Origin of the sequence: Bacillus sp. AF23 (genome assembly GCF_020861455.1) — a bacterium.
GTDB lineage: Bacteria > Bacillota > Bacilli > Bacillales > Bacillaceae > Bacillus > Bacillus halotolerans.
The window spans coordinates 173,015-288,357 of the sequence record NZ_JAJHVY010000037.1; the positions used below are offsets into that span (position 1 = coordinate 173,015).

The window sequence follows — 115,343 nt, forward strand, 5'->3', positions numbered from 1 at the left end:
GTTCCAACTGCGTCTCCAAAAATTCCCCATACAAACCAAATCCCGCATTATTGACGAGATAGTCGACAGTAATCCCTTTCTTCTTAAGATCCGAGGCAATTTCTTCTGCCACGCCAGGTAACGAGACATCCTTGGCATAGACCGTCACTTGCACACCGTATCCTTCCCGATATTCCTTCGCGAGCTCCTCGAGCTTTCCCTCACTTCGCGCTACCAGCACCATATTGTATCTATCCTTGACGAAACGATTCGCCAACTCTTTGCCAATCCCACCCGACGCTCCAGTAATAAGTACAGTTTTGCTCATCTTGTAACCCACCTCTACTATTATTTTTAAATCAGTTATTCGCTTAAGCATAGTTCACTCTTGACTACGCGGCGGTTAATTTAGTATAGAATTTACCCCAATTATGCTTGGAAGGTGCTTGCAGTCCAGGTCTCCGCATAACCACTCTTCACGAAAGTTCATAACTCCAAGTACTCCAAGTTTTTCACCATGGAAATTAGTTTGTTCAACTTGGATGTTAATTGTTTGTACCTCTTTTTTTGATATTTTTCCATTTTTAAAAGTTTATAAAAACCATTTTTATACATTTGTTAAGTTCGAACTTTTTTCTTTTTTATTTTCCCGTTGTAGAGCCACTAGTATGAATGTAATGACGATAATTCCCATTAAAATTCTAAAAAGCATAATTATCTCATGAGAAATGGATGGACCTCCAGTAACCAGTTTCATGATCCCGTCAACTGCATAGGTTGCTGGTAGAAAGTTACTTACGGTTTGGTAAAAATTTGACAATAACTCCCTTGGTATAGTTGACCCAGATGATAACAGTTGAATAGATAACATAGCAATATTTACCCACCCACCTGCATCACCCACAATAAAAAATGGAACCTGGGCAAGGAATAGAAATGTTAGTACATATATCATTTGAAAAAACCACATTGTTATAAACCCTTGAGGAGAATGTACGCCCATTACATAAACCATAATAGATCCAATGGTAGAAATCAGGATGGTAGCCGTAATAATTAAAAGAACTCTTGCCCCAAACCTTTGCCAACGATTGTATAAAGTCTTGAAAGCTTTAGCAGCTTTGTTCATTTCCATAATAAATAGCATTGAACCTGTAAAGGATGCCATTACTAACATCATAGGAACCATCAATCTTGAAAAATTTGAAACTTTATTAATATTGTTAACAACAGGATGTACACGTTCTGATAGTCCTTGAGACAATTCAATAGCTTGATTAGAAGGTACATTCATTTGCTCAAAAGTAAATTGTAAGCCCGACTTCACCGACTCCTTATTAATCGTACTAGTTACTTTTTGCTCAACTGTTTGCATTACACTTTTTAACATGCTTGGATTTGATTCATTTAAAGAGTAGATGATTTTCGCCTTTTTTTTATTATTTTGAAGCGTAGAACTAAAATCTTTTGGTATATAGATCACCATTTGAACTTTACGATCATCTAGCTTATCCATTGCACTTTTTAAGACTGAAGACTGAGTAATTTTAAATTTTAAGTTTTCTTCTAAATTATTTGCTACTTGTGCTCCTATTTTAGAGTCTTCATTTACAATAATAATTTTAAATTGATCGATGCGGTCAGTAACATGATCATATCCTGTAATCCAGATAATGCTAAATAATACTTGAAATATAATTGCAGTTATTAAACCAATAATGACACTCCTTGTTTTTAATAAGGATAAATATAAATTTTTCATTTCATTAATTCCCCTTAAATTTACTTATGCTTTTTTTAAATCCATATTAACGTTGTATATATTGACATTGTTAATATGGATTTCATACATTATATGACCCTAATAAAACTACCTCCTTTTGCACGGAGGGCAGTTTTTTAAGAGATTTTTCTATGAACTGTATCGGTAAAGAAATAATGTATCGAACCTAACAAAATGATTAGGTTTTTTTCCACGCTATTCCGATCCCTGTTATTAGTAGCATCGCAAAGTACGCCGTTGTGAAACTTTCTACCAAGGCTGACAGAACTTGTACGGAAAGCTTATCGGAACGGTCAAGACTTAAAGTTTCTTTTCTCTTGCTCATCGATGATCAGATGATATCAACTTTGACAGCACCCTTTTCAGATTTCGTAGTATCGTTATATAAGTATTGTAGGTAGTCAAAGAGACCGAACGGTCTTTTTTAGGGTAAAAAAAGCCATCGTCGACTTCTTTTTTAGACTGTTAGGAACAGGTCTGATCAAGAAACGATCTAAGATGATGCACAGCTCTTTTCATGTACTCTTGGTTCTTGTAAAGTTTGCTAAGTGCTAGCGCCCCCTCCAACGTGGAGATAAACACAGTCGCCACAAACTCGGGGTCCACTTCTTGTTTAACCTCACCCTTCTTTATGCCTTCCTGAACAAGATTACGAACCATTCCGAGCAAGCTATCCATCGCTTCACGGACTTTTTCTTGAAGCAATGGGTCTGCGTCATCCGACTCAATGGCAGCATTCATAATCGGGCAACCTCCAGGGAACAATTTCTTTTCAGCAATCCCCTCGAATACGGAAACAATGGAAAGAAGACGTTCCATGCATCCTTGTTTGCCTGCCATTGCTTCAGAGAAAAGATGCCTCATCGTGTCAATGGAAAAGGAAAAAGCGCTCAACATTATTTCCTCTTTATTTTCGAAATGGTTATAAATCCCTCCTTTTCGAAGACCAGTCTCGTGCATAATGTCGGATATAGAAGATGCTCTATATCCTTGGCTATTAAAAAGTTTCGATGCTTTTTCTAAGATTAGGGCTTTAGTCTGTTCTCCCTTGCGATTAACCATAAATCTATTTGCCTCCGTTTAAAAAAGGTTTACAAAAATAATAAGACCGTTCGGTCTTTCTTTATTGTACAATTAGGTAGTATCTTTGTAAAGTACAAGAAATAATAGGCATATAAAAAGGCAGCAAGTTTGTCTAAACGCAGTGACATTAAAGAAACAGGTACTAATTAATACATGAAAGAAGACATGCCAGGCCTCTAATGATTCTACAAAATCACTTGTATGCAAGAGATTTTGGATATGCTATATTTTTTCTAATCAAAAAATCACAGCTAAAGATGGTGATATATTCATTAAAAACTACGATATCTGTATTCATTTTCTTCTAGGCAAAGCTGTACAAAAAGTGAAGCAAGTTAATAAACCCAAACTTTCTTTGTAGAGTTTAATACCTGTTCAATATGCACTACTTCATATCCTAAGGAATATACTTAAGCCAACTGGCAGAAGAGTGGAACAAGACTTGAACAATAAAAATAATAAAACGACATTCAAGGAAAGAATGTCGTTTACTAATTACTTAACATTATTTAAATTCTCTTTTTCAATTATGTCTTTCACTACATCCTCAATGGTTACATTTTCAAGAGCCTTTTCCAAAGCCGTTTGGGCTATTGTAAACAATGGTTCAATTGTGCTTTGAATATTTCTTCCGACGAGACAATCAGTATTGGGATTTTCATGTAAACTAAACAATTCTTTCTCCTGTACAACATTGACCGCCTTGTAGACATCAAGTAATGTAATATCGGATAAATCCTTTGTTAACTCAGCCCCTGCAATACCTGGTCGGACTTTTATCAACCCTGCATTTTTAAGCATTCCCATAATTTTTCTTATCACTGCTGAATTTGTGTTTACACTCCCTGCTAAAAATTCGGATGAGCTTACCCCACCTTTATTTATTACAATAAGAGCTAATATATGAATTCCGACAGCAAATCGGCTGCTGATGGACATGTTCAGTCACCACCCCTATTAACTATTCCATTATATAAGTTATTTCTTTGTCGTGTAATTAAATTGATTACACGTTTATTATATCAAAATATGATCAAAATAATATATATTATTTAACTTGTTGACAAAATGGTTACATGTAACTAAAATGAACACATGTAACATATTTCGTTACAGGTAGAACTAAATTGGAGGGAATATTAATGAAAATATTAGTTACAGGAGCAACAGGAAAATTAGGTTCAAAGGTTGTAGAATCATTATTGAAATCTATACCTGCAAGTGATCTGGCAGTGAGTGTTCGAAATCCAGAGAAAGCAGAAGGACTTCGTGCTCGTGGAATAGAAGTTCGTCAAGGAGATTTTGATAATCCAGAAACATTAGACAATGCTTTTACGGGGATTGACCGTTTATTAATTATTTCTGCCGATGGTGACAATGAAACGAGAATTCTTCAACATACTAATGCTGTTCAAGCAGCTGAGCGTGCAGGAGTAAAATTTATTGCTTATACAAGTCTAGCGAATGCAACAGAAAGCAAAAATCTAATGGCTCCTCCTCATGTTGAGACAGAAGCAGCTATCATTAGAACGGGTATTCCATATTCTTTCTTGCGTAACAATTGGTATCTGGAAAACGAAATCGGAAGCATTCAAGGTGCTATGGCAGGAGCTCCATGGGTAACTTCTGCTGGAAAAGGTAAAGTAGGCTGGGCACTGCAACAAGATTATGCAGATGCGGCGGCAGCAGTTCTTGTTGGAAACGGTCACGAAAATACAGTGTATGAACTTTCTGGTCCCCTTTTAACTCAAGAAGAATTGGTATCTGCTCTTGGGGCTGTATTGGGTAAAGAAATACCTGTACAACAAGTTAGTGACGAAAAATATGCAGAGATTATGAAAGGCTTAGGGTTACCTGATTTTGTGATTCCGATTGTAGTAGGGATTCAAGAAAGCATTCGGAACGGTTCACTAGAAGTTGAAAAGAATGATTTTGAGAAAGTTCTTGGTCGTCCAGTTACGCCGATAAACGAAGCACTGACCCAACTTGTTAATGCAATTACACAAAAAAGTTAAAAATGAACTTTAGGAAAAGTCAGATTCTCTTTCGAGATTATACAAGCCGAAAAGAAGTGGAATTATTACTATTGGAGCTATTGGACGATGTGTGTTTTCGTTTACGCATGCATCAAGTGGTGGCTCAAACGATCCATTTATCGATTGGCTACAGCAAACAGACAGGTGGAGGATTCTCAAGACAAAAGAAAATGGGAAGAGCTTCAAACTTAAGCCAAGATATTTTTACTTATTGCTTAACCATCTTATAGACATACGATAATGGAATGCCGATTCGCTCCATGGAATCTCCTTATCAAACACAAGCATTCAAGAAGAGGAGCAAATGAGCTTATTTTAGGATATCGATCAGCGTGAAAGAGTCTATGCTCTTGCCAAAACGATTGATGAAATTCATCTTTTTTCACCAATATGATATTCTCATGAGCAACAATTGTATTTTCGTATTCTTCTGCTGATGTTTTCATAAAAGAAATTTTTTTATGATTAAACAAAGTATTTGTTTTTTAAATTCGCAGAGTATATACAATCATTACTATCCTTATTAGAAACTGAGTAAGCATACATTGCATATTGGTTACCTTCTATATTTTTCAATATATCGAATATTATATGCTCTATTGTTTTATATTCTTTTTCAACCCTATCATAGTGATTAAGAGTTGATATGCATAAAAATAGTACATTTACTTTTCCCCTTAAATTGCAATTGAGTAAGCCTTTTTCTATCCCTTATCTAGAAACATATTATCTTGTAAAAGGGATCTAAATCCGCACCACAAGTCAAATGATTCGCTACGAAATTTGAAATAACTGTATTATTGAATTAACATGTTAGCGTCATTGGAATATGATTAAAATGTTTTTTCTGGAATGTTTATGTTATTTTAAAAATCAAAAAAGGCCGCTTAGGCCTTTTTACATTTTTCTATCTTTATTGAATTTGTTCAATATCCTTACCCTCAGCAACCACATCCGCCTTCCCTCGCCTCCTGACAAGCGTCAAAGCCATGCCCGCAAAGATCATTACGATGCCTAGTGTTTGATAGAGGTCTGGGCGGAAACCCGTAAACACGGTATCGAGCACGATCGCGACAGCGGGGTCGAGGAAGACAATGACCGAAATAAATTTCGTTGATAAAAATCGCAAACTGTCAAAAAACAGCAAATACACAATACCTGTATGAATAATACCAGTGGAGACGACCATGATCCAGTTTCCCTGAGACAGGTTTGCAAAAGCGCCGAAGTGAATAAACGGAATCAGGATGATAACCCCTAAACCGGTTTGCAGGAAGGTGGTCGTGTAAGGACTGAGGTTGTGAATGCCTTTTCCCAATAAAGTGGTGAACGCATAAAACAGTGCGGCGAGAACTGCCCATATGATCCCTGATCCCATCAGCTGTGTCAATGAAGTGCTGCCGTTAATCCCGGAAATCAGCGCCGTTCCAAGAAAGCAGATGATAATGGAGCTGACGGAGATCACATTTAATTTTTCTCTATAGATAATACTCCCCAGGAGAAGAACAAGCACAGGTGCAAGGTGGTATACAGAGATGGCAATTGTAACTGACGTTTCTTCAAAAGACTTAAATAAGAAGACCCAGTTGAATACCAGAAAGAAACCGCAAGCTAAAGTTTGCAGGACTTCCCGCTTGCTCCATTTTTCAGTTTTATGCTGACCGGACGCCAGCCAGCAAAAGCTTAAAAATAGCGTCGCGCAAAGGCAGCGGACAAAGACCAATTCAAATGACTGCAGATTGGTATGCTCTGAGAAAAAGCCGATGGAACCGAAAATCACCATGGAAATGACCATTTTCAGCACGGCTGCTGATTTTTGTTTTTGTAATATGAGATTTTGCTGCATCAAATGCCCCCCAGTATAGCTATCTGCAGATATAAGAGAAAATCCTCTTTTTTACATATTGATACTATTATAAAGGAAGCTGTTCCATAAATCACCCAGAGTTATTGTACGAATCTATACATAAAAAAAAGCGCCTTGCGGGCGCTTTTTTCTTCTTATCTATCGAACAATTAATACAGGACAAGTTGATAATTGAGACACTTTATGGCTGACGCTTCCAAGCATCATTTCTTTCAGGCCGCTGATGCCCCGGCTTCCGACCACGATCAGGCTGACGCCTTTCTCTTTTGCATGATTTAGTATTTCATGTGCCGGCTCGCCATTCGCGTAAATGATTTCAGCTTGAACACCGCTTTCGGCTGCTTTTTCTTTTGCGTTCTCTAGGATCTTCAGGCCTTCTTTTTTAACTTCGTTCCTGATCTCATCAAGAAAATGTTCAGGTACATAGACAATCCCAGTCAGAGAAGAAGTCGCTACGACGGCTTCTCTCCCCACATGAAGGATGCTTAGTTCTGCCTGCTGTTCTTTTGCCAGATGCACTGCGGCATCAAGGGCTTTTGCACTCATTTCTGACCCGTCAATCGCAACTAACATTTTGTTAAACATACGCTTCCCGCCTTTCGGACTGTGGGTGGTTCATCTTTCTCTTTTATTGTCCGCCTGCTGTCTGTTATTGTCAATTGCGGTGTATGTTTTTTCATAAAGTTGTCAGAGACTTTCTCCGTTTGTGGCAATGACCTGCTGATACCAGCCGAAGCTTTTTTTCTTGATGCGGTTCAATGTTCCGTTCCCCTCATTGTCTCGATCAACATAAATGTAGCCATAGCGTTTTTTCATTTCGGCAGTGGACGCGCTGACAAGGTCAATCGGTCCCCATGATGTGTATCCGATCAGCTCAACACCGTCAGCAATCGCTTCGCGTGCTTCCATTAAGTGGTCCCGCAGATAGTCAATTCTGTAATCATCGTGAATGGAGCCGTCCTCCTCAACTTTGTCTGCCGCGCCAAGGCCGTTTTCCACGATAAACAGCGGCTTCTGATAGCGCTCGTATAACGTGTTAAGCGTGATGCGCAAGCCTTTCGGGTCAATCTGCCAGCCCCATTCTGATGATTTGAGATAAGGGTTTTTCACGCCGCCCAGCAGATTGCCCCCTGATTTCGCAAGATCTTCAGGATCGGTGCTCGCCGCCATGGACATGTAGTAGCTGAATCCGATGTAATCGACCGTATGTTTTTTCAACAATTCCTCATCGCCTTCAGCCATTTCAATTGTCATATTGTTTTCTGCCAGAAAACGCTTCATATACCCAGGGTAAGCGCCTCTTGCCTGAACATCTGAGAAGAAGAGTGTTTTTCGCTCCTGCTCCATTGCGGCGAAAACATCCTCCGGCTTAGATGTCATCGGATAAGTTGTCGTCGCGGCGATCATACAGCCAATTTTTGAGTCGGGAATGATCTCATGCCCCGCTTTGACGGCAAGGGCGCTGGCGACAAACTGGTGATGTGCGGCCTGGTACATCGCGTTCAATTGATGTTCTCCTTCTTCAAAAACAAGACCGCCGCCTGTAAACGGCGCATGGAGGACCACATTAATTTCGTTGAATGTCATCCAGTACTTCACTTTGTGCTGATAGCGTTTGAAAACAGTTCTGGCATAGCGTTCATAAAACTCTATGACTTTGCGGTTCTTCCAGCCGCCATAATGTTTCACAAGACCGAGCGGCATTTCATAATGAGAGATGGTCACGACTGGCTCAATATGATGCTTTAACAGCTCATCAAACAGGTCGTCATAAAATTTGAGGCCTTCTTCATTTGGCTCCTCTTCATCGCCATTCGGAAAAATTCTTGTCCACGCAATCGAAGTGCGGAACGCTTTGAAACCCATTTCTGCAAATAAGGCAATATCCTCTTTATAACGATGATAAAAATCAATTCCGGTATGATACAGATTTAAAGAAGTCATCGATTCATCAAATGGAGACATGATGCCGTTCGGTGATACATCAGCTGTCGAAAGTCCCTTGCCGCCCTCGTTATAAGCACCCTCAACTTGGTTGGCAGCAACGGCGCCGCCCCATAAAAATCCTTCTGGAAATCGTTTTGCATTTGCACTCATTACAGTTCACCTCATCAGTTTATTTTTTAAGATAAAGCAAGCAGCGCTTCTTTTGTTTGAACCCTGCCGATTTCTTTTACCGGCGAAAATGAATATCGGTCTGTGTTAGTGATGATAACCGGAGTGATCACGTCATATCCAGCTGCTATAATCTGTTCCAGATCAAAGGAAACGAGCGGATCTCCAGGCGCGACCTTGTCGCCTTCTTTGACATGAGCCGTGAACCATTGGCCCTCCAGTTTGACAGTGTCCAATCCAATGTGTATGAGGATTTCAGCTCCCTGATCACTCGTAATGCCAATAGCGTGCTTTGTTTTAAAAATGGTGGTAACGCTTCCATACACAGGTGAAACCACTTCTCCTTCTTCCGGCTCAATAGCAAATCCTTTTCCCATAATCCCGGCAGAAAATACCCCGTCATTGACTTCGCTTAGTGCTTTCACTTCCCCTTTAATCGGACTGTGAATGATTTCTCCGCTGCCCTGATGACCATTTGTCACAGAAGGCTGATCACTTTCAGACGGTACATCCTCGAATCCAATAAGATAAGCTGCCGCTGTTCCCGCAACAAACGAAATCACAAGACCAATTATCGCGTAAATAAACGTTGGGCCGATAAAGACCGGGATACTCGGCAGCCCTGCGTTGCCTCCGACAATGTAGGAAGCGACACCCGTCACGCCGTAAAATGCGCCGCCAGCCGCACCGCCAAGCAAAGCGGCCGCAAACGGTTTTTTCAATCGCATATTCACGCCGTACATCGCGGGTTCTGTAATCCCCATCAGCGCCGTCACACTTGTGGTAAGCGCAAGCGATTTAAATTTCTTGTTTCTGGAGCGAAGAAAAACCGCAAAAGATGCGCCGGCCTGTCCCATATTCGCCAAAAACATGGCGGGCAGCAAATAATCGTGGCCGTTTTGCGCGATGTTGTTAATCATAATCGGCACCAATGCATAATGCATGCCCGTCATAATGATCAAAGAGAACGTTCCCGCAAGCAAAATCATCGCCACAAGCCCGGCATGATCAAATAAATAGTTTACGCCGACAGACAAGTATTCTCCTAAAATAGCACCCAGCGGACCAACTGTAATCAGTGTCAGCGGCACGACAATCAACAATGTCAGAGTCGGAACGACAATCAATTTGAGAGAAGAATGCGTGATTCGGTCAATCCACTTTTCCACATACGATGCGATCCAAATCGCAAGCAAAATCGGGATGACCGTTGATGAATAAGTGGCAGCGGTTACAGGAAGCCCGATAAAGGAAATGCTTTTCCCTGAACTGAGCAGCGCCGTCAAATCCGGATGCAGAATCGCCGCTGCAATCGCCGCCGCTACATACGGATTGCTTCCAAACTTTCTCGCCGCACTCATCGCAAGCAGGAGCGGAAGAAAGTAGAACGCACCGTCACCAACAGCTGACAGAATGACATGAACCTGGCTCTTCTCCGCCATCCAGCCAAACGTAACTGCCAGCGCAACAAGCCCTTTGATCATCCCCGCTCCCGCAATCGCAGGCAAAATCGGGGTAAACACACCAGAAATCACATCAAAGACCGCACTCAGCACATTCTTTTTCTGAGAGGATGAACCAGCGCTCTTTTCATCACTGAGATTGCTGTGCCGCACAATCGCCTGATACACCTTCGGCACATCGTTTCCGATAATGATTTGAAACTGCTCGCCGCTGATATTGGTGCCCATCACTCCAGGCAGCTGCTCCAGCTGACTGCGATCCGCCTTCGCGTTGTCATGAAGATTAAAACGCAGCCTCGTCATGCAGTGGATCACGCGCTGAACGTTTTCTTCACCGCCTACGAGTTGTAATATGTCCTTCGATAATTTATCATAATCCATGTGTATACCTCCTTTTTATGGGGGGACTGCTGGATGAAAGGTGGCCGCCTTTCACCAGCTTTTTTTGTATCAAATGCCGCATCACCTCCTAAAAGAGAATAAAAAAAACCTAAATGACACAGATTGCGAGAGTCTCCTCCTGCACCTGCACCATTTAGGTTTTGCCTGCTTTCGCAGTAACAATCCTGACGGGTCGCTGTATTTGTTTGTAGGTATACTTTAGCACTAGATTTTTGGGGGTGTCAACGCTTTTATTTTTGGTGTTGACTAAAGGGAATGGACTATTTTGTTTATAGCGGTAAGCCATTTTGTATATTTTGTTTTTCTTTTACTAAAAAGTCTTGAAACAAATTGCATAATCTATTTATATTTTTTTCATAGGAATATAAAAGCGGGTTACATTCGTTATTAGAAGGCTGATAATAAATAAAACCCTCCATATCTTCAGGATAATTCATATCTGCATAAACTTCTGCAAGCTTGCCCAAAAGCTCGGTTGCATGATCACTATACTTTGATTTTACTTCAAGAAGAATAACATATCTCCATTTTCTTTTTTCAATAGCATAAAAACTATTCTCTTCAACTCGTATTATATTCAAAATGGCTTCTTCAATCTCATCCTTGTCTCCCCAAGCCAGTTCTAGAATTTCTTCTTGTTGTACAACGGGATGGTTCATCAAATATTCAACAGCATAATTCATTACTTCAATCTTGTTTATCCACCCCTGCTTCAATCCAACGTAAAGAGTTTTCCAATCGTAATTTACATGATGTACTTTGAAAGTATTTAATGTGATTTTCAATTTCTAATATCCTTGCATTTCATATCTGTCATTAATGAAAATAATTCCAAGCTGCTTTTTAAATATAACCTTTACCTTTGGTTCGTTATGAATATATATAAATAGTTCAGAATTACACCTCTTTAATTGAGTAACATTTATAAACTTAGATTCAAAAACAAGCAACTCATTGAAGGCGAGACTTAGATTGCACTCCAAAGCATATACATCCATTGTCAGAATCAGTTTAAAGCCTTTCATATCTTGGATAGAATACATGAATACTTCTGCAAGGGGATCACTCGACACGCTTATTGGCTCACTTTCAAACAGTTCTAATAAATCATATTCATTGTAAGTAATGAACATTTTAAACTGCCCCTTAACTTTTTATTTGTTGTTGCTAGAAAAAGATGATAATTGTCAAAAACCTTGAAAGGTTCGCCCTTCAAGGTTTTTCTTTATTATTTTAATGCCTGTTCTAACATGTTGATTTCATTATCTCCTACATCGTTTATAATGACACCACAAAAACTGTCATCACTATCCAAACAAAATAACACGTGATTATTTTCTATAAGAGATTCTACCTCATGAGCTGAAAATTCAATATAAACTGTCTTATCTGATATATATACGTTTAATATTCCCTTTTCATCAATATACATTTCATTCTGTTGTCGGTCTACGCTAAAAACAGGAACCCCTTTTATTGGTTCAATGTTTTCTATATTCCATTCTTGAAATTTATAAACACTTTCACAAAGCGTTAATGTAAGAGACCGAATTTGACCCGTTTTTTGTGCAAATCCTATTTCGATTAATGATTTTTTAAAATCACCGGTTCTCCAGTATACCATTTTATCTTCTGATATATCCCAATTTCCAAATTCTATATTAATTGGAGTATAAAAATCAAAATTTATTGCTTCTGGCTTTTTTTCTTTATATACCGATACTCTCAACATAATTCAAACTACCTTTATTTAGATTCCAATCATTTCATTAAAATTAGGGAGAGACTTGAAAAGTCAATTACTGTTCTAATTCTTTTGAAATAAGGTTATTTCAAAAAATTAACGAAATCCCTAAAGCTATCTGCAATTTCAAAAATTGCTTCTGCCCTATCTTCATACGCTAAATCATAGCTGAAATATACAATAGACGGCTCATGTCCCCTGCCTTTATTGTAATAAAAACATATATAATCCTCATCCTCTGTAATAGCAAAAGGTATTAAATCTTCTAATAGCATATTTTTATCTCTACCATAAACATTTACTAAATAATTTTCATCCTTTTCGTTTTCCAAGGAACAATAATTTTTAATTTCAACTATCTCTTTATCATCAGGTAGATACAATCGGCTAAACCTATTAAAATTATTATTTTGATAGCTATTAACATACTCGATAGGAAGTTTTATATTTAGTATTTCTTCAATTTTTTTATACATATTCATATCCCCCTAATTACTTATTAAGTTTAAAATAAGGAAATTGCGAGTGCCTTCTAGGATTATTAAGATTTAAAAACACTCTGTGTTGTCCTGTTGGAGTATCAGGGGTACTAATATTAAAATTATAATTCTTTTTGTATGCTATGGTATTCCTAATATCATCGTAAACAACACTATCTGGGTTAAGCATGGTGTCTTTTCTTAATTCGGACACATTTATGTCTTTACCGTACTGTGTTTTTTTAGGAGTGGAAGCTTTATTTGGATTATACATATGCTTTTGTGAATGACTTGAAATAAAGTCATTAGCATTTGATCCCCCATTATCCTTTGTAAAATGAGTCGCCCCCTTTGAAGCAACCTTATTAACTTCACCCTTGCTTTCCTTCTCAGCAACATGTTTAGCCACATCTTTGACAACACGCTATAAAAAGTAAAAATTACAAACCTCCCCTTACCTTTTTATTGTTTCTGAAAAAAGGATGGTAATTAACAAAAACCTTGAAAGGTTCCCCCTTCAAGGTTTTAAACTTACTTTATTCATACACAAAATCCTCATATATTCTTAGCTTCACTAAATACTTATCAAAGTCACAGCTAATATCACTCTCGAAAGTAGTCTTTATTCGAACATGATGACCTTATTTAGCAGTACCCTCATGCAATCGATACCAGTTTTATACAAAATAGCTAGATTTTTGTAAGTTATTTGAAACTCGGTAGCGAGTTCACAAAGCTGTGTTACTTAATCAAGTAATAGAGTTCTGTTTTTAGTTAATTATAAGAAATTATATACATAAACTAAGTTTCACTTCCGCCAATAAATCTGTCAGCACAGTTTTCTCTGGATTTTTCTTCACTTCCTCTTTTACATTTTTATCTAAATAATCATAAAATGTTTTAAAATCTAAAAAAGCCATTTGTTCAATTTCAACAGCTGGGTAACCTAATTCTATCAAAACATGTTTTTCATCTAAGGGTCTAGGTAATTGTGCCATATCATATTCATCTAAATCAGACTGAAAAAAAGCAAATACTACCTCTTGTCCATAACCTTCTCTTTCGGCAAAGCTTTTTAATGCTTTTTCTAGGTACTTTCCATTTATGAAATTAAAATATGTTAACATTAATTTATCAATATCTTCTTTACTTTCATTTACTTGATATTCTTTACTCATTTTCGTCCTCCAATAACATCATATTTTAGTTTAATCAATAATAGGGAAAAAGTTTGTTATTTCACCAGCCTCATTTAGATATCCTCTAAATTTTAAACCGTTTGCAGCAGTTCCTTCAACAAGTCTTCCATTTACTTTTCCGTTCTGCATTGCTTCCTGTCCCCATTGATAAATTTTGTCATTGCTAATTTTAGATGGGTCATAAACTGTTTTTGGTTGCTTGATATTTTTATATGATACTGGTTCGGCAATTTTACCAGCCATATCTTTTCTAGGTATTTTATACTCTACTTCATAAATTCCTTCAATTGATTGATGTCGTTTTTTAGACACAATTAAATCATCTGGATTGAAACCTTGACTTTTCAATGCCTTGTTAAATTCATCCAGATTGTGACCACCAACAATACCTTTTTTAGTATTAACATTTTCGACATTTATTAGATGATTTTTTGCATTTCCAGCAAAATTAAATTTATTAACTCCACCAACTTTTTTACCCGTATCCTTAGAAGTAACCTTCTTAACGTCTTCCTTAATTTCATTCTTTGCAACTGTTTTGACAACACGCTTCCCGCCTCGGACCGCCAATTTTTTTATAGCGCCCTGAGGACTTACCCACTCAATAAATTCATACTGGGTTCCGGCAAGAAATGAATCCAGTGACTTAGCTCCGCCTACTTTATCGTCTGGAATGTAAGACACTTCTTCTAGCCGTTTTTTCCCTCCAGCATAGAATTCTCTCACAATTTGTCCGTTTTCATATACAATATATTTGCCGCCGACGTAGTCAATGCTTGCAGTATCACTTTCTAGCTCGTCAATCACTTGAATCGTATCTATCTTTTTTAATCCTTTATGATTATATAGTTTATCATTTATCACCCGTATGTCTCCATAGACTTTCGGGTGGGTTGCTGCTTCTTTCTGTAATACAGTTAAATTACTGTCATCACCATAAATCTCGCGCTCGATCTTCTGTTGTTTGCCATCCATCATCACAGAATCAACGTTTGATTGCTTATGTTTCTCCAGTTTCTTCAGCATCATCTCCATCGGTGATTCATCCAGCTGTTTCATTTGCGGATTGATGGCGCCGAAGGTTTGGTTGATGTTTTCTTCTTCCTGAGATTTCAAGATAGAGCCGGTTTTGTATCCTGTGATTTCAATTTTCGGACCGGTGTACATGGTTTCGAGCTGGTCTATATATTTTTTCATCGTTTGAAAATCTGATTTTGCCGTTTCTAGTGCTTGAGTTTGCTGGCCGTCAAATTGAAAGAGCTTATTCAGGGTGTCTGAAATCAGTCGCTCAGCCTGTTCTGTTTCCATCCGGAAAAAGGAGTCATTGACTGTCGGCAGGCTGACGATGTGGTCGATAGCTGATGTCTGGCGATTGACTGCGTCAGTGAGCTGTTCTGTCACTTCTCGTGCATGCTTGACCCCGTGTCTCGCGTCGTGTGAGAGAAAAGCCTCTGCGATCATGCCGTGGGAGTCAGATTCTACAGAGGCAATCGCATGCTGTGTTTGTTTCAGCACTTTTTTGTATTCGTCGATAAACATGCCGAAGAAAAGGAGAAAGGGCTTGTGGCACTCCTCGTAAAAGGTCCGGATGGCATCTCCGCCTTTTCCTTTTAGCGCATCCTTCATGCCTGCCATATGCTCAACGCTTTTTTCCAGCTTCTCCAGCTGCTGTTTTTGCTTGTCCAGTTTCTCAATCGTATCCTGAATGCCCTCGTGAAGAGCGTGGACATCTAATGTTTTCAATCCCTTGTCCTCCCGCGCTTTATTTCATGGAAGATGATATGTTTTCGTCCGTTTCCTTCATGGCGTTTACCGCGCTTTCCGTTTGTGCGATATGCTTGGCCAGAACGGACGCATATGCTTCAGTGAGCTCTTTGATGTCCTCATTTAATTGCTCGATGGACTTTACAACATTCAAATGGTTTCTGCCTGAGAGATGGCCGGGCACGGAGGACTTGAGTTCAGCTGAATGCTTGAGCTGAGAAAGCCCTTGCTTCACTGTGCCATACACCATTTTAATTTCCTGGGCCATTTGTGTTCACCTCACTTTTTATGTTTTTCCTTCTCTATTTCATGCTCTATTCTTGTGATTTGGCGTCTGATGGAATACACATCGCCCTCTAAGGAGTGGATTTTTCCTTCGATGCTTTCGATGATTCCGCTGACCTGTTCGCTTTTGATTTGACGATATGCTTTGTTCATTCCTTCACGAATATCTTCAAACCGCTCCGCATGTGTTCCTCTCCATGCCTCTCGGTTAAGGTGAGGCCGATGAATGAGATGCTGGGCCTCAGAAAATTCGTGTTTGATTTGCCTGATTTCGTGCAGCACTCGTTTTAACTGATGGATCTGTTCCTGTTTTTCATGTAAGTCGGCTTTTACCGAATGTAACAACATTTCACTATGCATGCCGCAACACCTCGTGTTTCTATCAAACTGTGTCAATTCTTTACAATACAGACTATTTTCATATTACATGATGGATCATATTGGATAAATAGGTAAAAAGGTTTGTCTTAGAAAGAGTTACACCGATTCTAAATTGCTATAAATTCGATATCTGCAATTTTACAGCGGGGATAACAAGCACAAGGAGGACTTTACGTTTAGGTCTTTAACCTCATTCCCGTTCTTCCGTTGGACTATTGCTTATAGTCAATAAAGACGATAAAAAACGCCTTCCTACGAAGGCGCCTTCTCTATCTTATTTAGATCCCCATACAGCCTCACCGCTGCCATTCAATACACTAAACGTCATCACGTTCTTCTCTCTCACCGAATCCCACTGGTGTAAAAATACCCCATTATACGTCTTGCCGGCTAACGTGATGTCGGCTGTGTTTTTTCCTGTTTTCTGCCATGTACCGGTCATTTCCCCGGAAATGGTGTGGTCTTTGTTGAGCTGAATGTTGATGGTTTTTTTGATGTCGGCTGAGATGTCTTTTCCGTGCTGGATGAGTTTGTATGTTCCTGTGATGTCCTTTTGTTTTACTTTTTTCAAGGTTTCACCTGCGTATCGATATGGCGCTGCTACCGGCCAGCCGTCTTTGTTCATGAACATCTGGTGGACTCTGACTTCGTGTTCTTCACCTCTGCCCGGGAAGCGGGTGTGGAAGATTAAATAGGAACGGCCGGTTTTTTCGTCATAATAGGCTGAGTTGTGGCCCGGTGAGATGTATCCGGCTCCTTTTTCAGTTTCTGTTTCAAATGAATAGCTGCCCATGAGTTTGACGCCGTACGGCTCAATGGAGCGGTCATCGAAGAATGTGCCTTCTTTGCCTTTGACATCAATCATTGGACTGCCCTCTGCGTCATAATACGGGCCATCTGGTTTTTTGGAGCGGGCCACACGGATGTTGTAGCCGCCTGTTGCGTCTAGACCGCCATATGATAGGTATAAGTAGTAGTAGTTGGTGTCTGGATTGTAGAGGATATATGGGCCTTCGATTCTGCTGTGGTTGCCGCCGAGCAGTTTTTTGCCGTACCCCTGTCCAGGGAGCGGGAAGCCAGTTTTCGGATTCATTTCCAGAATGAAAATGCCGCCTGAATATGAACCGTACACCATCCACAGCTTGCCGTTTTTATCAAAAAAGGTGTGCGGGTCTACGACGTTCGGGTGTTTTGTTGCGTCATACGGTGTTCCGTCATTGCTTGTGCCTTTCATGCCTGATTTTAAAAAGAGGCCTTTGTTTTTATAGGGTCCTTCGATGTTGTCAGCGACGGCCACTCCCATGGCGGATCTTGGTGAGTCACCGCGGCAGGCGTTGTAATACATATAGTATTTGCCGTCCGCCAGCTGTGCGACATCAGCCGCCCACAGGGTATCGGATTGTGCCCATTCGAAGGTATCTTTTAATTCTTCATAGACATTGGGAATAAGAGGGTTATTGTTGCTGACGCTGGTGGTTAGCTGCTGCCATTGCATGAGGTCATTTGTTTTCGCTGAAGCGAGATGAGATCCGAAAACGTAAAAGATGCCGTTCGTCTCAATGATGGAAGGATCATGGACGCTGACTTCTTTAAAGACGGGTTTTTGTGCATAGACGGAGTTTGGGAGGGTGAAGGCCATGATAAGAGCTATAAGAAAACATACACGGAACAATCGGTTGAACATCTAAACAATTCGCCTCTCTTTTTTATAAAATTTTAAACGTTTACATTCTTCTATGAAGAAACCCCAGCCTATTAAAACAGCCGAATGTTTTCATATTCAAACTGATAGGTGATTTCTCACTGTTCTCTTACATTGTCTGGCTGTTTGCGCAGAACTGCTGCTTGCATATCCTCTCCTTCATAGTTCAACTCTTTTGCTGTTTCTCCTTCTTTCATCACTCTGTTTTTCATTCGCGTACATGTAATAACTGCTTTGTCCGTTTTTGTAAAGTCGTCGACTGTGATACAGCCATTTCGTTGTCGGCGTTTTTTAAGATGATGCCTGACTGCTCGTCAACACCGGAGTCATTCGGCTTGGCGGTGCTGAGGATGTCATTCGGCTGGCTCTTGAGAAAATGCTTTGCAAAAAATACGACTTAGTAAACGCATATTGAGAGTAAGACAGCGGCGCTTTCCTCCTGTCCGGATATCGTGTGCAATCGCTGAAAAAACCCGTCCTGCTTTCTGCGTCACGATATCACAATACCAATCTAACTTGTTAAAGACTGTAAAAAACCTTTTGACTTCTATTGCTGAAACAATTAATATAATACTCAGTTAATAGTTATCAGAATTTTTAGGAATTGAGTGATTCATATGACACTGCACAAAGAGCGCCGTATTGGCCGGCTGTCTGTTCTTCTGCTGCTTCATGAAGCTGAGGAAAGTACACAGGTCGAGGAACTGGAGCGAGATGGATGGAAAGTCTGTCTTGGCAAGGTAGGATCAATGGACGCGCATAAAGTAGTAGCCGCAATTGAAACCGCTTCCAAAAAGAGCGGGGTCATTCAATCTGAGGGTTACCGTGAGTCACATGCGCTTTATCATGCGACGATGGAGGCTTTGCATGGCGTGACCAGAGGTGAAATGCTGCTTGGATCACTGCTTCGGACGGTTGGCCTGAGGTTCGCCGTTTTGAGGGGAAATCCTTATGAAAGTGAAGCGGAAGGCGATTGGATTGCTGTCTCGCTTTACGGAACAATCGGGGCGCCGATTAAAGGACTTGAGCATGAAACATTCGGCGTTGGAATTAATCACATATGAAACAGCCCATAGATCTTAGACGATAGGGGGCTATGCGTGAAATCAGGTTTTCACAGCATAGCCCCCTTTTTGTATGGGCGCTTTACCAAAGTAAAGACAAAGGAGTTGGGCTTATGGTGACATTAGACGGTTCTTCATTGACAACAGCCGATGTCGCGCGAGTGCTGTTTGATTTTGAAGAGACAGCGGCTTCCGAAGAAAGTATGGAGCGTGTGAAAAAAAGCAGAGCGGCAGTGGAGCGCATTGTTCACGAAGAAAAGACAATATACGGCATTACCACCGGATTTGGCAAATTCAGTGATGTCCTGATTCAGAAGGAAGACTCGGCGGCGCTGCAGCTGAATTTAATTCTTTCTCATGCCTGCGGAGTCGGCGATCCTTTTCCTGAGTGTGTTTCCAGGGCCATGCTGCTTTTGCGCGCCAATGCGCTGTTAAAAGGGTTTTCCGGTGTGCGTGCTGAGCTGATTGAGCAATTGCTTGCTTTTTTAAATAAACGTGTCCATCCTGTCATTCCCCAGCAGGGATCACTTGGTGCAAGTGGGGATCTGGCGCCGCTCTCCCATCTGGCGCTTGCACTGATCGGGCAAGGAGAAGTCTTTTTTGAGGGAGAAAGGATGCCGGCAATGAAAGGCTTGAAAAAAGCCGGCATTCAGCCGGTAGCGCTGACATCCAAGGAAGGGCTTGCCCTGATTAACGGCACACAGGCTATGACCGCTATGGGTGTGGTCGCATACATTGAAGCGGAAAAACTAGCCTACCAAACAGAGCGCATTGCCAGCTTAACGATTGAAGGGCTCCGCGGGATTATCGATGCGTTTGACGAGGATATTCACTCCGCCCGCGGCTACCAGGAGCAGATCGATGTCGCAGAACGAATTCGCTTTTATCTATCTGACAGCGGCCTGACGACCTCTCAAGGAGAACTGCGGGTCCAGGATGCGTATTCATTGCGCTGTATTCCGCAAGTGCACGGTGCGACCTGGCAGACGTTAGGCTACGTGAAGGAAAAATTAGAGATTGAGATGAATGCAGCTACGGACAATCCTCTTATTTTCAATGACGGTGACAAAGTCATTTCTGGCGGAAACTTTCACGGGCAGCCGATCGCCTTTGCCATGGATTTTCTAAAAATCGCAGTATCAGAGCTTGCGAATATCGCAGAGCGCAGGATAGAACGCCTTGTGAACCCGCAGCTGAATGACCTGCCGCCGTTCCTAAGCCCTCATCCCGGTCTGCAATCCGGTGCAATGATCATGCAGTATGCCGCTGCCTCGCTTGTTTCTGAAAATAAAACACTGGCCCATCCTGCAAGTGTGGATTCTATTCCGTCATCCGCCAACCAAGAAGACCATGTCAGCATGGGAACCATCGCCGCTCGGCATGCTTATCAGGTGATCGCGAATACGAGAAGAGTGGTTGCGATTGAAGCGATTTGCGCATTGCAGGCTGTTGAATACAGAGGCATAGAACATGCAGCATCCTACACCAAACAGCTTTTTCAAGAAATGAGAAAAGTCGTGCCGTCTATTCAGCAGGACCGCGTTTTTTCCTATGACATCGAACGCTTGACTGCCTGGCTGAAGAAGGAATCTTTATTACCATATCAACAGAACGAAGAATTGAGGGGGATGAACATATGACTGATGTAAAAAAATCAATCCGTGCCAACCGGGGGACAGAGCTTGAATGTTTAGGGTGGGAACAAGAGGCGGTGCTTCGGATGCTTCGCAACAACCTTGATCCGGAAGTCGCCGAGAAGCCGGAGGACCTCATCGTATACGGCGGGATTGGCAAAGCCGCTCGGGATTGGGATGCATTTCGCGCCATTGAGCATTCTCTGAAAACACTAAAACATGATGAGACATTGCTCGTGCAATCCGGAAAGCCCATCGGCATGTTCCGTACGCACCCGCAGGCACCGCGCGTGCTTTTAGCAAACTCTGTTCTTGTTCCAAAGTGGGCGAACTGGGAGCAATTCCACGAGCTTGAGAAAAAAGGGTTAATGATGTACGGGCAAATGACAGCTGGCAGCTGGATTTACATTGGCTCACAAGGCATTTTGCAAGGAACGTATGAAACCTTCGCTGAGCTCGCGAGACAGCATTTCGGAGGAACGTTAAAAGGGACATTGACGCTGACAGCCGGTCTCGGCGGAATGGGAGGCGCCCAGCCGCTGTCTGTCACGATGAATGACGGAGTTGTGATTGCCGTCGAGGTTGATGAAAAACGAATCGACAAACGAATTGAAACGAAATACTGTGACCGTAAAACAGCGTCGATTGAGGAAGCCTTAGCGTGGGCTGAAGAGGCAAAGCTGGCAGGAAAACCTCTCTCCATCGCTCTTCTCGGAAACGCGGCAGAGGTTCATCATACCCTTCTGAACCGCGGCGTCACCATTGATATCGTCACCGATCAAACGTCTGCCCATGACCCATTAATCGGTTACGTTCCCGAGGGCTATTCACTTGATGAAGCCGATCGCTTGCGCCAAGACAATCCAGACCTTTATGTGCGCCTTGCGAAACAAAGCATGAAAAAACATGTGGAAGCCATGCTGGCCTTTCAACAAAAGGGCTCAGTTGTATTTGACTACGGCAACAATATCCGGCAAGTTGCTAAAGATGAAGGCCTGGAGAATGCCTTCGATTTTCCGGGATTTGTCCCTGCTTACATCCGCCCCTTATTCTGTGAAGGAAAAGGACCATTCCGCTGGGCGGCACTTTCCGGTGATCCGGCAGATATTTACCGTACGGATGCGTTATTAAAAGAACTGTTCCCGGCAAACAAGGCCCTTCACCGCTGGATCGATATGGCACAGGAAAAAGTCACGTTCCAAGGCTTGCCGTCCCGCATTTGCTGGCTTGGATATGGAGAACGAAAAAAGATGGGCCTTGCCATTAACGAATTGGTCCGAAACGGGGAGCTAAAAGCGCCTGTCGTCATTGGGAGAGATCATTTGGACTGCGGGTCTGTCGCCTCTCCAAACCGGGAAACTGAAGCGATGATAGACGGAAGTGACGCTGTCGGTGATTGGGCTGTGCTCAATGCGCTTGTCAACACGGCGGCGGGTGCGAGCTGGGTTTCCTTCCACCATGGCGGCGGCGTCGGAATGGGCTATTCCCTGCATGCCGGTATGGTCGCAGTTGCCGATGGAAGTGAGCTGGCTGACGAACGGCTCGCCAGGGTCTTAACGAGCGATCCGGGGATGGGCATTATCCGCCATGCGGATGCGGGTTATGAACGTGCCGTTGAAGTAGCGAAGAAGCAGGACATTATCGTGCCGATGCAAAAATAAGGAGTGATAACATGCCGAAACAAATTGATACAATGCTCATCAACATCGGTCAGCTTTTGACGATGGAAAGCAGCGGCCCGCGCGCGGGCAAAAGCATGCAGGATCTTCATGTGATCGAAGACGCTGTTGTCGGAATCCACGAACAGAAGATTGTGTTCACCGGAAAAAAAGGGACTGAAGCCGATTACGAGGCAGACGACATCATTGACTGTTCGGGACGGCTTGTAACCCCGGGCCTCGTCGATCCGCATACCCATCTTGTATTTGGCGGATCTCGGGAAAAGGAGATGAATCTTAAGCTTCAGGGCATCTCCTATTTAGATATTCTGGCGCAGGGCGGCGGTATTTTGTCCACTGTCAAAGATACCCGGGCCGCCTCGGAGGAAGAGCTGCTGCAAAAAGGCCGTTTTCACCTGCAAAGAATGCTGTCATACGGCACGACCACGGCTGAAGTGAAGAGCGGCTACGGCTTAGATATAGATACAGAGCTGAAACAATTGCGCGTCGCAAAAAAACTGCATGAAAGCCAGCCCATTGACCTTGTCTCCACATTCATGGGGGCTCATGCCATTCCTCCTGAAGATAAGGACAGCCCCGATGAATTTTTAGATCGCATGCTGAATCTCTTGCCAAAAATAAAAGAGGAGGAGCTCGCAGCCTTTGCAGATATTTTTACAGAAACAGGTGTTTTTACAGTCAGTCAATCCCGCCGTTATTTACAAAAAGCAGCTGAGACGGGCTTCGGATTAAAAATCCACGCAGATGAAATTGATTCTCTTGGAGGAGCTGAATTAGCGGCTGAGCTAAGAGCTGTCTCAGCCGATCATTTAGTGGGCGCCTCAGATGAAGGTATACAGCAAATGGCTGAATCAGGAACCATCGCCGTCCTCTTGCCGGGCACGACATTTTATCTCGGCAAACACACATATGCCAGAGCAAGAGACATGATTGATGCGGGTGTACGTGTCAGCCTGGCAACGGACTTTAACCCGGGCAGCTCCCCAACTGAAAATATTCAGCTGATCATGTCGATTGCCGCGCTTCATCTGAAAATGACCGCAGAAGAAATATGGCATGCCGTCACAGTCAACGCCGCATATGCCATAGGAAAAGGCGAAGAAGCAGGGCAGCTTAAAGCTGGCCGCTCAGCAGATCTTGTCATTTGGCAAGCCTCGAATTACATGTATATTCCGTATCACTACGGCGTCAATCATGTACATCAAGTCATGAAAAATGGGACATTTGTTGTCAACAGGGAGGGAGCCATTCTTGGATAAATACCCTTTTCTCAGAGAGGCCGGTTCATCGTTTAAAGACCGTGATGTAACGAAAATGAGCGATCTGATAGAAAAATGGAACGGCCAAAGCATTAAGGGGCCGGCGCTGATAGGTGTCCCCCTATCAAAATCCTCTATCAGTCATTCCGGCGCTTCCTTTGCCCCCGGAACAATCCGCCAGGCTCTAAAGCATTCATCTGCTTATTCTGCGGAGCTTGGGGAACATATCGTATCAGATTTTCTTTATGATCTGGGGGATGTCGATATTCATGTGACTGATATCGTGAAATCACATGATCAAATCTTCCAAACCATGCATGCTCTGCTTTCAGATCACCCAGATTGGGTACCGCTCATACTCGGGGGAGATAACTCCATCAGCTACTCCACCATAAAAGCGATTGCGCAAACGAAAGGAACGACAGCCGTTATTCAATTTGATGCCCATCATGATGTGCGGAACACGGAGGACGGAGGGCCGACAAACGGCACCCCCTTCCGCCGCCTTTTGGATGAAGAGATCATAGAAGGCCAGCATTTGATTCAACTGGGTATCAGAGAATTCAGCAACAGCTTGGCTTATGAAACATACGCGAAAAATCATCACGTGGACATCCACACGATGGGAATGATTCGTGAAAAAGGACTGATCCCGACCATTAAAGAGATCCTGCCTGCCGTTCAAACAAGAACAGACTTCATTTTTATATCTGTTGATATGGATGTCTTAGACCAGTCCCATGCACCCGGCTGTCCAGCGATTGGCCCGGGCGGCCTTTATACAGACGAATTACTCGAAGCCATCAAGTACATCGCACAAGAGCCCAATGTCGCAGGGATCGAAATCGTTGAAGTTGATCCCACCCTCGATTTTCGAGATATGACAAGCAGAGCCGCAGCTCACGTTCTGTTACACGCATTAAAAGGAATGAAACGCTCCCGATTCAAGTGATCTTCCGGCAGGTTGTATTTTGGTTACAAGAAACTCATCTGCCTGATAAACGGCAGCTAAAAGGAGGACGAAACGGTGGGTCTTCAGGAAAAAAGCGGCCATCAGCTAAAACGGACAATGAAAAGCAGGCACTTATTTATGATTTCATTGGGAGGCGTCATAGGAACAGGACTTTTCCTCAGTACGGGCTATACGCTCAGCCAAGCCGGTCCCGGCGGTACGATACTCGCTTATGTAATCGGCGGATTGATGATGTACCTCGTCATGCAATGTCTCGGTGAATTGTCGGTCGCCATGCCGGTGACCGGTTCCTTTCAAAAATACGCCACAACATTCATCGGGCCATCTACCGGTTTTATGGTCGGCATCATGTACTGGGTGAATTGGGTGGTGACGGTAGGTTCTGAGTTTACCGCATCCGGTATTCTCATGCAGCGCTGGTTTCCTGACAGCAGCGTATGGATGTGGAGTGCGATTTTTGCAGCTCTCCTTTTCGTATGCAACGCATTTTCAGTCAAATTATTTGCGGAAACTGAATTTTGGTTTTCGAGCGTGAAGATTGTCACCATCATTTTATTTATCATTTTAGGAGGCGCCGCCATGTTTGGCTTGATCTCTTTAAACGGGACGGCTGATGCCCCTATGTTTTCAAATTTCACAGGTCATGGAGGATTGTTTCCGAACGGCTTCCTCGCCGTATTTATCGCCATGATATCTGTGAGCTTTGCCTTTTCCGGAACAGAATTAATCGGAGTCACAGCAGGAGAATCCGCAAATCCTCAAAAGGATATTCCGCGTTCTATCCGCAATGTCGCATGGAGGACAGTCATTTTTTTCATCGGTGCCGTCTTCGTATTATCCGGATTGATTTCATGGAAAGAAGCAGGTGTAATTGAAAGCCCCTTTGTAGCAGTATTTGCAGAAATCGGAATCCCTTACGCCGCAGACATTATGAATTTTGTTATATTAACAGCCTTGCTGTCCGTTGCCAATTCAGGACTATATGCCTCAACTCGTATGCTGTGGTCGTTAGCAAATGAAAACATGATCAGCTCTCGCTTTAAAAAAGTCACATCTAAAGGCATTCCCCTAAATGCCTTAATCATCAGTATGGCTGTATCTTGTTTATCTCTCGTTTCCAGCATTGTGGCGCCTGGAACTGTTTATGTGGTGATGGTAGCGATTGCTGGATTTGCAGGGGTCGTGGTCTGGATGAGCATTGCCTTGTCCCAACTCTTGTTTCGAAAGAGATTTCTGAAAAAAGGGGGGAATGTAAAAGATCTGACATTTCGCACACCGCTTTATCCTCTTATGCCGATAGCCGCTCTTTTATTATGTTCTGCTTCTTGTATCGGTCTTGCTTTTGATCCCAATCAAAGAATCGCTCTCTTCTGCGGAATTCCTTGTATCATCCTATGCTATCTCATCTACTATTTCAGAAGAAATCTTACGAAAGCAAAAAAAATCGGACAAGAGGAATATCCGATTGATCACATCCTTTAATCAAAACAGCACACCCCACTCAGGATGGGATGTGCTTTATTTTTATTCTGTAATTAACGTATGAATCAGCTTCGGCGCCTTCGCCTCCGCTGCGATACGGATATTGTCATATACTTTCGCGATGACTTCATCGACATTTTCGCGGTTGGCGTAAAGCGTCACGAGTGGTTCGCCTTTTTCAACCTTGTCGCCGACCTTTTTGCGGAGCATGATGCCGACGGCTAAATCGATTTCATCTTCTTTTGTGGCGCGTCCGGCACCTAAAAGCATGGCAGCGACGCCGATTTCGTCTGCGACAATTTCGGAGACGACACCCGCTTCCTTGGCTGGCACATCAATGTGATAAGCCGCTTGCGGAAGCTTAGACGGATCATCAACAATCGAGCTGTCGCCGCCTTGGTTTTTCAAGAAATCTTTGAATTTCTCAAGCGCTTTGCCGTTTTTCATGACCTCTTCAAGCTTTGCTCTTGCTTCGTCTAATGTACCTGCTTTTTTCGCAAGCACGACCATCTGGCTGCCGAGTGTTAAGACAAGCTCGTGCAGGTCTTCAGGGCCTTCGCCTTTGAGTGTGTCAATCGCTTCTTTCACTTCAAGCGCATTTCCGATCGCAAAGCCGAGCGGCTGGGACATGTCGGAGATGACAGCCATCGTTTGGCGGCCGACCTTGTTGCCGATTCGTACCATTGCTTTCGCGAGTTCAGCCGCATCTTCCTCTGTTTTCATGAAGGCGCCCGCTCCCGTTTTCACGTCAAGCACGATCGCGTCTGCTCCGGCAGCGATTTTTTTGCTCATAATGGAGCTAGCGATAAGCGGGATGGAATTCACCGTACCCGTTACATCTCGCAGGGCGTACAGTTTTTTATCCGCCGGCGTTAAGTTGCCGCTTTGGCCAATGACGGCAACCTTGTCGCGGTTCACGAGCTTAATAAATTCTTCCTTTGACAGTTCCACGTGAAACCCGTCGATCGCCTCTAATTTATCAATTGTTCCGCCTGTATGGCCGAGGCCGCGGCCGGACATTTTGGCAACCGGCACATCAAGAGCCGCGACAAGCGGTGCAAGCACGAGTGTTGTCGTGTCGCCGACCCCGCCGGTTGAATGTTTATCCACTTTAATTCCTTCGATGGCAGAAAGATCAATCGTTTCACCGGAGTTCACCATAGCCATTGTTAAGTCCGCCCGTTCACGATCACTCATATCCTGGAAGAAAATCGCCATGGCAAGCGCGCTTGCCTGATAATCAGGAATGCTTCCGTCCGTATAGCCGTTCACGAAAAACTGGATTTCTTCTGTGGTGAGTTCTTTTCCGTTTTGTTTTTTGATGATAATATCTACCATTCTCATTATAGTCACCGATCCTTTTCGATTATGTTCAGTAAATCAGACCTACAACTGCAGCTGTTAAAAAGCTGACAAGCGTGGCACCGTATAATAATTTCAGACCGAAGCGAGCAACGACGTTTCCTTGCTTTTCATTCAGACCCTTAACAGCACCGGCAATGATACCGATGGAAGAGAAGTTCGCGAACGAAACGAGGAATACTGAGACAATCGCTGTTGTACGGCCGCTGAAATGAAAACCGTTTTGCGAAAGAGACGTCATGGCGACAAATTCGTTCGATACCATTTTTGTTGCCATAATGCTTCCGGCGTTAACAGCTTCATTCCATGGAATACCAACAAGAAAAGCGAATGGAGCAAACACATATCCAAGCAGGTCTTGGAAGGAAATACCGAGTACAGCGTTAAAAATACCATTGATCAAAGCAATAATTGCGACAAATCCGATCAGCATCGCTGCGACAACAACCGCTACTTTGAAACCATCTAAGATGTATTCTCCGAGCACTTCGAAGAAGGATTGTTTTTCTTCATTTTCTACACGAAGCATATCCTCATCTTTTGCGACCTCGTAAGGATTAATAATAGAGGCAATGATAAAACCGCCAAATAAGTTCAATACAAGAGCCGTTACGACGTATTCAGGCTTCAGCATCGTCATGTAAGCGCCGACGATTGACATGGATACGGTTGACATCGCAGAAGCGCAAAGCGTGTACAACCGCTGCTGTGACAGTAAACCGAGTTCTTTCTTTAAGGAGATAAATACTTCTGATTGCCCTAAAATCGCAGATGCGACAGCATTGTACGACTCCAGTCTTCCCATCCCGTTAATCTTGCTGAGGGCAAGGCCGATGTATTTAATAATAAACGGGAGGATCTTCCATTTTTGCAGAATCCCGATGAGTGCTGAAATAAATACAATCGGCAAGAGAACGTTCATAAAGAATGTCGATTGATCCGCATTCACCAAACCGCCAAACACAAAGTTGATTCCTTCTGCCGCATAGCCAAGCAGGTAGCTGAATCCTTGTGCAAATCCTCCTACGAGAAAATTCCCGATCCCCGTATTGAGGAGAATGTAACCGAGAATAAACTGCAAAATGAGCATGACAATAATTGGGCGGATCTTAATTCTTTTTTTGCCGCTGCTCGCGATCCACGCAAGGCCTAAAAACACGATTAAACCGATAATCCCAATCAAATACTTCATATGTGTTTCTCCTTTATTTGTATTCGCTTACATTATTATTTCCCCGGAAAGAAAAGCAGGACCGGAAAGCGATGTGCCTTCCGTCTGCTTCTTAATAATTGTCTCCGCCGGCTCCGTTTTCTCCTTTTACAATGGAAACGCCTGCGCTTGCGCCAATGCGGCTCGCACCTGCTTCGATCATCGTGTCTACATCTTCTTTCGTTCTGATACCCCCGGATGCTTTTACGCCGATATCAGGTCCTACTGTTTTGCGCATTAAAGCGATATCTTCCTTCGTTGCGCCGCCTGTTGAGAAGCCTGTTGAAGTTTTCACGAAATCCGCTCCCGCAGAAACCGCTAAACGGCATGCACGCTCTTTTTCTTCATCTGTCAGCAGGCATGTTTCAATAATAACTTTGACAAGCGCTTTTCCGGCTGCAGCTTCCACTACACCGCGGATATCCGCTTCCACTACGTCGTCTTCTTTGTCTTTCAAAGCAGCGATGTTAATGACCATGTCCACTTCAGTGGCGCCTTTTGAAATCGCATCCTTCGTTTCGAACGCTTTTGTTTCTGTTGTGTTGGCGCCGAGCGGGAAGCCGATGACTGTACATACGTCAACTCCTGTTCCCTCAAGCTCTTTTGCAGCCAGCTGCACCCATGTCGGGTTTACACATACAGAAGCGAATTTGTATGTTTTCGCTTCTTCTATTAATTTCAGAATATCCGCTTTTTGTGTATGCGGTTTCAAAGCTGTATGATCAATTTTATTGGCTAATGTCATCCTTCGCACACTTCCTTTTTTGTTAAGATATTTTTTAGCATACCCGACTTTTGAACATATGTAAATTGGTAATTGAAATTTTGTTCAGCGAACGGTCTGAAGGTGTCACAAATCATTAACAAGTGCCCTTGCGGTATGCTGGTCAATGATTAACACATTGGCATATTTTCCTGTTAACGCACCATGGATGGAGGACACTTTTCGGCTTCCGCCGGCCACTAATATAGAGCGTTCCTTCAGCCTCAGATCCTCAAGCTCGACGCCGATGGTCCGGTCATTGATGGCGGTGCTGCAAATCTTCCCTTCCTCGTCAAAGAAACGCGAACAGATATCTCCGACAGCCTGATGTTTCAGCAACGCTTTCTCTTCTTCGTTAAAATAGCCGAGCCGGAATAACAGCGCTTCGTCACGGACTGTTCCCACCGTGAAAAGAGCGATATTCGCCTGCTTGCCCATCTCAATGATCCGCTCGATATGACGGTCTTTCTCCACCATTTTCTTCACATCCGCATTATCAAACACGACGGGAAGCGGAAGATAGCGCGGCATCGTTTGAAAAGCCTCTGCAAACAGCTGAATCGTTTCAGCTGAATAGGTGTTTACCCGGGAATGGCTGATGCCGCCTTTCAGCTGGACGACCTCTACGCCTTTTACCTGCTTTGGCTGCATGTTTTGCGCGATCTGATACATGGTGGTTCCCCAGCTGACGCCGACGATGTCGCCGTCTTTTACCGTTTCATGCATATATTCTGCACCGTAACGGCTCAAGCCATGTGTGATTGCTGCATAGTCCGGTGTCGGAGAAAACACAACGTGCGCTTCGAGAAGCCCGTATTTCTCTTCCAGCATGGAACCGAGCGCATCTAAATCCTCAAAAGGGTCCATCACGCGAATTTGGACAAATCCTTTTTCTTTTGCGTATTGCAGCAATCGGGAAACGGTGGGGCGTGACAGATTAAGCAGTTCGGCAATCTGCTGCTGGCTGTAATCTGATTGATAATATAATTTTGCAGCTTCTATGCTGAGCTGCTGTTTTTCACGATTCATATCGCGCCTCCAGTTTAGATTCAATATTTTCTATTCTTTCTTACAGTATCCCAATTTATTTTAACATTGAAGTACCGTATTACGCTCCATTATCGGATGGTTTAATACACTTCAACAGTGATGTTTGAAGGCTCATTATAAAAGACATTTCTAAAAATAACTATGAATAAAAGCTATTAATCATTTAAACCAGTATAGAAATTTAATCTCCTGTTAAGAAACTATTATATTCCTAGGCACGACTATAAATATATATACCTGAAGCATACCTCTGTAAGACCATCGTCTTTTATCTTTCAAAATTATCTCGCGATCTATGCCAAAAGGTAAATACAAGAATAAATACTCAAAAAAATAGAAAAAAATAGTTGACTTGTAAAAATATTATAGTTAATATGAGTCTATTGGAATTTTTCTGAGTAAATAAGGGAAGTGTTCTTTAATGAAGAAATTAATCTTTTCACTATTTTTTACAGCATCCCTCTTAATGGTTTCTGCTTGTGGCAAAAATAATGAAGTCAAGATGGTAACAGATTCGGTATCCGAACCAATCATTGTAATAACAGATACCTCCAAAGATCCTAAGGACGAAAATAATGATTTTTGGTTAGACTCTGATTCGAAAAATATTTATTTCAAAAAAATTTTTTGGTCATCTGATTTTAAGAATGGCCCTTTTTACAACAAACAAGTAGAGACGAATAATGCTGACATCAAAAATTTACTTAAAGGAAAAAAGACCGATATTGTCCCTCTCCCAAAACATAATAAAATTGAAATGGTAAAGGAATTAAAGCATCCTACACCAAATTACATACTTGGGAAAATTAGAGACGAAAAGGGAAAAGAAGTCACATGGAAACAAACTTACAAAGATCCTGGACCTGATGCAGATTTTCAAATCAAATTACCATCTTTTAAAGGAAAATCAGCAGTTGTTTCTCTTCGGTTTATTTGGTTGAACGAAAATCATGACTGTTACGGTGTGGCAGACAAGATTTTTAATATAAAAAAAATATAGAGGTGAATTCATTGAAAAAAAAGATACTTGTATTTATGCTCATTTTGGGAGTCAGTTTTACTTCTTTAGGCACTGCCAAACTATTAGCAAAGCACCCACCTGATGGAAACTTTGTAGATACAAAATTTCATTTTGGATTCTTAAAAGGAAATCCTTATGATGAGACAACTGAACGTCAAAAGTACCGAACAACTTATGTATATCAAAATGTAAAAGATGTTAATATTGCATATACATCTTGGGTTAAAGCAAGCGGGCATGATGCTTCGCACGGTCATAATTATACAGTAAGAAATAAGGGCGTAGTATTAATGACAAACTATGCAGTTGAAGATTATAGAAGTTGGTGGGCAGAATCCGTAAGCACTTCTATTGCAGCTAAAAAAAATGGAAATGGGCACTCTAACGGAGTATGGAGTCCTGACTACGATAAATATTCGTAATAAAACGTGAAACATTCAAAAGGGAGTTATTAGAGCATGAAAAAAAAGTTTTTTATTTTCACTCTTATTATAGGACTTAGTTTTACTTTAGTAGGTATTAACAAAGCTTTTGCTGATTCAAAAGGTATGACAAAAAGTTATCATTTTGGGTTTTTAAAAGGAAATCCATACGATGAGACTGGTAAACTCGAAAAATATACTAAGAGTGCTGTCTATCAAAGAGTAAATGATATAAATATTTCATATAAATCTTGGGTTAAAGCAAACGGGCATGATGTTTCCCATGGTCATAATTATACAGTAAGAAAAAAGGGCACAATATTAATGACAAATTATGCCCTTGAAGATAACAAAGGATCTAGAACAGTAGTCGCTTCAATTGCTGCTAAAAAAGACGGAAACGGCCATTCTAATGGATTTTGGAGCGCAGATTATTGATAAATTCTTAGGTACTGATATTTCAGTACCTATTTACTTGTTTAGAGGAGGATTTTATGGGCGGACTAATTTTACACCGACTATTACATAGAAAGTCATTTTATATCGCAATTTTAATCGGCTTATTTTGTTCTGTTGCTTATTTTTATACAGATGAACTTTTTTTAGAAGAATCAATTGAAAAAGATGGCGGAATAGCATTTACACCTTATACCAAGTGGATGGGGATTGGTGGAATTTCAGACTACCCTACCTTGTTTCTTTTCCTTTTACCTGTAATAGTATCTCTTCCATTAGCAGATTTATTCGCAAGTGATCAACGTACTGGCTATACACCTTTTTTATTTATAAGGAAAAAAGCAAGTTTATACTTCAAGGCTTTATTTGGATTGAATTTTGCCGCAGCTTTTATTACTGGAACGCTGCCTCTAATTGTTAATCTTTATTTGTCTTTCATGAAGTTTCCTAATATTCCGCCTGATCGTGTTATCAATAATGAAATGCCATTAGTAACAGGTTATACATTTTTTCCTGATTTTTATTATAGTCACCCATTATTACACATTTTGTTCTATATATTATTGACTGGTTTGTTTTCCGGGGTATGGGCTAGTTTTGCACTGAGTATAAGTATGCTATTTCACAATATGTTTATTGTTGTTTTATCTCCATTCGTACTTCAGTTTATTCTTAATACTGTATTTACAACGTTAGGACAAGATCAAATGCAAGCCTCTAGTTTTTTACAACAACAAGCACCCAATGGAGCGAGTTGGTCTGCAATGTGCTTCCAGTTAATAGGAGTGATGCTTTTAAGCTTAATAATTTTTCTACTAGGAGTTCGCAAATATGTTCGTGATTAGGGAATGGAAAAACTTAATAACTGATTTATATGCTGATAAATGGAAAATATCGAGTTGGCTTTGCTTATTTATACTGACTATTCTTTTCCTAATTAAAAATGCACGACTTGAAGATCTAAAAGGGACGATTAGTATCGCAGACGCAATGGATCAATTTTTCTCAATATATACATTTACTTTTCCTCTCAGTCCACTTTTTCTTTTATTTGTGTCTATTGGTGTTTTACCATTTTTTTCGCTATTTCGTGTCATTAGATATAGATCACGTTCAGAACTTTTTTTAGCATTAATTGCTCGATTGTTTGGTATTTCCTTATGTTTTACACTACTATTATTATTTTTCGGATACATTATTAGTGGGATTTGGTGCGGAAATTTTGTACATTATTGGGACACAACAGCAGGAACGCCTTATATAAGATATGGAGATCAAATAGACCTCTCATCTTTTTCAGGGATATGGATGATTACTCGTTATTTTATTACGAGTACTCTCGTGTTCTTTTTCTTTTCTGCTGCAGTTAGTGCTATATATTTGTTTTTATCAAATTACATATATAGTTTTATCGCTGTAATGTCTTTAATTATTATGGATCGTATGATGAGCAACTTTTATGAATTTTCAATTTTACATGATCACTTATCTTTGAATTTAGACCAATGGTTAGTACCAGAATCTTTTGAGACCACAGTCTTTCTGTTTACAGGCGGAACAATACTTTTATTTTCTATAATATATGTACAAATGGTCAAAAAAGATTATTCTAATGGGAAAATTGACGAGAACAACGTTAAGAAGAACTAATAATGGAGGACGAAAAATGTCGAAAGTAATCATAGAAGCTAAAGATATTGTAAAAACATTCAAAAGAAATACGGTACTAGATAGTATTTCTTTTAAATTAGACAAAGGGAAAATTTACGGATTTCAAGGACGGAATGGATCTGGTAAAACTATGCTGTTGCGTGTATTATCGGGATTGATGCGCCCTACTAAAGGGCAAATCTTAATAAACGGAATTAATATGACAAATCAAGGAAATTTCCCTAACAATATTGGCGTTTTAATAGAGTATCCTGGTTTTGTGCCTGATTACACTGGCTTTAAGAATTTAAAGTTACTTTCAAAAATTCAATCAAAAATTTCCGATAATGACATCAAGAAAGCTATTGAAAGTGTCGGTTTAAATCCTGATGATAAAAAAAAATATAAAAAGTATTCCTTAGGTATGAAGCAACGCCTTGGAATTGCTCAAGCTATTATGGAAGATCAACAAATTATAATGCTGGATGAACCGACAAACGCTTTAGACCGTGAAACTGTAAAAGTAGTCGAAAATCTTTTATTTAAATTAAAGGCTGAAGGAAAGACCATATTAATTGCTAGTCATGATTCTGAAACACTTCATGCAGTATCAGATAAAATTTTTGATATTGATTGTGGACGTATTGTCGGCGAGTCTGAAAGGAATGTGAATTAATGAAGAAAAAACTATATTTGGCTTTAATATTAATTTGCTTGATATTGGTTACTTCATATAGTATTTATCAATACCGCGCTACTAATAAAAACTATGCTGGTTACAAATTATCAGTTATTAATTCTAATCTAGACACACCCATAAAAGCCCTAGGCTTTACACAAACATTTGGAAAAGCAAAAACTGAAGTAGTGGAAGATGATATGCTGAATAAAATTACAAATTTTATAATACCTTTCACTTTTAAAAATGACACTGATAAAGCTGTTACATTCCATCCAGAGTTTTATCGTTTAATGCGCGGAGAAGATATGACACAAAGTATCGACTTTATTGATAATCGTACAAAAAAAAGAGTGAATTCCATCCCTCCTCACACAACAATCAAAGGGGAGGCTAAATTCACCTATAATGATATGAATAAAACTGCATCATTACAACTAAATATTAACTCTCGACATGGTATGACTATCAATTTGTTCAAGATTCCAGTTTACAAATAAGATACTTTATGGAAGTGAAATCCAATGAAAGATTATTTCTTATTAATAAAAAGAGATCTGCAAACTGGCTTTCAACATGCTAAAAATAACTTTATTATTTTGCTAATTCTCACGTTGTTTTTTTTGTTGTACCCAGTGCTTTTGTTAAAATCCTATGATCAAAATAGTTATTATTCGTATTTAGATACGTTACTAATTGGTATAGGGGGTGTGCCAATTGAGCTTGTGATACAGCACTCTTTTAAGTTCCCTTTTTTATGGTTGTTTATTCAACTAAGCTTGATTTTAATTATGAATACGTGGGCAAGAACAGACATTATAAATTTCAGTTCATTTACTAGAATTAGAATACGTAAAGTGTATTTACTTATCATTAGTAAATATTCTTGTACTTTTATTATTACATTGATCTACTGCTCTCTAATATTTTTATTAACATTTTTTCTATGCTGTTTATTTGGGATCCATTCAACAAATTATACTGAATATACTTTGCATACACTAAATTTTTCAGATTTTAAAATGCCTTATCTACAGTTGACATGGTTCATCATTTTGTTGAATTTTTCAAGTGCACTATGTGCAGTTTTTCTTTTCACAACCCTTTCAATAATGATGAAACCTGTTTATGCTTTTTTAATCTTAACTGCATGGTACGTGCTGTCTATTTTCAGAGACTCCTTCGTTTTTATAGGAAATCTGAGTATGGTTTTAAGACAGCCCCTATTTCACCAAAATGTTTTTGCCTCTATTGTGATCACCTTGTTGATACAAATGATAATTATTCTTATATGTATAATTACTTCCATTATATTTCTTAACAAAAAAGACATCATAGGGGATTCTATTGATTAAAAGAACTAAGCTAAGAAAAATCATTTTAAAACTTTAAAGGGTTTAATCCTAATCATTTCTGAAATCAACTTTAATATTTAAATCCTTTCGGCTAATGTAACTACAATATTTCGGAATTAGGATTTTAACTTTGTTTTCAAAAAAGCACCCTCTTATGGGGTGCCTATTTTTCAGCGCAAGCCCCTGAATCACATGTGCCACGCCGTGTTTTTTTATGTTTCAAAATTGGCAATCTCTCTTACTTCCGGAATAGCGTTTGCCATGGCAACGCCGCAGCCCGCCCATTCAATCATTGTCAGGTCGTTTCCTTTGTCGCCTATGCACATGACTTCCTCCTGTTCAATTCTAAGCAGCTGTGACAGCTGGCGCACAGCATTTCCTTTGCTGGCTCCCGCTTTCATCCACCTGATTTCTGAGAAACTGAAAAACGCTCTGGCACAGATCTGCCCAGAGCTTATTTTTCCCACTTCATATATTGATAAATGCCTTTCATGATGGCGTATATTCCATATAACACAAGCCCGCACGCCAAAAAGATCAGAATCACTCTGCCATGCGGCTGCTGCGCGAGCTCGGCGAGCGCCCCGTCAAAGCCTCTTGTGTCATCCGGATCAGAGGTGAGAGCGGTTTTTATGAGAAAGAAGCCGATGGCTGAGAAAATAATGGCACGGGCGATGTTGCCTGCGCGTCCTGTGTTTTTTGCAATACATATCATTTCTTTGCTCATTTTTGACGTATCAAATTCTCTCATAAAAGAAGCCCGGATACCTTTCATGAATTGAACCATCGCAAATAGGATAAAGCCCGCTCCTGTGAGTCCCGTCAGCCACTGCCCAAACGGCTGCGCCAATACATAAGCAGACCACGTCTGTTCTGAAGTGCTGCCGCTCCCATGATCAAAGACAAACCGAAGGGCATTCCACGCAATTGATGCGTATACGGCGGCGCTGAACAAATTTCCCGTTCTTCGCGACAGGCCCCTTCTTCCTGTGCCGTGGCCCTCTGTATCCTTAATCGCACTCAGCACCATCCATATGACATACCCGATGAGTCCGACTCCGATGAAGAAAAGCAGAATCGATCCGTATGGCATGCGTGATAAGGTTTGGAGCGCTCCGCTTGAATCCTTTGCCCCGCTGCCAGCTCCGGCAGCCGTCATCAATGCCAGAATGCCGAGCAAGATAAAAACGCCGCCAAATGTAAAATAACCAAGCCTTCCGAACCGCTGTATCCAAGGCTTGGTTTCCTGTTTTATTTTAGAGATGCACTGGTCCTTCGCATCCATGTGCCCAACCCTCTTTCCGGAAACGTTACTGTATCATTTCCCGAATGAGAAGAATTGAAACAGACTACCCTTCAAGAGAATCGTGTCTTTGCTTTTTGGCTGTATAGGCGGGGGTCGTCCAAGCAGCTGCCGCGACAGCTGTGATGCCGCCGGCTAATTTCCCGATGATCATGGCCGCTGCCATTTCTTTCTTCATTCCCGCCACAAAGCCGAGGTGGCTGCCGAGCACAAAGGCTGCGCTGACCGCAAACGCGACATTGATAACCTTTCCTCTCGGCGTCATGTCTTTTAATAAGGCGAGCATGGGGATAAGATGTGCCAAAGAAGCAACCATTCCCGCTGTCGCTGCCTGGTCTAAGTGTAATAGCCTGCCTAATGTATGGAGCGGTTTCTCAAAAGCTTTTGTGATAAAAGCTGTCAGCGGAAAAGCGCCCGCCAATACAACCGCGATGGTGCCTACGGTTTGTATGCCTGTTTCAATCTTTTCGAGGCCAGGTATGAATACAAAGCCTGTCATTGTTTCAATCGAGACAGCAACAAGCCCAATGATCGCAACAATACTGACAGCCTTCCCGAAAACGTGAAATACGCGGATTGTCTTGTCGGTGCAGCGCCATAGTCCAAAAGCGATAACCGCAGAAAAAAGACTTGGAATCAGAATGTTTTTCAGGATCAATCCCATCTCAAATCCCGCAGCTAACCCGCCTGCGAAGCATCCGATCGGCACAGTGCACAGTCCGATTAAAATGCCTTTTGCAAAATACGGGTGATCCTGTTTTTCAATCATGCCAAGAGCGACGGGAATGGTAAACACGATCGTCGGCCCCATCATCGTCCCCAGAAATACCCATGAAAACAAGCCTGCGTCCGGATCTTTCGCCATTTCTTCTGCCAGCGCATAGCCTCCCATATCAATGGCCAAAATGGTGTTGGCAAAGGAGGAAGGGTCTGCGCCAATGGCGGCATAGACCGGAGACACAACGGGAATCAGTATGGCCGCAAGCACTGGCGCCAGCGACACAATCCCGACCATTGACAGCGCAAGCGGTCCCATGGCCTTAAAGCCTTCCGCAAACCGCTCGCCAAGCCCCCACCTGTTTCCCAAGCCCAAGCAATAATCGGCTGCTCCCACTAATAAAAAGACTGCCAGAATACATACAACCGCATCATTTACCGTCATGGCCTTTCTCCTTTTTCAAACGTATGATTTGGCATTATCATATCATCTGAAGGAGGGGATGAGAGGCGGATTCTAATCTAAACGCGATAAAAATTCTTTCATATCAGCGCGCTCAATGGCCTCTATGATATGCGATGCTTTTTGCACATCACTTGGCAGCGCTGATTTTAATTTTTCTTTTACGTCTTCTTTAGACAGACCGTTTCCGGGAGCTCCCTTTGGGCAGTCCACCCGCGCTTCACTTATGCGTCCATCTGATAAAAACGCCCGAACAATGGTGAACCGGCCTTTCGGAACCGCTTGAGAGGCTACCTGAATGCGATTGTCATACACTCGCTGAATATGACGCATTGCGCCCTGCATATGATTTGGTATGGGCTCGCTGTTGAAATGTTCAGCAATCAGCTTCTGTCCGTGCAGGGCAAGGGCAATGACATATTCAACGCTGAAGCGGCCTTCCTCTCCTGTTTTTGGTGATCTTGCCGTTAATGCAGCATCTCCGCCAGGCGGAAAAACGACTTCAATCCGTTCTGTATTGTCAGCAGAAATGGCTTCCTGAGAGATAAGCTCGCGAATGGCATCTGCCGCGTGGTGCGCCGCAGAGCAGAATGGATAGATTTTAAACCATAAACCTGGCTTCACGATTCGCCACGGTTCGCCCCAATGGCTTAACAGCGTGGTTTGGGCCTTGTCTACATCACCGTATAGGCTGAAGAAACCTTTTTCTCCATCCAGTGCCGTACGAGAGCCTCCAACATCAGATTGAGCCAGCTTAACAGCAAGCAAGCCTGATTGAGCTGCCAGCCCTGCGTGCAGCGGTTTCATTTCTGTGCCGAATTGCACCCTCATTCCGGCTGACTGCGTTGCGGCAAAACCGATTGCTTTTTCCAGTTCTTCTTGAGTGAGTTCCTCCGCGTACCCTACAGCACAGGCGGCGGCTATGGCTCCGAGCGTTCCCGTATTATGCCAGCCTTTTTCATAGTGCAGGCTGCCAATCGACTCCCCAAGCCTTGCCATTACTTCCACACCGACAATATAAGCGCCAAGAAGCCGCTCGCCACTTTCTCGAGCGGCAGCTGAAGCAATGAGTGCCGGCAAAATCACTGCACTCGGATGTCCCCTTACATCGGAATGGACATCATCGAAATCCAGAGCATGGGCGATAAATCCATTGAGCAGCGCAGATTGTAATGGCGCTGCCTTTTTCCCTTGTCCGATAATAGGGACAAGGGGCGTGCCGCCTTCCTCTTCGATCAGATGCAAAAGCTTTTGAATGCCGTTTTCTTCTCTTCCGGCAAATGATGCGGCTGTAAAATCGAGCAATCCCTTTTTGGCTTCACGCATCGCGTCAGGGGCGTTCTCAGGCTGTGATAATCTTACGGCCTCAGCAAGACCTGCTGTCAGTTCTGTTTGGATCATTTGATTGACCCCAGTACAATAACAGCCAGCTCAGCAAAGTAGCTGGATGCAACTTGCAGTGCGTCTTCATCCAATGTAAACGCGGGGTGATGCCACTCTTCTGTACCGTTTGTTCCCATCCAGACAAAAAATCCAGGAATCTTCTCTTGATAAAGAGCGAAGTCTTCGCCGCCCGGAGACTGCTCAGCGTGAACCGTTTGATAGCCAAGCCGCGCCGCAGCTTCTGATGCCGCGTTCAAAAACGTGCCGTCATTCTGAACGGACGGCAAATAAGGAAACCACCGGAATTCGGCCTGTGCCCCGTAGCCCGCGGCGATTCCTTCAGCCACTCGTTTCATATGCTCCGGAACGGCCTTTCTCGCTTCTTTTTGGAAGGTGCGAACGGTGCCCTCCATTTCAGCCTGGTCCGGAATCACGTTCCATGAACTGCCTGCCTGTAATCTTGTGATACTGACGACCGCGTTTTGCAGTGAGCTGATGTTGCGGCTGACCACAGATTGCAGACCGCTGACCATTTGGCCTGCCGCTGCTATGGGATCAATGCTGTTATTGGGAATGCCGGCGTGTCCGCCTTTTCCTTTCACAACAATCTCAAACCGGTCTACGCTTGCCATGAGCGGACCTTCCTTTATCCCAATGGTGCCGACAGGCAAATCAGGCTTATTGTGCATGCCAAAAATGGCGGAAACATCGTCCAGCACGCCTGCTTCTATGACTTTTCTTGCTCCTGCGGCGATTTCTTCCGCTGGCTGAAAGATAAAGCGGACCGTGCCTTTCAGCTCGTCTCTTCTTTTATTCAGCAAAATGGCCGTGCCGATAATGGAAGCTGTATGAAAGTCATGCCCGCACGCATGCATCGCGCCGTCAATCTTAGAGGCAAACGGCAAATTCGTCTGTTCTTGGATCGGGAGCGCATCAATGTCTGCTCGTATCGCGATCACAGGTCCGTCTGACTGCCCTTTGATTTCCGCAATTACACCTGTTTCTAATTGAGGAACGTTAAGAATCTCTATATGTTCTTCCTCGAGCCAGCGGCGAATTTTGGTTGTCGTTTCAAACTCTTCAAATGAAAGTTCAGGGTGTGCATGAAGGTCATGCCGCATATTGATTAAACGTGTATGAAACGTTTCTTCGGCCATTCTTCTTCTTCCCTTCTATATAAGCTCTGCAGGCTCTCCCACCTGCTTGATAAATCGTTTCGTCCGTTCGTTTTTCGGATGGTCAAACAGTTCTTCAGGCGTTCCCTGCTCGATAATATGGCCGTCCGCCATAAAAATCACTTGATCGGCAACCTCTCTTGCAAATGCCATTTCGTGTGTGACGATGATCATTGTTGTTTGTTTTTCCGCAATCGATTTGATGACCTGAAGCACACCCGCCACCAGCTCCGGGTCAAGCGCCGAAGTCGGTTCATCCAGCAAAATCGCATGCGGATTAACCGCAAGTGCCCGCGCGATGCCGATTCGCTGCTGCTGGCCGCCGGACATTGTGATCGGGTAGCTGTCAGCTTTATGCTCTAATCCGACCTGCCTCAGTATCTCCATCCCAATACGGTTCGCTTCATCTCGTGATTTTCTTTGAGCCGTGATTAAAGCCTCAGTAATGTTTTGCAGGGCGGTTTTATTTTTGAACAGATTGTAATTTTGGAAGACCATGGCCGTTTGCTGACGGAGCTGGTACGCTTCCTTACGTGTAAACTTTTCCGCGTTCAGTTTGGCTTCCCCAATTTCAATGATGCCTTGATTGGGGCGCTCCAATAGGTTCAAGCACCGAAGAAGCGTTGATTTTCCGGAACCGGACGGACCGATGATCGCCACCACTTCTCCGCGTTTTACTTCTAGGTCGATTCCGTCCAGCACGACCAGATCTTTAAACGCTTTGCGAATATTTTTTACTTTTATCAACTGATTTCACCTCTAAGTCCGGTATGGCTTGCTCATGGCGCGTTCAAACAAGTCCTGCAGGATGCTGTAAATGATTGTAAGAACCCAGTAGACAATCGCAACCGCCAAATAGGTTTCAAAATACTTCAGATTTCCTGATGCATACATCTTACCTTGCGCAAACATCTCCATGACACCCAAAGTAAATGCCAATGAGGTTTCTTTTAGGAGGCCGATAAATGTATTACCCGTTGCTGGTATCGCATTTCTGACTGCTTGCGGAAGGATAATTCGTCTGTAAGCCTGAAGTTTCGTCATACCGACAGACAGGCACGCCTCCAGCTGCCCTTCATCAACAGAGTTAAGGGCGGCGCGGAAGATTTCTGCCAAATAGGCGGCGTTTTTTAAACTTAAACCGATAATGGCAGCTGTGAGAGCTGTCATCTTGCTCATCTCCGGAAACAGCTGCGGCAGCCCGTAATAAATTAAGAACAGCTGCACAAGTGTCGGCACGCCCCGGAAAAATGAGATATACAGCTTTGACAGCTGATGAAGCACTGGAATTTTGTTTTTTGTAATGAGTGCGAGAATAAGTCCTCCGATAATCGCAAAAATCATAGCTGCTACAGCCATAAACAATGTAATCGGAAGGGCCTGAATTAAAGTCGGGAATGCTGAGATCATGAATTCCCAATCAATCGTATTCATTCTGGTGGTTCACCGCCGTTTCTTAATGCTTCTGTTCTGCTGTGATATCTTCGTTAAAATATTTTTCTGACAGCTTTTTAAGCGTTCCGTCTTTGCGCAGTTCATCGAGCGCTTTATTGACTTTTTTACGGGTCTTGTCGTGCGCGTCATCCTTGGCAAATGGGAATGCGACTTGTTCGTACACAATCGGATCTCCGGCAAGTTTCAACGGCAAGCCTGTTTTCTTAATTTGCGCGATTAGCACACTTCGGCTGTTTACGTAAGCGTCCACACGTCCGTATGCGACATCCTTCAGCGTGCCTTCCTGTGTTTCGTATGTTTTGATATTGATTTTTTTGTCAGGATCTTTGCTTTCAAGGTTTTTCGCGTGATTTGAACCTAAAACAGCAGCTACTGTCTTTCCTTTTAAATCGTCTGCTGATTTGATGTCATTGTTGTCTTTTTTGACGACAATCTGTGTTCCTGCATAAGAGTACGGTTCTGTGAAGTTGTACATTTCCTTGCGTTCATCTGTCACCGCTACCTGATTGGAAATGGTGTCAAGCTTGCCTGTTTGAAGCTCTCCCATCAGACCGCTGAATTCGAGCAGCTTCCAGTCCAGTTTCATGCCGATTTTCTTTGCAACAGCTTCCATTACTTCTACATCAAAACCTGTCAGCTTTCCGTCTTCTTTATAAGCGAACGGGTAGCTCTGTCCGGTCGCACCCACATGAAGTACGTTGTCATCCTCTTTACTGCCGCTGTTTCCATTGCCGCAAGCTGATAGCACGGCTAATAACGCAGCAACTAACAGCACAGTCCATTTTTTCCTTTTCATTTGATTTTCCCGCCTTTTTTCTTTTATAGGTCATTTCGCAGTTGTTTTTTCATATAGACTGTCATATGTCCTTTGCCCAGATCCTTCTCGCCTGCTCGGACATATCCTTTTCTTTCATACATCTCGATCAGCCACGGGTGCTTATCCGCTGTTCCTAGCGATACAAACGGAACCTTTAACGTATTGCGCAGGATGGTCTGCTCAAGCCATTGAAGCAGCTTTGTCCCGACTCCCTTTTGCCCGGTTTCAGGATCAACAGCGAACCACCAGATATGAGGAACGCCATATGGTCCGGGCTGCTGTCCCCAAGGCATTCGTAAGGAGATGGTCGCGATGATCCGCCCGTCTTCTTCCATGACGTAACAGGCGTTTTTTCGGATATTGTTTAAGACCAGATCCAGATCCGCGTGGGCCGCGGCAAAACGAATGCCGAGCTTTCGAATCGGTTCATAGGCGCGCCATGTCAGCTCGAGAAGCTGTTCGGCATCACGTTCAGCTGCGAGGCGATATTGCGTCTTCATCGAGCGTTCCTCCTTACTTCGCATAACGGTTTACCGGTTTTTCTAAACCAAAATGCTCTCTCAATGTTGTGCCTTCATATTCTTTTCTGAACACGCCGCGCTCCTGTAAAATCGGAACCACTTTGTCAACGAACAGTTCAATTCCTTCCGGAAGAAGCGGAGGCATAATATTAAATCCGTCACAAGCTTTATGATCGACCCACTCCTGCATCTTGTCGGCAAGCTGTTCCGGCGTTCCGACAAAAATGTGATGGCCTCTGGAGCCTGCAACGTATTTGTAAAGCTCACGTATTGTCATATTGTCTCGTTCAGCCATTTCTTGAACAAGCTTAAATCGGCTCTTCACCGCGTTTGATGCATCCGCGTCAAGCTTTGGCAGCGGCCCGTCAAGCGGATATGCAGACAAATCAATTCCGCCTAAATAATTCTGAAGGATTTGCAGACCGACAGATGGAATGATTAAATCTTGAAGCTCTTGATATTTAGCCTGGGCCTCTTCTTCAGTGTCTGCGATGACCGGAAAAATGCCCGGCATGATCGCGATTTTCTCAGGATCGCGGCCAAACTCGGCTGCCTGCTTTTTAATTGATTGATAAAATTCCTGTGCCGATTCCAAATGGTTTTGCGCCGTGAAAATCACTTCAGCCGTTTTGGCAGCCAGCGCTTTCCCATCCCCTGATGAGCCCGCCTGAATAATGACCGGCTGGCCCTGCGGCGTTCTTGAAACGTTCAGAGGCCCGCGGACTGAGAAATAATCTCCTTTGTGGTTGAGCTCGTGCATTTTTTCTTTATCGAAGAATTCACCTGTTTCTTTATTGCGGATAAAGGCGTCCTCTTCCCATGAATCCCAAAGCCCCTTTACGGCCTCGACAAATTCTTCTGCCCGCTGATAGCGCAAGTGATGTTCGAGATGCTTTTCCCCGCTGAAATTCAGCGCTGTTGACTCAATGGATGAGGTCACGACATTCCATCCGGCACGGCCGTTGGACAGGTGATCCAGTGAGGCGAATTGTCTGGCAATGTGAAACGGCTCGCTATAAGTAGTAGAAGCTGTCGCTGTCAGGCCAATTCTTGACGTCACCTGCGCCAAAGCTGAGAGCAAAGTAAATGGCTCAAACCTTGTAAGCACATTCGGATGCGATTTGCTGTCAATTGACAGGCTGTCTGCTAAAAACAGCATATCCAGCTTGCCCCGCTCCGCTGTTCTCGCCAGCTGTTTAAAATAATCCAAGTTCATGCTCGCATCCGCAGGCGCGTCCGGATGCCGCCAAGACGCAACATGATGTCCGGTCCCCGCAAGAAAAACTCCTAATTTGATTTGCTTCTTTTTGCTTGTCATGACGTTACTCCTTTTATAATGTTTTAGGCTGAAAAGTCCGAAAAATAAACTCCTATATTCCTAGTCGTTTAATATGAATAAATCAAAATGTACATTTGTATTGCGAGTTTGTCAATGAGTTGAGATTAATTTTTTCTATTTAAGCTGAAAAGACCCTTGCGTGACCATAATGGAACGGCATTGGTTCATTCAACTAGTGCAATAACCTCTATATCGGCAAGAAAACTGAGTCTGATGAAGCAAAGACTCAGTTTTTATATAAGATTTCGCCATTTCCTTTCCCTTTTCTTTCGCTTTTAGCAAACTGCCTACCCATTCAAACGCCGTAACGATCGTATAAAAAAACAGCTGACTCCGGATTTAAACCGGAATCAGCTGATTGATGTGAATTAATTAAGCTCATGAATACTTTCTTCTGCTTTAGCGGAAAACACTTTAGGCTCCAAACAGTCAAGGTCTTCATGAAACAAATTTACTTTTTGGATTTGCCGATTGTCATAGTGGTGGAAATAGTAGTTTCCCGTGTCGTTGCACATCACGGAAGTATATTGCGTATAATGAATTTCGTCTTTTTCCGTTATTACTGCGCCCTTGGGTATCGTCATATTTGCCAAAATTTGAAAAGCGGCTGTTACACCTTTCGTTTCATCGGCTGCCGGCTCTAGGTGTTCTTTCAAATAAACAGCTCTGACAAACCGGGAGGGCGGTGTATAATCCCCCGGCAGGCCTACAGTCCCTAGGCCTTGGCCAAAAGCGGAAAGGGCTAATCCGCCCATTTCTTTGCTCTCTAATTGCTTCGGTCTGATTCCTGTATATTGCTGCAGATTGGTTACATGCCATGTAAAGTCGGGGCTGTTCGTCATGACACCAGGTTGATTGTCATAGACGTTGAGGCCATCTGCTCTCGGTTCTATCGTCAGGCTGCGTCCCGTCCGGTCTGACAATATCCAGTGGAGCGGTAAAACCGTATCCAATAGATCTAATTTTTTCTCTACAATCGTTAAAGATCGAATCTTTTCTTTCACGTCATCCAAAGACTTACAGACTGACAGCGCCCATGTCACAAACTCATGCGGGGCAATATGTACGGTGTTTTCCCGTATCGTTTTTTCGTACTCCGCATAGCCCGGAAAATAAAGTGCAGCACACGATAAACCGTTTTCATTAACGCCGTCTGCAAATAAAATATTTCCGAGTTTTCTCCCCATACCGATAAATGCGTACTGTGTCTGATGGGCCTTTCCGTCAGCTTCACTACTCCAACTGTAACGGCGCGGATAGAGAATAACCTCTGTCCCCAGCTGAAATGCAAAATCCATTGTTCTCGCTAATACATGTTTACGGTCAGCGGTTTCCAATGTAAGACTTGTGCACATCTGATCAGTCCCCTTTTCAATTCAGATTAATACCATACATATTGTGAACGAATTGGTTTTATCAGCATAACGAAAGTCAAATCGATTCGTCAAAGAATTGACATTACATCAAATAAAACGAAAAAATCCAGCCTTTAAAAGGCTGGATTTTTTATTTAGCCAAAACAAGCTCGTGAATCGCATGCGCAACGCCATGTTCATTATTGGAGCGCGTTTGAAAGTTTGCGGCCTCAAGCACTTCCGGAATGGCGTTTGCCATGGCAACGCCGCAGCCGGCCCATTCGATCATTGTCAGATCGTTGCCGTTGTCGCCTATGCTCATGACTTCCGCCTGCTCGATTCCGAGCAGATTCGCCAGCTGACGCACAGCGTTTCCTTTGCTTGCTTCCGGATGCAGAATTTCGTAAAAGAAAGGAGCGCTTCTGACCATCGTATACTTTTCTCTCACGTCTTTCGGTATCGATGTAATGACTTGGCTTAAGTGTTCTGGTTGATCAATAAACATCACTTTCGGAATGAGAATGTCTTTAGGCATCTCCTCAATCTTGCGGTAATGAAGCGGCACCTGTGTCACGTACGACTCATATACGGTAAATTCGCTGATATCACGGTTAGGCGTATACAGGTTGGCTGAGTCGAAGAAGTGCATCGGTGTCTTCAGCTCTAAGCTCAGATCATATAATGATGCCAAATCATCATATCCTAGAGACAATTCCGTCACCACTTCTTTTGTATGCGTATTTTGAACAAGCGCCCCATTATAGGCAATGACGTAGTCGCCTTCCTCAATTAAATTGAGTTCATCTAAGTATCTCCGAACACCTCCGATAGGCCGGCCGGTGCAAAGGACAATTTTTACCCCTTCCGCTTTTGCGGCATGCAGTGCGTCGCGGACCTCCGCCGTCACTTCATGATGATCATTTAAAAGTGTTCCGTCCATATCAATTGCTATTAATTTGTACATCCTGCATCTCCTTCGTGTCGTTTTCAGGCTATAGTCCCATCATATCGTTTTTTCTTTTTGATATTCAACTGAAAGCGATGATTTTCTCCTGTTTCTGTTTAGTCGTCTGCCTTGTCTCCGGATCCGCGTGCGCGGCTTTCGCTTTCGTTCTTCACCCTTTTCGCCGCTTTCTGCTTGTTTCTGTTTCATCAGCAGGAAGCCGGCAGCTAAAAATGGAATACCCGTGATATTTAAGATTGCAAGCTTCACACCCGCCGCCGCCAAAAAATATGCCCATGAAGATGAAGGATTCCGTCTGATCATCACATAAGCAGCCATTTCCAGAACAATCATGACCCCATGAAGCACTAAACAATAGATAAGCAATGCAATCACAAAAAATAGAACATAATTCACCATGGCGCCCGAGTACATCATAGAACGCAGCATTTGCATAAACGATAACGACTGCATCGTTCCGTTTATGACATTCGGATTGTAGATCGTATAGTCACTAAATAAATGTTTGATTTTGAGAAAAGCCCATAATACCAACAACCACTGAATGATATGTAAAATAAGGCCTGTTAACACCAGTCTTTCCGCTTTTTTATTTCTCATGTTTCTCCTCCTTGCGGGCCTTTGACTCGATTCTTGTCATCGTTTTTTCCTGACCATTTTGCTCCCATATCAACGTCCCGTCTTTCCCTCTTTTCAGTTTGCTTTTGAGCGGATAATAGGAGCCAAGGTACTGGATCTCAATGGAACCGTCAGCGCTTTGAGATATTACCTTGTATTCCATAAAGGGCAGCTGCACCTCTCCTCTCCCTTCAATCACCTCCGTCTCCAGCACCTTGTCTTTGGTAAATGTGACCGTTGCTGATTTCACGCCATCCATGGGACCGGGGATAATGCCCTCATCCCAAGTTCCGTAATAAAACGGCGTCTCGTCTTTTGGCTGCTGACAGCCCGAAATGATGAGACATACAGCAGACAGGAACACAATAACAGGTCCTTTTCTGCTCAGCGTCATCACCGTCCTTTCTTACTTTTTTAGGCGAATGCCGTGTCACTGTGCCAATGACTACATAGATTATAAGGAATTCACCCACATTTCTTTTTAAGGAGATTGATTACATGAACCCTTATCAATATTACAGCCCGCAGCTCCCTCAGCAGGAACCCTACTATAGCCAATATGAATACAATCCATATCCGGAGCAGGATGTATACCAGCCATACCAGACGGACAGACAGCCGGCATTGGAAAGAAGAATCGCTGCTCTTGAACGGCAAAACGAACAGCAGACAAGAGAATTAACCCGTCTGTCGAATGAGGATCGCCGTCAAAACCGGGAAATTGCAAGGTTGGCCGATCAGGTCAATCAGCTAAGCCAGACTGTTGAACGCCATACACGCCGCTTAAACCGGCTCAATCAGCGCCTCCGCGCCGTAGAAAACAGATTAAATATCCCATTTACTGCGGGCGAAGGCGGTTTCTGAAGCAAGAAAAGAAAAAAGCGGAATACGATTCTCCAGATGTCGGAGTTTCGTTTTCCGCTATTCTTATGTGCAGAGCGGAACATTTACATAAAAAGGGTTTTTACAAGTATACAATCTTTGCCGATTTCATTCAAAGATAGAGGGGGTAAGGAAAATAATTGTAGTTCCCCTTTTGCAGAATTTCTTTTGGTTAGGGTCGCATGATAATACCGACAAATGTCAATTGAACATACGGAGGGGTCATTTATGCACAATACGCAACACAGCCTGCAGCAGCTGAACCAGTGCCGCCAGACAGCTCAGCAGCTTATTCAGCAAACACAGCAAAGCAGCAACCAATATCGTCAAATGCTTCATCAGGAGCAGCAAAACATTCAAATGCTGCAACAGATTCTAAACCACGAACAACAAGCTGCACATACCATTCAGCAAGCGCTGCACGGACACGACATGGCCATTCAAAAGTGCCAGCAGGTTGTCAACATGTGCAACCAAATGCAACAAGAAATCACTGGACAATCAAGCGTGATGAATACGAATGTGTCTACACTTCCATTCGGCCAAAACACACCATTCCAGCAGCATACCTATCAGCAGTAGCATTTAAAAAGCTCAACACAATGTTTAGTGTTGAGCTTTTTTCTTACCGTTCTTTGCGAATATGTATATCTTGAATAGACTGTTTCGGCGCATGAAATCTGCTCTCGGCTTCAATTCTTGCCTCAGCAAAGGTCCGTGCCTCCACATTGTCTTTGTAGACATCCAGCTGAATCAGATACAGCGGTCGCACTTTAAAACCGTGAATAATCGTCACAGCCCACAACGGGAGCACAATAAGTAATCCGGGCGGATCAGGCAGCACGAAAGCAAACGCAAATACGAAAAAATAAATGATTCCGTATATGATCCACTTTTTATTTCTAACCTTGATGCCAATAAATAAAAAGGCAAAAAAACTGGTAATGGCAAAAGGCATGAAAATAAACAGCATCCACCAGCTATGAAGCCATTCCCATGCGGCACCTCTTTTTGTGATTTCCATATTTTCCTCCTCCTATTTACCTATAATAATCGATTAAGAATACCGCGTCACTTGTATAACAAAAACTTTCTCCTTTTAAAATAGTGATAGACGGGGCACAGGTTTCTTGCTATATTATTAATTGATAATGATAATCATTACTAATGGATCAAAATACATATTGGAGGGTTCTTGATGAAAAAGAACACATTGCTCGTGGGCATGCTGGTGCTGCTCCTCATGTTTGTCAGTGCTTGCAGCGGCACGGCTTCGAAAGGAAGCTCAGGTGATTCAGCTTCCGAAAAGACAGAAATGAGAACATACAAATCAACAAAAGGGAACGTCAACATTCCTGCACATCCGAAACGCATCGTCACTGATTTTTATGCTGGGGAATTGCTGTCTGTCGGGGCAAATGTGGTCGGCTCGGGCTCATGGTCATTTGATAATCCATTTTTAAAATCAAAGCTGAAAGATGTAAAGGATGTCGGTGATCCGATCAGCGTTGAGAAAGTCATGGAGCTTCAGCCTGACTTAATTGTTGTCATGAATGAAGAGAATGTCGATAAATTAAAGAAAATCGCTCCAACCGTTGTCGTTCCTTATAACACCGCGAAAAACGTCGAAGATACCGTTGCAATGTTCGGAGATATTGCGGGTGCCAAGGATAAAGCAAAAGCATTTATGGCTGACTTTAACAAAAAAGCGGAAGCAGCCAAAAAGAAAATAGCCGGCGTCATCGACAAAGATGCGACCTTCGGCATTTATGAAAACACGGACAAGGGCGAATTCTGGGTCTTCAATGACAATGGCGGACGCGGCGGCCAAGCTGTATACAATGCGCTTGGGTTAAAAGCGCCTGAAAAAATTGAACAAGATGTCATCAAAAAAGGAGAGATGAAACAGCTCTCTCAAGAGGTCATTCCTGAGTATGCCGCAGATTATATGTTCATTACGGACTACAATCCGAAAGGCGAAAGCAAAACACTCGACAAGCTGGAGAATTCCTCTATTTGGAAAAACCTTGACGCTGTTAAACATAATCGCGTGTTTATCAATGACTTTGACACGTTCTACCCGTACGACCCGATTTCTGTCAGCAAACAGGTGGATATCATCACCGACATGCTGATCAAACGGGCCGAAGAAAATAAAAAATAAAGAAAATGGCACAGTTATGACACTGTGCCGTTTTTTATGATTCACTTTAATGCTGACTGTACGGAGTGCGGCATATCTTCAAACCTGACTTCTTCCCAAGTCTCGACATACTTTCCTTTTGCCTTCACCTTCAAATACGCGTTCTTCTGAAGGTCTTTACCGGCGAAAAAGGTCACTTCTTCTTTTTTTCCGGATGCAAGATATCCGTCTAATGTATACTCAGTACCGCCTGGGCTAAGATGTTTGCCATCTCGATCAATCTGCACATAGACATCTTGCTGGTGAATAAACGGATTAAATCTGTCTGTAACATCGTTATGAAAAAAGAGAAGCCCGCATATTATGGCAGCAGCCGCCAAGACGGCCAGGATTGCCATTGCTTTTTTCATCTTTGCACTCCCCTTACTTGTTCATTTTTTTCAAATAGCTTGACCGCACCGCGAGGAAGAACAGAAGCTGAAAAAGGAAAAACCCTCCAATGGTGAGACTGAGCGGTCCCGCTACAACGGAATAGCCATCCACGGCCAATGTTCTCAAGGCAAACAGCGTATGCATGACAGCAATGACAAATGGAAAGAAAAAGAGAATCGCCAATTGTATCGTCACGCTTTGTGACATCTCACGCTCACTCAAACCGATTTTGGCCAGCGAACGGTAACGCTCCCGATCTTCTTCTAAATCGGTGAACAGCCTGAAATATAAGAAACTTGCTGCCGCGATAAAGAAGACGATCGCGATAAACAGGCCGATGAATAAACTTAAGCTCGGCAGCTGCACCGTATCATAGTAAGTCCCGGCTTTTGCCATAAAATCAGAATGCACGTCGATATAATTGCCGTAAATCTCATTTTTCAAGGATTGGCTGAACCCAAGACTGTCTTTCCAATGATCATACCTGTAGCCGTATAATGTCGCTTTATCACCGAGTGATTTGAGCTGATCAAAGGTTTTATCGTTCACCGCGATGATGGCATTTAATGAAATCAGCGGTTTTTTGACTTCTTTTACCGACAGTTTTTGGTCAGACGGCTTGCCTTTTTGGTTCAGCAGCTTCAGCTGATCCGGCGCTTCGTTTTTGAAATTGCGGTCATACGTGCCCGGGAAAAAGACAGCCTCACCATTTTTCAGGCCGTTCAGCTTGACATGGAAGTATTTTGATACATCCGATTCGCTGATCATGTAAACAGGGGGAACCGTTTCTCCTTCCTGATAGCGAACATAAGAAACATCTATTTCGTCTTTCTTATACGTAAAGCCGTGTGTTTTCAGTTCATGGTCAATTTTTTTCAAATGCGTCTGTTCTTTTGGATTGCCGCTGTAAGATATATACTCCATCTCATAAGCGGACTCTTCCGCCCCGACGGTCGATTTGTACATCACGAGCACGCCCGTAGCCGTAAACGCAACCGCGGAAATCATGCTGACAATAAAGAACAGGCGGGCGTTGTCTTTTAAACGATAGACAAGGTCAGAAACCCAAATGATATTTTTCCCGCGCAGATAAAAGGTTTTCCACTTCTTCAGCGCGCGCAGAATCCAGATGCTGCTTTGGCTGAAAAAGAAATACGTTCCGATAACGGTGAGCAGTAAAATGATAAACGGTTCGGTCCCGTGGACATTGCCTTTAAGGACCATGCCGTACCCGCCGCACAGACAGGCGATGCCGAATAAGGACAGTAGCACGGACGGCTTTGGCTCCGGCTTAATCTTGTCAGTGCCCTTTATTAATTTGATAACCGTATTTGATCTGACAAAAAGGATCGTAAACTGCGATAAAAGGAAAAATAAGAGCAGAAATCCGCCAGCCGTAATACCGAGCGCTTTCCAAGGCATATACAAAGGCAGCGCGTCCATTTCTAAAATATAAGCGCCGACCGTAAAGAACGTCTTTGAAAAAATGAATCCTCCGATAATGCCGGCTGCAATTGACATGACGCCGATGATCACATTTTCCGCAGTAATGAGCTTTCTTAGCTGCCCCGGCGTGATGCCCTGCATGAGCAGGATGCCGAATTCTTTATTTCTCGATTTCAAAAATGCATTAACCGAATACAGAACAAATAAGAAAGAAAAAACAAAGATCATCCATTCCGCGGCGGTTAATCCTTTTTTGGCGATATTATTCAGGTAGCCTTCCTTTAATGCCGGATGAAACAGGAACATCGCAAAGGTAAAGAAAATCAAAACGGAAAAGGCGCTGCTTAAAAAGAATGCAAGATAGGCCCTTTTGTTTCTGGTGACGTTTTTATAAGCGAACTGAAGAAAGGTCATTTGCGTTTCCCCCCAGCATAGACAGCACATCAAGAATTTGTTCATAAAATACTTGGCGGTTTTCCCCGCGGTAAATCTCATTAAACAGTTCGCCGTCTTTTATAAAGATGACGCGGCGGCAGTAGCTTGCCGCAACAGGATCGTGGGTCACCATCAAAGCCGTGACATGATCATCCTGATTCAGGCTCTGCATCGTTTCCATGACGTCTTTTGACGCTTTGGAATCAAGGTTTCCCGTCGGTTCATCGGCCAGGATGAGTGACGGCTTATGAATGACCGCTCTTGCGATGGCGGCCCGCTGGCGCTGGCCTCCGGACACTTCAAACGTCCGTTTGTTGAGCAGGTCTTCGATTCCAAGCTTTTCCGCGATGCCTTGCAGTTTTTCTTCCATTACAGACGGCGCTTCTTTTTCAAGCGTTAATGGCAGCATAATATTTTCACCGATCGTCAGCGTGTCCAGAAGGTTGAAATCCTGAAACACAAATCCGAGCTGCTTTCGGCGGAAATGAGCGAGCTTTGTCCGCTTCAGGCGATGCGGGTTTTCTCCGTGAATCAGGATATCGCCTGAATCCGGACGGTCGATCGTTGAAATGATATTCAAAAGGGTTGTTTTTCCGGAGCCGGACGGTCCCATCACCGCCGTGAACTCGCCTTCTTCTATAGAAAATGAAATTTGCTTTAAGGCTTGATAGGACACTTGTCCTTTATAGGTTTTATTTATATGTTTGACTTCAAGCATATTCGCCATGAAAATCCTCCTTATGGTTTTATTCTTGTTGGTCTGGGCTGCTTTCATGTAGTATCGGGGCGTTCGACATAAAAATTCCCCTTGACATAAATCCATGTTATCAAGGGGAAACAAAACGAGCTATGTTGTTTTCTTAACGCAGCCTTACACTTTTGTAAGAAATGAAAATCGAACCGATGTCCCTTCACCGGGAGACGAGCTGATGTCCACCGTATGATTGAGCTTGTCCGTAATTTCTTTGACGAGATGGAGGCCGATTCCCGTAGATTCTTGGAAACGCCGTCCGTTTTCACCGGTATAATAAGGGTCAAACACCCGCTTGATGTCTTGGGAGGGAATGCCGACACCGTAATCTTTGACTTCAAGCACCGTCCTGTCTTCATCGCGGGAGACATTCAGCTCAAGTCTGTCACTCTTGCCCGCTGAATACTTGACCGCATTTGTGACCACTTGGCCGATCGCAAATTTGAGCCATTTTGCATCGGTGTAAATCTTATGATCATCGCAAATGTTCATTTTCGGATAAACGCGGTATTGAATAAAAAATCGTTTATAGCTTTGAATGACTGATTGGAGAAGCTCGGACAGGGAAACCGCTTCAATTTTAAAATCCCGTTCAAACAGGTCGAGCCTTGAAGAATAAAGAAGCGTCTCCAGCCCGAATTCAATCTGCCGGACTTCTTTTTTGATTTGTTCAAAAACGGGCTCATCCTCTTCCTGAATGATTAAATTAATGACCGACAGCGGCGTCTTTACTTGGTGCACCCATTGATTCATATACGTCACGCGCGCGTCAAGCTTGGCTTCGGTCTCATGGAGCTTCTGGTGCTGCAGCCGGATCAGCTCCATCTGCTTTTCATACAGCTCTGAACAAAACACTGAAGAACCGAGATACGGGATGTCCGTCCCTTCCTGTCCCGAGCTGAGCCAATGATACACGCCGCGGTCTTTGTACCAGCGATAGGCAAGATAACCCGCCAAAATAAGAAGCTGCACGCCCAATATGTAAAACAAGTGAGAAAAAGAATGAAGACCCGCAAACCAGTAATAAAAGAAGACAAACAGCCCTTGAAGGAGAAAAAGCAGAATCAGCACTGTATGAGACCGGAGAAACAGCTTCATGACTGCGCCCTCAGCTGGTAGCCTTCGCCCCGCACCGATTCAATCGAAACAGGCGCATTCAGCTCCCGCAGTTTTTTTCTGAGCCGCGTGATATACACGTTAAGTGTATTATCATCGACGAAAATGTCGGTGTCCCACGTTTTTTCCATGAGCCTGTCTCTTCCCGTCACCTTTTCTCCCCGCTCCAGCAGCACTTCCAAAAGCTTACTTTCTTTTTTAGAAAGCTCGCTTTTTTCGTCATGAAAGCGCAGTTCAAACCGTTCCACAAAGAGCTGCACGCCGGCATATTCAACCACTTTCTCCCCCTGTTTTGCGGCGTACTCTCCGTATGCCCTGCGGATCTGGCTTTTGATTTTCGCCAGCACAATATCGTAGGAAAACGGTTTTTCGATATAATCGTCTCCGCCGTTTTCAATCGCCATCACCTGATCCATTTCCCCGTTTCTGGCTGAAATGAAAATGATCGGGCTTGTGGAGTGCTGGCGGATCTGGCGGCACCAATAATAGCCGTCATAGGACGGCAGGTTGATATCAAGCAGCACCACATCAGGCTTTTCTCGCAAAAAGACATCAAGAACAGCCGTGAAATCCGCGGCGACCACGGTTTGGTATCCGTATTTTTCAAGATAATTCTGCAATAGTCCGCGAATGTCTTCACTGTCTTCTACAATCATGATTTTATTCAAACTGAACCACTCCCGTTTCTTACACTGCTGCCATCATCATAATCGTTTCGGGGGTACGGACGCAACACCGCACAAAAAAACCGCCATCTCGGCGGTTTCAGGTCTCTTCAGCCGACCTGCTGCTTAGCTGCTTTACCGGCTGATCCGAACTCTCTCATTTTGCTTCGCACTGTCTCTTCCACGGCTCCAATGCCGGGTGTCATATAGCCGCGCGGTTCGTACAGATCGCTGTTTTCCTGAAACATGCGGCGTGTTTCGTTTGTCCAGGCTACCATACATTCCGTATTGATATTGATCTTCGCGTGGCCGAGCGTGATGGCTTTTTTGATCTGATTCTGCGGAATCCCGGATGCCCCGTGAAGAACGAGGGGAATATCAGTCATGCGGGAGATAGCCTCCATTTCCTTAAATCCGAGATTCGGCTCACCCTGATATTTGCCGTGTACAGAGCCGAGGGCAGCGGCTAGCGCGTCGATATTGGTTTCTTTGACGATCCGCTCACATTCCGTGATATCGGCATAGCGGACCCCGCCGACCAGCCCGTCTTCCATTCCTCCGACCGTGCCGACTTCGGCTTCTACTGACACGCCGTGCTTTGCGGCATAATCGGTGACTTCTTTCGTCATCGCAATATTCTCGTCAATCGGCTGATGTGACCCGTCAATCATCACTGAACTAAATCCCGCGTCAATCGCTTGTTTGCAGCGCTCCACACTGCTTCCGTGATCAAGGTGAAGCACCACGGGAACGGTGATTGATAATTCTTCAATCAGAGCATTGACCATCGCGGCTACGGTTTTAAATCCGCCTAAGTAGTCGATTAACCGATCCGATGCCGCCGCGATCACAGGTGACTGTTCTTCCTCTGCCGCCTGCAAAATCGCCTTCGTCCACTGCAGGCCGTTGATATTAAACTGCCCGATCGCGTATTGCTCCCGCTTTGCATCTTCAAGAAGCTCTTTCATCGATACAAAAGCCATGTTCACCCCTCCTTTACATTACATGCTGAAATATTTTGATACCGCATCAATTGTAGTTTCTTTCGCTGTTTGAATCGTTTCTTCCGCACTGAGCTTATAGTATTCAGGCCGGAACAGCTCAACGGATACCACATCAGAGAAGCCGATTTCCTTGAGGGCTGATAAGTGGGCATCCAAGTCAATCGCCCCTTGGCCGGGCCATACGCGATCTTCATCCGTTAAAAAGCCGATTGGGAAATCTTCCGTATCGTCAATATGATAAATAAAGATTTTCTTCCCGTCCGCCTGCTTTAAGCTTTCAATATTTGATCCCATCGCATGGAAGTGGAAGCTGTCAAAGACAAGCCCGACATTGTCGCGGCTGACAGTATTGATGATGTCATACGCCTGTTCAAATGTATTGACCGTACATTGCGGATGTCCGACAAATTCAAGGGCGATTTTTACGCCGTACAGTTCGGCGATATCAGAAAGCTCAGTCAGAACCTCTACACAGCTCTTTTTAATCTCTTCTTTTAAGATTTTCTGCTCTGTCACAAGCGGAACGGCCACCACATATTTCACACCGAGGGTTTTGCAGGTTTCCATCATGCCCTTAAATTCAGCAATGATCTGCTGATAGCCCTTTTCATCACGGTTATTGAAGAAAACGAGTGCGTTTAAGGCAAGCGGTTTAATGTGATGGGTTTGAAAGTATTCCGCAAGATCGGCCAATGAATGGTCTTTTAAGTACTCCGGCAGCTTATCCATTGTGCGGATTTCAATATAATCATAGCCATGCTTTTCGCATAGCTCTAAATCCTGTTTAAGATTTGAGTTTTCCAATGTAGTTGCTTCATTAAAACAAAGTTTCATGTCAGACTCCCCCATCTGCGTGTTAGATATGAAGGGAGTTCGGCAGGAAGGCTGTTCGCCATATCCCGCCGAACTCCATGCTCAGCTTATGCCAGACCTAATTCTTCTTTCATTTTTTTAAGCATAAATCGGCTTGATTCATCCGCTCTTTCGTCGACCCAAGCAAACACGGCATTCGTCGCAATTCCGTCGAACTTCATCTCTCTCAGTTTTCTGAAAATCGTATCAAAATCAACCTCGCCTTGACCAATGTCCAAATGCTGGTGAACCGTTACTTTCGCGTCAGGCGGATTGACGATGTAACGCAGGCCGTGAGCCGCTTTATGATTAAAGGTATCTGCAAATAAAACGTGTGTGAGACGGTCGCCGGCTTCGTCAAACATGGTCGCGATATCGCCTTTTCCGTCATCATAGAAGAACGTATGCGCAGTCGAGTAGACAAGGTTGATCCAATCCTTGTCGAGCGCGCGGATCATATCCATCGCACCTTTGTGCGTTTCGATAAAATCGTACGGATGAGCTTGAAGATTGAGTTTAATGCCTTCTTTTTCAAAGACTGGCAGAAGCTCATCCATGGATTTGATGAATTTTTCTTCGCTTGTTAAAGGATCATATTTTGAACCGCTGAATTCACTGTTCATCAAATCCACTTCAAGTTCTACCGCAATTTCGATCGCCCTTTTCCAGTTGCGCACCGCAGCCTGGCGGCGGTCTTCTTCAGGACCCGCCCAGTGATAAAGCGGAAGGAGTGATGAAAGCTTAACACCTGTATCTCTTAAAAGCCGCTTTAATTGTTTGATCTTTGCTGAATCGACTTTCGGATATTTATAGAATGGACAAAAATCCTCGCGCGGGGAAAGTTCGATATATTCATAGCCAAGCTCCGCCGTTTTATAGACCATTTCCTCCAACGTTAAATCATCTCGATACATCGATGGATCCAATGCTAATTTCATTTTTTTCACTCCTCCATATTCCTAGTTTTCAACTGTTGTAAAAGATTGATAGAATTCCGGTTTTTCCTTCAATTCAACCTTTTCTTTTTGTCCAGATTCCTGGGCTTTTACACACGCGTCAGTCGTAACGGCAGCAATATAGCCGTCCCATGCCGTCGGCCCGCTGACTTCGCCTTTTTTCTGGATCGAATCAATGAAGTCTTGGATTTCCACATCGTACGCGTCCACAAAGCGTCTCTGCCAATCCATCAGGATATTTGTGCTGAATTTGCCTTCTTTTCTCATGCTGATGCTTGATGGTTCAGGAAGCTTGATGATGCCGTCTTCTCCAACGATCTCACATTGAATGTCATAGCCGTATTTACAGTTCACATAGATTTCAGCATTGATGACGATACCGCCTTTTGTTTCAATGACTACGATTTGCGGATCTTTTAAGTGCGGCAGGGCATTTTTTGATTTTTTCGGATAGATGACTTGAACGGACTCGTAGTCATCATTGACGAGCCAGTGCAGCACATCAATTTCATGAACAAGTGTATCGACAACGGCCATATCCGTTGTATAGTTATCAGCTACATTTGGGTTGCGGTGCGCGCAGTGAATCATGAGAGGCTCGCCGATGACATTGTTGTCGAGCGCCTCTTTCAGCTGTACGTAACCGCTGTCATAACGGCGCATAAAGCCGACTTGAACGAGGCGTTTCCCCGTTTTCATTTCCTCTTCGACGATGCGCATGCATCCTTCAGCAGTTGTCGCAAGCGGTTTTTCACAGAATACATATTTCTGGGCTTTAATCGCTTTCAACACACTCGATTCGTGCGCAGGCCCCCAGCTTGTCACTAGGACAGCGTCTACATTTTCATCTGCCAGAAGGCTGTCATCATCAGGATATACTGCAGCGTTTAATTGGTAGTGCTCGACGACGTTTTGTGCGGCTTCTTGATTCACATCCGTTACAGCTACAATTTCTGCGCCGGACAGTTTGTTTGTGATGCGGTTAATATGTTCTTTTCCGATTGCTCCAGTTCCAATAACACCAATACGTAAACTCATTGACAGCCACTCCTTCTGTTGGTTACATCATTTTGCTTTCTGTTTCTTGCTTTACTTGGCTCCGAGGCGATCCGTAGAGTTCCTCTTGAATTTGTTCAAGCGACTTGCCAGATGTATTCGGCGCGAAAAGAAGCCCGATCATCATGCTGGCCGTCACACACCCGAGGAGAATTGCAGCCATCGTTCCAATGCCGAAATGGCTGATAATCATTGGGACAAACAGACTCCAAATCCCTATTGAGATACGAACAAGGAAAAACATCAGTCCTTGTGCGGAAGCACGGTATTGAGTAGGAAAAATTTCGCTGGCCCATAATTGATAGTTCGCCTGCTGGCCGGCCCCGTTATTGATCCCCATCACCACGATAAACAGAAGCAGAACCGGCAGTCCTTCAACCGGGAGCAGAAACAGCGTCCAGCCGATGACGGCCATAAAAGCAGCGATTCCAAAAACCGTTTTTCTATATTGATCTGCAAAGGGCATAAAGATCAGAGCGACCCCAAGACCGGTAAAGATAAACAGACCCATTTGCAACAGATTTGCCATGTTGGCAGATACCCCGCCGACCTGCTGATAAATGTAAGGCATAAAGAAGCCCATAACGCCGGCGGCTAAGTTCCAAACCAAGTACACACCCATTAAAAACAGGATGCTTTTTACATACTTAGGCTTGAGCAAATCAAAATACGAGGTTTTATTCAGTACGGCCGGCTTCTCTGCCGCCTGTGTGTCTGCGGGCTGATTTTTCTCCTGCCACGCATCTGACTCCGGAAGCCTGATTCTCAGGATGTACGTAATCAGCGCAATCACAAGCAGATGGGCAAATACGATTTTATTCCCCAAGAGGCCTAAATCACCGACCAGTACGGAGAGAAGCAGCACAACGACTGCACCCGCGGCCCAAGCGACTTGTGCCACACCACAATGGCGGGCCCGATTTTTCTTTGGCGCATTTTCTGCAATAATGGTCCATGATGCGGTAATGTCAGCTCCCACTGATAAACCGATAATCATGTAACCGCTTAACAACATGGGGAAATTAACCCCAAACAGAACCAAACAAATCCCTAATGCATAAACCAGCATGCTATTGGTATAAACAGCCTTCCGCCCGACTTTATCAGCCAGATACCCTCCAAGCAGGGCGCCGACAGCGGCAGAAATGGCATTTGCGCTTAGCGCGCCGAGCAGCCCGATTTGCGTATCAGATAGCTTTAGATAACTGACCCATAACGATAAACCGGCAGATCCAGCCACAATCGAACCGGCATCAATATAGTTGGCCAACGCTGCCGCGATTGTCCGTTTATTGAAGGCTGAATCTGCATTGGTATGGCCCATATATTCAGTCCCCATTACGCCAAATCCAGCAACTGCTCATCAATATAGTTTCTCGCGATCAATGCATACTCAAGCGGGTTTGCGACATCGGGGTCCTGTTCAGCTTCAATGACAATCCATCCGGAATAATTGTGCTTTAACAGCAGCTGATATACGTCTCTAAAATCAATGCAGCCGTCACCGGGAACCGTAAACATGCCTTGTAAAAACGCTTGCTGAAACGATTTCCCTTCAAGTTTGCATTTTTCCATGACATTCAGCCGGGCATCTTTAAAGTGGACATGTTTAATGCGATCGATATGCTTTTTCAGCATGCCCATGTAGTCACCGTCAGAAATATACGCATGGCCCGTATCGTAGAGGAGGTGCACATGTGCAGGATCTGTTCCCTCCATCAGGCGGTCCACTTCAGCCGCTGTTTGGACGCCGGTGCCGAGATGGTGATGATATACCAGCTTTAAGCCATGCTGATTGGCAATTTTCCCAAGATGATTTAATCCTTCACAAAGCCGTTCCCATTCCTCATCAGTAAAATGCGGCTTCTCTGTGAACACGTTTTTCTCCAGACTTTGCACGCTGTACGTTTGTTCAGAGACAACTGCGACATCCGCGTTTACTTGCTGCAAATACTCACAATGCAGGGTAAATGCCTTTGCCGCTTCACCAAGTCCGTCACGCAAAATAAAACTGCTGAACCATTTTCCCGCAATGCGTAAATTCCGAAGCTTAAGCTCTTTATTAAGAATGGAAGGCTCAGGGAAAAAGCCCCCGACTTCCGTACCTTGAAAACGCGCGACAACAATATCACTTAACAAATGCTGAAGTGTATTTCCCGCTCCGATTTCAGGCATATCATCATTCCGCCACCCAATGGGAGCGATCCCCCACAGGATTTCATGTTTGTCCATCATGATGCCTCCCCTCTAATACTGCTTAGCAGATTCGAGCATTTTCTCTTTTGCTTCATATGCTTTTTGAACGCTTTCTTGTTCAGATACTTCAGCCACTCCGACATGCCACCAGCTGTCATAGCCGTCAGTCATTGTTTTTGGCAGCACTTTCATTTCAATCAACGTTGATACGTCTTGTTTCTTCGCATCCTCTAATGCCGCTTTTAACTCTTCTACTGTGTTAGCACGGTACGTTTTCGCGCCGTAACCCTCAGCGACTTTCGCGTAATTGACATTCAAGATTTGGTTGTCATCTGTGCGGAACTCACAGTAGTAGCTGCCGCTTCCGTGGTCCATTTGCAGGTTGTTGATACACCCGAATCCTGAGTTGTCAAAAAGCAGCACATTGATCTTCTTGTTATACTGAATCGCTGTGATCAGCTCGGAATGAAGCATCAGGAAGCTGCCGTCTCCGACAATGGAATACACTTCTCTGTCTGGGTGAGCCAATTTAAGCCCCAGTGTGCCGGACACTTCATAGCCCATACAGGAATATCCGTACTCCAGATGATACGTATTCGGAACATTGGAGTGCCACAAACGCTGCAAATCTCCCGGAAGAGAGCCTGCCGAACAGATAATCACGCTGTCTTCAGGAATGGTATCGTTAATCGTCAGCAATGCCGTTGTTTGCGGAAGCTCGGTATTCAACGCGTCAGCGTACTCGTTTAGAATCTCTTGAGAGAAATGATGTTTGATTTCCGGATCAAAATCTTTCCGTTTAAATGTCACATTGCTGAGGCGGTCACGTTCAGCGAGCCATTCGTCCTTCAGCTCTTGAATCGTTGAGCCAAATTCACTCTTATAGCCTTCAAGCAGGCCGTGCAGTTTGCCAAGCGTCACTTTCGCATCCGCCACCACTTGGAACGCATCGAGTTTATACGCCTGCATTCGGCTGACATTGATGTTCAGAAACTTCGCTTTATCAAAATCAAAAGCGGTCTTAGAGGATGTTGCAAAATCCGTATATCTTGTGCCGATACCGATAATCAAATCCGCTTGGCGGGCCGCCTTATTTGCCGCGAGTGTTCCTGTGATGCCCATTCCGCCCAAGTTGTTCGGAAAATCAGCTTCCACAGTCGATTTGCCTGCCTGTGTTTCAACCAGCGGAATGTCACAGGCCTCAGAAATGGCGATTAATTCATCGCGCGCACCGGAATATTTCGCGCCTCCGCCTACGAGGATCACAGGGTTTTTGCTGGCTTTAATCAGCTCCGCCGCACCTAGAAGCTCACGCTCGCTCGGCTGCATGCGATCAATATAGTGAACCCGTTTGACGAAGAAACTTTCATCGAAATCGTACGCTTCGCCTTCCACATCCTGAGAAATGCAAATGGTCGCCGGACCCGCTTTTGCCGGATCAGTCATGACTTCAAAAGCGCGAAGCAAGCTGCTCATCAGCTGCTCAGGGCGTGTAATGCGATCCCAGTATCTCGATACAGGCTTCAATGCATCGTTTGTTGTAACCGCCGCACTGTACTCTTGCTCCATTTGCTGCAGTACAGGGTCGGGCTGCCTTGTCGCAAATGTATCTGCCGGAATGAAGAGAACAGGAATATTATTTGCTAATGCAGTGCCGGCTGCCGCCACTAAGTTGGCCGCTCCCGGTCCGACAGATGTTGAGACCGCGTAAATTTTTCTTCTCAGCATTTGCTTGCTGTACGCCATTGCGGCATGCGCCATTCCCTGTTCATTTTTCCCTTGATAGACTTTTAAATGGCCTGCATCCTGCTCAAGCGCCTGGCCAATCCCTAAAACATTTCCATGACCGAAAATCGTGAAAATCCCTTCTACAAAAGGCTCTTCCTTTCCATCTACATGGATGTACTGCTGGTTTAAGAATGTAATCAGCGCTTGTGCTGTTGTTAAGCGAATTTTCTTACCCACAAACGATCCCACCTTTACTCGATCTTTTTCAATTATGACTGTGCTTCAATAAGCTGTGCGATTTCATCCGCCGTCGGCATGGCTTCCGATGAGCTGTGCTTGCTGACAACAATGGAGGCTGAGGCGCTTCCGTATTTCAATGCCGTTTCAATGTCTTTGCCGCTGACAAGTCCATAGATAAAGGCCGAAGCATACGAGTCACCGGCTCCGAAGGTTTTCAGCACTTTTGTCTTGTACGCTTGGGCGCGGAAGACTTCGCCGGATTTGCTGTATGCGTAAGAGCCTTCTACGCCATGCTTGATGACGACAAGGTCGGCTGAATGGTCAAATAAATAATTGACAGACTCTTCATTGCTGCCGCCTGTGCGGTTTTCCATGACATCGAATTCATCCCGTGTTCCGATGACGATATCGGACTGCTCAGCAACCAAAGAATAGTAAACAGCTGTTTCATCGGCTGACTGCCATGTATATGGGCGATAATCCAGTTCGAACACGACTTTTACCTGATGCTTTTTCGCATATTGAACGGCTTTTAACACCGCTTCCCGTGATGGGCTTTTGGCGAGCGCTGTCCCGGACACGAGCAGCATTTTCGCATTTGCGATGTAGTCCTCGCTTACCTCTGAAGGCTCAAGATAAAGATCGGCCACGTCATCGCGGTACATTAAGATGCTGCATTCTTCCGGGCTCAGAATTTCAGTAAATGCGAGACCGGCTTTATGCCCTTCCTTATCAACGATCATTTGTGTTGTGTCTACCCCGGTGTTTCTCATATAGGCCTCTATGAATCTGCCATGCTGGTCATCTGGAATTTTGCCGATAAAGCCCGCTTTTAATCCCAGCTTTGAGCTGCCGATCGCGATATTCGCAGGTGAGCCGCCGACGTATTTCGAAAATGTCATCGTTTCTTCCATTGGGCGATTGTATTCAACCGCGTTCAAATCAATACACGCCCGGCCGATGGCAACAATATCAAAGTCCTTCTCTTCATTGAATGTATACTTCATCGTAAACAGCCACTCCTCACTTGTTAGCGTTCTAAAATCCACTCATGAGCCGGATCATTATGAAACTTCCATTTTCGTGTCGGTCCTGCCATGGCATTTAAATAGTAGGACGTATATCCGTCCGGCACACCTACCGGGTGATATCCCGCAGGAACGATGACAACGTTTTCATTTTCTACAGTCATTGTCTCGTCAATGGAGCGGTCATCTGTGTATACGCGCTGAAATACAAAGCCTTGCCCCGGATCTAATTCATGGTAGTAGGTTTCTTCCAAGAAGGATTCCTCCGGCAGGTTGTCTTGATCGTGTTTATGAGGCGGGTAGCTGGACCAGTTTCCGCTGTCTGTATAGACTTCAACTACTAATAGACTGTTAGCTGAAGGGTCTGAATCCGGAAGAATGTTGTGAACGGTCCGTTTGTTGGAAAACTTTCCGCGATGTTCAATCCCGTTGTCTTCCGCCTTGATCAGCTTTGTCGGAAGCTGTTTCTCTGATGGCGAATAGCAAAGCGCCACTCTCGCATCACTCTCTGCCGTAATCTCAAAGGCACGGTCATTGGAGATATAGACGCTGTCTGTCGGTTTTCTCTCAAATACGCTTTCACGCGTACCGATATGTTCAAACGCAGATTCATGATCCGTCACTGTGATTTTTCCCGTCACTGCCACAATGCAGATTTCTTGTTTTTTCAATTCTTCTGTATAGCTTGAACCGGATGCGAGTTCTAACACTTTAAACTCTACATAGGTAAGATCCGAGTTTGATTTCGTTACTTCATGCACAAGCTTGACGCCTTTTGATACTTCATTCGACTGCGGCTTACGCAACAAATGACTCATGGTTAAGCCCTCCTCTTTCTATGGTAAGAATGAGTCCGAACAGCGCAAAGACACGCCGTTCGGCTGTTCGTCGTTTAGTTGAAATCAGGTGCCGGGTATCTTGCTGTCACCACTTTTTTACGCGTGTAGAAGTCAACGCTGTCTTTACCGTTCGCGTGCAGCGTTCCGAAGAATGAAGACTTCCAGCCGGAGAATGGGAAAAACGCCATCGGTGCCGGCACACCCAGGTTGATGCCGAGCATTCCCGCGTCAATATTTTCACGGAAGTAGCGGATGGCATTCGAATTGGATGTGAACAGGCAGGCGCCGTTCGCAAATTCAGACTTGTTGGCAATCTCAATGGCTTCTTTCAGGTTTTTCACACGAATGACGGATAGGACAGGAGCAAAGATTTCGTCTTTCCAGATCGTCATCTCTGTTGTGACATTATCGAAGATTGTCGGGCCGACAAAGTAGCCGTCGTCAGACACATTTTCACGTCCGTCACAAACGAGTCTCGCGCCTTCTTCCAGCCCTTTTTCAATGTAGCTGAGCGTGCGTTTCTTGTTGTCCTCACGAATAACCGGTCCCAAGAACACGCCGTCATCAAGGCCGTTTCCGATTTTAATCTCAGCGGCTTTTTCTTGAAGCTTCTCCATGAATTCATCAGCGATACCTTCTTCAACTGTCACAACCGCACAAGCCATGCAGCGTTCTCCGGCTGAACCGAAGGCTGCTCCGATGATGTTTGTGATCGTGTCTTCGAGATTCGCATCATTCAGAACAATCGTGTGGTTTTTCGCGCCTGTCAGAGATTGAACACGTTTTAAGTTTTCGCTTCCTTTTTTGTAGACGTATTCACCGACCGGCTTTGAGCCTACGAATGAAATCGCTTTAATTTCAGGATGCTCGAGGATGCCATTCACAACGTCATGCGCACCGTATACGACGTTGAAAACACCTTTTGGAAGGCCCGCTTTTTCAAAAAGCTCAACCAATTTCTCCGTTAACAGCGGCGTACGCTCAGACGGTTTTAATATAAATGTGTTGCCGAGTGCAATTGCCATTGGGAACATCCAGCAAGGAACCATCATCGGGAAGTTAAATGGTGCGATTCCGCCGACAACTCCAATTGGATACCGGTAGTTCGCCGCTTCCACATCCGTCGCAATAGAAGCAAGTGAGTCACCCATCATCAGAGAAGGCGCGCCGGCCGCGAACTCAACGTTTTCAATCCCGCGTCCCACTTCCCCCAGAGCTTCTTTTGTGTTTTTGCCGTTTTCGATGGTAATCAGATGAGCAAGTTCTTCTTTATGCTGAGACAGCAGCTGCTGGAAGTTAAATAGAATTCTTGCACGGCGCGGAACCGCCACTTTCGACCATGTTTTAAATGCCTCACCCGCTGTTTGAGCCGCGTAATCAATATCTTCTTTTGTAGAAATCGGCACTTGGCACAGCACTTCTTTCGTAGCCGGATTGATAACGTCTTCATATTGATCCGTTTTGCTTTCAACCCATTCACCGTTGATATAGTTTTTTAATTTTCTGATTTCTGCCATTCTTATTGCCTCCTTCATTAGTAAACACATACACTTGTATGGATGGTTCAGGATAGATTCTAAGATAACAATTAAACGCTTTCAAAAAAATAAAAAAATCAATGGTTAGATACACTTTTTATGTAAGCAACCATATCATCACTGAAATCGCACACAACAGGTTACTTTTTGGTCATTTCTTGGTTATATTCTAATCGTATAATACCCATAAGTCAATCATAAACACTACATTTTTTCATTATTTTTATTATATTAATCTTTTAATCAATGAAGAGAGGTAAGAGAAGTCCGGCGAATCTTGCAAAAGATACATACCAATGTTATCATTTTTTAAGCAACTATTGATTAACTTTTGGTTTTTATTATATATTTACATTACTTTAAGATTCAAGAAGGAGTTTTTTGTATGAAACTGATGCGGATACAGGAAATGGAGGAGTACATTTTATCACATGGCACTGTTTCCTTAGATGAGCTGTGCCAGGTTTTCAATGTTTCGAAAAACACAGTCAGACGCGATATCAACAAGCTGACGGAAAAGGGTGCGATCGAAAAAGTATACGGCGGCGTAACATCAATTGAGAAAACCGCACTTGTTCCTTTTGAGAATCGCACCATCCAGCACCAAGATGAGAAAACAAAAATTGCCCATTATGCTTCCCGGTTTATTGAAGATCATGACTTAATCTTCATTGACTCAGGAACAACCACAAAATCGATTCTCGATACGCTTGATCCGAACAAAAATGTCACCATTTTAACCAACAGCTTGGACATTATCAATGCGGCATCTGCTATGAAGAATATCAACTTAATCATTATCGGAAACAACTATAAAAGAAAAACACGCTCCTTTGTCGGCATGGATGATCCGGGCACTTTGGAGAAGTACAATATCAATAAAGCCTTTATGTCCGCAACCGGAACAACACTGACACACGGACTGACCAATTCGGATCTGCTCGAGTATGACATTAAAAAGAGGATTTCTGAAAAAGCGAAAGAAGTGTATTTATTGGCCGACCATTCAAAATTCGGAAAATCAACGCTGCTGACCTATGCGCCCTTTGACAGACTGCACTGTATTGTGACCTCTCAGCCGTTAGATGACGAGTACACGCAGTACTGCCATGAGCACCAAATCGGCATTCATCTGGCCTAACGTTTACAATAATGTTGAGAGTCTTTCATCAATTTTATTCCAGGAGGTAGATCATGAAAAAAGCAACACTCGGAAAATCAGACTTGCAGGTATTCCCTATCGGATTAGGAACAAATGCTGTCGGAGGACATAACCTCTACCCGAATCTGAATGAAGAAACCGGAAAAGAATTGGTTCGCGAGGCCATTCGTAATGGCGTGACCATGTTAGACACCGCTTATATTTATGGCATCGGCCGTTCGGAAGAGCTAATTGGTGAAGTGCTGCGCGAGTTCAATCGTGAAGATGTCGTCATTGCCACAAAAGCCGCGCACAGAAAAGAAGGAAATGACTTTGTTTTTGATAATTCGCCTGAGTTTCTGAAAAAATCAGTTGATGAAAGCCTGAAACGTTTGAATACCGATTATATCGATCTGTTCTACATTCACTTTCCGGATGAACATACGCCGAAGGATGAAGCGGTTAACGCACTGAATGAAATGAAGCAAGCCGGAAAAATCCGTTCCATCGGTGTCTCCAATTTCTCTCTGGAACAGCTGAAGGAAGCCAACAGAGACGGTTTGGTCGATGTGCTTCAGGGTGAATACAACCTGTTAAACCGTGAAGCGGAAACAACCTTCTTCCCGTATACGAAGGAACACAATATTTCATTCATCCCTTACTTCCCGCTTGTATCAGGATTACTGGCCGGAAAATATACGGAAGATACAACATTCCCTGAAGGAGACCTGCGAAACGAACAGGAACACTTCAAGGGCGAGCGTTTCAAAGAAAATATCAGAAAGGTCAACAAACTGGCGCCGATTGCTGAAAAGCACAACGTGGACATCCCTCACATCGTATTGGCTTGGTATTTGGCAAGACCGGAAATTGACATTTTAATCCCTGGAGCAAAACGTGCCGATCAGCTGATTGATAACATCAAAACAGCCGATGTAACGCTTTCTCAGGAGGATATTTCGTTTATTGATAAGCTGTTCGCATAATAAGAAAACAGCCTTCTCCATGGGGAAGGCTGTTTTTTTTGCCCATAAATTGGTTTGATTTTGATACAAAACTTACAAAAAGAGCCATGAATCCGATAAAATAAAGGTAGTTTATCTCAGAAAGAAAGTGATTGAAAAAGCTAAACATGATATGAAAGATTGATATGACGCTAGAATGAGCTAGCAATAGAATAAGCTCATCAGCTTCTATCACTTTTACTGACGATTCAAACCAGAAATAACGGGCCGTTGCGGTCTATGGAGGAAACAGAATGAAACTGAAATATGTTAAAGCCTTAGTTGCAGTAACCGTTGCTTTAGGTGTACTGCTGCCATCAGCCATTTCTCACGCAAAAAGTTTTAGCGGCCGCTCATCATCCAGCCACAGCAGCCGAAGTTCAAGCTCGTCATACAGCGGAAGCTATAAATCCAGCCAGAAATCAAGCTACAGTTCAGGATCAAGCTCTTCAAGCAACAAGTCCAAAACGTCTGATTCATCATCATCATCATCGATTTCACTGAAAAAGAAATCTTCCGAAAAGACAAGCTCATCAAGCTCTAAAAAATCGTCAGGCACGTTTTCCGGCGCCACATCAAAAGTAAGCGGAAAGACATACAGCGGAAAAACATCTAAAGCTTATGTTGGCGGACGTTATGTTTCAGTGAATCATTATTACAATGCAGGATTCTCGCCATCAGGATGGTTTGGCTATTATAGCGGATTCACAACAAGCATGTTCATGATCAGCATGATGCACCCTTGGGGTTACACCTATCATCCAGTCGGGGGCCCGGGCTATGTTTCTTATGGCGCTTCGCCCATTGCCTGGATCGTGGATATCATCGCTTTGATCATTATTTTACTCATTGTCATCGCACTGATTCGTGCATTTAAAACACCGAAGACGTACAGAAGGAGCTTTTAGGTAATGAAATTGGTATTAAATGAGCAAGAAATTGTAGACGGGATTTGTGTGTATATTTCTAATGAAGAAGAGATTTACCCTGAGGACGTTGAAGTAAAAGAGCTGTCTTACAACAAGCGTACAGGATTCTTCGCTGAAGCCAAATATGGCCTGCATCACAAGCAGCTTGAGTCAGATGACATTTCAGAAGGCATTATTCAGTTCTTAGAGGAATACCACAACTTCAATCCAGACGTTACCGTCGTTGAATTGCAATTTGATAAGAAAAAAGGTTTCTCCGCCTTGGTTTTTGTCAACGAGGGAGAATAAAAATCAAGACCTTACTCCGCGCGAGTAAGGTTTTTTGATGTTTTTCCCCTCCGGCACTTTTCCGGTAAACAGGAAGAGCACACTGCCTAGAGATAACATGCAAAGCCTCCTTTTACTCATATCCTTGCGTGAAAAAGGTTTTGGCGCTTACAATGATTTTGAAAGGAATGATTACAATGGCAAATGCTCAATTCCCTCTTATCACACAAAACCTTTCTCTCGATCTCGTGAATACTGAAATCATAAGCTATGATAAACGGCACGATCTCATCCAGTCAGAAAAAGACCTGATGACATGGTTTGAAATAATGGGAGAAACTGCTCCTTTTCTCAGTTCTTTGACGCTACAGGAAGTCCGGGGACAATTGCAGCGGATTCATCAATTCCGGGCTGAACTGAGAAAACACTTTGAGCGTATCGCCAAAGGCAGTGAACCTTCTACAGCTTTTATCTCTTTCCTGCAAGATCAAATCGCCGCCGCTCCTTTTTCTTATCAAATCTTAGATGACAAACTTGCCCGCATTCCGAATGGAAAACCAGATGATTCTATTTTATCGCTTATCGCTTACGATGCCTTATGGCTGATTCATACAAAAGAAATTCAACAGCTGAAACGGTGTGCGAACGAAAAGTGCATTTTGCTTTTTCTTGATAAAACAGGAAGGCGAAAATGGTGCTCCATGAAGATATGCGGCAACAGACAAAAAGTCTCACGCCATCAGAAAAAAATCAATAATGAGTAAAAAACCGTTCCCCAGAGAACGGTTTTTTTACCGAGGTTAAAACTAACCATTAAAAATAAAATTGACAGGTTAGTTTATAGCTATTATCCTATACATACTGGGAGGGATAAATTTGGAAAACAACTTCTTTTTGAAAATGAAAGGGACAGGAAAGACGCCTTTACGGGTAAACGGAAAGGACGCCGTCACAGGCTTTTTAGGAGGATTCATCACCATTCTGGCGCTTGCAGTATTGACCTCTTATACATCAAGCCTATGGTTAATGGCCCCTTTTGGAGCGAGCTGCGTGCTGGTATTCAGCGCTTGGAATGCACCTTTATCACAGCCGAGAAATGTGATTGGCGGGCATTTTATCTCTGCACTTACAGGGCTGGCTGTCCTTCATATATTCGGGGCTCATCCCTGGACTTTTGCATTGGGGACAGGGCTTGCCATCTTTTTCATGATGCTGACCAAAACCACTCACCCTCCTGCCGGCGCAGATCCCATTGTGGTCATTCAAGGGGCGTATACTTGGAGTTATTTACTGTTTCCCGTTTTCATTGGATCTGCCATCATCGTGATCATCGCTCTCGTGATCAATAACTTGCGTAAAAACCGCCAATATCCCTCGTTTTGGCTTTGAATTTCCTTTTGTGAAATCAATCTTTTTCAAACAAATGTTTCAAATTGATTAGGAGTAGGGTACTAATCTATTAACTTTGTTACACGTAGTACATACTCACTGGCTCAAAGACTGAGGAGGAACATTTGTGAAGACAAACACAAGGAAATATATGATCTACTTTTTCGGCGCTTTAGGGGGGCTGCTTTACGGTTATGATACGGGTGTCATCTCGGGAGCGCTGCTGTTTATCAACAATGATATCCCTTTAACAACACTGACAGAAGGATTGGTTGTCAGCATGCTGCTCCTCGGCGCGATTTTCGGTTCCGCTTTAAGCGGCACGTGCTCCGATCGCTGGGGCAGGAGAAAAGTCGTATTTGTTTTATCCATCATTTTTATCATCGGGGCGCTTGCTTGTGCATTTTCTCAAACCATTACCATGCTGATCGCGTCTCGGGTCATTCTCGGCTTGGCCGTAGGCGGTTCAACGGCGCTGGTGCCTGTATATCTTTCAGAAATGGCACCGACAAAAATCCGCGGAACACTCGGCACGATGAACAATTTAATGATTGTCACCGGTATTTTACTTGCATATATCGTAAACTATCTATTCACACCGTTTGAAGCGTGGCGCTGGATGGTGGGGCTGGCTGCGGTGCCTGCCGTGCTGTTATTAATCGGGATCGCATTTATGCCTGAATCACCAAGATGGCTCGTGAAGCGCGGACGTGAAGATGAAGCGAAACGAATCATGAAAATCACTCATGATCAAGAAGATATTGAACGTGAACTGGCAGATATGAAACAAGGGGAAGCAGAGAAAAAAGAAACAACACTCGGCTTGCTAAAAGCCAAATGGATTCGCCCTATGCTTCTCATTGGCGTCGGCCTCGCCGTTTTCCAGCAGGCCGTCGGCATTAACACGGTTATCTACTACGCGCCAACCATTTTCACGAAGGCCGGTCTCGGCACATCGGCATCGGTGCTCGGCACAATGGGAATCGGCGTACTCAACGTCATCATGTGTATTACAGCTATGATTTTAATCGACCGCATCGGCCGCAAAAAGCTGCTGATCTGGGGAAGCATCGGCATTACGCTGAGCTTGGCCGCACTATCGGCTGTACTCCTGACGCTGGGGCTCTCAACATCAACAGCTTGGCTGACTGTTGTTTTTCTCGGAGTTTATATCGTATTTTACCAGGCAACATGGGGTCCGGTTGTATGGGTTCTGATGCCTGAGCTCTTCCCATCCAAAGCGCGCGGGGCCGCGACGGGCTTTACCACTTTGGTGTTATCGGCAACCAACCTGATCGTGTCGCTGGTCTTCCCGCTGATGCTCAGCGCCATGGGCATCGCATGGGTTTTTACAATTTTTTCAGTTATTTGTCTTCTCTCATTTTTCTTCGCCCTTTACATGGTACCTGAAACCAAAGGGAAAAGCTTAGAAGAAATTGAAGCAAGCCTGAAAAAACGTTTTAAAAGAAAGAACAACGGACAAAGCCGTATGCTCAATGAACGGACGTCATAAATAGAAAAAGGAATCGTCTCATCGGGACGATTCCTTTTTTATGATTACACCATCACCTTGCACATATTGTTCGTAAATTCCACAGGGTCCTGAATCGGCAGACCTTCGATCAGAAGCGCCTGGTTGTACAGGAGATTTGTGTACAGGCTTAGTTTCTCTTTATCTTGTTCAAAAGCGTTCTGCAGCGTGTTGAATACCTCATGATTCGGGTTGATTTCCAGCACTTTGTCCGCTTTTACATTTTGGCTGTCCGGCATCGCGTTTAAGATTTTTTCCATCTCGATTGTCACTTCACCGTCAGCTGCGAGGCAGACCGGATGAGATTTGAGGCGTTTCGATACTCTGACGTTTTTCACTTTGTCAGACAGGATATTTTTCATTTCCTCAAACAGATCCTTGTACTTGCTTTCCTCTTCTTCAGACTGATTTTGATCCTCTTCTGAATCGATGCCAAGATCGCCGCTTGATACAGATTTGAACTCTTTTTCCTGATATGAAGCAAGCATTTTGATCGCAAATTCATCGATGTCCTCTGTAAAGTAAAGAATTTCATAGCCTTTGTCCGCTACCATTTCCGTTTGCGGCAGTTTTTCAATGCGATCGTAAGAATCACCGGTCGCGTAATAAATGTATTTCTGCTCTTCAGGCATTCTGGATACGTACTCGTCCAGGCTGACCAGTTTTTTCTCTTTGGAAGAGTAGAATAATAAGAGATCCTTCAATTGATCTTTATTCGCGCCAAAATCATTGTACACGCCGAACTTCAGCTGTCTGCCGAACGATTTGTAGAAGGTCTCATATTTTTCTCTGTCTTTTTTCAGCAGGCTCTGCAGCTCGCTTTTGATCTTTTTGCTGATGTTTTTCGCAATCAGCTTCAGCTGGCGGTCATGCTGCAGCATTTCTCTAGAAATGTTCAGCGATAGGTCCTCAGAATCGACCATACCCTTCACAAAACTGAAGTGGTCCGGAAGCAGATCCGCGCATTTGTTCATGATGAGCACGCCGTTGGAATAGAGCTCCAAGCCTTTCTCATATTCCTTAGAATAATAGTCAAACGGCATGTTTTCAGGAATAAATAAAATGGCGTTGTAGCGCACGGCACCGTCCACGCTGATATGGACGTGAGTGAGCGGTTTATCAAATCCGTAATGCTTTTCAGAATAGAACGTTTCATAGTCCTCATCTGTCAGCTCGCTCTTGTTTTTTCTCCAGATCGGCACCATGCTGTTAACCGTCTGTTCCTCCTGCACCTCTTCAAATTCATTCTCGCTGCCTTCCTTCGGCTTATTAACCGTTGTATCCATTTTGATCGGGTAGCGAATGAAGTCAGAGTACTTTTTGATGATCGCTTTTAAACGGTATTCTTCTAAAAACTCATCATAGCTCTCATCTTCCGTGTTCTCTTTGATCTTCAGGATAATGTCTGTGCCGACAGAATCCTTTTCACACGGCTCAATTGTATAACCGTCTGCGCCAGCAGATTCCCATTTATACGCTTCTTCGCTGCCGAGCGCCTTACTGATAACGGTCACCACATCGGCTACCATAAACGCCGCATAAAATCCGACACCGAATTGCCCGATGATGTCATGGCCGTCTTTCTGTTCGTTTTCTTTTTTAAACGCAAGAGAGCCGCTTTTCGCGATCGTACCGAGGTGCTGTTCAAGCTCGTCCTTTGTCATTCCAATCCCTGTATCCGTGATGGTCAGTGTTCTCGCGCCTTTGTCAGCCGCGACTTTTATGTAGTAATTGTCTTTATCGAAGGTCAGCGCATCGTCTGTCAGCGCTTTGTAATAGATTTTGTCAATCGCGTCACTCGCATTGGAAATTAACTCACGAAGAAAGATTTCTTTTTGAGTGTAAATGGAGTTAATCATCATATCCAGCAGTCGTTTGGACTCTGCTTTAAACTCTTTTTTGGCCATTCCGCTCTCTCCTTTTTCATGCTTTGTGATGTTATGTAAACTCTTTTCAGCATCTATTTATCATAAATGATGACTCATGTCAATACGGTCTTCATCAAAGATTAATAGATGCATATATATGTAAATTTAACATTAGTTGGGGGTATTTTCACTATTTTTTCTAGACAGTCTGATAAGAAAAAGAGAGGATTAGCCTCTCTTTTGTCCTGCATCATTCCAACGGCTAAACTCCCGCTTCATCCAAATATGCACCGGATAGAAAAACAAACAGAACGGTATCAGAAACAATAGATTATGCCATGAAGCATTCAGAAATGCGCTAGCTGTAACCGGAAACGTAATCTCTTGCAATAAAAAAGAGATGACAGTCAGCACAGCAAACGCAGCCGGAATCATAATGAGACAATAAAATTTGAGTTCCTTCTTATGCTGTATCTTCAAAACACTTAAAACCTCCCAACAATTTCTAGTTCATTTTAACATATGCAGGCATTTCTTTTCTCACATGTTTATCAGTACACACAGCGGGAAGACAACTAGAAAAAGGAGGACTCGTGTCATGAGAAGACTTGAAAATAAAACCGCAGTGATCACAGGCGCCGCAACAGGCATTGGACAAGCAACGGCAGAGGTTTTTGCCAATGAAGGCGCGCGTGTGATGATCGGAGACATCAATACAGATCAAATGGAAGATACAGTTGAAGCAATCAGGCAAAACGGAGGACAGGCGGATGCCTTTCACCTCGATGTGTCAGATGAAAACAGCGTGAAAGCTTTTGCTGATCAAATCAAGGAGGCGTGCGGAACGATAGATATTCTGTTTAATAACGCCGGCGTCGATCAGGAAGGCGGAAAGGTGCACGAATACCCCGTTGAGCTATTTGACCGCATTATGGCCGTCGACCTGCGCGGCACATTCCTTTGCAGCAAATATCTGATTCCGCTTATGCTCGAAAAGGGAGGCTCCATTATCAACACCTCCTCCATGTCAGGCCGGGCCGCGGACCTCGACCGCTCCGGCTATAACGCCGCAAAAGGCGGCATCACAAACCTGACAAGAGCGATGGCAATTGATTACGCAAGAAACGGCATCCGCGTCAATTCCATTTCTCCGGGCACGATCGAAACGCCGCTGATTGATAAACTGGCCGGCACCAAGGAACAGGAAATGGGCGAGAAATTCCGCGAAGCCAACAAATGGATCACACCGCTCGGCCGCCTCGGCAAGCCGAAGGAAATGGCAACGGTGGCGCTGTTCCTCGCATCTGACGACAGCTCATACGTTACAGGAGAAGACATCACCGCAGACGGCGGCATCATGGCATATACATGGCCTGGGAAGATGCTGATTGATGAGAAATGGAAGGAAGAAACGAAATAAGAGAGGGGATTCAGCCACTCTCTTTTCTGTTTTTCAAAGCAATATAATCTTATACTTCTTCACATCCAAAAACTGCAAAAACTCCCTGGCCAGCACCCTCGGATCGTGCGCCTTTCCCTCATCCAGCCGATACAACATCAAACCGATAATCATAGCGGAGACATAATAAGCATAAAGTTTCTTCCCCGCGCGGATATCAAGCTGCTGGTACAGGTAAAAAGATTCCAGCGCTTTGAACATGCTGGGTATCACATGAGGAATTCCCCATTCAGGATTGAGAAACCGGACAATGGGCGAGCGTTCCGATAATGCAGAAAGCAGGCTGGCAAGCGCCGTCTCAGCTTTCGCTAAAGAAAGCTCATCCGGACTGGCACTCACCGTCAGCCGATCAATCATATCTGCACACGATTGATGAATCATCGCTTGTAACAGTTCATCTTTATTGGCATAGTGATCATAAAAGGTCGCCCTGCGGATGTTGCTTTTTCTGGTGATATCCGAAATGGTCACCGCCGCATAGTCTTTTTTCTCCGCCAATACGTCCAGCAAAGCCTCTTGCAGCGCCTGTCTCGTGCGGACAACACGCCGGTCAACCTGCTTTCTCTCCTCCGGCTCCGCTTCAACAGCCTGCCCAAACAGCCAATAAAACCGTTTCTGAGAAACGAGTTCCCATACCTTGTGACTGATGGCTTGCGGAGATGCAGACGCATCCTCATTCAGCCAGTACAAAATAATGGCATACGTATACAAAGCCCTGTAATGTCCGTAAATCTCCTGCTCCATCGGCGTCAAATTCACATGAACCGGAGACAGCATGACATCCTGCTGAAACACATCTTTAAAAAACCGGTGGAAATTGTGATACGGTACGTTGTCTCTGACCATCATTGCTGAAAAAAAAGATTGATGCTGATGAACAAAAGACAATGTTGGATGCACTGTTTGCCGCTTTTGGCTGAGATGAAGTGTATCCATGTGCTTGAAGGCTTCGTAGAGCGCTTCGCTCAATCCTTCCTGCATGTCACTCATTAAATCCTCAATGATTGAAAACTTATCCTCGTAATAAAGATAGAGCGTCGCGCGGCTCACTTGTGCGTGTTCAGCAATTTCTTTCATTGTAATCTGTCGAATATCCCTTTTTTCTAATAAATCCAGAAGCGCCTGTTTGATTTGAGCCTCAGCAGATTCCGGCAAAAAAGTCACCTCCAAACTTAGACAGATGTTCGATATATGTACGGTAACGTATAGATGATTCTCCGTTGTCTCTCTTATAGAAAAGATACCACTTTATAATAGTTCCGAGATAAGCAGAAAGCAAATGAGGGGGATTTACAATGGAACAGCAAATAAAAGATGACATTCAGCGCGTCTTCCAGCTTCAGAAAAAACAGCAAAAAGCATTGCGGGCTTCAACAGCGGAACAGCGTAAAGAAAAGCTTCAACGCTTTTTGGATTCCGTCATTGCACATGAAGAGGAAATCATCGAAGCGATCCGCAAAGACGTGCGGAAGCCATATCACGAGGTCAAAAAAGCGGAAATCGAAGGAACAAAAAAAGCAATCCGAGATAATATGAACAACCTGGAAACATGGATGGCGCCTAAAGAAGTCGGTTCATCGTTAAGCCCCGAGGCAAATGGGATTCTCATGTACGAGCCAAAAGGCGTAACACTCATCCTTGGCCCGTGGAACTATCCGTTTATGCTGACAATGGCGCCGCTTGCCGCTTCTCTCGCAGCCGGAAACAGCGCCATTGTGAAGCTGTCAGACTTTACGATGAACACAAGCAACATTGCCGCAAAAGTCATCCGAGATGCTTTTGATGAAAAAGAAGTCGCGATTTTTGAAGGAGAGGTTGAGGTGGCAACCGAACTTCTGGATCAGCCATTCGACCATATTTTCTTCACCGGAAGCACAAATGTCGGAAAAATCGTCATGACAGCGGCTGCCAAACACTTGGCATCTGTCACGCTTGAGCTTGGCGGCAAGAGCCCGACAATCATTGACAGTGATTACGACTTAATGGACGCAGCAAAAAAAATTGCTGTCGGCAAATTCGTAAACGCCGGCCAAACCTGCATCGCACCGGATTATATCTTCATTAAGAAAGATGTACAGGACAAGTTCGCGGGCATTTTACAAACAATCGTCAACGCAGGATTTATGGAGGATGATCGCAATCCGGACCGCAGCAAATTTACGCAGATTGTCAACGACCGCAACTTCAACCGCGTCAAAGACCTTTTCGACGACGCTATCGAGAAAGGCGCGGAAGTCGTGTTCGGCGGCGTATTTGATGCAAGCGACCGTACGATCTCGCCAACCGTTTTGAAAAACGTTACGCCAGATATGAAGATCATGCAGGAAGAAATCTTTGCACCGATCCTGCCAATGATGAACTATGAAGACATCAACGAGGTCATCGATTATGTAAATGACCGCGATAAACCGCTCGCGCTTTATGTATTCAGCCACAACCAAGACCTGATCGACAACGTCCTTCAGCATACAACATCAGGCAACGCAGCCATTAACGATGTTGTCGTTCACTTCAGTGACGTCAACCTGCCATTCGGCGGCGTGAACACAAGCGGAATCGGCTCCTACCATGGGGTATACGGATTCAAAGAGTTTTCTCATGAGAAGGGTGTATTGATCCAAGCCTCTAAATAATTGGAGTGAAGAGAATCTGCATCACCTTGCAGGTTCTTTTTTATCATTCTATTCACCTAAAGATAAAAAGGTAAAATAAAGAAATGAATAGTGATAAAATACCATTTTCACTACGAGACCAAATTCCTCTAGTATATCTCATTGAAACCGCACAGCCTCTAACGTATAATATCCCAGGAAACTTCAAAGGAGAGAATATTATACATGGAAAAGCCAGCTGGATTTTGGATTCGGGCAGTTGCCTCTATTATTGATGATTTAATTATCTATTTTTTTGCTTTTATTATGATCCAAATTAACACCTTCATTGTCCTGCCTCTCATTGATGCAGGAAGCTCCTATATGACACAAGAGCAATATAAATTTTATATCCTGATATTCGGGACGATCCCTGTTATCGCCATCATATATATCTTCGGCATTCTTTATTATAGCTTGCTGACTTCTTCAAAAATGCAAGCAACACTAGGCAAAAAACTTATGGGCATCATCGTTGTCAATCAGTATGGCGAGCGAATTTCATTTTGGCACAGCTTTGGCCGTTTTTTTGCTTACATACCATCAGGAATTTTGTATATCGGTTACATTATGGCGGCTTTCCCCTCTAAACTGGCATTACACGATTATATTTGCGGGACTAAGGTTATCTATAAAAATAAACATCTTGATTGATACCAAAAACAGGCTGCCGAGATCACCTCGCCAGCCTGTTCTGCTATTTTCCAAAAGCCATCAGCTTCGTATAACTTCCAATATAAAGTGTTCCGTCCTCAGCAAGCTGGGGAGATGACACGACGTTGCTGTCGGTTTGATAGCTCCATAATTCATTGCCGTTTGCGTCCGCCGCATAAACCTTCATATCATCTGACCCGAAATAGACCGTTCCCTTCGCGTCAATCAGCGGCGCCGTTCTGACAGGGCCGTCTGTGTAGAATGACCAGTTCATATCCCCGTTTTTGCTGATGGAAAACAGCTCGCCGCTTCCTGAACCGATATAGATGTTGCCGTTATGGTCGATCGCAGGCGATGAACTTGAGAACCCGTTGAGAGGGAATGTCCATTTTAAGCTGCCTGTTGACGTATACGCATACAGCTGTCCGTCTTGGTTGCCGGCATACACGGTGCCATCCCTATCAATCACCGGATATCCTTTAAACGCATTTGACGTCGTTCTGGACCATTTCACCTGTCCGGTTCCGGAATTGATCGCATAAAACACGTTATTGTATGTGCCGACATACACGGTGCCGTTTGAGGCAAGCACCGGCACAGAGCTGACGACACCATTTGTTTTCAACTTCCAGCGCTCTGTCCAAGTTGATTTTGACGTCGGTTTGATCGCGTGAACATAATTATCAAGTGTTGAGAAGTACAACGTGCCGTCTGAACCGATCACCGTTTCAGAGCTTGGCCCGCCGCTTAACGGAACCGTTGTTAAAATCTCACCCGTTTCCTTGTCGATAAAATAAATCTTTTTATCATAAGATGCCAGATAGATAACACCGTTGGTTCCGAGTACAGGAGATTGTGTGAACGTTTTTCCCAGATTGCCCGTCACCCATTTGACTGAGCCGTCCGGATTAAAGGCTTTCATTTCCCCGTCTCTGGAATGAAGATATACTGTGCCGTCTCCGTCAATCACAGCCCCCGCTCCATTCTGCGGAGTCGTTCTGATGTCGTTTTGCCATTTCAGCGTCCCGTCTGTATTGCCAGCGAATCGACTCTCGCGTGACCAGTTAAACATGGCAGGCGCCATAGCTTGTACATCATACCTTCCTGTTAAAAAGCCGGATGCTCCATTATTTTGAGAAAACACCGTTTCCGCCGCGTAAGCAGCTGCCGGCTGAAGCACTTTGGCAGCGGGCACATCAGAAACAGCGCCGGCCGAAACAGCAGCCGCCACCGCAGCTCCCGCAATCAAAGCTTTCATACGAAATGACATGATCATCATTGAGACCCCCATTATATGTATTTTCTAATATATGATCATCATAACATATTCATCCATTTTATCATTCTGCTTCACAAAACCATCACAAACTAGAAAACTATGTCAGGCTGTTTGCGACGTTTTTTCAGCAACTGAACGAAACGCAGCCACAAACCAAATAACGTTGACAGCAGCCGCAGCGAGACTAATCCCAATCACAAAGATCACATCAGAAAACGGATGGTCACTGAAGAAACTATACATCAAGATAAACCCGGCTGAAGACAAGTGAATCAGCATCCCAAAGCCGCAAAGCACCGCCATGACATACCTCATCGCATCTACTCCGAGCATATAAATGATTAAAGGAATAAAATATAATACAAAAATCATACCGATAGCTGACCACATGCCGACTGAATTAAATTGATTGGCCGCCCCTCCCGTTCCGGCCAGCGGCGAAAGTGAAGCCGCAACAATCATCACGCAAAAAAGGAACGCAGAAATCGCAGTCACGATCATCACGCTATTTTTTCTGGACATGATCAATTGGCACCTCCTAAAATAGAAATATTAACCTTTATTATAATAAGGTAAAATCTAATAAAAATCGATGGTATTTCTAAAAACACCCATAAAAAAAGATATACTCCATTCATTTGAAATAGAGTATATCTGGAAAAAACGTTAAGAACTGAACATCTGATCCATTTGTTTCAGTTCATCTTTTGATAAATGAAGATTTGCTGTTTTGATATTCGTCTTGAGCTGGCCAGGCCGAGTGGCTCCAGGGATGATCAAATCAATCCCAGGCTGATGCAGCAGCCATGACAAAGCGACCTGTGCCGGCTCCGCTTGTTTTTGTTCAGCAAACCGCTTTAATTTCTCCACCTTCTTAAGGTTTTTCAGATACGCATCACACTGAAAAAGCGGGTGATTTGCTCTTGATGCGTCAGTAAAGACATCATCCGCTTTGTACCGTCCGGCAAGCAGTCCCGCGGCCAGCGGATAAAACGGGATAACAGAAATTTCTTTTTCCATGCAGTATGGAAGGATGTGCTCCTCCGCATGTCGAGCAAGTAAAGAATACTCGGTTTGAAACACGTCAAGATGGCCGCCAGCATTAAACTCTTGCAGCTGGCGGAAGTCCAGGTTTGATGCGCCAATGGCTCTTATTTTGCCTTCCTTTCTTAAATCCGCCAGTGCGTTTGCAGCTTCACCTAACGGAGTCCTGCTGTCTGGAAAATGCAGAAACAGGATGTCGATATAATCCGTTTTCAATCGGACAAGTGCGTCTTCCGCAGCCTTGCGCAGTGCTGACGGGCGAATGTCGGTCTTAACAGTCCCGTTCACATACTCTGGAGACGGAGAAAGTTTCGTTGAAATGACGACTTTCTCACGATTGCCGCGCTGGTTCACCGCCTCGCCAATCAGCTCCTCAGACCTGCCCAAGCCATATAAATAAGCTGTATCAACAAAATCAATGCCTTCATCAAATGCGGCGTGAATAAGATTTTTCCCCATCGCTTCTGTCACATTGGGATACATCATTGTATTGCCGACAACACTTGCACCTAATCCAATGCTGAAAGCACTCAGTCCTGTTTTTCCAATCGTTACTCTGTTCATGTATAAAACACTCCCCTAGATATGCATTCCCCTGCTTTCAGGGTTGTGTTTTATGCTAAAACCTGGTGTTAACACCAGGTCAATACCTATTTTTTGATATGATGCGGAGGGCCAAACCCTTCCCCGCTCTCCAGCTTCGCTTCGATCAGCTCCCACACCTGCTGCAGCTCACTTTGCTTCTGTTTCAATTTCTCCTGGTAATTTATCAGCAGCTCGCGCTGAGTATCATCCAAGCGATCTGTCTGTTCCTGCAGGCTGAGGAACGGCTTCATTTCCTCTAAAGACATGCCCGTTTTCTTCAAACATCTGATGAACAGCAGACGTTTCTTGTCATCCTCACTAAACACCCGATGGCCGTTCGCCTTTCGTTTAACCGGCGGAAGCAAGCCGATTTTCTCATAATAACGAACCGCATCCTCAGTCATTTGGCACTGCTCCATGACTTCTTTTAATGTATAAGGCATGTTTTTTCACCGTCCGTGGTAGTTTTATATAGTAGAAAACAAAGGATAAAAGACTCATTTTTCAGTAATATCAGGATTTTATCACCATATCATATTGCAAAAGCTTTTTTTACAAAGTATACTGTTCCAGATTAATTCAAAGGAGAGAGAAATATACATGGGAAAAACCGGCAGGATTTTGGATTCGTGTTTTAGCTTATTTGATTGATGGCATTATTGTATCTGTTCCTAGCTATATTATTCTATTTATTATCAATTCCGTATTTATCGCTGGATCCATCGCAACAGACCCATACATGACACAAGACGAATATATGGTGAAATACTTGACGCTTGCATTTTTGCCAACCATGCTGATTATGATCGTCATCAGTGTGTTATATTACGGGCTGCTTACAGCTTCTAAAATGCAAGGCACGCTCGGCAAGAAAATTCTCGGGCTGAAAGTAGTCAATGAACAAGGCGGACGCGTGTCTGTCGGGCAGGCAATCGGCCGTTACTTTGCGTACATATTATCTGGAATTATCTTTTATATCGGTTTTATCATGGTGGCATTCGGAGAGAAAAAGGGCCTTCATGACATCATTTGCCGTACACGGGTTGTATATAAATAATTGAAAACATGAAAAAGTCTAGACGTCAATTATGAGTCTAGACTTTTATTTATCTATGATTTCTTCAAGATCGGCTGCCGCTTCATATACGTAAGGCTCCTCCAAAGCCACTCAAACGGCCCCATTCGGAATGCCCGCAGCCAAAGATGGCTGATGGTCATTTGAAGGGCACATACCGCGATCGTGATCAGCACGCCCGCAGCCGGATATACTTTGCCGTATAACCCCAACCCGTAATGATAGAAAATCCACGTACAAATGATTGATTGCATGAGATAGTTGGTAAATGCCATTCTCCCGACTGCGGAAAAGTATTGCAGCGGCTTAGCCAGTTTTGTCTTATGATAAAGATACACAATCGTTGTGACGTAGAAAAACATAAGAAAAGGCGCACCAACCAGCAAAAATACTTCCATTTCGGTCACACTGTACAATATATGAGCGCTGATGCCAATGACCAGCCCAGACAGCCATACTCTTTTTAACGCTTTGCGGTGCTTTTCCGGCTGATGCAGAAATCTTGATTTTGCCGCCGCGGCTCCCAGCAAAAACATACTGAAATATGGGATGGAGGCAAAAAAGAAATTCAGCGGATTATAGGTCAGCATGCCATTCATTGACATATAAACGAGCCGATCGTGGATTCGCTGTTCCGCAATGTCTTTCAGGCTGCCGTTTCCGTAAGCATGCAGCGCCTGCTTCGCTTGCTGAATGGCTGCTTGTGCCCATTCTTGTCCGTTTGCTTGATGAAAGCTTGCCAAAATGAACGGCAGAGAAAACAGGAGGTACAAAGAGACTGCCCATATCAACAGTGTTTTCGGCTTTGCTTTTCTGAACAAAAGTAAAACCAAACCAAGCAGGGCGTATTCCGTTAAGATATCCCCGTCCCATATCAAAAAAGCATGAATGGTTCCAAAGATGAAGAGCGCCAATAATCTTCTGATATAAAGCGGGACAAAACGTTTTCCTTTGCTTAACGCTCTCTCCATCATCACCACCATGCCAAACCCAAATAAAAATGAAAACAGTAAAATACATTTGGTTTGAATCAAAAATTTCAATATTTCTGCTGCAGCAAAGTCTGCACCAGACCACTTTTCCGTGAAAAAATTATCCTTTCCAAGCATAGACAAATACATATCCGGATAACTGAAGTGCGCCAAATTCACAAATAGGATGCCGAAAATGGCAATTCCTCTTAACACGTCAAGCACACCAATCCGCTCATTTGTCAGAGTCGGCTGTAATGAAGCCATATGGATCACGCTCCTTTTTTCTATACCTCAAGCGTATGAAAAAAAGAAGCGAAGAAACATCGATTTAGGTGGCAGCGCAAAGGAAAAACCTTACAATCTCGTCACCTTCACAATAAAAAACCAGGCTTCACAGGAAGCCCGGCGGAGATATTATGGTTTCATGACCTTTAAATCTAATGTCTCGATATTCTGCAAGACACGGTCGAATCGCAAAGCTTGAGGCTCACTCGGGAAAATATGCCCTTCATACGGATCTCCTAACGTGCGGAAAAACGGCTCGAATAAGCCCGGAACCAATACACCCACCATTTTTGTATAGTGAGAATCCAAGCGATATGAGTGTATAGTGTTGGCAGGAACATGCAGGAAATCTCCAGGATTAAGCTGAATTTCTTCACCATCGGCCCACATCGTCATTTGCCCTTCAAGGCAATAGAAAGTTTCTGTATGATGCTCATGATAATGATCAACGATGCGATCGCCTTTAGGGCCTTCAGATGATACAACGATAAATTGCCCGTCCGTATTCTTTTGCGCAGCCACAATGCGATGAAGCTGATCGCCCGTCAACAGGCGGTCTCCTTCTCCAGACTCAAGCACATATGGAACAACGCCAGCCGGAAGTTCTGTATTCTCCACTAGTTTTGGAGCACCGGCACGGTTTTCATCCTCCGCAAATATAATGTCCGCCGCCTCAGCCGCTTTTGCAAAACGCTCTTTTGATACCTCTTCGCTTGCGTGCGGCGGATGTTCAGCGTGATCATACGGCGTTCCAAGCACGGAATACATATGTGCGACATTCCCTTTCATTGTGTAAGACACCAGCCGTGTTCTGTGGCTCTGCATCCGATAGCTGTGCGGTGTTCCGGCCGGAATGTTCGCATAATCACCAGCTGCTAAAAGATGATGTTCTCCATCAAGCGTCAGTTCAAGCTTACCGTCCAGAACAAGAAGCCCTTCATGCGTATTTTTGTGAATATGAAGCGGAAAGGCATCTCCTTTTCCCCCAGAAAGCAGCACGATCTCGAACAAATCTCCCGTGCTCTTTCCGTTTGCCATCACTGTCGCGACCTGTCTGCCGAACAAATAGCGCTCTCCCTCTCCGCTGCGAAGCAAGTAAGGCACTTTTTCTTTGGGCAGTGAATGTTTACTTAACGTTTTCATGTTACGTCCTCCAATTTAGACCAGTCTATATATCAGGTTTCCTACTAGACCGTTCTACATAATTGTAGGGGAAAGGATAACAAATTGCTACCCTTTTTTCCTCACCAATACTGGAATTTGTTCGGCAATGAGAAGAAGGGGCGTTTTGTCTTTATTCGTTAAAGAAAGCATAATACCGCCTTCAATCATCGAATTGATCAGCATTCCCAGCTGACTTGCTTCTTCTTCTGCAAATCCGTTTTCCATTAATTTTCTGGCGAAAACCGCTTCCCAGCTTTTAAACACCTTCATGCAAACCGTGCGCAGCGGCTCGCTGATTAACGCCGTTTCACTCGCCAGCAAGCCGACTGGAATCCCTTGAATGCTTTCCGTATTGTCAAACTGGCTGGCGGTTTTTTCAATAAAACGCTGAATCGCTTCAACAGGATCAGAGGACTCATCCATGCTTTTCTGTATCACATGTTCAACGATCTTACCCGTATATGTAACCGCTTCAATTGCTAATTCTTCTTTGCCATTCGGAAAAAAGTGATAAAGCGATCCCTTAGGAGCACCGCTTTCTTTCACAATCTGGTTTAAGCCTGTCGCGTGATATCCTTGCAGCTGGAACAGACGTGACGCTGTGTGAAGGATTTTTTCACGTGAATCTCCTCTGCTAGTCATTGAAACATTCCCTCCTAGGTATGGTAGAGCGACTTATATAATATAAAAAAGAACCATGGGATTGTCAAAAGGGGTAAGAACCTTCTGGATGGGGTAAATGTAGACAAACATGTCTAGGAGGGGATTCCCGATGACAACTGATGATACGGTCACCAATACTGAACAGCTTGAACAGCAAAGCCCGAAAAAGAAGCTCAAACTGAAAAAAGTAAAGGATCAAGTCATCGTCATTACCGGTGCTACAAGCGGAATCGGACTCGTCACCGCGAGAATGGCAGCCGAAAAAGGGGCAAAAGTCGTCGCAGCAGCCCGAAATGAAGACGCCCTTCAGGAGCTCGTTGATGAAGTAAAGAAAAAAGGGCACGAAGCCATCTATGTAAAAGCGGATGTGGGAAAAGAAGAAGACGTCAACCGCATCGCAGAAACCGCGATCAGCACATTCGGCCGCTTTGACACATGGGTTAACAACGCCGCTGTTTCGGTTTTCGGACACGCTATGGATGTTACCACCGAAGACATGAAGCGCGTGTTTGACACCAATTTCTGGGGTCCGGTCTATGGAACAAGGGCAGCCGTCAAACACTTTACAAGCAGAGGCGGTCCGGGTGCTCTCATCAATGTAGGAAGCCTGTTCGGCGACAGAGGAACCGTCATTCAATCCACCTACGCGTCTGCGAAATTCGCGCTTCACGGATGGACAGAAAGCATCCGAATGGAGCTTGAAAAAGAACAGGTACCGGTCTCGGTCACACTCATCCATCCAGGCAGAATCGACACCCCTTACAACGAACACGCCAGAAGCTACCTGGACAAACAGCCGGCTCATTACCGCTCTATGATCTACCCGCCGGAAGCTGCAGCCGAAGCCATTCTGTTTGCCGCTGAACATCCGAAACGCGACATGTACATCGGCTCGCAGGCAAAAGCCATCGCCATGCTGGGTGCACTCTTTCCCCGGCTGACCGACAGACTCATGGAAAAAATCATGTACTACAGCCAGCATGCGGAAAGGCCGTCCAAACCGCGTGAAGAAAGCGCGCTTTACCATCCGGGCTACGGCATGCATGACAGGGGGACAAATAAAGGGTGGCTTCGGTCAAGAAGCTATTATGCAAAGGCCACAAAGCGCCCAGCGGTAACTGCGGCAGTGGCTGTCGGGCTTGCTTGCGTCTGGGCTGCCGTTAAACGCACCAAATGAGACCTTCCATCATTTAATTGCACACCATAAAACCCATGCAGATGTAACATAGCGCATGGGTTTTTTGATGTTAATCGACAAAGGCCTTGTTCATACGCTGGAGAAGTTCGCCAAACATCTCTTTTTGATGTATTGACCACTCTTTCAGCATCTGTTCATCTAAGCGCATCTGCTGATCTGCCTTTAATGCTTGTTTGCCGAGTTTTGTAATGGTAAACAGACCGGACTCTTCTATCGGAAGGATCGGTAAAACGATAGAGGAGCTCCTTGGCTTCTAAAGCTGCAGCTTGTCTCAAAAGCATTTGAATATGGAGAACTAGCCGTATCCATGAGTTCTGTCTCCATGACACTCTATGCGGTTCTCGGCTCATTTTTCGGACCGCTTGTCATCTGGCTGTTTCATATGTAATAAAGAAGACTGCCCCGGAGGAGGGCAGTCTTTTTTGGGATACGAATCGGCGAAAGTAAACAGGCATTTTGGCCTGTTTATTTTAGTTCTCCAATATCTCTTAAATATTGTTCACGCTCTTTTTTATCGGGGTAAGCGGTTTTGATGTATTCTTCTTTTTCTTTCTTGGTGTATTCGCTCCAATCTGTAAAACGATTACCTACATCCTCAGGGTAACTCATTCCGTCCACTTTATTGGAATCATAAATTAAATCTGCTGAGAAGTAAAACTTATCTGGATTGTCATTTATATATCCATTTACTATTATTCTTCCCATTGGGTTTATTTCAACTTTATCCTCGAAAGTAATTTTTTTAATAAAATTATGAATATCTTCCTCCTTTAGATGTTCTTTAATTTTTGGTTTCATCTTTTCTACATATTCTTCTGCTTTTTCTTTATCGCTTTTTTCTTCTTTTTTCACTGTCTGTTTACCTCCAGTCTCTTCTGTTGTTCGATCTGATATATTCATTTTTTTTACTATTCCGTAAGAAATACCTAATACAACAATCAATACGATCGTACCTATTATAAGTATTTTTTTTACAAATGACATGGTATTTCATCCTTTTTTAATTTATTATACAATATATACAAGTTTTTGGAGAGTGAAGTTATGTCTAGAAAAAAGAATTCACTTACAGACGAAGATTATAATAAAGCATCAAGTGCTGCATATAATCTTAGAAACTATCGTATTGGTACTAACATTGAGATAAGTAATGGACAAAAGTTATATGTAGTTGATCATAAAAAAACGAAAAAAGGGCTTGATGCCCTTACTTTAGTATCCGAAAAAGATTACAAAATTTCCAACCATGGAAAAGACAAAGAAAAAATCCAAAACGCCATCATCGCATACCGCGGATCAGAACCTATCAGCACTAACCAATTAAAAGAAACGATTAAGGAAACAAATCAGCGTGGAAAAAGAGAAGAGCTCATTAAAGAACTAGAGAAAAAAGGGATCAATATTCCAGCTGAAGAAGATGGGTCTTCTTTTGACTCAGTAACAGGTTTCTCTGAATATGCAAATGAGATCATCCAAGATTGGCTCCACATGGATACTAGTTATCTAGTTGGCAAAAAGCCGTTTGATGATGGAACAGATAACCAGGCCATTCAGGCAGATCATTATGCAAAAAAAATACATAAAGACTTTAAAAATGCTGACATTCAAGTCACCGGTCACTCATTAGGCGGATCTAATGCAAGCTATGCAGTCGTGATGAATGACTTTATAGACCGCGGTGTCACCTTCGAGAATCCTAACATATATGAAAACCTGCCTAAGGATGTAAAAGCCCGGGCGTTAAAGGGAGAGTTTCGCAGCCGTTTAACAGAATATATTAATTTAAATGATGGATTATCCTTGCTGAATCGGGATGCTGCTGAAGTAGGCAAAGTAAAAGTGATGTATGACGATGCTTTGCCCAATGGTGTACAGAATAATAGCCTCCCTGATGAAGTGAAAATGCTGGGTCTTGGACTGAAACATTATGGCAATCAATCTCTTGATATCACACTATTTGCTGAAGCCTTAATGGGAAGTCACGGCTTGGATCGATACAGCTTCCATTCAGATGGCTCTGCCCAAACTGTGGATGATGTTTTAAAGAACAACCCTGACTTTGCATTAGCGATGCTAAACCAAATGAAATCAACGAATGTGAAGGCCAATACAGGTGTTTCGATTCTTATCAAATCACATGTATTAATGAATACAAGTACTCAGTTGAAACATATTGCCGAAACGGAATGGTCAAAAATGATTCGCCAGATTGAAAGAATTGATGACAAAGTAAAGGATTCAATTGAGGATGTCAGGAATATGCATACACGAATGGTTGGTTTTGGCGCCTATGACGAATTATCAGTTTCCGATGTCGATGATCTGATCAATCAGATCAAGATGAACAAACCGCACCACCTTTTTTACTCAAAAGAAAAATATGATCAGGCAGTAGATGCAGCGCTCAATCTGCAACACTTTCTGCAGATGATTGCAGATGATCTCGGACATATGGGACATGCGTATCATGATGCAGATCTGGCAGCGGCCAGTCGAATGGGGATTTCATAAGGAGAGAAAGAAACATGGATTTTATGAATAAGAAACCAACAGATGCTGACCGTTTTATGCAAAAAATGACGAGTCAGCATTCAAGCACTTCAATTTTTTCAAATGCTGATGTAAATACCTCTGAAATGACACCTGAACAATTGGCGGCGTTTAAAGAGAAGAAGCGACAAGAACAAAAATTGGCGTTGATGAATTCAATCAAAAAACAATTAAGCTATGCATTTCAGGAAGACCGTAAGAATTTGTCTTCGATCCTTGAAAACATTACAGATGCCGAGCAGGCTATAAAGACAAAACGAGAAATCCTTAACCATCATATGTCTGGAAAAGCAATAGATAGTGTCACTGATAAAATGAAAGATCACCTTTCATTTGATAAAGTTTATTCTGATGTTTCGAGTGTAATCAATTCCATTGACTTATAAGGTAGAGAGTCAATATAGCTTAAAATAAAGAAGATATCATCTCCGACGAAGCGGCGCAGCGAGAACGAATCACGGATGAAACTGTTCGCCTGGAAAACGATCATTAGCACAAAAAGCAGACTGTTCCCAGTCTGCTTTTCCCATTACGATCTAAAGAAATCAATCAGCGGCTGAAAATCCTTAGATAAATCAACGTCATTCGGCTCTGCTTGAAGCAGGCGGTCAATCATTTGCTCTAATTCCTCAATATCATTTTTATCTGTGTATTCAATGAAGTTTAAGCTTTCAAGCCAATCCCGGTATGAATGTTTGGCTTTGCCGTAGCTATTTCCAAAGACGAGGCATGGCGTTTTTGTGATAATCGAAAAGATCATAGCGTGAAGGCGGTCTGTCACCACCAATTGACTGGAACCAATGCGGTCGAGCATTTCCATGAAATGCTTTTCCCGATCCTCGTAATCAATCATATCGACCGTATCAAGCACCGTGTCTGTACGCTCCGCATAGGTTGTTTTTTCTGCCCATTTCATCATGTGTGAAATAAAATCTTCATCGGTTACCTTCTCCTTGTCCGCTCTTAAAATAAAAAGAACGCCGTCCCGTTCAAGCTCTTTCGGTACGATATCCAAAGACAGCACCATATCCGGTGTAAAGATGACATCTGAATTGAAGGTTTCTTTCACAACATCGAGCGTCTGTGTCTCCCGCGCGGCAATCGTTAAATTTGGATTTTGATGGTACGCATCCTGTGTTTTTTTCTTTTCTTTGTTTCCGTCCTCTGTATCTTCAAAATAGACGGATTGAGGAAGAGAAATGGATTTGTAGTCTTTAAACGCTGCAAAGACCTTCCTTCTGTCCTCCTCAATATCGAGGTAGAGGTTGCCCAGATTTCCTCCGCCGGTAAAGCAGACAATATCGTCTTCACGGATGATCTCCTTCACCAATTCGATGCCTTCGTCCGTCGCGTAGTCCATAATTTCAATATATTCATAGTACGGAAAATGATTTTTAATAAATTTCTCTTCCGCATACGCAATCGCTTGGTCTCCGATGTTTGTGTAACTCGGGGAACCAAACAAAAATACTTTTCGTTTATCGTTTAATAAGGCTTCGGGTTTTACATTCGGCGCGATCCCTTTACCTAGTTTTTTGCCTTTGATTTCTTGTACAGTCATGTCTGTGTCCTCCTTCTAGGTTGTGCTTGGTTATCTGTCTGTACCCAGAAAGGAGGGTGAATATGCACGGGCATGTGCTTGACCGGCTTTATATCAGATACATCGTTTTCGCCAGTTTTAAAGATGCCGCAATGTTTCTTGCCGTTCTTTCCATATTCTCAGCTGCATGCTCAAGTGCGTCTGCAAGGGGCTCGGCTCCCGGCACGATGCTAAAAAGGGCGTCCATCCCGTGTGCATAGACCGCATCACTGTCTCGCGAAACTGATCCCGCAAGTCCAATGACAGGCACATCGTATGCCTTAGCCGCTTTGGCCACGCCAATCGGCGTCTTGCCGTAAACTGTCTGGCTGTCAATCCGCCCTTCGCCGGTAATCACAAGATCTGCATCCTGAACCTCACTTTCAAACTGAACCGCATCGAGGACGATATCAATGCCTCTTTTCAAATCAGCACGAAGAAAAGTAAGCAGACTCCAACCGAGACCCCCTGCTGCACCGGCGCCCTCTGTTTCCCTGAAGCTTGTTTCAAGCGTTGTTTCAGCCACATCCGCAAAGTGAGACAGGTTCTGGTCAAGGATACGCACCATGTCAGGCGTGGCGCCTTTTTGAGGACCGAAAACAGCGGAAGCCCCTCTTGGCCCTGTTAACGGGTTATCCACGTCGCAGGCGACTTCAATTTTCACATTTCGTAATCTGGGATCAAGTCCTTCCACATCTATTGAGGAAAGCTGAGAAAGCGCACCGCCTCCGGGACCGATCTCACCGCCTGATTCATCAAGAAGCCTTCCGCCCAGCGCCTGAACCATTCCGGCTCCGCCATCATTTGTGACGCTTCCGCCGATTCCGATGATCAAACGCTCTGCACCCGCATCAAGAGCAGCAGCGATTAATTCTCCCGTTCCTCTAGTAGAAGTGACAAGCGGGTTTCTCGTCTCTGCGGGCACAAGATGCAACCCTGATGCGGCAGCCATCTCAATCACAGCTGTTTTTTCGTCTCCCATTATGCCAAAAAACGCTTTAACCGGTTCCCCCAGCGGACCCGTGACAATCTGCTCTTTTATGGTTCCGCCCGTGGCCTCAATTAATGACTGGACAGTCCCCTCACCGCCGTCCGCCATCGGCAGCTTCCGATATTCGGCATCGGGGAAAACCGTTTTGAAGCCTCTTTCTATGGCGTGAGCAGCCTCCAACGCTGATAAGCTTTCCTTAAAAGAATCCGGTGCAATAATGATTTTCATCCAATCGCCTCATTCAAAAAGTGATGATTTACACTGTCTTTTCTTCAATTTACCACAATTGATTTGGGCATATATACCAATTTATCAGGAAAAATTTTATTAAAAATTAGAAATGAAAGTGTTTGCATTAATAAAACATTCACGTTATCATACTTGTATACAAGTATACTCCTTAGTGAGGAAGGTGAGCATATGCTAGACTCCAAGGACCTGTTGTATCCCGCAAAATGGCTTTCAAAAGCGTCAACCGGCGTTCGCGTCGCATGCGAGCTGAGAATGCGGATTATTTCAGGCATGATTGAAAGCGGTACCATTCTATCAGAAAATACAATCGCGGCTGAGTTTTCAGTAAGCCGTTCGCCGGTTCGCGAAGCGTTAAAAATACTGGCTTCCGAAAAAATGATCCGTTTAGAACGAATGGGAGCGGTTGTGATTGGGTTAACTGAAAAGGAAATCGCAGAAATATATGACGTGCGTTTATTATTAGAAACATTTGTCTTTGAACGGCTGGTCAAAATCGACATTGAGCCTTTAGTCAAAGATCTCAGCAAGATTCTAGAAATAATGAAAGTCTCCATCAAATACGAGGACGCGGACGAGTTTTCATTTCAGGATGTGTTATTCCATGAAACGATTATCCGCGCCATTGATCACTCATACATTCAGATGATCTGGAACAATCTAAAACCCGTAATGGAAAGCTTTATTCTTTTATCTATGCGGGTACGGTTAAAGGAAAAGTACGAAGATTTCTCAAGGATTCTGGATAACCATGAGCTTTATATTCAAGCAATCAAAACAAAGGACAGGGCGCTGATGGTTCAGTCTCTGCACCAGAATTTTGACGATGTGCAAGAAAAAGTAGAGGACCTCTGGCTCTCACAACAAATGCTGGCAAAAGGAGCTGAACACAAAAATGACTAGTTATATGTTAGGAATCGATATCGGTACGACCAGCACAAAGGCTGTATTATTCACTGAAAACGGAGACGTGGTACAAAAAGAAAGCATCGGCTACCCGCTCCATACGCCAGACATCTCAACGGCTGAACAAAACCCGGAATTGATTTTTCAGGCTGTCATCCATACAACTGCAAAAATCACGAAACAGCACCCGGAAAAACAGATCTCATTTATTTCCTTCAGCAGCGCCATGCACAGCGTCATTGCCATGGGCGAAAATGATCAGCCTCTGACACCATGCATCACGTGGGCAGACAATCGAAGCGAGGGCTGGGCGCATAAGATCAAAGATGAACTCAACGGGCATGAGGTCTACAAACGAACAGGAACACCCATTCATCCCATGTCACCGTTAAGCAAAATTGCCTGGATCACAAACGAACGGAAAGAAATCGCTTCCAAGGCAAAAAAATATATCGGCATCAAAGAATACATCTTTAAACAGCTGTTTGATGAATATGTCATCGACTATTCCTTAGCATCAGCGACTGGCATGATGAACCTCAAAAGCTTGAATTGGGACGAGGAAGCGTTACACATCGCAGGGATCACGCCGGATCACTTATCCAAACTCGTGCCGACAACCGGTATCTTTCAGCACTGCAGCCCGGAATTAGCCATCCAGATGGGAATCGATCCGGAAACACCTTTTGTCATCGGCGCGAGCGACGGCGTACTGTCCAATCTCGGCGTCAATGCCATTAAAAAAGGAGAAATCGCCGTTACAATCGGTACGAGCGGCGCTATCCGAACCATTATCGACCAGCCGCAAACCGATGAAAAGGGGAGAATTTTCTGCTACGCGTTAACGGACAAGCATTGGGTCATCGGCGGTCCGGTGAACAATGGAGGCATTGTTCTTCGCTGGATCAGAGATGAATTTGCTTCGTCAGAAATCGAAACAGCGACAAGACTGGGAATTGACCCATATGACGTGCTGACGAAGATTGCTGAACGCGTCAGACCGGGTTCTGACGGCCTGCTGTTCCACCCGTATCTTGCCGGGGAACGCGCTCCGTTATGGAACCCGGATGTACGCGGCTCATTTTTCGGCCTGACCATGTCACATAAAAAAGAACATATGATACGTGCAGCATTAGAAGGGGTCATTTACAATCTGTACACTGTGTTCCTGGCGCTAACAGAATGCATGGACGGACCGGTCACCCGAATTCAAGCGACTGGCGGCTTTGCAAGATCAGAGGTTTGGCGGCAAATGATGTCGGACATATTCGAATCTGAAGTCGTCGTTCCTGAAAGCTACGAAAGCTCCTGTCTCGGCGCCTGCATTTTAGGCCTGTATGCGACAGGAAAAATCGACTCGTTCGAAGCCGTGTCCGACATGATCGGCAGCACGTACAGACATACGCCAATCGAAGACTCAGCCAAAGAATATAGAACATTAATGCCGATATTCATCAATCTATCAAGATCATTAGAAAATCAATATACCCAAATTGCAAATTATCAAAGAAGCCTAATTACACACAAATAGCACATGACATGAAGGGGAGGGCATTATCATGCCGTTAATCATTGTTGCACTTGGGATTTTGGCATTACTATTTTTAATTATGGGCTTGAAATTAAATACATTTATTTCCTTATTAGTTGTATCATTCGGCGTGGCACTGGCACTTGGGATGCCGTTTGATAAAGTTGTCAGCTCCATTGAAGAAGGTATAGGGGGGACACTTGGCCACATCGCACTCATCTTCGGACTCGGTGCGATGCTGGGCAAGCTGATTGCTGACTCAGGCGGCGCACAGCGTATAGCAATGACGCTCGTCAACAAATTCGGCGAGAAAAATATACAGTGGGCTGTTGTGATTGCTTCCTTTATTATCGGAATCGCGTTGTTCTTTGAAGTAGGATTGGTTCTATTAATCCCGATCGTATTCGCGATTTCAAGAGAATTGAAGATTTCTATTTTATATCTCGGTATTCCGATGGTCGCAGCATTATCCGTCACACACGGATTCCTGCCGCCGCACCCGGGACCGACAGCAATTGCCGGAGAATACGGCGCAAATATCGGGGAAGTGCTGCTGTACGGCTTCATTGTTGCTGTTCCGACAGTCCTGATTGCAGGGCCAATATTTACAAAGTTCGCGAAAAAAATCGTTCCTGCATCATTTGCGAAAAACGGAAATATCTCGTCACTCGGCACACAAAAAACATTCAAGCTTGAGGAAACACCAGGCTTTGGAATCAGTGTGTTTACAGCCATGCTTCCGATTATCATCATGTCGATCGCAACCATCATTGATTTGCTTCAGGAAACAATAGGATTTGCGGATAACGGTCTTCTGGCTTTCATCCGTTTGATCGGGAATGCATCGACTGCCATGATCATCTCACTGCTCGTTGCTGTTTACACAATGGGAATCGCACGCAACATTCCCATCAAAACCGTCATGGACTCTTGTTCTACAGCCATCTCGCAAATTGGCATGATGCTGCTGATCATCGGGGGAGGCGGCGCCTTTAAACAAGTGTTAATCAACGGCGGTGTCGGCGACTACGTAGCGGATTTATTCAAAGAAACGGCATTATCGCCGATTCTGCTGGCATGGCTCATCGCAGCGATCCTGCGCATCTCCTTAGGATCAGCAACCGTTGCCGCATTAAGCACGACGGGACTCGTCATTCCATTGCTGGGACAGTCCGATGCCAACCTTGCATTAGTGGTGCTCGCAACAGGCGCAGGAAGCGTCATCGCTTCACACGTCAACGATGCCGGCTTCTGGATGTTCAAAGAATACTTTGGATTAAGCATGAAAGAAACATTTGCCACATGGACCTTGCTGGAAACAATTATCTCCGTTGCTGGACTAGGATTTATATTATTGTTAAGTTTAGTTGTATGAAATTAATGAAGGAGATGTAACACACATGTTCAATACAATTGGTGTCATAGGCTTAGGCGTAATGGGAAGCAATATCGCCTTAAACATGGCAAATAAAGGCGAAAAAGTCGCCGTCTATAATTACACCAGAGATTTAACGGACCAGCTTATGAAAAAGCTGGATGGACAATCGCTGAGCCCGTACTACGAGCTTCAAGATTTTGTTCAATCACTAGAAACACCCAGAAAAATCTTTCTGATGGTCACAGCAGGAAAACCGGTCGATTCCGTCATCCATTCATTAATGCCTTTGCTTGAAGAAGGAGACGTCATCATGGACGGAGGCAACTCCCACTACGAAGACACAGAAAGAAGATATGACGAGCTGAAGGAAAAAGGAATCGGCTACTTGGGAATCGGCATTTCCGGCGGTGAAGTCGGCGCATTAAAAGGACCTTCCATCATGCCGGGCGGAGATCGAGACGTCTATGAAAAAGCCGCTCCGATCCTGACCAAAATCGCCGCACAAGTCGGAGAAGACCCATGCTGTGTCTACATCGGACCAAAAGGGGCAGGGCACTTTACAAAAATGGTGCACAACGGCATTGAGTATGCAGATATGCAGCTGATTGCTGAAGCCTATACATTTCTTAGAGAAACGCTTCGTCTGCCGCTCGAAGAAATCGCCAGCATTTTTGAAACGTGGAACCAAGGTGAGCTGAAAAGCTATTTAATAGAGATTACAGCTGAGATTTTACGCAAAAAAGACGAAAAAACAGGTCAGCCGCTGATCGATGTCATTCTTGATAAAACCGGCCAGAAAGGCACAGGAAAATGGACAAGCATGCAAGCTATTGATAACGGCATTCCATCCGCTATTATCACCGAGTCCTTGTTTGCCCGCTACCTGTCGTCCTTAAAAGAAGAACGTATGGCGGCTGAACAAGTGTTAGCCGGTCCGGAAACAGAGGAAAAACATTACGATAAGGATCTCTGGATTGAATACGTCAGACAAGCCTTATACATGGGAAAAGTATGCGCCTACGCACAGGGCTTTGCTCAATATAAAATGTCATCTGAGCTTTACGGATGGAACCTGCCGCTTAAAGACATCGCTTTAATTTTCCGCGGCGGCTGCATCATCCGCGCGGATTTCCTGAACGTCATCAGCGAGGCATTCCAAGAGCAGCCAGATCTCTCAAACCTGCTGATTGCACCTTATTTTTCAGAAAAGCTTAAAGCTTATCAGACAGGCATGCGAAAAGTCGTTTGCGAGGGTATCAGCGCCGGAAGCGCATTCCCATGCTTAAGCACCGCGCTCTCTTACTACGACGGCTACCGCACAGGGCGTTCCAACGCCAACCTATTACAGGCGCAGCGCGATTATTTCGGCGCCCATACGTACGAGCGGACAGATATGGACGGCGTTTTCCATACCCATTGGTCTGATGATGCAAACTAATAGATAAGGCTGACAGCTGGAGTTTTTATACCAGCTGCCAGCTTTTTTTATAGGATAAACTCACATATCACAACTAATTGAGAATCAGACATATAAAATTTGAATATTTGTCAAAGAGCAATTTATGCTGATCACACCAGCACTTTCCTTCACGATGAAAGGAAAAAGAGAAAATAATTAAGGGGTTTTGTCTTGACAAAAAATATATATTAATTAATAATTCATATATAATTAGAATTATTATTGAAAGCACTATTGCTTTCTAAACCATTTTTAGGAGGAATAACATTATGTCTTTAATCGGTAAAGAAGTACAACCATTCGAAGCAAAAGCATTCAAAAACGGTGAATTCATCGATGTAACAAACGAATCTCTAAAAGGTCAATGGAGCGTATTCTGCTTCTACCCAGCAGATTTCTCTTTCGTATGCCCAACTGAGCTTGAAGATCTTCAAAACCAATACGCTGCACTTAAAGAATTAGGTGTTGAAGTGTACTCTATCTCTACAGATACTCACTTCGTACACAAAGGCTGGCATGACAGCTCTGAAAAAATCGGCAAAATCACTTACGCAATGATCGGTGACCCATCTCAAACGATCTCTCGCAACTTCGATGTTCTTGACGAAGAATCTGGTCTTGCTGACCGCGGAACATTCATCATCGATCCAGATGGCGTGATCCAAACTGTTGAAATCAATGCAGGCGGTATCGGCCGTGACGCAAGCAACCTGATCAGCAAAGTAAAAGCAGCACAATACGTTCGTCAAAACCCAGGTGAAGTTTGCCCGGCTAAATGGGAAGAAGGCGGCGAAACTCTTACACCTAGCCTTGATCTAGTAGGTAAAATCTAAGGAGTGCATTCAATTGGTACTTGATCCAAATATCAAAGCACAATTAAATCAGTACATGCAGCTAATTGAGAACGACATTGTTCTCAAAGTGAGTGCAGGTGAAGATGACACTTCTAAGGACATGCTGGCTCTCGTTGATGAGCTGGCTTCCATGTCATCTAAAATCACTGTTGAAAAAGCTGAATTGAACAGAACGCCAAGCTTCAGTGTGAACCGCGCCGGAGAAGACACTGGCGTCACTTTCGCCGGTATTCCTCTTGGACACGAATTCACTTCTTTAGTGTTGGCATTGCTGCAAGTGAGCGGCAGACCGCCTAAGGTAGATCAGAAAGTCATTGATCAGGTGAAGAAGATCAGCGGTGAATACCACTTTGAATCTTATATCAGCCTGACATGCCACAACTGTCCTGATGTTGTACAAGCTTTAAACATGATGAGCGTGCTGAACCCGAACATCACTCACACCATGATTGACGGTGCGGCATACAAATCAGAAGTTGAAAGCAAAAACATTATGGCAGTGCCAACGGTTTACCTAAACGGCGAATCCTTCGGAAGCGGCCGTATGACCCTCGAAGAAATTCTTGCGAAAATGGGCAGCGGCGCAGATGCATCTGAGTTCGCTGATAAAGATCCTTACGATGTTCTTGTTGTCGGCGGCGGACCTGCCGGCGCAAGTGCAGCCATTTATACGGCACGTAAAGGAATCCGCACAGGTGTTGTCGCTGAACGCTTCGGCGGACAGGTTCTCGACACAATGAGCATCGAAAACTTCATCAGCGTAAAAGCAACTGAAGGACCGAAGCTTGCTGCAAGTCTTGAAGAGCACGTGAAGGAATATGATATTGATGTCATGAACCTTCAGCGCGCAAAACGCCTTGAGAAAAAAGATTTGTTCGAGCTTGAACTCGAAAACGGTGCTGTCCTAAAAAGTAAAACAGTCATCCTTTCAACAGGTGCCCGCTGGCGCAATGTCAACGTACCTGGTGAACAAGAGTTCAAAAACAAAGGTGTCGCTTACTGCCCGCACTGTGATGGCCCATTGTTTGAAGGCAAAGACGTAGCCGTTATCGGCGGCGGAAACTCTGGTATCGAAGCAGCGATTGATCTCGCAGGTATTGTCAATCACGTCACTGTGTTAGAGTTCGCGCCGGAACTGAAGGCAGACGAAGTCTTGCAAAAACGTCTCTACAGCCTGCCAAACGTCACTGTACTCAAAAATGCACAAACAAAAGAAATCACCGGCGATCAGAGCGTAAACGGCATCACATACACAGACCGCGAAACAGGCGAAGAAAAACACGTTGAACTCCAAGGTGTATTCGTCCAAATCGGTCTCGTGCCAAACACAGAATGGTTAGACGAAACCGTTGAACGCAACCGCATCGGCGAAATCGTAGTCGACAAAAATGGCGCTACAAGCGTCCCAGGCTTATTCGCTGCCGGCGACTGCACAGACGGTCCTTACAACCAAATCATTATTTCAATGGGATCAGGAGCAACTGCTGCTTTAGGCGCGTTTGATTACCTTATCCGTAACTAATACAAGAAAGCCTCTATATTGCCTGATTGGCAGCATAGAGGCTTTCTTTTTTACACCATATTGCATATTTTATCCACTTGTAATAGAATTGTAATATTGTAGTGTGAATCGTCACTTCACACTAAGCATATTTGCTGTTTTTAAAGCGAAACGCACTGATTTTCTATTTAAAGTACCTTGATACTTTTTGACCTTGTTTTTCAGATCTTTAATGGTTTTTTCCTTTTTGGCATTTTCTAATGCCACAAGCGCTTCCCAGCGTTTAGCTGTTTCTGTAGAACTGCAGCCGCTAACTGTAGTCACAGGCGGAAGAAGCTTCGTGCTAGATAGCTTTTCGTCAAAAGGAACTGTATCAGGAATCATCTTCTCTTTATAAATATGGTCCAATTCATTTTTGTTTAAGAAGCTGATAAAATGGTCAAAGTTTTGTGCTTGCCGTTTCTCAGGCTGATGGAAATCAAGTGTTTCAATTAATTCTGACAGTTTTGTCTGAGCCGTTATCTCATTTGCCATGACATGCGTTAACTGATGGTACTCAGCTAATTCCCGCATTCTGGCATCTTTCGGCAGCAAAAGGCTCGGTGTTCCGGCGATCGTCGCTGCGATATTTCCATGCAGTCTAGCGCCAAAGCTCAAATCAGCTTGTTTCAGGAAGTCCAGCCAAGTCGGCACATTTAAAAAGAACCGCACTCTATCATTCTGATAAGCAGGGTCTTCCATGCTGACCGGATAATTATCGGCAGGCTTCGCTAAAGCAGGGGCACCGGCATATGTCAGAATCATCTCTTTCCGCCATTGCGGGATAAAGTAATGATTAGGGAACTCTTTCATGCTTCTCGTAATGAAGTCCAGCACATGCTTAGGAGACAGCCTTGACGAGTTAACCGTCACCATCGACTCTAATGTGATATTGGTTTCTCTTATCTTCAGTTCTCTTCCAAACGCATACATAGAAGGACAGCCAATTACCGTATGGTCAACACCTTCACGGAAGCCTAATCTGGAAAGGTATTTCGCTGTAATCTCACCGCGGACACCGATCATATTGGATCTCTCCAGCACCGCACTCACAAATGCCTTTACATCCTGATCAAATGGGAAACCCTCATTTAACTTCGGTTCAAATGGAGCACGCAACCCAACACCAATTACAACAACCGGAATGGTTAGTTTTTTGATTAATTGGGTATATTTCCGTAATGAAGACACAAAATCCTCTCGGAATGCATCTGCCAGCGGAATAATGTACATATCATACTTTTTATTGATTTGTTCAGCATCTGCCGGATTAATTCGATAATAATCAGGAGTAATTGTTGTTTCTTCCGTCATCAGCGTACGAAACACACTGTAAGCATACACTAGGTTTCCTACGTTGCCGCCGATGGAGTTGCGAACAATCATTTCAGCTGCATTAAATGTATCAAATGGTGATATGCCAGCTCTTATTAAAATGTTTTTCAATGTGATGTTGCCCCTTCCTCGCCAAATTTTTGTCAGGAGATGTGCTTAGGGAACTCTATCATGATCTTAAAATCTTCAGCCGGACACCCGCTTTCATCCCTTTTTACTCACAAACTCTCTCCCTTTCTTCCATTCTAATATTAAATTATACAAAAAAGGATCTTACAGGTGAAATCATAACATAGCAATCAGCGCTAGTAATCTATTCCCATTATTGGATATCGGATCGGATCATGCCAAAAACCCGAATCAGGCACTCGGTAAAAGTGCTCGATTCGGGCCAGCTTCTTATAGTTCCTCGCCGTTCGTTTGAATGACGTTTTTGTACCACTCAAAGGAATCTTTCTTATACCGCTTCATGGATCCGTTTCCTTCATTGTCACGATCAACATAGATCATGCCGTAGCGTTAATAATGCCCCAAGGCGTATAGCCGATTAAACATAGCTTTTTGTTGTGAACTATTTTACATTGGCAATTTTTTCTTTTATGAATATATCAGTAAAAAAGTGGTGTTCGTAAGTAAAAGATATTAGTGTTGTTACTAGAATGAAACGTCTCATCAATTGTCTATGACTTTTGAAGCGAAAATGTAAATATAGATAGTTCGGTATAATCAAATTTCAGTCATCTCTTAAATTAAGGGTTTAACAGGCAAAACGTCTCTGTTAGTATGGCAACCAAAGGAGAAGGATAATTATGCAAAGCATAATAAAGCTAATCGAAACTGGCAGCCTTGTTATTCCTAGTAGGTGCCTTAGCCCTCCCGGTTTTACCTATTGCAGCAGATGCCCCAGAATCCCAAGCTACATACAAAGTTGAAAACCTCAACGATAGTGTGTTGAAGATGACGTTCGATCATGCAGATGTTCAGCTTGCTGATGGAAATGCAATATTAAAAGATCATGTAACAGGCGAAGAACAAGTTCTCCCTAAAAGCTCAACTGACAAAAATGGTGGTCCTGTTACACTACAATACGAAAAAATCGATCATGGCATTTTGATCAAACTAGTAAGCCAAGAATCTACAGTCAGCACCCAATCGGTTGGAAAATGTATTCTAGGTACTGGCGGCGGTACTCTGGGCCTTGCTGGCGCTGCTGTAGGAACAGTCACGATACCCGGCATTGGAACTGTAGGTGCTGGTGCCGTTGGTGCAATTACTGGCGCTGTTGGCGGTGCAATGACAGGGGCTGCTGCATCTTGCTTTTAAAAGAGGATCACTCCCTCATTTTTACTACGATAGAAGGTGATCGAAATGTACAAAATCATCATTCCTGCAATACTAGCCATATTTGCCCTATGGATTTTATTACAGCTCTCACTCAATATGAGCATCTTTAAGAATCCAATGAATTACTTTATCGTATTCATTATCTTCTTTCTCTTTATAAAGATGGTGAAAGAAAAACAGCAATAGTTTCCTTTTGAACGACTATAAGAAACCAGATTTGTATTGAATCTGGTTTTTTTGTGTTTCATTTTATACGCACTCATTTCGCCACTCTCTTTCCCTCATTTTAATTGTCTCTAAAAGGAGTTATGCGTTACTATCGTATAAGGGTCCAATGAAGAAAAACAATGTCATACTTTTAAATTCACCTTATCAACAAATGCTCGTAAATAGGGGGCAGCTCTTATTATAAAAAGGGGATGGACAGTTTTGGAAAGCAAGTACTTAGATCTACTCGCGCAAAAATACGATTGTGAAGAAAAAGTGGTAACGGAAATCATTAATTTGAAAGCGATACTGAACCTGCCAAAAGGCACCGAGCATTTTGTCAGTGATTTGCACGGGGAGTATCAGGCCTTCCAGCACGTGCTGCGTAATGGTTCAGGAAGAGTCAAAGAGAAGATACGCGATATTTTCAGCGGTGTCATTTACGATAGAGAAATTGATGAATTAGCTGCATTGGTGTATTACCCGGAAGACAAGCTGAAGTTAATCAAACATGACTTTGACGCGAAAGAAGCGTTAAACGAGTGGTATAAAGAAACGATTAACCGAATGATTAAGCTTGTTTCTTATTGCTCGTCCAAGTATACCCGCTCCAAACTCCGCAAAGCACTGCCTGCCCAGTTTGCTTATATTACGGAGGAACTGCTATACAAAACAGAACAAGCTGGCAACAAGGAGCAATATTACTCCGAGATCATTGATCAGATCATTGAACTTGGACAGGCTGATAAGCTGATCACCGGTCTTGCTTACAGCGTTCAGCGATTGGTGGTCGACCATCTGCATGTTGTCGGCGATATTTACGACCGCGGACCGCAGCCGGACAGGATTATGGAAGAATTGATTAACTATCACTCTGTCGATATTCAATGGGGAAATCACGATGTCCTTTGGATAGGCGCCTACGCCGGTTCCAAAGTATGCCTGGCCAATATTATCCGTATCTGTGCCCGCTATGACAACCTGGATATTATTGAAGACGTGTACGGCATCAACCTGAGACCGCTGCTGAACCTGGCCGAAAAATATTACGATGATAACCCATCTTTCCGTCCAAAAGCAGACGAAAACAGACCTGAGGATGAGATTAAGCAAATCACAAAAATCCATCAAGCGATTGCGATAATCCAATTCAAGCTTGAGAGCCCGATTATCAAGAGACGGCCGAACTTTAATATGGAGGAACGGCTGTTATTAGAGAAAATAGATTATGACAAAAAAGAAATCACACTGCATGGAAAAACATATCAACTGGAAAACACCTGCTTTGCGACAATCAATCCGGAACAGCCAGATCAGCTATTAGAAGAAGAAGCAGAAGTCATGGACAAGCTGCTATTCTCTGTCCAGCATTCCGAAAAGCTGGGCCGACATATGAATTTTATGATGAAAAAAGGCAGCCTGTATTTAAAATATAACGGCAACCTATTAATTCATGGCTGTATTCCAGTTGATCAAAACGGCAATATGGAAACGATGATGATTGAGGATAAACCGTATGCGGGCCGTGAGCTGCTCGATGTATTTGAGCGGTTCTTACGGGAAGCGTTTGCCCACCCGGAAGAAACCGATGACCTGGCGACAGATATGGCCTGGTATTTATGGACAGGCGAGTACTCCTCCCTCTTCGGAAAACGTGCCATGACGACATTTGAGCGGTATTTCATCAAAGAGAAGGAAACGCATAAAGAAAAGAAAAACCCGTATTATTATTTACGCGAAGACGAGGCAACCTGCCGAAACATCCTGGCAGAATTCGGCCTCAACCCAGATCACGGCCATATCATCAATGGCCATACGCCAGTAAAAGAAATCGAAGGAGAAGACCCAATCAAAGCAAACGGAAAAATGATCGTCATCGACGGCGGCTTCTCCAAAGCCTACCAATCCACAACAGGCATCGCCGGCTACACGCTGCTATACAACTCCTACGGCATGCAGCTCGTCGCCCATAAACACTTCAACTCCAAGGCAGAAGTCCTAAGCACCGGAACCGATGTCTTAACGGTGAAACGATTAGTGGACAAAGAGCTTGAACGGAAGAAAGTGAAGGAAACGAATGTCGGTGAGGAAATGCTGCAGGAAGTTGCGATTTTGGAGAGTTTGCGGGAGTATCGGTATATGAAGTGAGGGATGTGGGGTTCAGGGATTATATTCTTTGGGCCCATTTTTACAATCGACTATAAATCAACAAAAAGCCTCTCAAAATAGGGTTTTGAGAGGCTCACTATCAAACATCAAAAGTACTTCTATTAGTGTTAGGTCTTATGATTTGATCTACATTCTCAGCAATCGATTTATAATTTTGTTTTTTTGATAAACGATCATAATCCCCAACAATATAAAACTCTTTTTTTGCCCTTGTAACTGCAACATTAATTAAATTAGGCTTTGAGCACGACCAATTTGCCGCTCCATCACTATTTTGATCTGTCCCCACTACAAAGTAAACAGTGTCGGCTTCTTTTCCTTGAAAGGTATGGGTAGTTCCTATTGAGCTTCGAGTCCAATCATTTACTATTTTCTTTGGTACATTTAATTCTGCTAACCGCTTTTTAATTGTTTTTCTGAGACCATCTTTCACTGCTGTAAAGGGAGTAATAACATATAAATCAGGAGCATTTAATGTATTTTCCCATTTTTGATAAATCTCTTCAGCAACTAAATCTGCCTGCTCTTTTACAAACTGCTTATTAACCGCTACTCCCTTACAGTCAAACCATTCGCTTTTCCCTTGTTTTTTTATCGCTAAAACCATTTTATTATCATAAGCAATTTGATTAGCGATTGTAAACATTGGATTTAAGCATCTCCTATGAACCCATAAAGGTATCCCTATCCACTGTCCTTTATTGTTATACATTCCAAATGGATTCGCCGCATCCGCCAGTGATTGTACAGAACTCCCTATTTCAATAAACCGATCTTCAATACCATAAAATTTTTTTATATCTCCTAATATTGTTCGATCAATGGTGACAACTGGTTCAATCTGGATTGGATCACCAACAACGACAACTTTTTGAGACCTCCATAATGCGCCTGCCGCTTGTTGCGGAGTAGCTTGTCCCGCTTCATCTATAAATAAGTAACGAATAAAATCACGACCAACTCCTTTATACATTGTTCGAACACTGGCAAAGGTTGTACTTATTACGGGTGTGATTAAATGGATTACACCCCACATATGTTGTAACCACATTCTGTGCTCAGTCTGATTTAAATCTAACTTACTTCGATAATTTAACAAACGCAAACTTGATTTTATTGCTTTATAATTAAATATCAAAAACAATTTGTGGACTTTCATTCCCTTTAAAAAAAGAAGCCCTCTTTCAAAATTCAATTCATCAGTTAGCCAAGGAGTATGTAATTGCCTATATTCATATGCACTTTGAGAATTGGTCCAATAATTATCATCGGGTATTACTAACCCCTGATTTTTGCATTTATTGTTGATAGAATCCCTATATTTCTTTAACTCCATCCTTATTTGATTCGATCTCATCTGCAAAAGATCCCATTCCTTTTCTTCATTTTTTATTTTCATAGTTATTTTTTGCAGTTGATCTTCCATCTGTAATAATTTGTTTCTTTTTGTATGAAATATTCTTTGAAAAAAAGTTGGTTTAGAAAGCGTGTGAAACTCTCTCTCTAACAACCGTTTCTGTTGTTTATAATGAGCTGTCTTTAATACTAACTTTTCTTGTTCTGCCTCTAGTAACAATAACTGATTATTTATATCCTTATATTTTTTAAAAATTTCGCATAACGATTGTAGTTCTGCTTTCTTTTGTTTAACTGATTTCAATGTTTGTTGGAAATCTGTTACTGCATTCTTCCAATCTGTTAAGCTTATTTTTTTATTTTCTCGTTCTAATTGCTCGATGAATGATAGTTCAAATTCGTTATTATTTCTATAATAAAGTTTTTTGTAATAGTGAGATATATTTTCCGACTTTCCTAAAGATGCTGAGAATAGTCCCCAAGTATCTGTCTCTTCACCTAGAAGAGCCTTTGCCGCAAAAGGAAACATCGATAATTCCTCTGCTTCTAATGCATATGCTTTTTCATAAGAAGAAAATACATTTTCATCTGTAACTTTACGTATAACTTCCTTCTTTTTAGGAAGATCTTTTGAGATATTTTCAACTGCTCCATTATTGCTTGAAGCCACTACCATAGAATACTGATTAATAGATTTATCAATTTCATAAATAGTATAATGATAGCCATCTAAAACTAATTTCTTTATTTTTTTCAGAGCTTTTTCTGGGTTTTCAAAACAAGCCATTTTTTCTGCTTTTTCAACCATGAGATTTGCAAAAATATCTTTTAACAGTGTCGTTTTCCCTGTTCCTGGCGGGCCATTCACAGAGCTTATCTTTTGATTGTTATTTATAATTTGATTTACAGCTACTTGCTGCATTAAGGATAATCTATGTTCAACAGGTGACGGCCACCTGCCGTTAGGTACATTTTTAGGCTGCAACACATCTTCAATTAAAACTCTATTTTCATCAATGTTCGTTCTATTATCAACCCCTTCAATAAATTGCCGTAGTGTTTCATTTTCTCCTTGTGAGATAATATCTCCTAAGTCCTCTAAGAAAAAGCTATGAAAATTATTTACCCGTCCATCTTGTCCAACCTTCAAAATTTCTTTCTCAAAATAATGAAGCGCCATATTATCTATTCGTAAAAAATACCGTTCATATACTCCAAGTACTTTCTTAAGGGCTTTTTCTGTTACTCCATTTACAAAGATGGCATCAACCTGTTCCTCAAATAATCTCAACTGATCTCGAAATGTAGTCATCAAATCATCATATGGCACTTCAAGATGTTCGTTTATTAATTTCATCACATACATAAGTACAGGTACAAATGCAGAATCCTTTACATACTTGCCTGTATGGTCAACTAAAAAAGACATACTAAATAACATTTTCTGATCTCTATTAATCATTTCTTCATTATTTTGGAATAGATCACGTAGATAGCTAACAAGTTTATGTTGCTCAAAGCAACCTAAATAGTAACGAAATTGAATAAAATTTTTTTCAGAGTCCTTCAACTGATGCCTCTCCCAAGGCCTTTCAGAAAAAAGAACTTGTTCTGTTTTCTTTCGTTGTTGACCATCTAAAAAATGGCTTCTACTCAATTCATCTCCTATACCATTGACTCCGCTTGGTGATAAAGCCTCAACTAAGTGCCATGCCCTTAATACAGAATTTACATTTATCTTCCCCATAATTCCCTCCTATTTTTAACAACATCATTCGGTTATTGTCCTCAATTGATCCAACTGGTATCTGTAAAAAATCCCTAAACTGATTGATCAGTCTCTTTTCTTTTTTTCGACACATTTGTTTAAATATTGAATAATTAACTAGATCACACATTAAAATTATTAGATTTTAGAACATTTCATTTTAGTAAAAATTCATGACTGATTCATAAACTCTGAGATCATTTGTTAAATTTATGATACGATGACAGTAAAAAAGACATAACAGGGGCTAGTCATATGAGTGAACTTGTATTTGAAAAAAGAGATTTTAATACAGAACAAATTCTTGCGTTGAAGGCATCTCGATTAGATAACAATCCGATTGTATACATTCTTTATAACGAAAAAAAGAAGCCGACTGCATATATTGGGCAGACTGTGCAGGCTGCACGACGATTGAAAAATCATTTGAGAGACAAGAAGCGAATAAGTCTAACGCGAACCATTTTCATTGGTCATGAAAGATTTCATCAGTCAGCTTCCTACAATATTGAGACAAATCTTATTAATTACTTTATTGCCGAAAATCACTACCAATTGCAAAATGTCAGTCAGACAAGATCGAGAGAAATGCATCATTATTATCAAAAAGAATTTTATAACGAACATCTTTTTGAGGAAATTTGGAATCAGCTTCGGAAAGAGAATGTTGTCAGCGACACCCTTGAAAACCTCAGAAATAAAGATATTTACAAACTATCTCCGTATAAAGAGCTCTCTCCCCAGCAGGTGGAAATCAAAAATGAAATTCTTGATTTTTGCAAGGCGCATATTGAAAAACCAGGTAACCATGTCATTTCTATAGAAGGAGATGCCGGAACAGGGAAAAGTGTCTTACTGAGCTCTCTATTTAACACGATTCAGGATTTATCTAAAGATGAAAATTCACATTTAAAAAACAAGAACAATTACTTACTTGTGAACCATGGTGAAATGCTGAAGACGTATAAAAGCATCGCAAACAGCTTACCAAATTTAAAGAAAAAAAACTTAATGAAGCCTACCTCCTTTATAAATCAAATGTCAAAAACAGGGGAAACAGCTGATATTGTATTAGTAGATGAGGCTCATCTGCTTTTAACCAAAGAGGATAGATACAATAATTTCCACTATCGAAATCAGCTAGAGGAAATCATTAAACGCAGTAGTATCACTATTGTCATCTTCGATCCTAAACAAGTGTTAAAAATTAAAAGCTATTGGAATGAAAGGTTGCTTGAGGAGATCACCAATCAATATCATGCGAAAACAGTAAAGCTCACGGAGCAAATGAGAATGAATGCAAATCCAGACACACTAAAGTGGATTAACCATTTTGTCTCAAAACAATTGCTCCCTCTGCCGCAAGAAAATAATGATACCTTCCAACTCAAAATCTTTGAGGACCATGCCGACTTTAAAGCTGCAATTGAAAAAAAGAATAATGAAGTAGGTCTATCACGTATTGTCTCGACCTTTGACTATATCCATAAAAAAGATGGTGCTACTTATATGGTCGATGAGGAAGGCATTAACATGCCATGGAATTCTACAAATGACAAATGGACTTGGGCAGAACATGCAGATTCTATTAAAGAGGTTGGTTCAATCTATACTGTTCAAGGTTTTGACCTAAATTATGTTGGCGTCATTCTAGGACCTTCTGTCAGCTATGATAGTGAAAAGGATGAGCTTTTCATCGACACTGCAAAATATAAAGATACAGGCGCATTCACCAAACGAGATGACATGTCTGCCGAGAAAATTAAGAAAATAAAGGAAGAGATTATTCTAAACTCTATCAACGTCCTCATGAAAAGAGGCATCAACGGTCTTTACATTTACGCAACGGATGTAAAATTAAGAAATAGATTGCTAGAGTTAAAAAGGAGAAGGAAAAAATGAGCGAAATCAAAGATTTAATTAACACGATTAATGAATTTAGAGACGCACGCAACTGGAGACAATACCACAACCCAAAGGATCTTGCCATCTCTATTTCGATTGAAGCGGCCGAGCTGTTAGAAGACTTCCAATGGAAAAGCAGCGAAGAAGCACTCAAAGCAAACGAGGAAAACATTCGTGAAGAAATTGCTGATGTTCTTATCTATTCGCTGATGCTTTGTTCAGATCTTAAGATGGATGTGAAAGAGATTATTGAGGAGAAGGTTGTGAAGAACGGTCGGAAGTATCCGGTTCAAGGGTAATTATATTTCTTACAATAATTAAAGCAATCTTCACTCCTCAAAAAATAAAAGTGCATGACGATATATTTTTGGAATGATTAACAAATAGATTGATTCTTCTGAATATATTGTAGCTCAACTTACCGCTGAGTGACAGAAATTAATCATAGATACTGAGTTTAAAATTTACTTTGGATTTGCTAATGTAAATTATTAAACTTAGGATTTTATTAAAAACAGGCATATTCAAGTATGCCTGTTTACTACTTTAAGAAAGAAGTAACCTCATTCACTTATGGTAAGGCTCTCCGTAGTGTATCTACTTTTGTTCTAGTTCTTTTAAAACCTTTAAGTCTTCATAATACCTTAACACCGTACTTTGCATTACTAACTTTCTATTGGCAGAATCTCTAATGTTACGAAATTTCTCATTATAAAACAGAGTAAAATCATGTATTGTGCTAAATAAGGTTATGTTAGCTTGTACCCATTCTGATAATGTCTCATCAGAAAAAGGTAAGTCATTTGATTCAAAAAATAAACTATCCAACACTGACGAATAAGGTGTTACACTTGCAAATAACTCATCTTCAAAAATAGTCTCATTTTGATACTCATTAAATAATGAAATTATAGATTCAGCATATGTTATCATTTGATACCTAATTTCTTTAACTTTATATAGTACTTCATCGTTAGGCTTGGTATTATCAAAAATAAAATTACTAATTATCTTATATTGGGGATAAAACTCAAAATGAACACCTTTTATTAAACGTTTATTAGAGCCTTTCAAACTATACCAATAAGTCTTATCTTGATTATCGCTTACCCAAGTAGTTTTACAATAATAATTTCCTCGTAAAATATCACTTTCATAAAAAGTGAAATAAATCCATATTATATCTGATGGACAGCCTTTATATCTATCTTCTTGTATTTTGTTATTATATACATCGCAAAACAGTAATCTTTTTTTAATTTTTGTTGAGACGTCTGCTATTTCTGCATCCGAGAATGGTTTCTTAAGAAGTATTTTTGCCGCGTACCTTTTTTTAGAACCATGATGGACAGGTTCCACACTCTTAATGATGTAATCCTCGTTTTCAAGGTAAATATTATCTTTTTTATAAGGAGTATACTCTGAAATTTTAAAATAAATTGTACCTCCTATATTAGCTCTATATATAGCATGCTGAGGTGTATCCGGATTATTTAAAGTATGAATCTCAAGTAACCTCTTTACCCACAACTGCAAATCATAAAGTGAAAGTTCTCCCTTTTTTATTAAAAATTTATTCGTCAGTCCATCGCATAAAATATTTGTAAATATACTTCCATTGCTCCCTCCATAAGAAGGTTCAATAGCGTTACTACCACTTAATATCGCATAACCGCTACCTTGAAAAGATTCTATAGATTCTTCTAAATTAGTGCTTTTTGTACCTTCAACTCTAAAATTACCTGAATAGCAGCAGTCTATAAGCAATACTTTGCTTTTAGCTAATGACTCGCCTATTTTATTAATTATGTCCTGAGTACATAATAAACCATCGCTAAAAACAATATTATGAATTTCACTAGAAGTCCCATGACCTGAGAAATAAAAAATAAATATATCATCTTTTTGTAAATTGCCAATAAAAAGCTCAAGGGCATGTACAAAATCGACGATTGCTACATGACCGTTATTTGTCATACCCATTTGAAAAATATCCATATCATCCAGCTGTAATCCTTCTCTTAACGCTTTATTAACATTAATTATGTCTGTTTTACAAAATGGTAAATCAGGTGCACCGATACCTGAATAATCACTAACTCCTACTATAAATGCCTTTATCCTTCCCATATAAATCACCCCAGCTTCACTTGTTTATCTGATTAAGATTGTAATAACCATATAAATAGACAAGCCCAATTTTTATTAAAGAAAATTGGGCTTGTCTATATTATTCTGGTTGTTCTAATCGTGATTGAATGTTTTTCCAGTGTTTCTTCACTTGTGTTTCCATAAGATTTATAGTTTTTGAATCTTCATCAAATATCTTCTGTGCTCTTTCAACGTAACTAATAAAATTCCCATGCCCTTTCTTACTTTTTCCCAAGTGAGAGTAGTTCTTATATAATTCTCTCCTATACGATTTACGACCGAATTTTTTTGATTTACGATTGCATATCCTTACTTTACGATATGCTCTCGTATAATACTTAAAAAGACTTTTTTCTCTAATTCGAACTTCTTTACCATTAAAACTGAACCCTAGATAGTCTAATATTGTCTCATTTAAGTCTAAATCGATAATCTGATTATCGTTATAAAAATAATTCCCTGTCTTCTCAAGTTGAATTTCTAAATTTGGAATCTGTTCTTTTATATCTTCCAAAATTTTTTGATGAATTTGATAGTTATAGTCTTGAATGCCTCCTTCAATAGGAATAACTATAATTAAATCATCACAATATCTTCTATATAGCCCATTTTGTTCTTTAACATATTTTTGTATTTTTTTATCAAAGTCCAGCAAATAAATATTAGAACAGACTGAACTGATACCCGCTCCTTGAGGAATTCCATACCTTTTAGAATTCTTGTAAATATTTTTATGCTTAAATGCTCTAAATTCCTTCTCTGTGAAATATTTATAACTACTTTCAATTTCACTTTCAGTGTATTTTGTCTTTAATTCTGCTTCTATAGTATCTTTAATAAAGTAACTAAATCTTGTTATATTCTTGAAGACATTATAATAATCGTCAGGTAAGGTATCCTTTTTTAGAACATAGCGGATTTTCTCTTTAAGATACCTATGATCCAATGTATCAAAGAAATTAGTAAAGTCAGCAACAAAAATATATGCACTTTGCTGCACTTTTATAAAATCAATAACTTCTTTAGCGAAGTTAATATTACTTTTTCCAGATAAGTTATTCCGATATGCAGTTGCAACTTCATTAATACCTAGTTCATCTACAACAGAATTATAGTGGTTATTTAGCTTGTCCCCATAGTACTTATAGATATA

General features: G+C 43.0%; 111 protein-coding genes and 6 pseudogenes (2 of these 117 running past the window's edge). 44 read left to right on the top strand and 73 right to left on the bottom strand.

The genetic code is table 11. The annotated features are described in order from the left end of the window. The 4 genes from LNN34_RS20180 to LNN34_RS20195 all read right to left on the bottom strand — a co-directional run. Positions 1-307: the start of an SDR family NAD(P)-dependent oxidoreductase gene (locus LNN34_RS20180; RefSeq protein ID WP_198098206.1), read on the bottom strand. The gene continues 473 nt to the left of window position 1, outside the view; only the first 307 of its 780 coding nucleotides appear in the window; it begins with the start codon at positions 305-307; its stop codon lies off the left edge, out of view. A 279-nt stretch (positions 308-586) separates the two neighbouring features. Next, positions 587-1,741, bottom strand: a complete 1,155-nt coding sequence (locus tag LNN34_RS20185) for a YhgE/Pip domain-containing protein (protein ID WP_229044378.1) — start codon at positions 1,739-1,741, stop codon at positions 587-589. Positions 1,742-2,227: 486 nt separating this feature from the next. Beyond that, positions 2,228-2,824, bottom strand: coding sequence for a TetR/AcrR family transcriptional regulator (locus tag LNN34_RS20190; protein ID WP_198098207.1), 597 nt, complete (start codon positions 2,822-2,824; stop codon positions 2,228-2,230). 516 nt (positions 2,825-3,340) lie between these two features. Next, the gene (locus LNN34_RS20195; RefSeq protein ID WP_198098208.1) at positions 3,341-3,784 is read right to left on the bottom strand and encodes an Rrf2 family transcriptional regulator; all 444 of its coding nucleotides are present in this window, start codon (positions 3,782-3,784) and stop codon (positions 3,341-3,343) included. 203 nt (positions 3,785-3,987) lie between these two features. Here LNN34_RS20195 and LNN34_RS20200 point away from each other — a divergent pair, with 203 nt between their 5' ends. Together LNN34_RS20200 and LNN34_RS20205 are read left to right on the top strand one after the other, a co-directional pair. Continuing rightward, a complete protein-coding gene (locus LNN34_RS20200) occupies positions 3,988-4,860 on the top strand; it encodes an SDR family oxidoreductase (protein ID WP_114324587.1) in 873 nt (290 codons plus the stop codon). A gap of 2 nt (positions 4,861-4,862) precedes the next feature. Then, entirely contained in the window at positions 4,863-5,111 is a 249-nt protein-coding gene (locus LNN34_RS20205; RefSeq protein ID WP_229044380.1) for a hypothetical protein, read from the top strand. 683 nt (positions 5,112-5,794) lie between these two features. Here LNN34_RS20205 and LNN34_RS20210 read toward each other — a convergent pair. The 15 genes and pseudogenes from LNN34_RS20210 to LNN34_RS20280 all read right to left on the bottom strand — a co-directional run bounded on the left by LNN34_RS20210 (position 5,795) and on the right by LNN34_RS20280 (position 18,556). Continuing rightward, positions 5,795-6,727, bottom strand: coding sequence for a DMT family transporter (locus LNN34_RS20210; RefSeq protein WP_229044382.1), 933 nt, complete (start codon positions 6,725-6,727; stop codon positions 5,795-5,797). 159 nt (positions 6,728-6,886) lie between these two features. Further along, positions 6,887-7,333, bottom strand: a complete 447-nt coding sequence (locus LNN34_RS20215) for a universal stress protein (protein ID WP_229044383.1) — start codon at positions 7,331-7,333, stop codon at positions 6,887-6,889. A 102-nt stretch (positions 7,334-7,435) separates the two neighbouring features. Next, positions 7,436-8,845, bottom strand: coding sequence for an aryl-phospho-beta-d-glucosidase (bglH, locus tag LNN34_RS20220; protein ID WP_229044384.1), 1,410 nt, complete (start codon positions 8,843-8,845; stop codon positions 7,436-7,438). 26 nt (positions 8,846-8,871) lie between these two features. Next, a complete protein-coding gene (gene bglP / locus LNN34_RS20225) occupies positions 8,872-10,707 on the bottom strand; it encodes a PTS beta-glucoside transporter subunit IIABC (protein WP_229044385.1) in 1,836 nt (611 codons plus the stop codon). A 290-nt stretch (positions 10,708-10,997) separates the two neighbouring features. Next, entirely contained in the window at positions 10,998-11,513 is a 516-nt protein-coding gene (locus LNN34_RS20230; protein WP_101864240.1) for a DUF2247 family protein, read from the bottom strand. 3 nt (positions 11,514-11,516) lie between these two features. Beyond that, positions 11,517-11,861, bottom strand: coding sequence for a hypothetical protein (locus LNN34_RS20235; RefSeq protein ID WP_229044393.1), 345 nt, complete (start codon positions 11,859-11,861; stop codon positions 11,517-11,519). Between the two features lie 95 nt (positions 11,862-11,956). Beyond that, complete coding sequence (locus tag LNN34_RS20240) at positions 11,957-12,460, bottom strand: hypothetical protein (RefSeq protein WP_229044395.1); 504 nt, start codon at positions 12,458-12,460, stop codon at positions 11,957-11,959. A gap of 95 nt (positions 12,461-12,555) precedes the next feature. Continuing rightward, complete coding sequence (locus LNN34_RS20245) at positions 12,556-12,948, bottom strand: SMI1/KNR4 family protein (protein ID WP_229044396.1); 393 nt, start codon at positions 12,946-12,948, stop codon at positions 12,556-12,558. Positions 12,949-12,964: 16 nt separating this feature from the next. Beyond that, on the bottom strand, positions 12,965-13,360 hold the full coding sequence (locus LNN34_RS20250; RefSeq protein ID WP_229044398.1) for a hypothetical protein: 396 nt from the start codon (positions 13,358-13,360) through the stop codon (positions 12,965-12,967). 379 nt (positions 13,361-13,739) lie between these two features. After that, entirely contained in the window at positions 13,740-14,129 is a 390-nt protein-coding gene (locus LNN34_RS20255; protein ID WP_106295110.1) for a hypothetical protein, read from the bottom strand. A gap of 30 nt (positions 14,130-14,159) precedes the next feature. Beyond that, positions 14,160-15,893 (bottom strand): T7SS effector LXG polymorphic toxin, encoded by a 1,734-nt coding sequence (locus LNN34_RS20260; RefSeq protein WP_229044400.1) that lies wholly within the window; start codon positions 15,891-15,893, stop codon positions 14,160-14,162. Between the two features lie 19 nt (positions 15,894-15,912). Then, entirely contained in the window at positions 15,913-16,182 is a 270-nt protein-coding gene (locus tag LNN34_RS20265; protein WP_059335250.1) for a YwqI/YxiC family protein, read from the bottom strand. Between the two features lie 11 nt (positions 16,183-16,193). Further along, positions 16,194-16,559, bottom strand: a complete 366-nt coding sequence (locus LNN34_RS20270; protein ID WP_044160051.1) for a YwqH-like family protein — start codon at positions 16,557-16,559, stop codon at positions 16,194-16,196. Between the two features lie 295 nt (positions 16,560-16,854). Then, entirely contained in the window at positions 16,855-18,264 is a 1,410-nt protein-coding gene (locus LNN34_RS20275; protein ID WP_229044402.1) for a glycoside hydrolase family 43 protein, read from the bottom strand. A gap of 116 nt (positions 18,265-18,380) precedes the next feature. Further along, positions 18,381-18,556: pseudogene (locus LNN34_RS20280) on the bottom strand (hypothetical protein). 343 nt (positions 18,557-18,899) lie between these two features. Between LNN34_RS20280 and hutP the strand changes: the two are divergent. From hutP to LNN34_RS20310, 6 genes are all read left to right on the top strand, one after another. Then, the gene (gene hutP, locus LNN34_RS20285) at positions 18,900-19,346 is read left to right on the top strand and encodes a hut operon transcriptional regulator HutP (RefSeq protein WP_044160053.1); all 447 of its coding nucleotides are present in this window, start codon (positions 18,900-18,902) and stop codon (positions 19,344-19,346) included. 113 nt (positions 19,347-19,459) lie between these two features. After that, positions 19,460-20,986 (top strand): histidine ammonia-lyase, encoded by a 1,527-nt coding sequence (hutH, locus tag LNN34_RS20290; RefSeq protein WP_229044404.1) that lies wholly within the window; start codon positions 19,460-19,462, stop codon positions 20,984-20,986. Continuing rightward, the gene (hutU, locus tag LNN34_RS20295) at positions 20,983-22,641 is read left to right on the top strand and encodes a urocanate hydratase (RefSeq protein ID WP_229044412.1); all 1,659 of its coding nucleotides are present in this window, start codon (positions 20,983-20,985) and stop codon (positions 22,639-22,641) included. The genes hutH and hutU overlap by 4 nt, the downstream gene beginning before the upstream one ends. Positions 22,642-22,652: 11 nt before the next feature. Further along, complete coding sequence (hutI, locus tag LNN34_RS20300) at positions 22,653-23,918, top strand: imidazolonepropionase (protein WP_229044414.1); 1,266 nt, start codon at positions 22,653-22,655, stop codon at positions 23,916-23,918. Continuing rightward, complete coding sequence (hutG, locus tag LNN34_RS20305; RefSeq protein ID WP_229044415.1) at positions 23,911-24,870, top strand: formimidoylglutamase; 960 nt, start codon at positions 23,911-23,913, stop codon at positions 24,868-24,870. The genes hutI and hutG overlap by 8 nt, the downstream gene beginning before the upstream one ends. Positions 24,871-24,945: 75 nt before the next feature. After that, positions 24,946-26,373, top strand: coding sequence for an amino acid permease (locus LNN34_RS20310; protein ID WP_044160058.1), 1,428 nt, complete (start codon positions 24,946-24,948; stop codon positions 26,371-26,373). A gap of 42 nt (positions 26,374-26,415) precedes the next feature. Here LNN34_RS20310 and LNN34_RS20315 read toward each other — a convergent pair whose 3' ends face one another. From LNN34_RS20315 to deoR, 4 genes are all read right to left on the bottom strand, one after another. Continuing rightward, positions 26,416-27,717, bottom strand: a complete 1,302-nt coding sequence (locus tag LNN34_RS20315; protein WP_024123413.1) for a pyrimidine-nucleoside phosphorylase — start codon at positions 27,715-27,717, stop codon at positions 26,416-26,418. Between the two features lie 28 nt (positions 27,718-27,745). Then, a complete protein-coding gene (gene nupC / locus LNN34_RS20320) occupies positions 27,746-28,927 on the bottom strand; it encodes a nucleoside permease NupC (protein ID WP_059292196.1) in 1,182 nt (393 codons plus the stop codon). Positions 28,928-29,018: 91 nt separating this feature from the next. Continuing rightward, entirely contained in the window at positions 29,019-29,690 is a 672-nt protein-coding gene (deoC, locus tag LNN34_RS20325; protein WP_059353261.1) for a deoxyribose-phosphate aldolase, read from the bottom strand. Between the two features lie 105 nt (positions 29,691-29,795). Further along, positions 29,796-30,737, bottom strand: coding sequence for a DNA-binding transcriptional repressor DeoR (gene deoR / locus LNN34_RS20330; protein WP_229044416.1), 942 nt, complete (start codon positions 30,735-30,737; stop codon positions 29,796-29,798). 442 nt (positions 30,738-31,179) lie between these two features. Between deoR and LNN34_RS20335 the strand changes: the two genes are divergently transcribed. From LNN34_RS20335 to LNN34_RS20365, 7 genes are read left to right on the top strand one after another with little or no spacing between them, the layout of a single operon-like run. After that, positions 31,180-31,758 (top strand): hypothetical protein, encoded by a 579-nt coding sequence (locus LNN34_RS20335; protein WP_101859712.1) that lies wholly within the window; start codon positions 31,180-31,182, stop codon positions 31,756-31,758. A gap of 11 nt (positions 31,759-31,769) precedes the next feature. Then, positions 31,770-32,201, top strand: coding sequence for a hypothetical protein (locus LNN34_RS20340; RefSeq protein WP_229044417.1), 432 nt, complete (start codon positions 31,770-31,772; stop codon positions 32,199-32,201). 36 nt (positions 32,202-32,237) lie between these two features. Continuing rightward, complete coding sequence (locus tag LNN34_RS20345) at positions 32,238-32,639, top strand: hypothetical protein (protein ID WP_229044421.1); 402 nt, start codon at positions 32,238-32,240, stop codon at positions 32,637-32,639. A gap of 56 nt (positions 32,640-32,695) precedes the next feature. Beyond that, the gene (locus tag LNN34_RS20350) at positions 32,696-33,502 is read left to right on the top strand and encodes a hypothetical protein (protein WP_229044422.1); all 807 of its coding nucleotides are present in this window, start codon (positions 32,696-32,698) and stop codon (positions 33,500-33,502) included. Continuing rightward, positions 33,489-34,307: a hypothetical protein gene (locus LNN34_RS20355; protein WP_229044424.1), complete on the top strand. Its 819-nt coding sequence runs from the start codon at positions 33,489-33,491 to the stop codon at positions 34,305-34,307. The genes LNN34_RS20350 and LNN34_RS20355 overlap by 14 nt, the downstream gene beginning before the upstream one ends. Positions 34,308-34,323: 16 nt before the next feature. Then, a complete protein-coding gene (locus LNN34_RS20360) occupies positions 34,324-34,983 on the top strand; it encodes an ATP-binding cassette domain-containing protein (RefSeq protein WP_229044425.1) in 660 nt (219 codons plus the stop codon). Then, complete coding sequence (locus LNN34_RS20365) at positions 34,983-35,486, top strand: hypothetical protein (RefSeq protein ID WP_229044426.1); 504 nt, start codon at positions 34,983-34,985, stop codon at positions 35,484-35,486. The genes LNN34_RS20360 and LNN34_RS20365 overlap by 1 nt, the downstream gene beginning before the upstream one ends. Positions 35,487-36,512: 1,026 nt before the next feature. On the opposite strand, the pseudogene LNN34_RS20370 reads toward LNN34_RS20365, so the two are convergent. From LNN34_RS20370 to LNN34_RS20440, 15 genes and pseudogenes are all read right to left on the bottom strand, one after another. Then, positions 36,513-36,730 (bottom strand): annotated as a pseudogene (locus LNN34_RS20370) (HAD hydrolase family protein); the annotation flags it as partial. A 65-nt stretch (positions 36,731-36,795) separates the two neighbouring features. After that, positions 36,796-37,626, bottom strand: coding sequence for a DUF1206 domain-containing protein (locus LNN34_RS20375; RefSeq protein WP_059292193.1), 831 nt, complete (start codon positions 37,624-37,626; stop codon positions 36,796-36,798). A gap of 64 nt (positions 37,627-37,690) precedes the next feature. Then, the gene (gene eutH / locus LNN34_RS20380; RefSeq protein ID WP_059292192.1) at positions 37,691-38,806 is read right to left on the bottom strand and encodes an ethanolamine utilization protein EutH; all 1,116 of its coding nucleotides are present in this window, start codon (positions 38,804-38,806) and stop codon (positions 37,691-37,693) included. 72 nt (positions 38,807-38,878) lie between these two features. Beyond that, on the bottom strand, positions 38,879-40,225 hold the full coding sequence (locus LNN34_RS20385) for an MmgE/PrpD family protein (RefSeq protein ID WP_229044427.1): 1,347 nt from the start codon (positions 40,223-40,225) through the stop codon (positions 38,879-38,881). Further along, positions 40,222-41,364, bottom strand: coding sequence for a M20 peptidase aminoacylase family protein (locus tag LNN34_RS20390; RefSeq protein ID WP_202656499.1), 1,143 nt, complete (start codon positions 41,362-41,364; stop codon positions 40,222-40,224). The genes LNN34_RS20385 and LNN34_RS20390 overlap by 4 nt, the downstream gene beginning before the upstream one ends. A gap of 15 nt (positions 41,365-41,379) precedes the next feature. Continuing rightward, entirely contained in the window at positions 41,380-42,129 is a 750-nt protein-coding gene (locus tag LNN34_RS20395) for an amino acid ABC transporter ATP-binding protein (protein WP_059335265.1), read from the bottom strand. A 12-nt stretch (positions 42,130-42,141) separates the two neighbouring features. Beyond that, positions 42,142-42,816, bottom strand: coding sequence for an amino acid ABC transporter permease (locus tag LNN34_RS20400; protein WP_024123423.1), 675 nt, complete (start codon positions 42,814-42,816; stop codon positions 42,142-42,144). Between the two features lie 22 nt (positions 42,817-42,838). Beyond that, positions 42,839-43,633: an amino acid ABC transporter substrate-binding protein gene (locus LNN34_RS20405; RefSeq protein WP_202646783.1), complete on the bottom strand. Its 795-nt coding sequence runs from the start codon at positions 43,631-43,633 to the stop codon at positions 42,839-42,841. Positions 43,634-43,656: 23 nt separating this feature from the next. Continuing rightward, positions 43,657-44,154 (bottom strand): GNAT family N-acetyltransferase, encoded by a 498-nt coding sequence (locus LNN34_RS20410; RefSeq protein ID WP_202646784.1) that lies wholly within the window; start codon positions 44,152-44,154, stop codon positions 43,657-43,659. A 13-nt stretch (positions 44,155-44,167) separates the two neighbouring features. Continuing rightward, positions 44,168-45,493 carry an LLM class flavin-dependent oxidoreductase gene (locus tag LNN34_RS20415; protein WP_229044428.1) on the bottom strand — a complete coding sequence of 442 codons (1,326 nt, stop codon included), beginning with the start codon at positions 45,491-45,493 and terminating at the stop codon, positions 44,168-44,170. A gap of 185 nt (positions 45,494-45,678) precedes the next feature. Beyond that, positions 45,679-45,896 (bottom strand): annotated as a pseudogene (locus LNN34_RS20420) (hypothetical protein). Next, on the bottom strand, positions 45,883-46,869 hold the full coding sequence (gene yxeI, locus LNN34_RS20425) for a penicillin V amidase (protein ID WP_229044429.1): 987 nt from the start codon (positions 46,867-46,869) through the stop codon (positions 45,883-45,885). The pseudogene LNN34_RS20420 and the gene yxeI overlap by 14 nt, the downstream one beginning before the upstream one ends. A gap of 151 nt (positions 46,870-47,020) precedes the next feature. After that, positions 47,021-47,833, bottom strand: coding sequence for a sugar-phosphatase (gene yidA, locus LNN34_RS20430; RefSeq protein ID WP_059335270.1), 813 nt, complete (start codon positions 47,831-47,833; stop codon positions 47,021-47,023). 39 nt (positions 47,834-47,872) lie between these two features. Beyond that, positions 47,873-48,433, bottom strand: a complete 561-nt coding sequence (locus LNN34_RS20435) for a hypothetical protein (RefSeq protein WP_069486692.1) — start codon at positions 48,431-48,433, stop codon at positions 47,873-47,875. Next, positions 48,423-48,845 carry a DUF3255 family protein gene (locus LNN34_RS20440; protein WP_044160075.1) on the bottom strand — a complete coding sequence of 141 codons (423 nt, stop codon included), beginning with the start codon at positions 48,843-48,845 and terminating at the stop codon, positions 48,423-48,425. Before LNN34_RS20440 ends, LNN34_RS20435 begins: the two co-directional genes overlap by 11 nt. A 104-nt stretch (positions 48,846-48,949) precedes the next feature. Between LNN34_RS20440 and cotNE the strand changes: the two genes are divergently transcribed. Together cotNE and LNN34_RS20450 are read left to right on the top strand one after the other, a co-directional pair. Then, positions 48,950-49,315, top strand: a complete 366-nt coding sequence (gene cotNE, locus LNN34_RS20445; protein ID WP_044160076.1) for an inner spore coat protein CotNE — start codon at positions 48,950-48,952, stop codon at positions 49,313-49,315. Between the two features lie 246 nt (positions 49,316-49,561). Further along, positions 49,562-49,915: a hypothetical protein gene (locus LNN34_RS20450; protein ID WP_103672015.1), complete on the top strand. Its 354-nt coding sequence runs from the start codon at positions 49,562-49,564 to the stop codon at positions 49,913-49,915. 43 nt (positions 49,916-49,958) lie between these two features. Here LNN34_RS20450 and LNN34_RS20455 read toward each other — a convergent pair whose 3' ends face one another. Next, on the bottom strand, positions 49,959-50,357 hold the full coding sequence (locus tag LNN34_RS20455) for a hypothetical protein (RefSeq protein ID WP_229044430.1): 399 nt from the start codon (positions 50,355-50,357) through the stop codon (positions 49,959-49,961). A gap of 174 nt (positions 50,358-50,531) precedes the next feature. Between LNN34_RS20455 and LNN34_RS20460 the strand changes: the two genes are divergently transcribed. Then, positions 50,532-51,497: an iron-hydroxamate ABC transporter substrate-binding protein gene (locus tag LNN34_RS20460; RefSeq protein ID WP_216394712.1), complete on the top strand. Its 966-nt coding sequence runs from the start codon at positions 50,532-50,534 to the stop codon at positions 51,495-51,497. Between the two features lie 41 nt (positions 51,498-51,538). Here LNN34_RS20460 and LNN34_RS20465 read toward each other — a convergent pair whose 3' ends face one another. The 15 genes from LNN34_RS20465 to iolA form a co-directional block, all read right to left on the bottom strand. Continuing rightward, positions 51,539-51,886, bottom strand: a complete 348-nt coding sequence (locus LNN34_RS20465) for a YxeA family protein (RefSeq protein WP_229044432.1) — start codon at positions 51,884-51,886, stop codon at positions 51,539-51,541. Between the two features lie 13 nt (positions 51,887-51,899). After that, on the bottom strand, positions 51,900-53,768 hold the full coding sequence (yxdM, locus tag LNN34_RS20470; protein ID WP_229044434.1) for an ABC transporter permease YxdM: 1,869 nt from the start codon (positions 53,766-53,768) through the stop codon (positions 51,900-51,902). Further along, complete coding sequence (yxdL, locus tag LNN34_RS20475; RefSeq protein WP_101859696.1) at positions 53,743-54,516, bottom strand: ABC transporter ATP-binding protein YxdL; 774 nt, start codon at positions 54,514-54,516, stop codon at positions 53,743-53,745. The genes yxdM and yxdL overlap by 26 nt, the downstream gene beginning before the upstream one ends. Before the next feature lie 144 nt (positions 54,517-54,660). After that, entirely contained in the window at positions 54,661-55,638 is a 978-nt protein-coding gene (yxdK, locus tag LNN34_RS20480) for a two-component system sensor histidine kinase YxdK (protein WP_229044436.1), read from the bottom strand. Further along, positions 55,635-56,324, bottom strand: a complete 690-nt coding sequence (gene yxdJ / locus LNN34_RS20485; RefSeq protein WP_024123439.1) for a two-component system response regulator YxdJ — start codon at positions 56,322-56,324, stop codon at positions 55,635-55,637. The genes yxdK and yxdJ overlap by 4 nt, the downstream gene beginning before the upstream one ends. Positions 56,325-56,431: 107 nt before the next feature. After that, complete coding sequence (iolJ, locus tag LNN34_RS20490) at positions 56,432-57,304, bottom strand: 6-phospho-5-dehydro-2-deoxy-D-gluconate aldolase (protein ID WP_229044438.1); 873 nt, start codon at positions 57,302-57,304, stop codon at positions 56,432-56,434. A gap of 18 nt (positions 57,305-57,322) precedes the next feature. Beyond that, entirely contained in the window at positions 57,323-58,159 is an 837-nt protein-coding gene (gene iolI, locus LNN34_RS20495; protein ID WP_229044440.1) for a 2-keto-myo-inositol isomerase, read from the bottom strand. 86 nt (positions 58,160-58,245) lie between these two features. Continuing rightward, complete coding sequence (locus tag LNN34_RS20500; protein WP_059335278.1) at positions 58,246-59,115, bottom strand: sugar phosphate isomerase/epimerase family protein; 870 nt, start codon at positions 59,113-59,115, stop codon at positions 58,246-58,248. 21 nt (positions 59,116-59,136) lie between these two features. Next, a complete protein-coding gene (gene iolG, locus LNN34_RS20505) occupies positions 59,137-60,171 on the bottom strand; it encodes a bifunctional inositol 2-dehydrogenase/D-chiro-inositol 1-dehydrogenase (RefSeq protein ID WP_044160087.1) in 1,035 nt (344 codons plus the stop codon). A 22-nt stretch (positions 60,172-60,193) separates the two neighbouring features. Then, complete coding sequence (iolF, locus tag LNN34_RS20510) at positions 60,194-61,513, bottom strand: myo-inositol transporter IolF (RefSeq protein WP_229044441.1); 1,320 nt, start codon at positions 61,511-61,513, stop codon at positions 60,194-60,196. A 14-nt stretch (positions 61,514-61,527) separates the two neighbouring features. Continuing rightward, on the bottom strand, positions 61,528-62,421 hold the full coding sequence (gene iolE, locus LNN34_RS20515; protein WP_101865034.1) for a myo-inosose-2 dehydratase: 894 nt from the start codon (positions 62,419-62,421) through the stop codon (positions 61,528-61,530). A gap of 15 nt (positions 62,422-62,436) precedes the next feature. Continuing rightward, complete coding sequence (gene iolD, locus LNN34_RS20520) at positions 62,437-64,350, bottom strand: 3D-(3,5/4)-trihydroxycyclohexane-1,2-dione acylhydrolase (decyclizing) (RefSeq protein ID WP_101865035.1); 1,914 nt, start codon at positions 64,348-64,350, stop codon at positions 62,437-62,439. 32 nt (positions 64,351-64,382) lie between these two features. Continuing rightward, positions 64,383-65,360: a 5-dehydro-2-deoxygluconokinase gene (gene iolC, locus LNN34_RS20525; protein ID WP_059292173.1), complete on the bottom strand. Its 978-nt coding sequence runs from the start codon at positions 65,358-65,360 to the stop codon at positions 64,383-64,385. Positions 65,361-65,383: 23 nt separating this feature from the next. Then, positions 65,384-66,199 carry a 5-deoxy-glucuronate isomerase gene (gene iolB, locus LNN34_RS20530; RefSeq protein ID WP_101865036.1) on the bottom strand — a complete coding sequence of 272 codons (816 nt, stop codon included), beginning with the start codon at positions 66,197-66,199 and terminating at the stop codon, positions 65,384-65,386. A 74-nt stretch (positions 66,200-66,273) separates the two neighbouring features. Next, positions 66,274-67,737 (bottom strand): methylmalonate-semialdehyde dehydrogenase, encoded by a 1,464-nt coding sequence (gene iolA, locus LNN34_RS20535; protein WP_069486678.1) that lies wholly within the window; start codon positions 67,735-67,737, stop codon positions 66,274-66,276. Positions 67,738-68,143: 406 nt separating this feature from the next. Between iolA and iolR the strand changes: the two genes are divergently transcribed. The 7 genes from iolR to LNN34_RS20570 all read left to right on the top strand — a co-directional run bounded on the left by iolR (position 68,144) and on the right by LNN34_RS20570 (position 74,001). Then, positions 68,144-68,899, top strand: coding sequence for a myo-inositol utilization transcriptional regulator IolR (gene iolR / locus LNN34_RS20540; protein WP_024123450.1), 756 nt, complete (start codon positions 68,144-68,146; stop codon positions 68,897-68,899). A gap of 53 nt (positions 68,900-68,952) precedes the next feature. Beyond that, positions 68,953-69,885, top strand: coding sequence for an aldo/keto reductase (locus LNN34_RS20545; protein ID WP_024123451.1), 933 nt, complete (start codon positions 68,953-68,955; stop codon positions 69,883-69,885). Positions 69,886-70,157: 272 nt separating this feature from the next. Further along, positions 70,158-70,811 (top strand): hypothetical protein, encoded by a 654-nt coding sequence (locus tag LNN34_RS20550; RefSeq protein WP_229044442.1) that lies wholly within the window; start codon positions 70,158-70,160, stop codon positions 70,809-70,811. Positions 70,812-70,814: 3 nt separating this feature from the next. After that, entirely contained in the window at positions 70,815-71,120 is a 306-nt protein-coding gene (locus tag LNN34_RS20555; RefSeq protein WP_044160104.1) for a DUF2653 family protein, read from the top strand. Between the two features lie 176 nt (positions 71,121-71,296). Next, positions 71,297-71,863, top strand: coding sequence for a CGNR zinc finger domain-containing protein (locus tag LNN34_RS20560; RefSeq protein ID WP_229044443.1), 567 nt, complete (start codon positions 71,297-71,299; stop codon positions 71,861-71,863). 112 nt (positions 71,864-71,975) lie between these two features. Beyond that, on the top strand, positions 71,976-72,488 hold the full coding sequence (locus LNN34_RS20565; protein WP_044160106.1) for an HPP family protein: 513 nt from the start codon (positions 71,976-71,978) through the stop codon (positions 72,486-72,488). Between the two features lie 127 nt (positions 72,489-72,615). Further along, the gene (locus tag LNN34_RS20570) at positions 72,616-74,001 is read left to right on the top strand and encodes a sugar porter family MFS transporter (RefSeq protein WP_059335289.1); all 1,386 of its coding nucleotides are present in this window, start codon (positions 72,616-72,618) and stop codon (positions 73,999-74,001) included. A gap of 44 nt (positions 74,002-74,045) precedes the next feature. Here the strand turns inward: LNN34_RS20570 and htpG are convergent, their stop codons facing one another. Continuing rightward, positions 74,046-75,926: a molecular chaperone HtpG gene (gene htpG / locus LNN34_RS20575; protein WP_229044445.1), complete on the bottom strand. Its 1,881-nt coding sequence runs from the start codon at positions 75,924-75,926 to the stop codon at positions 74,046-74,048. A gap of 189 nt (positions 75,927-76,115) precedes the next feature. Beyond that, positions 76,116-76,367 (bottom strand): hypothetical protein, encoded by a 252-nt coding sequence (locus LNN34_RS20580; protein WP_229044447.1) that lies wholly within the window; start codon positions 76,365-76,367, stop codon positions 76,116-76,118. A 118-nt stretch (positions 76,368-76,485) separates the two neighbouring features. Here LNN34_RS20580 and LNN34_RS20585 point away from each other — a divergent pair, with 118 nt between their 5' ends. Further along, on the top strand, positions 76,486-77,307 hold the full coding sequence (locus LNN34_RS20585; protein WP_229044449.1) for an SDR family oxidoreductase: 822 nt from the start codon (positions 76,486-76,488) through the stop codon (positions 77,305-77,307). Between the two features lie 33 nt (positions 77,308-77,340). Here the strand turns inward: LNN34_RS20585 and LNN34_RS20590 are convergent, their stop codons facing one another. Further along, a complete protein-coding gene (locus LNN34_RS20590) occupies positions 77,341-78,501 on the bottom strand; it encodes a TetR/AcrR family transcriptional regulator (protein WP_229044452.1) in 1,161 nt (386 codons plus the stop codon). 140 nt (positions 78,502-78,641) lie between these two features. On the opposite strand from LNN34_RS20590, the gene LNN34_RS20595 reads away from it, so the two are divergent. Both LNN34_RS20595 and LNN34_RS20600 read left to right on the top strand, forming a co-directional pair. After that, positions 78,642-79,979, top strand: coding sequence for an aldehyde dehydrogenase family protein (locus tag LNN34_RS20595; protein WP_229044455.1), 1,338 nt, complete (start codon positions 78,642-78,644; stop codon positions 79,977-79,979). 204 nt (positions 79,980-80,183) lie between these two features. After that, positions 80,184-80,651, top strand: a complete 468-nt coding sequence (locus LNN34_RS20600) for an RDD family protein (RefSeq protein WP_059335293.1) — start codon at positions 80,184-80,186, stop codon at positions 80,649-80,651. Positions 80,652-80,694: 43 nt separating this feature from the next. On the opposite strand, the gene LNN34_RS20605 is transcribed toward LNN34_RS20600, so the two are convergent. The 4 genes from LNN34_RS20605 to LNN34_RS20620 form a co-directional block, all read right to left on the bottom strand. Continuing rightward, a complete protein-coding gene (locus LNN34_RS20605; protein ID WP_229044492.1) occupies positions 80,695-81,927 on the bottom strand; it encodes a PQQ-binding-like beta-propeller repeat protein in 1,233 nt (410 codons plus the stop codon). A 105-nt stretch (positions 81,928-82,032) separates the two neighbouring features. Next, positions 82,033-82,452: a DUF5391 family protein gene (locus tag LNN34_RS20610; RefSeq protein WP_229044457.1), complete on the bottom strand. Its 420-nt coding sequence runs from the start codon at positions 82,450-82,452 to the stop codon at positions 82,033-82,035. Between the two features lie 144 nt (positions 82,453-82,596). Further along, positions 82,597-83,538, bottom strand: a complete 942-nt coding sequence (locus tag LNN34_RS20615) for an aldo/keto reductase (protein WP_229044459.1) — start codon at positions 83,536-83,538, stop codon at positions 82,597-82,599. A gap of 86 nt (positions 83,539-83,624) precedes the next feature. After that, complete coding sequence (locus LNN34_RS20620; protein WP_229044461.1) at positions 83,625-84,002, bottom strand: MerR family transcriptional regulator; 378 nt, start codon at positions 84,000-84,002, stop codon at positions 83,625-83,627. A 134-nt stretch (positions 84,003-84,136) separates the two neighbouring features. Here LNN34_RS20620 and LNN34_RS20625 point away from each other — a divergent pair, with 134 nt between their 5' ends. Then, on the top strand, positions 84,137-84,616 hold the full coding sequence (locus LNN34_RS20625) for an RDD family protein (RefSeq protein ID WP_229044494.1): 480 nt from the start codon (positions 84,137-84,139) through the stop codon (positions 84,614-84,616). 53 nt (positions 84,617-84,669) lie between these two features. Here LNN34_RS20625 and LNN34_RS20630 read toward each other — a convergent pair whose 3' ends face one another. From LNN34_RS20630 to yxaF, 3 genes are all read right to left on the bottom strand, one after another. Beyond that, a complete protein-coding gene (locus LNN34_RS20630) occupies positions 84,670-85,872 on the bottom strand; it encodes a DUF418 domain-containing protein (RefSeq protein ID WP_059335295.1) in 1,203 nt (400 codons plus the stop codon). 150 nt (positions 85,873-86,022) lie between these two features. Then, positions 86,023-87,036 carry a quercetin 2,3-dioxygenase gene (locus tag LNN34_RS20635; protein ID WP_229044462.1) on the bottom strand — a complete coding sequence of 338 codons (1,014 nt, stop codon included), beginning with the start codon at positions 87,034-87,036 and terminating at the stop codon, positions 86,023-86,025. Between the two features lie 87 nt (positions 87,037-87,123). Further along, the gene (yxaF, locus tag LNN34_RS20640) at positions 87,124-87,699 is read right to left on the bottom strand and encodes a transcriptional regulator YxaF (protein WP_059292158.1); all 576 of its coding nucleotides are present in this window, start codon (positions 87,697-87,699) and stop codon (positions 87,124-87,126) included. A 130-nt stretch (positions 87,700-87,829) separates the two neighbouring features. Here yxaF and LNN34_RS20645 point away from each other — a divergent pair, with 130 nt between their 5' ends. Continuing rightward, complete coding sequence (locus tag LNN34_RS20645) at positions 87,830-88,897, top strand: SDR family oxidoreductase (protein ID WP_229044463.1); 1,068 nt, start codon at positions 87,830-87,832, stop codon at positions 88,895-88,897. A 70-nt stretch (positions 88,898-88,967) separates the two neighbouring features. On the opposite strand, the pseudogene LNN34_RS20650 reads toward LNN34_RS20645, so the two are convergent. Then, positions 88,968-89,211: pseudogene (locus LNN34_RS20650) on the bottom strand (MarR family transcriptional regulator); the annotation flags it as partial. Here LNN34_RS20650 and LNN34_RS22040 point away from each other — a divergent pair. Beyond that, a pseudogene (locus LNN34_RS22040) lies at positions 89,190-89,306 on the top strand (LrgB family protein); the annotation flags it as partial. The pseudogenes LNN34_RS20650 and LNN34_RS22040 sit on opposite strands and share 22 nt — an antisense overlap. A 77-nt stretch (positions 89,307-89,383) precedes the next feature. Here the strand turns inward: LNN34_RS22040 and LNN34_RS20655 are convergent. Then, positions 89,384-89,902: a DUF1433 domain-containing protein gene (locus LNN34_RS20655; protein ID WP_010332558.1), complete on the bottom strand. Its 519-nt coding sequence runs from the start codon at positions 89,900-89,902 to the stop codon at positions 89,384-89,386. Positions 89,903-89,962: 60 nt separating this feature from the next. On the opposite strand from LNN34_RS20655, the gene LNN34_RS20660 reads away from it, so the two are divergent. Further along, positions 89,963-91,429: a lipase gene (locus tag LNN34_RS20660; RefSeq protein ID WP_229044464.1), complete on the top strand. Its 1,467-nt coding sequence runs from the start codon at positions 89,963-89,965 to the stop codon at positions 91,427-91,429. 14 nt (positions 91,430-91,443) lie between these two features. After that, positions 91,444-91,854 (top strand): hypothetical protein, encoded by a 411-nt coding sequence (locus LNN34_RS20665; RefSeq protein WP_101865054.1) that lies wholly within the window; start codon positions 91,444-91,446, stop codon positions 91,852-91,854. Between the two features lie 143 nt (positions 91,855-91,997). Here LNN34_RS20665 and LNN34_RS20670 read toward each other — a convergent pair whose 3' ends face one another. Together LNN34_RS20670 and LNN34_RS20675 are read right to left on the bottom strand one after the other, a co-directional pair. After that, positions 91,998-93,029: a polysaccharide pyruvyl transferase family protein gene (locus LNN34_RS20670; protein ID WP_059292156.1), complete on the bottom strand. Its 1,032-nt coding sequence runs from the start codon at positions 93,027-93,029 to the stop codon at positions 91,998-92,000. An 88-nt stretch (positions 93,030-93,117) separates the two neighbouring features. Further along, the gene (locus LNN34_RS20675) at positions 93,118-94,266 is read right to left on the bottom strand and encodes a glycerate kinase (RefSeq protein ID WP_101865055.1); all 1,149 of its coding nucleotides are present in this window, start codon (positions 94,264-94,266) and stop codon (positions 93,118-93,120) included. Positions 94,267-94,458: 192 nt separating this feature from the next. On the opposite strand from LNN34_RS20675, the gene gntR reads away from it, so the two are divergent. The 6 genes from gntR to ahpF all read left to right on the top strand — a co-directional run bounded on the left by gntR (position 94,459) and on the right by ahpF (position 101,937). Then, the gene (gene gntR, locus LNN34_RS20680) at positions 94,459-95,190 is read left to right on the top strand and encodes a gluconate operon transcriptional repressor GntR (protein ID WP_044160140.1); all 732 of its coding nucleotides are present in this window, start codon (positions 94,459-94,461) and stop codon (positions 95,188-95,190) included. After that, on the top strand, positions 95,183-96,724 hold the full coding sequence (gene gntK / locus LNN34_RS20685) for a gluconokinase (protein ID WP_101865056.1): 1,542 nt from the start codon (positions 95,183-95,185) through the stop codon (positions 96,722-96,724). The genes gntR and gntK overlap by 8 nt, the downstream gene beginning before the upstream one ends. Before the next feature lie 28 nt (positions 96,725-96,752). Continuing rightward, positions 96,753-98,099 carry a gluconate permease GntP gene (gntP, locus tag LNN34_RS20690; RefSeq protein WP_044160144.1) on the top strand — a complete coding sequence of 449 codons (1,347 nt, stop codon included), beginning with the start codon at positions 96,753-96,755 and terminating at the stop codon, positions 98,097-98,099. A 25-nt stretch (positions 98,100-98,124) separates the two neighbouring features. Then, positions 98,125-99,540: a decarboxylating NADP(+)-dependent phosphogluconate dehydrogenase gene (gene gnd, locus LNN34_RS20695; protein WP_101865057.1), complete on the top strand. Its 1,416-nt coding sequence runs from the start codon at positions 98,125-98,127 to the stop codon at positions 99,538-99,540. A gap of 290 nt (positions 99,541-99,830) precedes the next feature. After that, complete coding sequence (gene ahpC / locus LNN34_RS20700; protein ID WP_024123485.1) at positions 99,831-100,394, top strand: alkyl hydroperoxide reductase subunit C; 564 nt, start codon at positions 99,831-99,833, stop codon at positions 100,392-100,394. Positions 100,395-100,407: 13 nt separating this feature from the next. Next, positions 100,408-101,937, top strand: coding sequence for an alkyl hydroperoxide reductase subunit F (gene ahpF / locus LNN34_RS20705; RefSeq protein WP_059292151.1), 1,530 nt, complete (start codon positions 100,408-100,410; stop codon positions 101,935-101,937). Positions 101,938-102,048: 111 nt separating this feature from the next. Here ahpF and LNN34_RS20710 read toward each other — a convergent pair whose 3' ends face one another. After that, entirely contained in the window at positions 102,049-103,401 is a 1,353-nt protein-coding gene (locus LNN34_RS20710) for a polysaccharide pyruvyl transferase family protein (RefSeq protein ID WP_059353226.1), read from the bottom strand. A gap of 288 nt (positions 103,402-103,689) precedes the next feature. Beyond that, positions 103,690-103,841, bottom strand: a pseudogene (locus LNN34_RS20715) (family 1 glycosylhydrolase); the annotation flags it as partial. Between the two features lie 295 nt (positions 103,842-104,136). On the opposite strand from LNN34_RS20715, the gene LNN34_RS20720 reads away from it, so the two are divergent. From LNN34_RS20720 to fbp, 3 genes are all read left to right on the top strand, one after another. Then, positions 104,137-104,613 carry a Pathogenicity island protein gene (locus LNN34_RS20720; RefSeq protein ID WP_416378576.1) on the top strand — a complete coding sequence of 159 codons (477 nt, stop codon included), beginning with the start codon at positions 104,137-104,139 and terminating at the stop codon, positions 104,611-104,613. Between the two features lie 45 nt (positions 104,614-104,658). Beyond that, on the top strand, positions 104,659-104,820 hold the full coding sequence (locus LNN34_RS20725; protein ID WP_229044466.1) for a hypothetical protein: 162 nt from the start codon (positions 104,659-104,661) through the stop codon (positions 104,818-104,820). A 243-nt stretch (positions 104,821-105,063) separates the two neighbouring features. Further along, positions 105,064-106,989 carry a fructose-1,6-bisphosphatase gene (gene fbp / locus LNN34_RS20730; protein WP_229044468.1) on the top strand — a complete coding sequence of 642 codons (1,926 nt, stop codon included), beginning with the start codon at positions 105,064-105,066 and terminating at the stop codon, positions 106,987-106,989. Positions 106,990-107,089: 100 nt separating this feature from the next. Here the strand turns inward: fbp and LNN34_RS20735 are convergent, their stop codons facing one another. Continuing rightward, a complete protein-coding gene (locus tag LNN34_RS20735) occupies positions 107,090-110,113 on the bottom strand; it encodes a DEAD/DEAH box helicase (protein ID WP_229044470.1) in 3,024 nt (1,007 codons plus the stop codon). 276 nt (positions 110,114-110,389) lie between these two features. Here LNN34_RS20735 and LNN34_RS20740 point away from each other — a divergent pair, with 276 nt between their 5' ends. Both LNN34_RS20740 and LNN34_RS20745 read left to right on the top strand, forming a co-directional pair. Next, complete coding sequence (locus LNN34_RS20740) at positions 110,390-112,036, top strand: DUF2075 domain-containing protein (protein ID WP_059353222.1); 1,647 nt, start codon at positions 110,390-110,392, stop codon at positions 112,034-112,036. Beyond that, positions 112,033-112,338 (top strand): nucleotide pyrophosphohydrolase, encoded by a 306-nt coding sequence (locus tag LNN34_RS20745; protein ID WP_029318555.1) that lies wholly within the window; start codon positions 112,033-112,035, stop codon positions 112,336-112,338. Before LNN34_RS20740 ends, LNN34_RS20745 begins: the two co-directional genes overlap by 4 nt. A 298-nt stretch (positions 112,339-112,636) precedes the next feature. On the opposite strand, the gene LNN34_RS20750 is transcribed toward LNN34_RS20745, so the two are convergent. Together LNN34_RS20750 and LNN34_RS20755 are read right to left on the bottom strand one after the other, a co-directional pair. Beyond that, positions 112,637-114,169 (bottom strand): caspase family protein, encoded by a 1,533-nt coding sequence (locus LNN34_RS20750; RefSeq protein WP_059353221.1) that lies wholly within the window; start codon positions 114,167-114,169, stop codon positions 112,637-112,639. A gap of 100 nt (positions 114,170-114,269) precedes the next feature. Further along, positions 114,270-115,343, bottom strand: partial view of a reverse transcriptase domain-containing protein gene (locus LNN34_RS20755; protein ID WP_029318553.1) — the 3' portion only. 219 nt of this gene lie beyond the right edge of the window; the window shows 1,074 of its 1,293 coding nt (coding positions 220-1,293); the start codon falls outside the window, past its right edge; it ends in the stop codon at positions 114,270-114,272.

Excerpts from the sequence above, each read along its gene's own strand:
- iolJ (WP_229044438.1), bottom strand. The coding sequence starts at position 57,304 with ATGGCTTTTGTATCGATGAAAGAGCTTCTTGAAGATGCAAAGCGGGAG.
- LNN34_RS20385 (WP_229044427.1), bottom strand. The coding sequence starts at position 40,225 with ATGATCCAAACAGAACTGACAGCAGGTCTTGCTGAGGCCGTAAGATTA.
- nupC (WP_059292196.1), bottom strand. The coding sequence starts at position 28,927 with ATGAAGTATTTGATTGGGATTATCGGTTTAATCGTGTTTTTAGGCCTT.
- yidA (WP_059335270.1), bottom strand. The coding sequence starts at position 47,833 with ATGTACAAATTAATAGCAATTGATATGGACGGAACACTTTTAAATGAT.
- LNN34_RS20645 (WP_229044463.1), top strand. The coding sequence starts at position 87,830 with ATGACAACTGATGATACGGTCACCAATACTGAACAGCTTGAACAGCAA.
- hutH (WP_229044404.1), top strand. The coding sequence starts at position 19,460 with ATGGTGACATTAGACGGTTCTTCATTGACAACAGCCGATGTCGCGCGA.
- LNN34_RS20655 (WP_010332558.1), bottom strand. The coding sequence starts at position 89,902 with ATGTCATTTGTAAAAAAAATACTTATAATAGGTACGATCGTATTGATT.
- yxeI (WP_229044429.1), bottom strand. The coding sequence starts at position 46,869 with ATGTGCACAAGTCTTACATTGGAAACCGCTGACCGTAAACATGTATTA.
- LNN34_RS20450 (WP_103672015.1), top strand. The coding sequence starts at position 49,562 with ATGCACAATACGCAACACAGCCTGCAGCAGCTGAACCAGTGCCGCCAG.
- LNN34_RS20185 (WP_229044378.1), bottom strand. The coding sequence starts at position 1,741 with ATGAAAAATTTATATTTATCCTTATTAAAAACAAGGAGTGTCATTATT.
- LNN34_RS20665 (WP_101865054.1), top strand. The coding sequence starts at position 91,444 with ATGGATTTTATGAATAAGAAACCAACAGATGCTGACCGTTTTATGCAA.
- LNN34_RS20335 (WP_101859712.1), top strand. The coding sequence starts at position 31,180 with ATGAAGAAATTAATCTTTTCACTATTTTTTACAGCATCCCTCTTAATG.
- yxdK (WP_229044436.1), bottom strand. The coding sequence starts at position 55,638 with ATGAAGCTGTTTCTCCGGTCTCATACAGTGCTGATTCTGCTTTTTCTC.
- LNN34_RS20555 (WP_044160104.1), top strand. The coding sequence starts at position 70,815 with ATGAAATTGGTATTAAATGAGCAAGAAATTGTAGACGGGATTTGTGTG.
- LNN34_RS20600 (WP_059335293.1), top strand. The coding sequence starts at position 80,184 with ATGGAAAAGCCAGCTGGATTTTGGATTCGGGCAGTTGCCTCTATTATT.
- LNN34_RS20560 (WP_229044443.1), top strand. The coding sequence starts at position 71,297 with ATGGCAAATGCTCAATTCCCTCTTATCACACAAAACCTTTCTCTCGAT.
- LNN34_RS20745 (WP_029318555.1), top strand. The coding sequence starts at position 112,033 with ATGAGCGAAATCAAAGATTTAATTAACACGATTAATGAATTTAGAGAC.
- LNN34_RS20365 (WP_229044426.1), top strand. The coding sequence starts at position 34,983 with ATGAAGAAAAAACTATATTTGGCTTTAATATTAATTTGCTTGATATTG.
- ahpC (WP_024123485.1), top strand. The coding sequence starts at position 99,831 with ATGTCTTTAATCGGTAAAGAAGTACAACCATTCGAAGCAAAAGCATTC.
- LNN34_RS20605 (WP_229044492.1), bottom strand. The coding sequence starts at position 81,927 with ATGATCATGTCATTTCGTATGAAAGCTTTGATTGCGGGAGCTGCGGTG.
- LNN34_RS20190 (WP_198098207.1), bottom strand. The coding sequence starts at position 2,824 with ATGGTTAATCGCAAGGGAGAACAGACTAAAGCCCTAATCTTAGAAAAA.
- LNN34_RS20205 (WP_229044380.1), top strand. The coding sequence starts at position 4,863 with ATGAACTTTAGGAAAAGTCAGATTCTCTTTCGAGATTATACAAGCCGA.
- LNN34_RS20200 (WP_114324587.1), top strand. The coding sequence starts at position 3,988 with ATGAAAATATTAGTTACAGGAGCAACAGGAAAATTAGGTTCAAAGGTT.
- gnd (WP_101865057.1), top strand. The coding sequence starts at position 98,125 with ATGTTCAATACAATTGGTGTCATAGGCTTAGGCGTAATGGGAAGCAAT.
- LNN34_RS20500 (WP_059335278.1), bottom strand. The coding sequence starts at position 59,115 with ATGAAATTAGCATTGGATCCATCGATGTATCGAGATGATTTAACGTTG.
- LNN34_RS20740 (WP_059353222.1), top strand. The coding sequence starts at position 110,390 with ATGAGTGAACTTGTATTTGAAAAAAGAGATTTTAATACAGAACAAATT.
- hutP (WP_044160053.1), top strand. The coding sequence starts at position 18,900 with ATGACACTGCACAAAGAGCGCCGTATTGGCCGGCTGTCTGTTCTTCTG.
- deoR (WP_229044416.1), bottom strand. The coding sequence starts at position 30,737 with ATGAATCGTGAAAAACAGCAGCTCAGCATAGAAGCTGCAAAATTATAT.
- yxdL (WP_101859696.1), bottom strand. The coding sequence starts at position 54,516 with ATGGCGAATATGCTTGAAGTCAAACATATAAATAAAACCTATAAAGGA.
- LNN34_RS20440 (WP_044160075.1), bottom strand. The coding sequence starts at position 48,845 with ATGACGCTGAGCAGAAAAGGACCTGTTATTGTGTTCCTGTCTGCTGTA.
- hutU (WP_229044412.1), top strand. The coding sequence starts at position 20,983 with ATGACTGATGTAAAAAAATCAATCCGTGCCAACCGGGGGACAGAGCTT.
- LNN34_RS20550 (WP_229044442.1), top strand. The coding sequence starts at position 70,158 with ATGAAACTGAAATATGTTAAAGCCTTAGTTGCAGTAACCGTTGCTTTA.
- bglH (WP_229044384.1), bottom strand. The coding sequence starts at position 8,845 with ATGAGTGCAAATGCAAAACGATTTCCAGAAGGATTTTTATGGGGCGGC.
- gntR (WP_044160140.1), top strand. The coding sequence starts at position 94,459 with ATGCTAGACTCCAAGGACCTGTTGTATCCCGCAAAATGGCTTTCAAAA.
- LNN34_RS20275 (WP_229044402.1), bottom strand. The coding sequence starts at position 18,264 with ATGTTCAACCGATTGTTCCGTGTATGTTTTCTTATAGCTCTTATCATG.
- LNN34_RS20375 (WP_059292193.1), bottom strand. The coding sequence starts at position 37,626 with ATGGATGCGAAGGACCAGTGCATCTCTAAAATAAAACAGGAAACCAAG.
- iolC (WP_059292173.1), bottom strand. The coding sequence starts at position 65,360 with ATGAAGTATACATTCAATGAAGAGAAGGACTTTGATATTGTTGCCATC.
- LNN34_RS20210 (WP_229044382.1), bottom strand. The coding sequence starts at position 6,727 with ATGCAGCAAAATCTCATATTACAAAAACAAAAATCAGCAGCCGTGCTG.
- LNN34_RS20635 (WP_229044462.1), bottom strand. The coding sequence starts at position 87,036 with ATGAAAACGTTAAGTAAACATTCACTGCCCAAAGAAAAAGTGCCTTAC.
- LNN34_RS20660 (WP_229044464.1), top strand. The coding sequence starts at position 89,963 with ATGTCTAGAAAAAAGAATTCACTTACAGACGAAGATTATAATAAAGCA.
- iolE (WP_101865034.1), bottom strand. The coding sequence starts at position 62,421 with ATGGACAAACATGAAATCCTGTGGGGGATCGCTCCCATTGGGTGGCGG.
- LNN34_RS20460 (WP_216394712.1), top strand. The coding sequence starts at position 50,532 with ATGAAAAAGAACACATTGCTCGTGGGCATGCTGGTGCTGCTCCTCATG.
- gntK (WP_101865056.1), top strand. The coding sequence starts at position 95,183 with ATGACTAGTTATATGTTAGGAATCGATATCGGTACGACCAGCACAAAG.
- LNN34_RS20620 (WP_229044461.1), bottom strand. The coding sequence starts at position 84,002 with ATGCCTTATACATTAAAAGAAGTCATGGAGCAGTGCCAAATGACTGAG.
- htpG (WP_229044445.1), bottom strand. The coding sequence starts at position 75,926 with ATGGCCAAAAAAGAGTTTAAAGCAGAGTCCAAACGACTGCTGGATATG.
- LNN34_RS20465 (WP_229044432.1), bottom strand. The coding sequence starts at position 51,886 with ATGAAAAAAGCAATGGCAATCCTGGCCGTCTTGGCGGCTGCTGCCATA.
- LNN34_RS20345 (WP_229044421.1), top strand. The coding sequence starts at position 32,238 with ATGAAAAAAAAGTTTTTTATTTTCACTCTTATTATAGGACTTAGTTTT.
- LNN34_RS20725 (WP_229044466.1), top strand. The coding sequence starts at position 104,659 with ATGTACAAAATCATCATTCCTGCAATACTAGCCATATTTGCCCTATGG.
- yxdM (WP_229044434.1), bottom strand. The coding sequence starts at position 53,768 with ATGACCTTTCTTCAGTTCGCTTATAAAAACGTCACCAGAAACAAAAGG.
- eutH (WP_059292192.1), bottom strand. The coding sequence starts at position 38,806 with ATGACGGTAAATGATGCGGTTGTATGTATTCTGGCAGTCTTTTTATTA.
- LNN34_RS20400 (WP_024123423.1), bottom strand. The coding sequence starts at position 42,816 with ATGAATACGATTGATTGGGAATTCATGATCTCAGCATTCCCGACTTTA.
- LNN34_RS20405 (WP_202646783.1), bottom strand. The coding sequence starts at position 43,633 with ATGAAAAGGAAAAAATGGACTGTGCTGTTAGTTGCTGCGTTATTAGCC.
- iolR (WP_024123450.1), top strand. The coding sequence starts at position 68,144 with ATGAAACTGATGCGGATACAGGAAATGGAGGAGTACATTTTATCACAT.
- LNN34_RS20355 (WP_229044424.1), top strand. The coding sequence starts at position 33,489 with ATGTTCGTGATTAGGGAATGGAAAAACTTAATAACTGATTTATATGCT.
- LNN34_RS20360 (WP_229044425.1), top strand. The coding sequence starts at position 34,324 with ATGTCGAAAGTAATCATAGAAGCTAAAGATATTGTAAAAACATTCAAA.
- LNN34_RS20675 (WP_101865055.1), bottom strand. The coding sequence starts at position 94,266 with ATGAAAATCATTATTGCACCGGATTCTTTTAAGGAAAGCTTATCAGCG.
- LNN34_RS20630 (WP_059335295.1), bottom strand. The coding sequence starts at position 85,872 with ATGGCTTCATTACAGCCGACTCTGACAAATGAGCGGATTGGTGTGCTT.
- LNN34_RS20240 (WP_229044395.1), bottom strand. The coding sequence starts at position 12,460 with ATGTTGAGAGTATCGGTATATAAAGAAAAAAAGCCAGAAGCAATAAAT.
- bglP (WP_229044385.1), bottom strand. The coding sequence starts at position 10,707 with ATGGATTATGATAAATTATCGAAGGACATATTACAACTCGTAGGCGGT.
- LNN34_RS20390 (WP_202656499.1), bottom strand. The coding sequence starts at position 41,364 with ATGGCCGAAGAAACGTTTCATACACGTTTAATCAATATGCGGCATGAC.
- cotNE (WP_044160076.1), top strand. The coding sequence starts at position 48,950 with ATGAACCCTTATCAATATTACAGCCCGCAGCTCCCTCAGCAGGAACCC.
- gntP (WP_044160144.1), top strand. The coding sequence starts at position 96,753 with ATGCCGTTAATCATTGTTGCACTTGGGATTTTGGCATTACTATTTTTA.
- iolF (WP_229044441.1), bottom strand. The coding sequence starts at position 61,513 with ATGGGCCATACCAATGCAGATTCAGCCTTCAATAAACGGACAATCGCG.
- LNN34_RS20215 (WP_229044383.1), bottom strand. The coding sequence starts at position 7,333 with ATGTTTAACAAAATGTTAGTTGCGATTGACGGGTCAGAAATGAGTGCA.
- LNN34_RS20585 (WP_229044449.1), top strand. The coding sequence starts at position 76,486 with ATGAGAAGACTTGAAAATAAAACCGCAGTGATCACAGGCGCCGCAACA.
- LNN34_RS20545 (WP_024123451.1), top strand. The coding sequence starts at position 68,953 with ATGAAAAAAGCAACACTCGGAAAATCAGACTTGCAGGTATTCCCTATC.
- yxaF (WP_059292158.1), bottom strand. The coding sequence starts at position 87,699 with ATGACTAGCAGAGGAGATTCACGTGAAAAAATCCTTCACACAGCGTCA.
- LNN34_RS20315 (WP_024123413.1), bottom strand. The coding sequence starts at position 27,717 with ATGAGAATGGTAGATATTATCATCAAAAAACAAAACGGAAAAGAACTC.
- LNN34_RS20270 (WP_044160051.1), bottom strand. The coding sequence starts at position 16,559 with ATGCATAGTGAAATGTTGTTACATTCGGTAAAAGCCGACTTACATGAA.
- iolA (WP_069486678.1), bottom strand. The coding sequence starts at position 67,737 with ATGGCAGAAATCAGAAAATTAAAAAACTATATCAACGGTGAATGGGTT.
- hutI (WP_229044414.1), top strand. The coding sequence starts at position 22,653 with ATGCCGAAACAAATTGATACAATGCTCATCAACATCGGTCAGCTTTTG.
- LNN34_RS20435 (WP_069486692.1), bottom strand. The coding sequence starts at position 48,433 with ATGAGAAATAAAAAAGCGGAAAGACTGGTGTTAACAGGCCTTATTTTA.
- deoC (WP_059353261.1), bottom strand. The coding sequence starts at position 29,690 with ATGACATTAGCCAATAAAATTGATCATACAGCTTTGAAACCGCATACA.
- LNN34_RS20615 (WP_229044459.1), bottom strand. The coding sequence starts at position 83,538 with ATGAACAGAGTAACGATTGGAAAAACAGGACTGAGTGCTTTCAGCATT.
- LNN34_RS20255 (WP_106295110.1), bottom strand. The coding sequence starts at position 14,129 with ATGAGTAAAGAATATCAAGTAAATGAAAGTAAAGAAGATATTGATAAA.
- LNN34_RS20750 (WP_059353221.1), bottom strand. The coding sequence starts at position 114,169 with ATGGGAAGGATAAAGGCATTTATAGTAGGAGTTAGTGATTATTCAGGT.
- LNN34_RS20455 (WP_229044430.1), bottom strand. The coding sequence starts at position 50,357 with ATGGAAATCACAAAAAGAGGTGCCGCATGGGAATGGCTTCATAGCTGG.
- LNN34_RS20195 (WP_198098208.1), bottom strand. The coding sequence starts at position 3,784 with ATGTCCATCAGCAGCCGATTTGCTGTCGGAATTCATATATTAGCTCTT.
- LNN34_RS20415 (WP_229044428.1), bottom strand. The coding sequence starts at position 45,493 with ATGACAAGCAAAAAGAAGCAAATCAAATTAGGAGTTTTTCTTGCGGGG.
- LNN34_RS20245 (WP_229044396.1), bottom strand. The coding sequence starts at position 12,948 with ATGTATAAAAAAATTGAAGAAATACTAAATATAAAACTTCCTATCGAG.
- LNN34_RS20410 (WP_202646784.1), bottom strand. The coding sequence starts at position 44,154 with ATGAAGACGCAATATCGCCTCGCAGCTGAACGTGATGCCGAACAGCTT.
- LNN34_RS20595 (WP_229044455.1), top strand. The coding sequence starts at position 78,642 with ATGGAACAGCAAATAAAAGATGACATTCAGCGCGTCTTCCAGCTTCAG.
- LNN34_RS20265 (WP_059335250.1), bottom strand. The coding sequence starts at position 16,182 with ATGGCCCAGGAAATTAAAATGGTGTATGGCACAGTGAAGCAAGGGCTT.
- LNN34_RS20670 (WP_059292156.1), bottom strand. The coding sequence starts at position 93,029 with ATGACTGTACAAGAAATCAAAGGCAAAAAACTAGGTAAAGGGATCGCG.
- LNN34_RS20610 (WP_229044457.1), bottom strand. The coding sequence starts at position 82,452 with ATGTCCAGAAAAAATAGCGTGATGATCGTGACTGCGATTTCTGCGTTC.
- LNN34_RS20735 (WP_229044470.1), bottom strand. The coding sequence starts at position 110,113 with ATGGGGAAGATAAATGTAAATTCTGTATTAAGGGCATGGCACTTAGTT.
- iolB (WP_101865036.1), bottom strand. The coding sequence starts at position 66,199 with ATGAGTCATTTGTTGCGTAAGCCGCAGTCGAATGAAGTATCAAAAGGC.
- iolG (WP_044160087.1), bottom strand. The coding sequence starts at position 60,171 with ATGAGTTTACGTATTGGTGTTATTGGAACTGGAGCAATCGGAAAAGAA.
- LNN34_RS20235 (WP_229044393.1), bottom strand. The coding sequence starts at position 11,861 with ATGTTCATTACTTACAATGAATATGATTTATTAGAACTGTTTGAAAGT.
- iolI (WP_229044440.1), bottom strand. The coding sequence starts at position 58,159 with ATGAAACTTTGTTTTAATGAAGCAACTACATTGGAAAACTCAAATCTT.
- LNN34_RS20350 (WP_229044422.1), top strand. The coding sequence starts at position 32,696 with ATGGGCGGACTAATTTTACACCGACTATTACATAGAAAGTCATTTTAT.